Origin of the sequence: Haloechinothrix salitolerans, from assembly GCF_042662605.1 — a bacterium.
GTDB lineage: Bacteria > Actinomycetota > Actinomycetes > Mycobacteriales > Pseudonocardiaceae > Haloechinothrix_A > Haloechinothrix_A salitolerans.
Genome location: NZ_JBHSXX010000001.1, coordinates 3,362,228 through 3,476,614, shown reverse-complemented (window position 1 = coordinate 3,476,614; position 114,387 = coordinate 3,362,228). Strand labels below are relative to the sequence as shown.

The 114,387-nt window shown below is 68.4% G+C and carries 111 protein-coding genes and 1 pseudogene (2 of these 112 only partly in view); 60 read left to right on the top strand and 52 right to left on the bottom strand.

What is annotated here, in order from left to right; translation table 11 throughout:
* Window positions 1–670 carry the 5' portion of an integrase core domain-containing protein gene (locus tag ACFQGD_RS16530; RefSeq protein WP_345398882.1) on the bottom strand. The gene continues 425 nt to the left of window position 1, outside the view, so 670 of the gene's 1,095 nt are visible here — the first part of the coding sequence; its start codon is at window positions 668–670; the stop codon falls past the left edge of the window.
* Window positions 670–987, bottom strand: coding sequence for a hypothetical protein (locus ACFQGD_RS16525; protein WP_345398879.1), 318 nt, complete (start codon window positions 985–987; stop codon window positions 670–672). Before ACFQGD_RS16525 ends, ACFQGD_RS16530 begins: the two co-directional genes overlap by 1 nt.
* Window positions 988–1,192: 205 nt before the next feature.
* Here ACFQGD_RS16525 and ACFQGD_RS16520 point away from each other — a divergent pair, with 205 nt between their 5' ends.
* The 5 genes from ACFQGD_RS16520 (at window position 1,193) to ACFQGD_RS16500 (ending at window position 6,675) form a co-directional block, all read left to right on the top strand.
* Entirely contained in the window at window positions 1,193–1,957 is a 765-nt protein-coding gene (locus tag ACFQGD_RS16520; protein ID WP_345398989.1) for a glycosyltransferase family 2 protein, read from the top strand.
* Window positions 1,954–2,637 (top strand): mycofactocin biosynthesis peptidyl-dipeptidase MftE, encoded by a 684-nt coding sequence (gene mftE, locus ACFQGD_RS16515; RefSeq protein WP_345398986.1) that lies wholly within the window; start codon window positions 1,954–1,956, stop codon window positions 2,635–2,637. Before ACFQGD_RS16520 ends, mftE begins: the two co-directional genes overlap by 4 nt.
* Before the next feature lie 128 nt (window positions 2,638–2,765).
* The gene (mdo, locus tag ACFQGD_RS16510; RefSeq protein WP_345398983.1) at window positions 2,766–4,058 is read left to right on the top strand and encodes an NDMA-dependent methanol dehydrogenase; all 1,293 of its coding nucleotides are present in this window, start codon (window positions 2,766–2,768) and stop codon (window positions 4,056–4,058) included.
* Window positions 4,042–5,223 (top strand): AAA family ATPase, encoded by a 1,182-nt coding sequence (locus ACFQGD_RS16505; protein WP_345398980.1) that lies wholly within the window; start codon window positions 4,042–4,044, stop codon window positions 5,221–5,223. Before mdo ends, ACFQGD_RS16505 begins: the two co-directional genes overlap by 17 nt.
* Window positions 5,224–5,241: 18 nt before the next feature.
* Window positions 5,242–6,675, top strand: a complete 1,434-nt coding sequence (locus ACFQGD_RS16500) for a VWA domain-containing protein (RefSeq protein WP_345398977.1) — start codon at window positions 5,242–5,244, stop codon at window positions 6,673–6,675.
* On the opposite strand, the pseudogene ACFQGD_RS16495 reads toward ACFQGD_RS16500, so the two are convergent.
* A pseudogene (locus ACFQGD_RS16495) lies at window positions 6,659–7,517 on the bottom strand (IS5 family transposase). The gene ACFQGD_RS16500 and the pseudogene ACFQGD_RS16495 sit on opposite strands and share 17 nt — an antisense overlap.
* Here ACFQGD_RS16495 and ACFQGD_RS16490 point away from each other — a divergent pair.
* The 3 genes from ACFQGD_RS16490 (at window position 7,495) to ACFQGD_RS16480 (ending at window position 9,357) form a co-directional block, all read left to right on the top strand.
* Window positions 7,495–7,683 carry a hypothetical protein gene (locus ACFQGD_RS16490; protein WP_390221063.1) on the top strand — a complete coding sequence of 63 codons (189 nt, stop codon included), beginning with the start codon at window positions 7,495–7,497 and terminating at the stop codon, window positions 7,681–7,683. The pseudogene ACFQGD_RS16495 and the gene ACFQGD_RS16490 overlap by 23 nt on opposite strands.
* Window positions 7,680–8,594: a mycofactocin oligosaccharide methyltransferase MftM gene (mftM, locus tag ACFQGD_RS16485; protein ID WP_345390809.1), complete on the top strand. Its 915-nt coding sequence runs from the start codon at window positions 7,680–7,682 to the stop codon at window positions 8,592–8,594. The genes ACFQGD_RS16490 and mftM overlap by 4 nt, the downstream gene beginning before the upstream one ends.
* Before the next feature lie 115 nt (window positions 8,595–8,709).
* Entirely contained in the window at window positions 8,710–9,357 is a 648-nt protein-coding gene (locus ACFQGD_RS16480) for a GPR1/FUN34/YaaH family transporter (protein ID WP_345390806.1), read from the top strand.
* A 112-nt stretch (window positions 9,358–9,469) separates the two neighbouring features.
* On the opposite strand, the gene ACFQGD_RS16475 is transcribed toward ACFQGD_RS16480, so the two are convergent.
* The 5 genes from ACFQGD_RS16475 to ACFQGD_RS16455 form a co-directional block, all read right to left on the bottom strand.
* Window positions 9,470–10,159: a MadR family response regulator transcription factor gene (locus ACFQGD_RS16475; protein WP_345390803.1), complete on the bottom strand. Its 690-nt coding sequence runs from the start codon at window positions 10,157–10,159 to the stop codon at window positions 9,470–9,472.
* Window positions 10,156–11,520: a MadS family sensor histidine kinase gene (locus ACFQGD_RS16470; RefSeq protein ID WP_390183601.1), complete on the bottom strand. Its 1,365-nt coding sequence runs from the start codon at window positions 11,518–11,520 to the stop codon at window positions 10,156–10,158. The genes ACFQGD_RS16475 and ACFQGD_RS16470 overlap by 4 nt, the downstream gene beginning before the upstream one ends.
* A 23-nt stretch (window positions 11,521–11,543) precedes the next feature.
* A complete protein-coding gene (locus tag ACFQGD_RS16465) occupies window positions 11,544–12,857 on the bottom strand; it encodes an iron-containing alcohol dehydrogenase (protein ID WP_345390797.1) in 1,314 nt (437 codons plus the stop codon).
* Between the two features lie 159 nt (window positions 12,858–13,016).
* Complete coding sequence (locus ACFQGD_RS16460; protein ID WP_390183602.1) at window positions 13,017–14,573, bottom strand: GMC oxidoreductase; 1,557 nt, start codon at window positions 14,571–14,573, stop codon at window positions 13,017–13,019.
* Between the two features lie 233 nt (window positions 14,574–14,806).
* Window positions 14,807–15,115, bottom strand: coding sequence for a hypothetical protein (locus ACFQGD_RS16455; protein WP_345390794.1), 309 nt, complete (start codon window positions 15,113–15,115; stop codon window positions 14,807–14,809).
* 545 nt (window positions 15,116–15,660) lie between these two features.
* On the opposite strand from ACFQGD_RS16455, the gene ACFQGD_RS16450 reads away from it, so the two are divergent.
* From ACFQGD_RS16450 to ACFQGD_RS16440, 3 genes are all read left to right on the top strand, one after another.
* Window positions 15,661–16,509, top strand: a complete 849-nt coding sequence (locus ACFQGD_RS16450) for a coiled-coil domain-containing protein (protein ID WP_345390791.1) — start codon at window positions 15,661–15,663, stop codon at window positions 16,507–16,509.
* A gap of 93 nt (window positions 16,510–16,602) precedes the next feature.
* Entirely contained in the window at window positions 16,603–16,836 is a 234-nt protein-coding gene (locus ACFQGD_RS16445; protein WP_345390788.1) for a hypothetical protein, read from the top strand.
* A 9-nt stretch (window positions 16,837–16,845) separates the two neighbouring features.
* Complete coding sequence (locus ACFQGD_RS16440) at window positions 16,846–17,637, top strand: Fpg/Nei family DNA glycosylase (RefSeq protein ID WP_345390785.1); 792 nt, start codon at window positions 16,846–16,848, stop codon at window positions 17,635–17,637.
* Window positions 17,638–17,640: 3 nt separating this feature from the next.
* Here ACFQGD_RS16440 and ACFQGD_RS16435 read toward each other — a convergent pair whose 3' ends face one another.
* Entirely contained in the window at window positions 17,641–18,957 is a 1,317-nt protein-coding gene (locus tag ACFQGD_RS16435; RefSeq protein ID WP_345390782.1) for a DUF2252 domain-containing protein, read from the bottom strand.
* A gap of 117 nt (window positions 18,958–19,074) precedes the next feature.
* On the opposite strand from ACFQGD_RS16435, the gene ACFQGD_RS16430 reads away from it, so the two are divergent.
* Entirely contained in the window at window positions 19,075–19,590 is a 516-nt protein-coding gene (locus ACFQGD_RS16430) for a hypothetical protein (protein WP_345390779.1), read from the top strand.
* A gap of 22 nt (window positions 19,591–19,612) precedes the next feature.
* On the opposite strand, the gene ACFQGD_RS16425 is transcribed toward ACFQGD_RS16430, so the two are convergent.
* A complete protein-coding gene (locus ACFQGD_RS16425; RefSeq protein WP_345390776.1) occupies window positions 19,613–21,457 on the bottom strand; it encodes a carboxyl transferase domain-containing protein in 1,845 nt (614 codons plus the stop codon).
* A 193-nt stretch (window positions 21,458–21,650) separates the two neighbouring features.
* On the opposite strand from ACFQGD_RS16425, the gene ACFQGD_RS16420 reads away from it, so the two are divergent.
* From ACFQGD_RS16420 to ligD (ACFQGD_RS16395), 6 genes are all read left to right on the top strand, one after another.
* Window positions 21,651–22,244: an Rv1733c family protein gene (locus ACFQGD_RS16420; RefSeq protein WP_345390773.1), complete on the top strand. Its 594-nt coding sequence runs from the start codon at window positions 21,651–21,653 to the stop codon at window positions 22,242–22,244.
* Between the two features lie 56 nt (window positions 22,245–22,300).
* A complete protein-coding gene (locus ACFQGD_RS16415; protein ID WP_345390770.1) occupies window positions 22,301–23,425 on the top strand; it encodes a class I tRNA ligase family protein in 1,125 nt (374 codons plus the stop codon).
* Window positions 23,426–23,449: 24 nt separating this feature from the next.
* Window positions 23,450–24,406, top strand: a complete 957-nt coding sequence (locus ACFQGD_RS16410) for a glutathione S-transferase family protein (RefSeq protein ID WP_345390767.1) — start codon at window positions 23,450–23,452, stop codon at window positions 24,404–24,406.
* 37 nt (window positions 24,407–24,443) lie between these two features.
* Window positions 24,444–24,737, top strand: coding sequence for a hypothetical protein (locus tag ACFQGD_RS16405; protein ID WP_345390764.1), 294 nt, complete (start codon window positions 24,444–24,446; stop codon window positions 24,735–24,737).
* A 75-nt stretch (window positions 24,738–24,812) separates the two neighbouring features.
* Window positions 24,813–25,967: an Rv2629 family ribosome hibernation factor gene (locus ACFQGD_RS16400; protein WP_345390761.1), complete on the top strand. Its 1,155-nt coding sequence runs from the start codon at window positions 24,813–24,815 to the stop codon at window positions 25,965–25,967.
* On the top strand, window positions 25,948–26,853 hold the full coding sequence (gene ligD / locus ACFQGD_RS16395; RefSeq protein WP_345390758.1) for a non-homologous end-joining DNA ligase: 906 nt from the start codon (window positions 25,948–25,950) through the stop codon (window positions 26,851–26,853). Before ACFQGD_RS16400 ends, ligD (ACFQGD_RS16395) begins: the two co-directional genes overlap by 20 nt.
* A gap of 61 nt (window positions 26,854–26,914) precedes the next feature.
* Here the strand turns inward: ligD (ACFQGD_RS16395) and ACFQGD_RS16390 are convergent, their stop codons facing one another.
* Complete coding sequence (locus tag ACFQGD_RS16390) at window positions 26,915–27,406, bottom strand: hypothetical protein (RefSeq protein ID WP_345390755.1); 492 nt, start codon at window positions 27,404–27,406, stop codon at window positions 26,915–26,917.
* A 178-nt stretch (window positions 27,407–27,584) separates the two neighbouring features.
* Between ACFQGD_RS16390 and ACFQGD_RS16385 the strand changes: the two genes are divergently transcribed.
* Entirely contained in the window at window positions 27,585–27,722 is a 138-nt protein-coding gene (locus tag ACFQGD_RS16385; protein ID WP_345390752.1) for a hypothetical protein, read from the top strand.
* 64 nt (window positions 27,723–27,786) lie between these two features.
* On the opposite strand, the gene ACFQGD_RS16380 is transcribed toward ACFQGD_RS16385, so the two are convergent.
* Window positions 27,787–28,713, bottom strand: a complete 927-nt coding sequence (locus ACFQGD_RS16380) for a LysR substrate-binding domain-containing protein (protein ID WP_345390749.1) — start codon at window positions 28,711–28,713, stop codon at window positions 27,787–27,789.
* Window positions 28,714–28,845: 132 nt separating this feature from the next.
* Between ACFQGD_RS16380 and ACFQGD_RS16375 the strand changes: the two genes are divergently transcribed.
* The 10 genes from ACFQGD_RS16375 (at window position 28,846) to ACFQGD_RS16330 (ending at window position 41,294) form a co-directional block, all read left to right on the top strand.
* The gene (locus tag ACFQGD_RS16375) at window positions 28,846–30,381 is read left to right on the top strand and encodes a 4Fe-4S dicluster domain-containing protein (protein ID WP_345390746.1); all 1,536 of its coding nucleotides are present in this window, start codon (window positions 28,846–28,848) and stop codon (window positions 30,379–30,381) included.
* Between the two features lie 10 nt (window positions 30,382–30,391).
* Entirely contained in the window at window positions 30,392–33,229 is a 2,838-nt protein-coding gene (locus ACFQGD_RS16370) for a molybdopterin-dependent oxidoreductase (protein WP_345390743.1), read from the top strand.
* On the top strand, window positions 33,226–34,341 hold the full coding sequence (locus ACFQGD_RS16365; protein ID WP_345390740.1) for an Mrp/NBP35 family ATP-binding protein: 1,116 nt from the start codon (window positions 33,226–33,228) through the stop codon (window positions 34,339–34,341). The genes ACFQGD_RS16370 and ACFQGD_RS16365 overlap by 4 nt, the downstream gene beginning before the upstream one ends.
* A 22-nt stretch (window positions 34,342–34,363) precedes the next feature.
* Window positions 34,364–35,944: a SulP family inorganic anion transporter gene (locus ACFQGD_RS16360; RefSeq protein ID WP_345390737.1), complete on the top strand. Its 1,581-nt coding sequence runs from the start codon at window positions 34,364–34,366 to the stop codon at window positions 35,942–35,944.
* Window positions 35,945–36,016: 72 nt separating this feature from the next.
* Window positions 36,017–36,946, top strand: a complete 930-nt coding sequence (locus ACFQGD_RS16355; protein ID WP_345390734.1) for a PfkB family carbohydrate kinase — start codon at window positions 36,017–36,019, stop codon at window positions 36,944–36,946.
* Window positions 36,947–37,023: 77 nt separating this feature from the next.
* Entirely contained in the window at window positions 37,024–37,602 is a 579-nt protein-coding gene (locus ACFQGD_RS16350; protein WP_345390731.1) for a copper chaperone PCu(A)C, read from the top strand.
* A gap of 46 nt (window positions 37,603–37,648) precedes the next feature.
* A complete protein-coding gene (locus ACFQGD_RS16345; RefSeq protein WP_345390728.1) occupies window positions 37,649–38,689 on the top strand; it encodes a S1C family serine protease in 1,041 nt (346 codons plus the stop codon).
* A gap of 174 nt (window positions 38,690–38,863) precedes the next feature.
* A complete protein-coding gene (locus ACFQGD_RS16340) occupies window positions 38,864–39,316 on the top strand; it encodes a DUF4383 domain-containing protein (RefSeq protein ID WP_345390725.1) in 453 nt (150 codons plus the stop codon).
* Window positions 39,317–39,525: 209 nt separating this feature from the next.
* Window positions 39,526–39,972: a hypothetical protein gene (locus ACFQGD_RS16335; protein WP_345390722.1), complete on the top strand. Its 447-nt coding sequence runs from the start codon at window positions 39,526–39,528 to the stop codon at window positions 39,970–39,972.
* Window positions 39,870–41,294 (top strand): MFS transporter, encoded by a 1,425-nt coding sequence (locus tag ACFQGD_RS16330; RefSeq protein ID WP_345390854.1) that lies wholly within the window; start codon window positions 39,870–39,872, stop codon window positions 41,292–41,294. The genes ACFQGD_RS16335 and ACFQGD_RS16330 overlap by 103 nt, the downstream gene beginning before the upstream one ends.
* A 52-nt stretch (window positions 41,295–41,346) precedes the next feature.
* Here ACFQGD_RS16330 and ACFQGD_RS16325 read toward each other — a convergent pair whose 3' ends face one another.
* A complete protein-coding gene (locus ACFQGD_RS16325; protein ID WP_345390719.1) occupies window positions 41,347–42,525 on the bottom strand; it encodes a site-2 protease family protein in 1,179 nt (392 codons plus the stop codon).
* A gap of 375 nt (window positions 42,526–42,900) precedes the next feature.
* On the opposite strand from ACFQGD_RS16325, the gene ACFQGD_RS16320 reads away from it, so the two are divergent.
* The 3 genes from ACFQGD_RS16320 (at window position 42,901) to ACFQGD_RS16310 (ending at window position 45,543) form a co-directional block, all read left to right on the top strand.
* Window positions 42,901–43,956 carry a DUF2157 domain-containing protein gene (locus tag ACFQGD_RS16320; RefSeq protein ID WP_345390716.1) on the top strand — a complete coding sequence of 352 codons (1,056 nt, stop codon included), beginning with the start codon at window positions 42,901–42,903 and terminating at the stop codon, window positions 43,954–43,956.
* 211 nt (window positions 43,957–44,167) lie between these two features.
* On the top strand, window positions 44,168–44,899 hold the full coding sequence (locus ACFQGD_RS16315) for a DsbA family protein (protein WP_345390713.1): 732 nt from the start codon (window positions 44,168–44,170) through the stop codon (window positions 44,897–44,899).
* Complete coding sequence (locus ACFQGD_RS16310) at window positions 44,896–45,543, top strand: vitamin K epoxide reductase family protein (RefSeq protein ID WP_345390710.1); 648 nt, start codon at window positions 44,896–44,898, stop codon at window positions 45,541–45,543. Before ACFQGD_RS16315 ends, ACFQGD_RS16310 begins: the two co-directional genes overlap by 4 nt.
* Before the next feature lie 58 nt (window positions 45,544–45,601).
* On the opposite strand, the gene ligD (ACFQGD_RS16305) is transcribed toward ACFQGD_RS16310, so the two are convergent.
* Window positions 45,602–46,507 carry a non-homologous end-joining DNA ligase gene (gene ligD / locus ACFQGD_RS16305; protein WP_345390707.1) on the bottom strand — a complete coding sequence of 302 codons (906 nt, stop codon included), beginning with the start codon at window positions 46,505–46,507 and terminating at the stop codon, window positions 45,602–45,604.
* A 158-nt stretch (window positions 46,508–46,665) separates the two neighbouring features.
* Here ligD (ACFQGD_RS16305) and ACFQGD_RS16300 point away from each other — a divergent pair, with 158 nt between their 5' ends.
* Together ACFQGD_RS16300 and ACFQGD_RS16295 are read left to right on the top strand one after the other, a co-directional pair.
* Window positions 46,666–47,979 carry a glycoside hydrolase domain-containing protein gene (locus tag ACFQGD_RS16300; protein ID WP_345390704.1) on the top strand — a complete coding sequence of 438 codons (1,314 nt, stop codon included), beginning with the start codon at window positions 46,666–46,668 and terminating at the stop codon, window positions 47,977–47,979.
* A gap of 108 nt (window positions 47,980–48,087) precedes the next feature.
* Entirely contained in the window at window positions 48,088–48,288 is a 201-nt protein-coding gene (locus tag ACFQGD_RS16295) for a hypothetical protein (RefSeq protein WP_345390851.1), read from the top strand.
* Between the two features lie 21 nt (window positions 48,289–48,309).
* Here the strand turns inward: ACFQGD_RS16295 and ku are convergent, their stop codons facing one another.
* Window positions 48,310–49,317 carry a non-homologous end joining protein Ku gene (gene ku / locus ACFQGD_RS16290; RefSeq protein ID WP_345390701.1) on the bottom strand — a complete coding sequence of 336 codons (1,008 nt, stop codon included), beginning with the start codon at window positions 49,315–49,317 and terminating at the stop codon, window positions 48,310–48,312.
* Between the two features lie 112 nt (window positions 49,318–49,429).
* Here ku and ligD (ACFQGD_RS16285) point away from each other — a divergent pair, with 112 nt between their 5' ends.
* Entirely contained in the window at window positions 49,430–50,845 is a 1,416-nt protein-coding gene (ligD, locus tag ACFQGD_RS16285; RefSeq protein WP_345390698.1) for a non-homologous end-joining DNA ligase, read from the top strand.
* Between the two features lie 10 nt (window positions 50,846–50,855).
* On the opposite strand, the gene ACFQGD_RS16280 is transcribed toward ligD (ACFQGD_RS16285), so the two are convergent.
* Both ACFQGD_RS16280 and ACFQGD_RS16275 read right to left on the bottom strand, forming a co-directional pair.
* Window positions 50,856–51,065 (bottom strand): hypothetical protein, encoded by a 210-nt coding sequence (locus ACFQGD_RS16280; RefSeq protein WP_345390695.1) that lies wholly within the window; start codon window positions 51,063–51,065, stop codon window positions 50,856–50,858.
* Between the two features lie 85 nt (window positions 51,066–51,150).
* Window positions 51,151–52,107, bottom strand: a complete 957-nt coding sequence (locus ACFQGD_RS16275; RefSeq protein ID WP_345390692.1) for a beta-ketoacyl-ACP synthase 3 — start codon at window positions 52,105–52,107, stop codon at window positions 51,151–51,153.
* 203 nt (window positions 52,108–52,310) lie between these two features.
* Between ACFQGD_RS16275 and ACFQGD_RS16270 the strand changes: the two genes are divergently transcribed.
* The 3 genes from ACFQGD_RS16270 to ACFQGD_RS16260 all read left to right on the top strand — a co-directional run bounded on the left by ACFQGD_RS16270 (window position 52,311) and on the right by ACFQGD_RS16260 (window position 54,880).
* Window positions 52,311–53,315 (top strand): AraC family transcriptional regulator, encoded by a 1,005-nt coding sequence (locus ACFQGD_RS16270; protein ID WP_345390689.1) that lies wholly within the window; start codon window positions 52,311–52,313, stop codon window positions 53,313–53,315.
* Between the two features lie 57 nt (window positions 53,316–53,372).
* Entirely contained in the window at window positions 53,373–54,446 is a 1,074-nt protein-coding gene (locus ACFQGD_RS16265) for a GDSL-type esterase/lipase family protein (RefSeq protein ID WP_345390686.1), read from the top strand.
* A gap of 71 nt (window positions 54,447–54,517) precedes the next feature.
* Window positions 54,518–54,880, top strand: a complete 363-nt coding sequence (locus ACFQGD_RS16260; RefSeq protein WP_345390683.1) for a hypothetical protein — start codon at window positions 54,518–54,520, stop codon at window positions 54,878–54,880.
* Between the two features lie 7 nt (window positions 54,881–54,887).
* Here ACFQGD_RS16260 and ACFQGD_RS16255 read toward each other — a convergent pair whose 3' ends face one another.
* Both ACFQGD_RS16255 and ACFQGD_RS16250 read right to left on the bottom strand, forming a co-directional pair.
* Complete coding sequence (locus ACFQGD_RS16255; RefSeq protein WP_034271825.1) at window positions 54,888–55,340, bottom strand: Lrp/AsnC family transcriptional regulator; 453 nt, start codon at window positions 55,338–55,340, stop codon at window positions 54,888–54,890.
* The gene (locus ACFQGD_RS16250) at window positions 55,340–56,488 is read right to left on the bottom strand and encodes a Xaa-Pro peptidase family protein (RefSeq protein ID WP_345390679.1); all 1,149 of its coding nucleotides are present in this window, start codon (window positions 56,486–56,488) and stop codon (window positions 55,340–55,342) included. The genes ACFQGD_RS16255 and ACFQGD_RS16250 overlap by 1 nt, the downstream gene beginning before the upstream one ends.
* A 76-nt stretch (window positions 56,489–56,564) precedes the next feature.
* Between ACFQGD_RS16250 and ACFQGD_RS16245 the strand changes: the two genes are divergently transcribed.
* On the top strand, window positions 56,565–57,518 hold the full coding sequence (locus ACFQGD_RS16245; RefSeq protein ID WP_345390676.1) for a 5'-3' exonuclease: 954 nt from the start codon (window positions 56,565–56,567) through the stop codon (window positions 57,516–57,518).
* Window positions 57,519–57,523: 5 nt separating this feature from the next.
* Here ACFQGD_RS16245 and ACFQGD_RS16240 read toward each other — a convergent pair whose 3' ends face one another.
* Complete coding sequence (locus tag ACFQGD_RS16240; RefSeq protein ID WP_345390673.1) at window positions 57,524–57,994, bottom strand: DUF4333 domain-containing protein; 471 nt, start codon at window positions 57,992–57,994, stop codon at window positions 57,524–57,526.
* Between the two features lie 59 nt (window positions 57,995–58,053).
* Entirely contained in the window at window positions 58,054–59,274 is a 1,221-nt protein-coding gene (locus ACFQGD_RS16235) for a GNAT family N-acetyltransferase (RefSeq protein WP_345390670.1), read from the bottom strand.
* A 211-nt stretch (window positions 59,275–59,485) separates the two neighbouring features.
* Between ACFQGD_RS16235 and ACFQGD_RS16230 the strand changes: the two genes are divergently transcribed.
* Window positions 59,486–60,790, top strand: coding sequence for an HNH endonuclease (locus tag ACFQGD_RS16230; RefSeq protein WP_345390667.1), 1,305 nt, complete (start codon window positions 59,486–59,488; stop codon window positions 60,788–60,790).
* A 90-nt stretch (window positions 60,791–60,880) separates the two neighbouring features.
* On the opposite strand, the gene ACFQGD_RS16225 is transcribed toward ACFQGD_RS16230, so the two are convergent.
* The 13 genes from ACFQGD_RS16225 to arc form a co-directional block, all read right to left on the bottom strand.
* The gene (locus ACFQGD_RS16225; RefSeq protein ID WP_345390664.1) at window positions 60,881–61,789 is read right to left on the bottom strand and encodes a DUF4333 domain-containing protein; all 909 of its coding nucleotides are present in this window, start codon (window positions 61,787–61,789) and stop codon (window positions 60,881–60,883) included.
* Window positions 61,790–61,892: 103 nt separating this feature from the next.
* A complete protein-coding gene (locus tag ACFQGD_RS16220) occupies window positions 61,893–64,664 on the bottom strand; it encodes a DEAD/DEAH box helicase (RefSeq protein ID WP_345390661.1) in 2,772 nt (923 codons plus the stop codon).
* Between the two features lie 67 nt (window positions 64,665–64,731).
* The gene (gene tatC, locus ACFQGD_RS16215; RefSeq protein WP_390183603.1) at window positions 64,732–65,706 is read right to left on the bottom strand and encodes a twin-arginine translocase subunit TatC; all 975 of its coding nucleotides are present in this window, start codon (window positions 65,704–65,706) and stop codon (window positions 64,732–64,734) included.
* Between the two features lie 41 nt (window positions 65,707–65,747).
* Window positions 65,748–66,074: a Sec-independent protein translocase subunit TatA gene (gene tatA, locus ACFQGD_RS16210; protein ID WP_345390658.1), complete on the bottom strand. Its 327-nt coding sequence runs from the start codon at window positions 66,072–66,074 to the stop codon at window positions 65,748–65,750.
* A gap of 54 nt (window positions 66,075–66,128) precedes the next feature.
* The gene (locus tag ACFQGD_RS16205) at window positions 66,129–66,368 is read right to left on the bottom strand and encodes a hypothetical protein (protein ID WP_345390655.1); all 240 of its coding nucleotides are present in this window, start codon (window positions 66,366–66,368) and stop codon (window positions 66,129–66,131) included.
* Window positions 66,369–66,378: 10 nt separating this feature from the next.
* Complete coding sequence (locus tag ACFQGD_RS16200; protein WP_345390652.1) at window positions 66,379–67,359, bottom strand: helix-turn-helix transcriptional regulator; 981 nt, start codon at window positions 67,357–67,359, stop codon at window positions 66,379–66,381.
* Between the two features lie 2 nt (window positions 67,360–67,361).
* Window positions 67,362–68,381 (bottom strand): helix-turn-helix transcriptional regulator, encoded by a 1,020-nt coding sequence (locus ACFQGD_RS16195; RefSeq protein ID WP_345390649.1) that lies wholly within the window; start codon window positions 68,379–68,381, stop codon window positions 67,362–67,364.
* A gap of 159 nt (window positions 68,382–68,540) precedes the next feature.
* Window positions 68,541–69,899 (bottom strand): Pup--protein ligase, encoded by a 1,359-nt coding sequence (pafA, locus tag ACFQGD_RS16190; protein WP_345390646.1) that lies wholly within the window; start codon window positions 69,897–69,899, stop codon window positions 68,541–68,543.
* Between the two features lie 104 nt (window positions 69,900–70,003).
* Window positions 70,004–70,789, bottom strand: coding sequence for a proteasome subunit alpha (gene prcA / locus ACFQGD_RS16185; protein WP_345390643.1), 786 nt, complete (start codon window positions 70,787–70,789; stop codon window positions 70,004–70,006).
* A 79-nt stretch (window positions 70,790–70,868) separates the two neighbouring features.
* Window positions 70,869–71,711, bottom strand: coding sequence for a proteasome subunit beta (prcB, locus tag ACFQGD_RS16180; protein ID WP_345390640.1), 843 nt, complete (start codon window positions 71,709–71,711; stop codon window positions 70,869–70,871).
* An 81-nt stretch (window positions 71,712–71,792) separates the two neighbouring features.
* Window positions 71,793–71,987, bottom strand: coding sequence for a ubiquitin-like protein Pup (locus ACFQGD_RS16175; protein WP_034271855.1), 195 nt, complete (start codon window positions 71,985–71,987; stop codon window positions 71,793–71,795).
* 81 nt (window positions 71,988–72,068) lie between these two features.
* Window positions 72,069–73,571 carry a depupylase/deamidase Dop gene (gene dop / locus ACFQGD_RS16170; RefSeq protein ID WP_345390634.1) on the bottom strand — a complete coding sequence of 501 codons (1,503 nt, stop codon included), beginning with the start codon at window positions 73,569–73,571 and terminating at the stop codon, window positions 72,069–72,071.
* A gap of 170 nt (window positions 73,572–73,741) precedes the next feature.
* A complete protein-coding gene (gene arc / locus ACFQGD_RS16165) occupies window positions 73,742–75,571 on the bottom strand; it encodes a proteasome ATPase (RefSeq protein ID WP_345390631.1) in 1,830 nt (609 codons plus the stop codon).
* A 399-nt stretch (window positions 75,572–75,970) separates the two neighbouring features.
* Between arc and ACFQGD_RS16160 the strand changes: the two genes are divergently transcribed.
* The 3 genes from ACFQGD_RS16160 (at window position 75,971) to ACFQGD_RS16150 (ending at window position 78,055) form a co-directional block, all read left to right on the top strand.
* A complete protein-coding gene (locus ACFQGD_RS16160) occupies window positions 75,971–76,828 on the top strand; it encodes a hypothetical protein (RefSeq protein ID WP_345390628.1) in 858 nt (285 codons plus the stop codon).
* Window positions 76,829–76,833: 5 nt separating this feature from the next.
* Window positions 76,834–77,340, top strand: a complete 507-nt coding sequence (locus ACFQGD_RS16155) for a hypothetical protein (protein ID WP_345390625.1) — start codon at window positions 76,834–76,836, stop codon at window positions 77,338–77,340.
* Window positions 77,341–77,443: 103 nt separating this feature from the next.
* Window positions 77,444–78,055 carry a hypothetical protein gene (locus ACFQGD_RS16150; RefSeq protein ID WP_345390622.1) on the top strand — a complete coding sequence of 204 codons (612 nt, stop codon included), beginning with the start codon at window positions 77,444–77,446 and terminating at the stop codon, window positions 78,053–78,055.
* Between the two features lie 6 nt (window positions 78,056–78,061).
* On the opposite strand, the gene ACFQGD_RS16145 is transcribed toward ACFQGD_RS16150, so the two are convergent.
* The gene (locus tag ACFQGD_RS16145; RefSeq protein ID WP_345390619.1) at window positions 78,062–78,886 is read right to left on the bottom strand and encodes a tRNA (adenine-N1)-methyltransferase; all 825 of its coding nucleotides are present in this window, start codon (window positions 78,884–78,886) and stop codon (window positions 78,062–78,064) included.
* A 131-nt stretch (window positions 78,887–79,017) separates the two neighbouring features.
* A complete protein-coding gene (locus ACFQGD_RS16140; RefSeq protein WP_345390845.1) occupies window positions 79,018–80,130 on the bottom strand; it encodes a site-2 protease family protein in 1,113 nt (370 codons plus the stop codon).
* A gap of 200 nt (window positions 80,131–80,330) precedes the next feature.
* Between ACFQGD_RS16140 and ACFQGD_RS16135 the strand changes: the two genes are divergently transcribed.
* The 3 genes from ACFQGD_RS16135 (at window position 80,331) to ACFQGD_RS16125 (ending at window position 83,134) form a co-directional block, all read left to right on the top strand.
* Window positions 80,331–81,227 (top strand): RecB family exonuclease, encoded by an 897-nt coding sequence (locus ACFQGD_RS16135; protein ID WP_345390616.1) that lies wholly within the window; start codon window positions 80,331–80,333, stop codon window positions 81,225–81,227.
* 161 nt (window positions 81,228–81,388) lie between these two features.
* Entirely contained in the window at window positions 81,389–82,318 is a 930-nt protein-coding gene (locus tag ACFQGD_RS16130) for a ParA family protein (RefSeq protein ID WP_345390842.1), read from the top strand.
* 111 nt (window positions 82,319–82,429) lie between these two features.
* Window positions 82,430–83,134, top strand: coding sequence for an O-methyltransferase (locus tag ACFQGD_RS16125; RefSeq protein ID WP_345390613.1), 705 nt, complete (start codon window positions 82,430–82,432; stop codon window positions 83,132–83,134).
* 41 nt (window positions 83,135–83,175) lie between these two features.
* Here ACFQGD_RS16125 and hisG read toward each other — a convergent pair whose 3' ends face one another.
* From hisG to metH, 4 genes are all read right to left on the bottom strand, one after another.
* Entirely contained in the window at window positions 83,176–84,030 is an 855-nt protein-coding gene (hisG, locus tag ACFQGD_RS16120) for an ATP phosphoribosyltransferase (protein WP_345390610.1), read from the bottom strand.
* A 14-nt stretch (window positions 84,031–84,044) separates the two neighbouring features.
* Entirely contained in the window at window positions 84,045–84,308 is a 264-nt protein-coding gene (locus ACFQGD_RS16115) for a phosphoribosyl-ATP diphosphatase (protein WP_345390607.1), read from the bottom strand.
* A 63-nt stretch (window positions 84,309–84,371) separates the two neighbouring features.
* On the bottom strand, window positions 84,372–85,046 hold the full coding sequence (locus ACFQGD_RS16110) for an HAD family hydrolase (RefSeq protein WP_345390839.1): 675 nt from the start codon (window positions 85,044–85,046) through the stop codon (window positions 84,372–84,374).
* A gap of 8 nt (window positions 85,047–85,054) precedes the next feature.
* A complete protein-coding gene (metH, locus tag ACFQGD_RS16105; RefSeq protein WP_345390604.1) occupies window positions 85,055–88,645 on the bottom strand; it encodes a methionine synthase in 3,591 nt (1,196 codons plus the stop codon).
* 115 nt (window positions 88,646–88,760) lie between these two features.
* On the opposite strand from metH, the gene ACFQGD_RS16100 reads away from it, so the two are divergent.
* A complete protein-coding gene (locus ACFQGD_RS16100; RefSeq protein WP_345390836.1) occupies window positions 88,761–89,585 on the top strand; it encodes a PAC2 family protein in 825 nt (274 codons plus the stop codon).
* Between the two features lie 19 nt (window positions 89,586–89,604).
* On the opposite strand, the gene mshC is transcribed toward ACFQGD_RS16100, so the two are convergent.
* Window positions 89,605–90,843 (bottom strand): cysteine--1-D-myo-inosityl 2-amino-2-deoxy-alpha-D-glucopyranoside ligase, encoded by a 1,239-nt coding sequence (mshC, locus tag ACFQGD_RS16095; protein WP_345390601.1) that lies wholly within the window; start codon window positions 90,841–90,843, stop codon window positions 89,605–89,607.
* Between the two features lie 27 nt (window positions 90,844–90,870).
* Entirely contained in the window at window positions 90,871–91,524 is a 654-nt protein-coding gene (locus tag ACFQGD_RS16090) for a TetR/AcrR family transcriptional regulator (RefSeq protein ID WP_345390598.1), read from the bottom strand.
* A 93-nt stretch (window positions 91,525–91,617) separates the two neighbouring features.
* On the opposite strand from ACFQGD_RS16090, the gene ACFQGD_RS16085 reads away from it, so the two are divergent.
* From ACFQGD_RS16085 to ACFQGD_RS16075, 3 genes are all read left to right on the top strand, one after another.
* On the top strand, window positions 91,618–92,952 hold the full coding sequence (locus ACFQGD_RS16085) for a cytochrome P450 (RefSeq protein ID WP_345390595.1): 1,335 nt from the start codon (window positions 91,618–91,620) through the stop codon (window positions 92,950–92,952).
* Window positions 92,953–93,077: 125 nt separating this feature from the next.
* Window positions 93,078–94,265, top strand: a complete 1,188-nt coding sequence (locus ACFQGD_RS16080) for a S8 family serine peptidase (RefSeq protein ID WP_345390592.1) — start codon at window positions 93,078–93,080, stop codon at window positions 94,263–94,265.
* 40 nt (window positions 94,266–94,305) lie between these two features.
* A complete protein-coding gene (locus tag ACFQGD_RS16075; protein ID WP_345390589.1) occupies window positions 94,306–94,548 on the top strand; it encodes a hypothetical protein in 243 nt (80 codons plus the stop codon).
* A gap of 60 nt (window positions 94,549–94,608) precedes the next feature.
* On the opposite strand, the gene ACFQGD_RS16070 is transcribed toward ACFQGD_RS16075, so the two are convergent.
* Window positions 94,609–95,340 (bottom strand): trypsin-like serine protease, encoded by a 732-nt coding sequence (locus tag ACFQGD_RS16070; protein WP_345390586.1) that lies wholly within the window; start codon window positions 95,338–95,340, stop codon window positions 94,609–94,611.
* Between the two features lie 314 nt (window positions 95,341–95,654).
* Between ACFQGD_RS16070 and ACFQGD_RS16065 the strand changes: the two genes are divergently transcribed.
* Both ACFQGD_RS16065 and ACFQGD_RS16060 read left to right on the top strand, forming a co-directional pair.
* The gene (locus tag ACFQGD_RS16065; RefSeq protein WP_345390583.1) at window positions 95,655–96,446 is read left to right on the top strand and encodes a hypothetical protein; all 792 of its coding nucleotides are present in this window, start codon (window positions 95,655–95,657) and stop codon (window positions 96,444–96,446) included.
* Window positions 96,447–96,655: 209 nt separating this feature from the next.
* The gene (locus ACFQGD_RS16060; RefSeq protein WP_345390580.1) at window positions 96,656–97,183 is read left to right on the top strand and encodes a class I SAM-dependent methyltransferase; all 528 of its coding nucleotides are present in this window, start codon (window positions 96,656–96,658) and stop codon (window positions 97,181–97,183) included.
* A gap of 63 nt (window positions 97,184–97,246) precedes the next feature.
* On the opposite strand, the gene ACFQGD_RS16055 is transcribed toward ACFQGD_RS16060, so the two are convergent.
* From ACFQGD_RS16055 to fabG, 3 genes are all read right to left on the bottom strand, one after another.
* On the bottom strand, window positions 97,247–98,287 hold the full coding sequence (locus tag ACFQGD_RS16055; RefSeq protein WP_345390577.1) for a ferrochelatase: 1,041 nt from the start codon (window positions 98,285–98,287) through the stop codon (window positions 97,247–97,249).
* Window positions 98,288–98,308: 21 nt separating this feature from the next.
* Window positions 98,309–99,079, bottom strand: coding sequence for an enoyl-ACP reductase FabI (gene fabI, locus ACFQGD_RS16050; RefSeq protein WP_345390574.1), 771 nt, complete (start codon window positions 99,077–99,079; stop codon window positions 98,309–98,311).
* A 65-nt stretch (window positions 99,080–99,144) separates the two neighbouring features.
* On the bottom strand, window positions 99,145–99,849 hold the full coding sequence (fabG, locus tag ACFQGD_RS16045) for a 3-oxoacyl-ACP reductase FabG (protein ID WP_345390571.1): 705 nt from the start codon (window positions 99,847–99,849) through the stop codon (window positions 99,145–99,147).
* Between the two features lie 120 nt (window positions 99,850–99,969).
* Here fabG and ACFQGD_RS16040 point away from each other — a divergent pair, with 120 nt between their 5' ends.
* The gene (locus tag ACFQGD_RS16040; RefSeq protein ID WP_345390568.1) at window positions 99,970–100,449 is read left to right on the top strand and encodes a tRNA (cytidine(34)-2'-O)-methyltransferase; all 480 of its coding nucleotides are present in this window, start codon (window positions 99,970–99,972) and stop codon (window positions 100,447–100,449) included.
* Between the two features lies 1 nt (window position 100,450).
* Here the strand turns inward: ACFQGD_RS16040 and ACFQGD_RS16035 are convergent, their stop codons facing one another.
* From ACFQGD_RS16035 to ACFQGD_RS16015, 5 genes are all read right to left on the bottom strand, one after another.
* A complete protein-coding gene (locus tag ACFQGD_RS16035; RefSeq protein WP_345390565.1) occupies window positions 100,451–101,434 on the bottom strand; it encodes a VWA domain-containing protein in 984 nt (327 codons plus the stop codon).
* Window positions 101,431–102,375 (bottom strand): DUF58 domain-containing protein, encoded by a 945-nt coding sequence (locus tag ACFQGD_RS16030; protein WP_345390562.1) that lies wholly within the window; start codon window positions 102,373–102,375, stop codon window positions 101,431–101,433. The genes ACFQGD_RS16035 and ACFQGD_RS16030 overlap by 4 nt, the downstream gene beginning before the upstream one ends.
* A 9-nt stretch (window positions 102,376–102,384) precedes the next feature.
* A complete protein-coding gene (locus ACFQGD_RS16025) occupies window positions 102,385–103,449 on the bottom strand; it encodes an AAA family ATPase (protein WP_345390559.1) in 1,065 nt (354 codons plus the stop codon).
* A 147-nt stretch (window positions 103,450–103,596) separates the two neighbouring features.
* Window positions 103,597–104,181 carry a molybdenum cofactor guanylyltransferase gene (mobA, locus tag ACFQGD_RS16020; protein WP_345390556.1) on the bottom strand — a complete coding sequence of 195 codons (585 nt, stop codon included), beginning with the start codon at window positions 104,179–104,181 and terminating at the stop codon, window positions 103,597–103,599.
* A 42-nt stretch (window positions 104,182–104,223) separates the two neighbouring features.
* Complete coding sequence (locus tag ACFQGD_RS16015) at window positions 104,224–105,564, bottom strand: NlpC/P60 family protein (RefSeq protein WP_390183604.1); 1,341 nt, start codon at window positions 105,562–105,564, stop codon at window positions 104,224–104,226.
* Window positions 105,565–106,227: 663 nt separating this feature from the next.
* On the opposite strand from ACFQGD_RS16015, the gene acnA reads away from it, so the two are divergent.
* The 7 genes from acnA to ACFQGD_RS15980 all read left to right on the top strand — a co-directional run bounded on the left by acnA (window position 106,228) and on the right by ACFQGD_RS15980 (window position 113,777).
* The gene (gene acnA / locus ACFQGD_RS16010) at window positions 106,228–109,047 is read left to right on the top strand and encodes an aconitate hydratase AcnA (RefSeq protein ID WP_345390553.1); all 2,820 of its coding nucleotides are present in this window, start codon (window positions 106,228–106,230) and stop codon (window positions 109,045–109,047) included.
* Window positions 109,044–109,178: a hypothetical protein gene (locus ACFQGD_RS16005; RefSeq protein ID WP_345390550.1), complete on the top strand. Its 135-nt coding sequence runs from the start codon at window positions 109,044–109,046 to the stop codon at window positions 109,176–109,178. The genes acnA and ACFQGD_RS16005 overlap by 4 nt, the downstream gene beginning before the upstream one ends.
* A 151-nt stretch (window positions 109,179–109,329) precedes the next feature.
* Window positions 109,330–109,893, top strand: coding sequence for a sulfite exporter TauE/SafE family protein (locus ACFQGD_RS16000; protein ID WP_345390547.1), 564 nt, complete (start codon window positions 109,330–109,332; stop codon window positions 109,891–109,893).
* 142 nt (window positions 109,894–110,035) lie between these two features.
* A complete protein-coding gene (locus ACFQGD_RS15995; protein WP_345390544.1) occupies window positions 110,036–110,866 on the top strand; it encodes a L,D-transpeptidase in 831 nt (276 codons plus the stop codon).
* Window positions 110,867–110,884: 18 nt separating this feature from the next.
* Entirely contained in the window at window positions 110,885–111,733 is an 849-nt protein-coding gene (locus tag ACFQGD_RS15990; RefSeq protein WP_345390541.1) for a hypothetical protein, read from the top strand.
* Window positions 111,734–112,103: 370 nt separating this feature from the next.
* Entirely contained in the window at window positions 112,104–112,976 is an 873-nt protein-coding gene (locus tag ACFQGD_RS15985; RefSeq protein WP_345390538.1) for a L,D-transpeptidase, read from the top strand.
* A gap of 15 nt (window positions 112,977–112,991) precedes the next feature.
* A complete protein-coding gene (locus ACFQGD_RS15980) occupies window positions 112,992–113,777 on the top strand; it encodes a hypothetical protein (RefSeq protein WP_345390535.1) in 786 nt (261 codons plus the stop codon).
* A 131-nt stretch (window positions 113,778–113,908) separates the two neighbouring features.
* On the opposite strand, the gene egtD is transcribed toward ACFQGD_RS15980, so the two are convergent.
* Window positions 113,909–114,387, bottom strand: partial view of an L-histidine N(alpha)-methyltransferase gene (gene egtD / locus ACFQGD_RS15975; RefSeq protein WP_345390532.1) — the 3' portion only. It continues 490 nt past the right edge of the window; the window shows 479 of its 969 coding nt (coding positions 491–969); the start codon falls outside the window, past its right edge — the gene reads right to left on this strand; its stop codon occupies window positions 113,909–113,911.

Below are 114,387 nucleotides of genomic sequence, written 5' to 3'. Positions count from 1 at the left end.
CGTCGCGGTCGCCGGAGGCCAGCGCGGCCACCAGCGCGTCGGTCGCGCGGGCGTCGGCGGCCGCCCACAGGTTCTCGGCCTCCAGCGCGTCGGTGAAGGCGACCTCGACCTGGGTGGAAGACTCCTCGGCCGACACCAGGGTGGTGATCCACTTGCGGGAGACGATGTCGAGGATCGCGATCGCGGCGACCCGGGCGCGGGTGAAGTGCGTGAAGTCGTAACCCCACACCCGGTTGGGCTTCCACTCCAGCCAGGGCGGCCACTCCGCCCGACCGATCGGCTCGCGGGGCGGCTGACCAGGAAGAACGAGCCGTTCGGCGGCCAGGATCCGCCGCACCGTGGACTCGGAGACATGCACCAGTCCGATCCGCGAGCCGCGGTGGGCGAGCTTGCGATGACTACGGTCGGTCTCGCCCCAGGTCTCGAACAGCTCCACGACCGCGGCCCGCTCGCCCGGCAGGATCCCGTGCAGGGGATGCCCGCCCGGCGGTAGGTCGTCCAGCCGCCCGGCGGCCTGGCGGGCCAGCCACGCCTGGTAGCGACCGTGTTCCAGGCCCAGCCGGTCACATGCCCGCCGCGCCGACCAGCCACGCTCGACGGCGTGCTCGATCAACTCGAGTAGGCCGGCCTTCACGTCAGCGTGCACCCGCGCCGGGACCGGGCCGGCCATCAGCCCCAGGCGGGTTTTCCCTCGTGCAGATGCAGCGCCACCGCCTGCTCGGTCACCGTGGCGCGCAGCCGCTCGGCCTCCGCCCGCGCCTCCTCCAACTCCAGCTGCTCGACTGTCTTGCCCGGCCGGCCCGGCCGAGCCGACAGCGCGGTCAGCGCGCCCTGCTTGGCGGTACGGCAGATCGTGGTCACCGTGGTGCGGTCGACCTTCCACTTCTGCGCGGCCTCCCGCTGCGTGCACTGCCCAGTCAGCACCGACACATACATCTCGTACTTCTGGCTCGGCGAGAGCAGCCGTCGCTGCTTGCGTGCCTTCATGGGCGTATTGGACGTCATCATCAGCCTCCGGAACGGTCAGACACACCGCTTCGTGGCTGGGTATTTCAAAGATCAAATGGTCATCTAACTCAGACGCAAGACGGCACCCCGCATACGCAGCCTCCCCGACACCAGCCCGATCGCCCGCTACGACGCCGACCAATCACCACTCGACCTCGGCCCCCACCCCGCGGTCGTGCGGCCGATGAGCCGCGTCAGCTACGTGCCCACCGCCGCACTCATCATCCGCCGCAACGCACTAGCCAACCTCGGGGGTTTCGACGAACACCTCCGCTACGGCGAAGACGTCGACCTCACCTGGCGACTCATCGCCGCAGGCCACACCGTGCGCTACCAACCGGAGGCGACCGTCTGGCACCAACCCCGCCCCACCCTCCGGGCCTGGCTACAACAACGCCACCACTACGGCACCTCCGCCGCCCCCTTGTCCACCCGACACCCCGAACTACTCACCTGCGCCCGCGCGAACGGCTGGACACTCACCGCCGCCGCACTCACCACCGCAGGCAGGCCCGGACTCGGCGCCACCCTCGCCGCCGCCAGCACCGCCGCACTACCCCGGACGCTGCGACGCAAAGGCATCCCCGCCCGCGCGGCACTCACGCTGACCGCACAGGGACAACTCGGCGCGGCCACGATGCTCGCCGCCGCCATCCGACGCGGCTGGTGGCCCCTGCTACTACCCACCAAACGCGGACGACGCATCCTGGCCGCCAGCCTGCTCCCCTGCCTCGCAGAAGGCATCGCGCACGCGACACGAACGCTCTCTCCGCATCCGTCGCGGGGCACCGAGCCACCCAGCACTGCACGCCGCCTCGACCCCATCCGCTGGACGGCGCTGCGCATCGCCGACGACCTCGCCTACTCCACCGGCGTCATCACCGGCTGCCTCCGCCACCGCACCCTCGGCCCGCTGCTGCCGCAGACCACCGAACGCCACCAGCCATGAACCTCGGCACGCTCCGTTCCCCCGAGCTGTCAGGGCGCGCCCCGGTGCTCGCCGTCCCACTCGGCGCCACCGAACAACACGGCCCCCACCTCCCACTCGACACCGACACCACCATCGCCACCGAACTCAGCCGCCAACTCGCGAAACGGGTGCCCGGCATCGTCGTCGCACCACCCATCCCCTACGGCTCCAGCGGCGAACACGCCGACTTCGACGGCACCCTGTCCATCGGCCAACACGCACTGCGCACCGTCCTCATCGAACTCGTCCGCTCCGCCGACCGGTTCACCGGCACCGTCCTCGTCAACGGCCACGGCGGCAACCACCACCCCCTCACCGACGCCGTCCGCCAACTCCGCACCGAAGGCCGCCAGGTGCTCGCCTGGTCACCCACCGGCCCCGCCGACGACAGCCACGCCGGACACACCGAAACCTCCGTCATGCTGCACCTCCGGCCCCACCACGTCGCCCTCGATCGAGCCGTACCAGGCGCGACCGCGCCACTCCCCGAACTCATCAACCGACTCCGCACCGACGGAGTCAAAGCCATCAGCCCCAACGGCATCCTCGGCGACCCCACCCGCGCCACCGCCGCCGTCGGCGAACTCGCTATCGAGCGCTGGACCGCCGACCTCACCCACGCGGTCAGCACCTGGCTCGCGCACCCTCCAGCCGGATAGGTACCCACCCGGCTCGACCGGCCGGTTCTGTCGTGCCACCTCGACGGTTTCCGCTTCGAACGGTTCCACCGCTGTGAGCGCGGCCATAGCGTCACTGGCACACGCGCTCTACGAAAGGGTTCAGACAAATGCAGGTAGACGAGCTACTCAAGCCATTCCCGATCAAGGAATTCCACCCATTTCCACGCGCCCTGATGGGCCCTGGCGCGCACGAAATGATCGGCCCAGAGGCGAAGAACCTCGGCTTCACGAAAACGCTCGTGATGACGACCGGGCTGCGCGGGTCGGACACCGTGCACAAGATCGTGGAGTCGATGAAGTACCACGGGCTGGACGTCGTCGTGTACGACGAAGTGGAGTCCAACCCCAAGGACTACAACGTGATGGACGCCGTGTCGCTGTATCAGCAGAACAAGTGCGACAGCTTCGTCTCCATCGGCGGCGGCTCCTCGCACGACGCCTGCAAGGGCGCGCGGATCTCGGTCGCACACGACGGCCGCAACGTCAACGACTTCGAGGGGTTCAACAAGTCGGAGAATCCCAGCAACCCGCCACACATCGCGGTGTCCACCACCGCGGGGACCGGCTCGGAGACGTCCTGGGCGTACGTCATCACCGATACCACCACCGACCCGGATAACCCGCACAAGTATGTAGCGTTCGACGACGCGTCGGTGACGTCGTTGGCGATCGACGACCCGACGCTGTACTACGACTGCCCCATCGACTACACCGCACAGTGCGGGTTCGACGTCCTGGCGCACGCCTCCGAGCCGTACGTGTCGCGGCTGAATTTCGAGCCCTCGCTGGGTAACGCGCTACGCGCGATCAAGCTGACCGCCGAGAACCTCCGGCAGGCCACGTGGAATCCCGCCGAACTGTCCGGCCGGGAGGGAATGATGTACGCGCAGTACATCGCGGCGCAGGCGTTCAACTCCGGTGGGCTCGGCATCATCCACTCCATCTCGCACGCGGTGAGCGCGTTCTACGACACCCACCATGGCCTGAACAACGCGATCGCGCTGCCGCGCGTGTGGGCGTTCAACATGCCGGTGGCGTACAAGCGGTTCGCGGAGATGGCCAGCGCGATGGGCGTGGACACGCACGGCATGACCGACGTCCAGGCCGCGGATGCCGCGCTGGCCGCGGCGATCCGGCTGCTGCGCGACGTCGGCATCCCGGAGCGGTTCGTCGACGTCAAGCAGGACACCTACTCGAAGAACCGGCTCGGGCAGGGGCCGACGAAGTTCTACGAACAGGCATCGGCGATCAAGGGCGACGACACGGACGTCGACCGCATCACCAACCACGTCCTCGGTGACGCCTGCACGCCAGGCAACCCCAAGGAGTGCACCTTCGAGACCGTCCGACCGGTCGTTGACCACAGCATGAACGGCGAGCTGGATGACCTGCTCAGCTGAGGGCCCGTTCGACTCGGTCGACGCCGTCGGCGCCGCGCTCGCCGAGCAGGGTTACATCACCGACTCCCGGCTGGCCACCACGGTCTTCCTGCAGACCCGGCTGGACAAGCCGGTGCTGATCGAGGGGCCGGCCGGGGTTGGCAAGACCGAGCTCGCCAAGGTACTCGCGGCGGCGACCGGCCGCGGGCTGATCCGGTTGCAGTGCTACGAGGGCCAGGACGAGACCAAAGCGCTCTACGAGTGGGACTACGGCAAGCAACTGCTCTACACCCAGATGCTGCGGGACAAGATCGGCGAGGTGGTCGCCGATGCCGCCACGTTGCATGACGCGGTGACGCGCATCGGCGCGCAGGAAAGCGTGTTCTTCTCGGAGCGGTTCCTCGCGCCCCGGCCGTTGCTGGACGCGGTGCGTTCGGAGCAGCCCGCCGTGCTGCTGGTCGACGAGGTGGACCGAGCCGACGAGGCACTCGAAGCGGTGCTACTGGAGATGCTGGGCGAGTACCAGATCTCCATCCCGGAGGTCGGCACGTTCGCCGCGCACCAGCCGCCGTACGTCGTCCTGACGTCGAACAACACGCGCGACCTCGCGGCGGCGCTGAAGCGGCGGTGCCTGCACCTGTTCCTCGACTACCCCTCGGCGGAACGGGAGCTGGAGATCGTGCGTAGCAAGCGGACCGGGCTGCCCGATGCGCTGGCGGAGCAGTTGGTGCACATCGTCCGGGGGTTGCGGGAGTTAGAGCTGCGCAAGGCACCCAGCATCTCGGAGACGATCGACTGGGCACGCACCCTGGCAGTGCTCGGTGCCGACGAGCTGTCGGCGCAGGTGCTGGCGGACACGGTGTCGGTGGTGGTCAAGTACGACAAGGACGTCGACAAGGCGTTGGGCGCCCTACCGCGCCTGGTCGATCCGAACGCCGAGGTGCCGGTTTCGCTTGGCCACTCTCACGACCACTCGCACGGGCACGGACACCACCACGGCCATTCCCACAACGAGCATCACCATCACGATGGGTCCGATGTGGACGGTGCGGCGGTGCGGGCGGCCAAAGACGCGCCCGACCGGTTCGACGACGGGTACTACGGCAACTCGTCAGGAAAGCTACAGCGGTTACCGGTGAACGCCGGGCAGGGCTCCCGGTCGTTCGCCCGTCGCAGGGCGCTCTAGGGGTACGCGGTGGAAGCCATGATCCACCGGTTCGTCCGGCTGCTCCGGCTCTACGGCGTGCGCGTCTCGGTACCCGAGGTGCTGGACGCGCTGCGCTGTGCCGGGCAGCCGGGCGTGCTCACCGACAAGAAACGTCTCAAGGCGGCGTTGCGGGTCGCGCTAATCAAGGACCGCCGCGACGAGCCCGCGTTCGACGAGGTCTTCGACGCCTTCTTCGCGCTGATCAAGGTCGGCGGCGAGGACACCAGCCACGGGCACGGCCACGAGCACGACGACCTCACCGACACCGGCGCGCTGGAGTCGTTCACGCTGTCCGACGAGCCGAGCCAGACGCCGCAACAGGGCCACGAGCACGGCAAGCCGTCCAGCATCCGGGACTACTTCGACCAAGAAGACCTGGCGCAGCGATACAACCTGCACCAGGAAGCCAACAAGATAGACATCGCCTCACTGACGGACGAGATCGTGCTCTCCAAGGACAACGAAATCGTCGCGGGCAGCGAGGGCTACCGGGTACAGCTCGACACCGAACGGCTGCACGGCGCCGGTGCACCGGGCAAACTCGCGGGCGACTCCGGCACCACGGTGGATGCCGAGCTGACCATCGCCGAGACCGAGGCGCTGCTCGGCTGGCTCAACGACCAAACCGAGGACCAGACCGGCGACGAGTCCGACGCCGCCGCGTTGCGCAAACGCATGGCTGGTGTGCTGGCGGACCTTCCGCGAGCGCTCAAGCGGCACCTGGAGGCGCTGCTGGAGCTGGAAACCCGCGCCGTGGAGTCACGAGAGCAGCGAGTGGCCACAGTGGACAGCGTGGCCGAGCGGGAACGCGCCGATCTGGAGGAGTCGCTGCGCAGGCTGGCGCGGACGCTGCGCGGCGCGCTCACCCATCGCAGGCGGGTGTCGCCGGTCGGCAGGGTCGATCCCGGCAAGACGATGCGCCGCAACATGCGCTACGACGGCGTGCCGTTCGCGCCGGTCACCGTGCGGCGCACCGAGGACAAGCCCCGGCTCGTGGTACTGGCCGACGTCAGCTTGTCGGTGCGGGCCACCGCACGGTTCACACTGCACCTGGTGCACGGCCTGCAGGACCTGTTCGCGCAGGTGCGGTCGTTCGCGTTCGTCGCGGACATCGCCGAGACGACGGAACTGTTCGCGGATCATCCCGCCGACCGCGCCCTCGGGCTGATCTTCGGCGGTGACGTGCTCGACGTCGACGCGAACTCCGACTACGGCGCCGTGATCAGCGAGTTCGTCAGCGAGTACGCCTCATCGGTCACCCGGCGCACCACGCTGCTGGTGCTCGGCGACGGCAGAGGTAACGGCAACGACCCGAATCTGGCGGGCTTCGCGGAGCTGACGCGGCGGGCGCGGGAGACGATCTGGCTCACTCCGGAGCCGCGCTATTCCTGGGGACTAGAGCGTGTCTCCCGATTCATCGGGCGAGCATGACGGTGGCGGCGAGGAGTACGCCGCCGAAGTAGGTCCGCGCGTACTTGTCGTAGCGGGTCGCGATTCCGCGCCACTGCTTGAACCGGCCGAAACCGCGCTCGACGGTGTTGCGCTGCTTGTAGAGCTCGGGGTCGAAACCCGGTGGCCGACCACCGGCGGACCCCTTGTCCTTACGGCGTTTGGCCTGGTCGGAGCGCTCGGGGATGGTGTGCCGGAGGCGTCGCCGCCGCAGTTCGCGGCGAGTCGACGGGTGTGAGTAGGCCTTGTCCGCCAGCAGGCGATCCGGCCGGTGCCCGGTCGCGGCCAGGGCCTCGAGCAACGGCGCCAGGCGCGGATTGTCCCCGGCTTGCCCGGCGGACAGCAGCATGGCCACCGGGCGGACACCGGAGGTGACCAGGGCGTGGACCTTGGTGGTCAATCCGCCGCGCGAACGACCGATCGCGTGGTCGTCCGGCTCGGAAATCTTGTCATTCGACCTGGCCCCCTGTGTGGTCCGCGGAGGGCGCGCCGGCGGCATGCTGGTGCGCCCGCACGACGGTGGAGTCCACCGACAGCAACCAGTCCAGCTTGCCCGTATCGGCGTGGTCGGACAGCACATGCTCGAAGATCCGCTCGTACGTGCCGTCGCTTGACCAGCGGCGATGCCGCTTCCACAAGGTCTGCCAGGGGCCGAACTCAGCGGGCACATCACGCCACGGCGATCCGGTGCGAAAGCGCCACGCGATCGCTTCCAGCACCTGACGGTGATCACGCCAGCGCGCACCACGCCGCCCAACATCAGACGGCAACACCGGCTCGATCGACTCCCACAACTCGTCCGTGATCACACCAGTTCTGATCATTCACCGATCATCAGCGAACCACCGGCCGATATTCGGGAGACACGCCCTAGGCGGCTGCGATCTACCGGACTACGCCGAGTACTGCGACCGGGTGCGGGTGGTGCGCGATCTGTCCGGATTGGAGGGTACCGCACGTGACCTCACCACCGACGTCGTCGGCCGATGAACGCCGTGCCCCGCGCCGCGCTCGACCCGCTGTCGCCGGTGACGGACCGGCACTACCAAGACGAACTGGTGGAGGTGCTCAAGCTCGGCAGGGGTCAACGGCCACAGGGCCCTGGCGAGACGATCGCCACCACCGCTCATTTCCAGTTGCGCAAGCGGGGCAGACGGTTAGAGGTAAGCCACTGGCTCCGGCCTGATCAGTTGGACAACGACCTGGTGGGGCTATTGCACGCCGAGCTGTTCAGCCCCGGCTGGCTCAGCGGTAACGACGTCTTCGAGCATGTCGTCACCGGCATCGTCCGCTCCACCGTCAGCGACCCACTGCTCGCGTGGCACACCTTCTACGCCAACACACTCGCCAAGATCCGACGGACCACAGTGGACGACGGCGAGCCCAGCTCGGTCATCGCGGGCATGGTCCCGGTCTACGAACGCGCGCTCGAGATCGTCCCGCCTGGCAGCGTGCTCGATCTCGGATCCTGCTTCGGGTTCTTCCCACTACTGCTGGCCGAACGCGGCGATACCTCGGTCATCGCATCTGACCTCGTGCCCGCGAGCATGCGGCTGTTGGCGACGATCGCCCGTGCGCGGCACGTGCCGCTGGCGACGCTGGCCTGCGACGCGGCGAGCGTGCCGCTGCCGAACCGGGCGGTGGACACCGTCACGCTGCTGCACCTGCTGGAGCATCTGGAACCGGCCGACGGGGACAGGGTCGTCGCCGAGGCGGTGCGACTGGCGTCAATCCGCGTGGTCGTCGCGGTGCCGTTCGAGGAGGAACCGGCGCCGATCTACGGCCACGTTCGCACGTTCGACCGGTCGATCCTCGCCGACATCGGCATCGCCACCGGACTCCCGTTCACCGTCACCGAACACCACGGTGGCTGGCTGGTCATCGAGACGGGCCGAGGGTAGCTATCCGCCTGGCCGAAAGACGGGGCCAGCAGCGCCTTCTTGCCCGGCGACCACGACGTGTGAGGTGCGCCACCCTGCTCAGGTAGCCATCGCGTCAGCACCGGAAGGAGCGCTCATGTCATCTCACGCACAGACAGCGACGGAACCGACCGATACCGACTTCGAGCCAGAGCCGAGCCCTTCGGGACCACTGGCGGGTGATCCCGCACTGATCGGCGTGCCAACCTTTCTTGTCGGTGCCATCGCACTCGGCCTGACACTTGTCGGCTACGTCCCCGCCGAGGCAGCGGGCGCCCCCATCGCCATCATCCTTGTCGCCACCGGAGTTGGACAGCTGATCGCGGCGATATGGGCCGCCGCGCTCGGACAGAACGCTGTCGCCGCCATCTTCGGGGTGTTCGCTGGATTCTGGCTCAGCTACGCGGCACTGGTCCTCGGGCTGACACACGGCTGGTTCGGCATTCCCGCCGAGTCCGCCGTCGCGACCCAAGAACTCTTCCTCATCGCGTGGCTGGCGACGATCAGTCTTCTCACCCTGGCCACGTTACGACTCCCGCTCGCTTTCACCGTGTTGTTCGGCCTGATCACGCTGTCACTCGCGCTGGTACTCACCGCGACCCTGACCGGATCAGCGAGCATTCAGACGGCGGCCGGTATCGTGGTGTTCTCGTTCGTCGCCGTCGGCACCTATCTGTTCTTCCACGTCGCATCACTCGCCACCGGCGGTGCCGGGCTGCGCCTCGGCGCGCCCGTGGTGCGCTGATACGGGCTGATACCGGGTGGGCCCCGCTCGTGGACGCCGCTGGGCCCACCCGACCAGCTCAGTGCCAGTCGGCTCATTCTCCAGCACGCAAACGAGATCGTGATCGATACACCTAGATCAATCCCATTTTGCTCGCCTCGTAGACCGCCTCGGCCCTGCTGGACGCGGACAACTTCCGCATGATGTTACGGACGTGGAACTTCACCGTGGTCTCCGAGATGAACAGCCTACGGCCGATCTCGCGGTTACTCATCCCGTGCGCGAGCAGTTCCAGCACACCCTGTTCCCGTTCGGTCAGCGTCGGTTCATCCGGCGTGGTGCGGATCGAGCGCACCATCACCGAGGCCGACCTAGAGTCGAACGCGCTCTCGTCGCGCGCCACCGCACGTATCGACGACACCAGGCCGCTCGTATCGACGTCCTTGATCACGTAGCCCTTCGCACCCCGGTGGACGGCCTCCAGCACAAGTGCATCGTCGAGGAACGTGGTCAGCACCAGCACACCGATGTCCGGGTACCGCTCGGTGAGCTCGGAGCACACCGCGAGCCCCTCGGTGTCGGACCCGGTGGACAGTTTGAGGTCGAGCAGCACGATGTCCGGCCGCAGCCGGTCGATCACCGTCCTCGCCTCGGTGGCGGTGGTCGCCTCCCCGACCACGCACATGTCTTCCTCTCGCTCGAGGATCGAGCGCAGCCCCTGCCGGACGATCGCGTGGTCGTCGACGAGCACGATGGTCAGTGCTCGGCTTCCCGCTCCTTGTGTCGGTGGCCGCACCACGCTCGCCTGTTCTCGCACGGTCATCCCGCCGCCCTCCTGTCGGTCTGCTCCGGTGCCGGAATCTCGAAACGCAACATGATGCCGCCGAGGCGTGACTTGCGGATCGACATCGTTCCGCCAAGATCCGCTGTGCGCGCAGCCATATTCGCCAAGCCCCGGTGTCCGCCACCGAGATCGGCTGCCGAAGCCAGCCGCAGCATCTTGCGCAGTTGCGCCGGATCGCCATCGCCGTCATCGGAGATCGTGAGCACGATCGTGTGCGCCTGGTATCGCAGCCGCACCTGCGCCTGGGTCGCGCTGGTGTGCATCACCGTGTTGAACAGCGCCTCCCCGGTGAGCCGCAACAGCGAGTGCTCTGCCTCGCCAGACAGCGCGACCGGCTCGCCGGTGACTCTGACCTGCACCTTCAGATCACTCGGCAGGTGCACCGTTGACAGGCGCTCCAGCAGGACCGGCAACGAGCCGGACGGCTCCTCTGCCGTGTGGTGCAGCGCGTAGATCGCCGCCCGCAGTCGCTCCACCGCATGCCGGGTGAGGTCTTTGGCGGCACCGAGTTGTTCAATCGTCGGACCCACGTCGTCCGGGTTGTCGGTCAGCTCGGACCGGCACAGCTCGATCGTCATGCCAGCCGAGAGAACGTCCTGGGTGACGCTGTCGTGCAGTTCTCGCGCGATCCGGTGCCGCTCGTCATCCAGCGCCTGCCGCTGCATCGCCGCGATGAGCCGCTGCTGCGTCTCGGCGAGTTCAGCGTTGCGCGCGGCGAGGTCACGAGCCCGTCGCTCCGCTGTCTCGGACAACTGCTCGGTCCTGCCCCGCAGCCGCGTCGTCGCGTGTAGCAGGAACGAGTTGTGCAGCGCGACAGCCGCGTGATTGGCCAGTACCCGCAGCAGCGCCAAGTCGGTGTCCGCGATCGAGACGGCGGGACCTGGCCGTGCGGCGATCCCACCGACCGGCTCGCCGTCAAGCGTCATCCCGACACGGACGATGCCGGTGTGCTGATAGTCCTCGCTGACGTCCTCGTGTTCGGCTTCCCACGGCCGGCAACGCAACACCCGTAGCTGCTCCAGCGCGCTGTGCGGCAACCGGTGTTCGTCGTCGATCAGCTCGTCACCCGCGGAGAACAGAAATCGTGGCCGCGCCGCCTGCAACGCGCCATCGGCGACCGCGACGAGCAGCCAATCCGCCTGCAAATGCTCGGTCGCCGTCGCGACCACGGCTTCGACGAGCGCCCGAGGGCCCTCCCCTGTGACGACCAGCGCGCGGGAGATTCGGTCCAGCGCCCGCACCGCGTTCTCCAGCCGTTCCGCTGACCGAACGTACTCCGGGTAGAACGAACGTTTCCCGGAACGGACGCCGGTGAGCGCTCCCAGATACGCGTCGCTCACGTCGCGATCGGTCGTGCCACCCATTACAGCGCCTGCCGGAACAGCCACTCGATGTCGGCGGCGCTCGCGTCCCTCGGGTTGGTGGCAAGACACGCGTCGTTGAGTGTGGTGCGCGCCAGCGTCGCGATCACGGACTCGGTGACCCCAAGGTCCGCGAGGCCCTTCGGCACGCCGACGTCGTCCGCGAGCCCGCGCACGTGAGCGGCGAGCAGCTCGGCGACCTCCATGGCGGGCTTGCCGTCGACGTCGATGCCGATCGCGGCGGCGAGTGGCACGTATCGCTGCGGAGCGGATGCGGCGTTGAACCGGATCGCGTGCGGCAACAGGACGCCGTTCAGCACGCCATGCGGCGCATCGAGCAAACCACCAACCTGGTGACTCATCGCGTGGGTAACGCCAAGGATCGCGTTGGTGAACGCCATGCCCGCCTCGAGCGCGCCCTGGGCCATGGCGATGCGCGACTCCGCCTTCCTCGGCCGCGACAGTGTGCGCTGCAGGTGCGTCGTGATCAGGTGGGCGGCGTGCAGCGCGTGATGATCGGTGAGCCGATTGTGCGCACGAGAAACGTACGCCTCGATCGCATGGGTGAGGGCATCAAGCCCGGTGGCGGCGTTCAGCTCGTCCGGCATCGTGATGAGCAGCCTGGGGTCGATGATCGAGATATCCGGGACGAGCGTCCGGCTGATGATGGTGATCTTGGTGCGCCGCGCGGTATCGGTGATGATGGCGAACTGCGAGACGTCCGCGCCGGTACCGGACGTCGAGGGCGCCATGACCAGCGGCGGGATCGGCTGCGTCACCTTGTCCACTCCCGCGTAGCCGAGGATCGCACCGCCATTGCTCGACAGGATCGCCACACCCTTGGCCGCGTCGATGCACGACCCGCCACCCACCGCGATGATCACGTCGGCACCGGTCGCCACGTACTGCTCATAAGCGGCCTGCACCTCGTGGTCCTTCGGGTTCGGGGTGACCTCCGACCACACGACCGGACGAAGACCCGCCAGTTGAAGGTGTCCTACCGCTTCGGACACCCAACCCGCTTCCTGGATGCCGCCGTCGGTGACGACGAACGGCTTTCTTGCCCCGACCCGCAGCGCGGCGTGGCCGAGCTCGGCGAGCGAGCCCGGCCCGAGCACGATCTCCGGAGCGTGGAACTTAGCGAGCTGGAACGCCGACTCGATCGAGTCCGGCGTCGCGGCGCGGGGACCACTCAGCTCATCCGGCAGGGTGCCGCTATCCGGGTCGCTGAGCAGGGCGGCACCGTTTCGCTCCGGTTGAGACCAGGTGAGCGTGCCTGGCGGCATCGCATCGATGGCCGGGGTCACGTGGGACACGAGAACACTCCTCGGTGGTTCGATGTCGCGGCCAGAACCACTCCAGGCTAATACCTGTGTGACGGGCAGCACACCGTTCACTCCGATGGCCGCACCTGTCCGATCGGATAGGTACCGAGGCGGGCACGGAGCGCGGCGAACGTCCCCGCACCGTCGTTGTCACCCGCCGATGTCGGTGGCGATGACGTGCTCGACGTTGCGTTCCGCGAGCGCGGTGATGGTCACGAACGGGTTCACGCCGGTGCTGCCGGGGACCAGCGAGCCGTCGACGACGTAGAGGCCCGGATAGCCGGGCAGCCTGCCGTAGTTGTCGGTGGCCTCGTTGAGCACGCAGCCGCCAAGAGGGTGGTACGTGAAGTCGTCGCCCCAGATCTTGTAGACACCGAACAGATCGCTGCGGTAGATCGTGCCCGCTTTCGCGTTGATCGCGTCGAATACACGCTTGGCGGCGTCGATGGACGGCTGCGTCCAGGACGCCTGCCAGTCCAGATCGACTTGGCCGGTCGTGGTGTTGAACCGGAACGTGCCCCGATGCGGGTTCTTGGTGATGGCTAGGTAGAGATTGATCCACGTCTCAGTGCCCGCTGGGAACGGCGCGATCTCGGCGAACACCGGGCCGTTCGAGTCGGACCAGTTGTCGATACCCATCGAGGGCATGCACGACTGGAGCGCCCCGGTGAGGTCCCAGCCCGCGCGGCCGACCATGACGTTGCCGTTGTTGCCCCACCCCGCCCCGACATCGTCCGGCAGGTCGGACAGCCTGCCCTTGGCCTTCATCGCCACCAACAGCTTGCTCGTGCCGACGCTGCCCGCCGCGAAGAACACCCGATCGGCGGTGACGGTCTTGGTCGCGAGCGTCGTCCCGTCTACGTCGATCCGCACCATCGTGACCGCGTAGCGCCCGCCCCTCGTGGGCGCCACGTCGGTAACCGTGTGCAGCGGCGAGATCGACAGCTTCCCGGTCGCCGCCGCGGCCGCGAGGTAGGTCTTGTCGAGCGTGCGTTTGCCGTGGTTGTTGCCGTAGATCACCTCGGTGGCGAGTGCGGAGCGCGGCACCTGGTTGGCCGCTTCCCGCTTCATGTAGTCGAAGTCATAGACATTGGGGACGAACACCGTGTCGAATCCCGCGTCGTGCGCGGTGCGTCTGCTCACGCGGGTGTAGCGGTAGCAGTCGGCGGACTCGAACCAGACCCGGTCGATGCGGTTGACGCCGAGTGCGGCGTTGGCGCGCGGGAAGAACGTCCGATACATCTGATCGGCGTCGACCGAAGGCAGGATCTCCTCGAAGTAGTCACGCTTCGGGGTGACGGCCATGCCGCCGTTGACGAGCGACCCGCCACCGACGCCCCGGCCCTGGTAGACGCGGGTGGCGGCGAAACGCTCGGAGTCCAGCACCCCGGCGGCCGATGGAATCTCCTTGTTGGTGGAGCCGCCACTGAAGTAGCCGAGCGGCTGGTCGGTCTCGGTGCGGAACCAGAACGAGCGACCGTCCGGATTGTGCATGTCGCAGAAGACGTCGCCGTCGGGGCCGGGCGTGGTCCAGTTCCGCCCCATCTCGACTACGGCGGTGGGGACACCCGCCTGGGTCAGGCGCAGTGCCGTTACCGCGCCGCCATACCCGCTCCCGATCACGAGCGCGGGCACCAGGTCGCCGTCGCGCAATGCCTGCGACGGCGCTGCCGCCGCCGGGAGTGATGGCAGCGCGAATGCGCCCAAAGTAGAAGCTGTTCCACCAAGGAACACCCTCCGGCTTATACGCTTACCGTATCGACTCTTACCTGTGTTGATGCTGCTTCGCGGACCCACGGCTACCCCTTTATCCGGCAGTGAAAGTGATACACGTTATAGCCGTTCGGCCTGGTACGTGTCAGCAGCCATTCAGCGGCACTGTTGCGGAAAATGGTCGAGCGGGCGCCTGCGGTGAGCCGCAGTGGCGAGAGCACGAGACGTTACGGCCGCGGGAACTCGGCAGCGACGTCAGCGATCCCGTCCATGTACGCCGGTGTCGGCGCACCAGCGAGTGGCTCCACCTCCGCGATCACGACCGTGCGCCGGTCGCGGCGCGAATCGTAGTTGTGGCCGGTCCATCGGATGGGGCCGGCACCCACGACAGCGCCAGGCAGCGGCGACACGTTGCCCGTGCCGTGAGTGTCCACTAGCTCGCGCAGTCGTAACGCCGCGAGCGTGCTACGCATCTCGACCCAGGCGACGGACACGACAACAACCGTGCTGTTGCTGCCGTTCAGGCGAACCAGCATGCGGTCCAGCGCACGGCATGGGGTACGTACGAAAAAGCGGGCAACCTCGCCGTACGAGTTGGCGGCGCACGTCAGCCCACGTTCAAGCCTCCGATGGGTCCGCTTCAAATCAAGGCGTTTCCAGGTGGCACCGCGATGTCCCCTGCTTGCTTCTCGCTTACTCTTCACGATCTTGTTTCGCATCACCTGGCCAAGCGCCGACTCCACCGAAGCCGCTCCCCCACCAGCAGCGCCACTCGTGACACCGATCGAACCGTGCGCAAGCGTCACCGCGAGCGCCGCCCCAGCAACACCAGCCGCAGATCCCTTCTTCCAACGTCCGCGCTTATCACGCGGCTGATCTTGATACCCCACATCCGCCCCCAACAGGATCGGTTGTCGTCTCGATGGTGAGGTCGACATCACTGGTGGCACGGCACTTCCGACCGACACCGCCCGGATGGAGTAGTCGGCACTGTGACAGCAATCGCCAGACTTCGGCCGGGCGCGAACAGCCGACGCTCGTCTAAGCTCGATAGCGAGCAGTGCGTGGTGGAGGTGTGGGGATGGAATCGCTGGACATCCGGGACGATTTGGTGCCGTTGCGCACGGATTTCGACGTCTCGTGGCGGGGTTACGACCGTGGCCAGGTGCGACGGTACGTCCACGGCGTCGAGGCCGAGCTGCGGCTGGTTACCGCCGATCGCGACGCAGCGGTCGCCGAGGCGGAGAACCTCGCCACGCAGCTGGAGGCGAGCCGGTCGGAGGTCCGAGAGCTACGCGCGCGGCTCGACCAAGTGTGTCGCACTCCGATCGACCCGGAAGCGGTGCCCGGACGGCTGCGACGGATGGTCGAGCTCGCGCGGGACGAGGCAGCCGAGATCACCGGAAGAGCACAGATGGCCGCCGAACACACCTGGAACGCGGCCCAGGACGCGGCGCAGCGACTACGGAAGCGGTCCGAATGGCTCCTCGCCGACCTCGACGCGCAACGGACGGCCATGGCGGCCGAGTACCGTGAGCTGACCGAACGCGCCCGCACCGAGGCCGAGACGATGTCGCGCGAGGCGGAGCGGCGGCGTATCGAGCTGGACGAGGCCGCCGAGCAGCACCGAAAGCACGTCACGAGGGACTTCGAGATCGCCATGCTGGCCCGGCGGGTTGAGGCTCGGCGAGAAATCGCGGAGCAACGCCGCGCCGCGCAGACCGAAGCCGAGGGCATCGTCGCCGAGGCACGTGCTGAAGCCGCGCGGATCGTGCGAGCGGCACGACGGGAGGCGGACGCGCTACGGCAGGTCAGGGATGATCTCGCCGATCGGGTGCGCGCACTGGGCCGGTTGTTCGCCGACGCGGCGCCACTGCTGCGCCCGGACGACGAACCGGTGCCGGAACAGCGCGTCGCGACTCCGGCATGACCGGCTGACACCACACACCTGGCCGTCGCGCACTACGTGTGGCCGCCCGCACCGTGGGGTACTCATCACCGTCTAGACGAATGAGGTGAGCATATGCCCCGGTGGATTCGTTGGTTCTGGGAGCGGTACCGGCTGCCTGTCGACACCCCCAGGGAATCCGACGTCGCGACGGACCCCGCCGTCGCGCTGTCCCGGCCGCCCCACGGCGGCCGGAACACGAGCCGTGCGCGCGGCTCCGAGACGTTCGTCGGCAGGCTTTCCGGGGAGGATTTCGCCGGCGAGGAGCAGTCCGGCGCCGAACTGCGCAGACAGGGCAAGCCCGACTGACCCATAACCATGCCGGAACTCGCCGACGTTGAAGGTTTCCGCCGCGTGTTCAACGACCACGTCCGGGGCGCGGTCCGCGCGGTACGGGTGCGTGACGCACAAGTAGTGCGGCACACCAGCCGCCGCACGCTGGCCAAGGCGCTCGAAGGACAACGGTTCGACGCAGCACGGCGGCACGGCAAGTGGCTGATCGCACCCGTTCACGGGTCGGACGACGCCGTGCTGCTGCACTTCGGCATGACCGGAAGCCTGGAATGGGCAGACGCGCATGAGCAAGAGCACCGCCACGACCGCGTGGTGCTCGCGTTCGACGACGGCGAGCTGCGCTACCGCGACATGCGCAAACTGGAGGGCTTACACCTCACGCGCGGGGACACCGCCCGCGACCGCGTGCTCGGCGACCTCGGTGTCGACGCGACCGAGGTGACCCGCGAGCACCTCTACGACCTGTTGGCGCACCGCGACCGGCAGGTCAAGGCCGTGCTGATGGACCAGTACGAGATCGCAGGGCTCGGCACCCTGCTGGTGGACGAGATCCTGTGGCGCGCCCGGATTCACCCGCGCACGCGCGCGTCGGCGCTCAGCGCACAGGACTGCGGACGACTGCACGCGCGGATGCGCACCGTGCTGCGGCACGCCATCGACGCGGGCCGCGTGCCGCCCCGGGACAGCTGGTTGACCGGACACCGAGACGACGACCCCGGTACGTGTCCGCGCTGCGGATCGACCCTGTCACACGGGCGCGTCGGCAGCAGGAGTACCGCGTGGTGCTCACGGTGTCAGCCGGAACCGAACAAATAGCACCTACCCCGCCACCGCGCTCACGCCCCCGAACGCCCCATGCCGGAAGGCGTCGACAAACCGGGCGTGGTCGGCGCGGGTAAGTTCGGCGTACTCCCGTGCGAACTCCTGCACCCAGCTGACCAGCTCGCCGACGTGACCGTCGACGCGTTCCAGCACGAGGTCCTCCACCTGCTCCTCGACGGCGAGCCCCTCAGCGTCCGCGTCGGCGACGCAATGCATTTTGGCGGTCGCCTTGCCCAGGTCGGTGACCAGCTCGGTGATCTCGTCCGGCTCGGTCAGATCCTCCCATTCCAGGTCGGTCTCGTACGGCGACAGCTCACTGACAACGAAGCCGGTGCCGTCGATCTCGGTCCAGCCCAGGTACGGGTCGGCGTGCACTTGGAGAGCACGCTGCGACAACGCGGTGCGATGGCCATGGTGCTCGAACGCCCCCGCGAGCCGGTCGTCCTGTACCACCGCGCTGGCGGCGGCGATGTTGCCCTCCTTGACCGAGAGGATGATGTCGTTCTCCAGCGCCTGGCTGTGCCCTTCCAACAGCACGTTGTACGCCCGCAGCCCCGCGCTGCCAATGCCGAAGCCGGAGCGCCCGACGACGTCCTTCACGGCGAACGCGATGTCGTTCGATGCCCACTTGGACCCCGCGATGGTTTCCAAGTACCGCCGATACGCGCGCATCACGCGGTCATGTTCGGCGTCATCCAACCTGCGCACGCCCGGGCCCTCGATGAACTCCCGTTCGTCCCCCACGATGGCGGTATTCGCGGTGAGCAGATCGATCCGGCTCGCCGACCGCGCGGCCAGGAGCGTGTCCCGCACAGGGCCACGCGCGTTGTCCAGCCGCAGCGCCCACTCCTGGTCCCGGTCGGAGCTGGTGTAGTACGCGACCTGGTCCACATAGGACCGGATGTAGCGGGCGATCAGCTCGTCGATGACATCGTCGGGAAACGCCTTGCGCCAGCCGATCAGCGCGAGGCTGACCGCGCACCGTTGCAGGTCCCAGGTGAAGTGCCCGAGGTAGGCCTCGTCGAAGTCGTTGACGTCGAAGATCAGCCTGCCCTGGTCGTTGAGGTAGGTGCCGAAGTTCTCCGCGTGCAGGTCGCCGTGAATCCACACCCGCGACAGCGCGCCGGTGGCCCATGGGTCTTCGCGCTCGGCCATGTCCGCGTAGAACAACGCCGCCGACCCCCGGTAGAACGCGAACGGATCGGCCGCCATTTTGCGGAACCGTTTCCGGAACGCCGCGGGACCGCGCCGGACGCGCTCGGCGAAGGCGTTCTCCAGGATGCTGACGATCTGCTCGGTGCGCTGGTCACTCATCCCTCGCGACAGTACCGCGCATGGCAAACCTGCCGGGTGAATAGTGCCCCGCGGCCGGGTTTGCTCCCCCACAATTGGGGCATCCAACCAGGCGAGCGACGTATCGGAGGTATTGTCATGCAGACGACCCGCGCGGGAACCTCCGCACCGGCGCTGCCCGTCCGGCTCGCCATGGGTGTGCTGGGCGGCATCGTCGCCGGGGCGGGTTTCATCGCCCTGACCATGTGGTTCGCGCACACGGACGGCAAAGATGTGGTCGCCCCGTTCAAGATGATCTCCACCATCATCGAAGGGCCGCCACCCGACCAAGGCACGGTCTGGCTTGGCGTGGTGATCCACGTCGTGCTGAGCGTGGCCTTCGGCGTGCTCTTCGCCCTGCTCACCCACCCGTGGGGCACGGGCACACTGGCCGCGCTCGCTGGGCTGATTTATGGCGGCGCGATCTACGTCGTCAATTTCCAGGTCCTGAGCCGGTTCGTCGACCACTGGAGCGCGTTCCTCGACGGAACGAACCAGCCGTTCGAGGTAGCTACGCACCTGGTGTTCGGCGCCCTGCTCGCGGTGTTCTTCCCCGCGGTGACGCGCAGAACAAGCCGGGCGGAAGCGCCTCGGCACGCCGAGAGCGCGGCATAAGCGTGGACTGAAGGCGGCGCCATCACCACGTGTCCACGAACGCGCGACCGCCAGGCTCGCGCGGCGGGTCCGCCAGGGTTGTCGTGATCCACCGACGGGTGTCGGCGGGGTCGATGACGTCGTCGATCTCGAACACCGACGCGGCGTTGAGCGCCTTGCCGTGCTCGTAGGCCATCGCGACCATCTGGTCGAACAGTCGCTGCCGCTCGTCGGGATCGGAAACCGCGTCCAGCTCCTTGCGGAACCCGAGCTTGACCGCGCCTTCGAGTCCCATACCGCCGAGTTCGCCGGTCGGCCAGGACACCGTCGCCACCGGCACGGTGAGGCTACCGCCCGCCATCGCCATCGCGCCGAGCCCGTACGCTTTGCGCAGCACGATCACGCACATCGGCACCCGCAGGTTCGCACCGGTCACGAACATGCGGCTGACGTGCCGCACAGTGGCGGTGCGTTCGGCGTCGGGACCGACCATGAACCCAGGCGTGTCGCACAGCGAGACGATCGGCAGCCCGTGCGTGTCGCAGAGCTGCGAGAACCGGGATGCCTTGTCGGCGGCGTCGCTGTCGATCGCGCCGCCAAGGTGCGACGGGTTGTTCGCGATCAGCCCGTACGGCTTCCCCTCGATCCGCACCAGCGCGGTGATGATGCCGTGGCCGAAGTCCCGCCGCAGTTCCAGCACGCTGTCGGTGTCGGCGAGCGTGTCGATCACCGCGCGGACGTCGTAGACCCGCACCCGGTTCTCCGGCACCACCTGCCGCAACCGCCGCTGGTCCTCGCTGGACCACTCGGCGAGGCTGCCCTGGAAGTACGCCAGGTACCGCTTGGCGACCTCGGTCGCCTCGGTCTCGTCCGCCACCACGACGTCTACCACGCCGTTGGGCGCCTGGACGTCGATGGGACCGACCTCGTCCGGTTCGAAAGTGCCGAGTCCACCACCTTCGATCATCGCGGGTCCGCCCATACCGATGCTGGCATCCCGCGTGGCGATGACCACGTCGCAGCAGCCGAGCAGCGCCGCGTTGCCCGCGAAACACCGGCCGGAAGCGATGCCGACGAGCGGCACCTGCCCGCTGAGCTTCGCGAACAGGTGAAACGCCATCACCTGCAAGCCCGACACTGTGGGAATGTCGACGTCGCCGGGACGTCCGCCGCCGCCCTCGGCGTACAACACGACCGGCAGCCCGCGCCGCGCGGCGACGTCGAACAGCCGGTCCTTCTTCAGGTGGTTGTACGCGCCCTGGGTGCCCGCCAGCACCGTCGCGTCGTAGGCCAGCACGGCGCACTGCGCCGCCGCTTTCCCGACCAGCGCGCCGTTGACCCGCGCCAGCCCGCCGACGAGGCCGTCCGCCGGGGTGCGTTCGATCAGGTCTTCCAGCGAGCGGCGTTGTCGTTGCGCGGCCACCACCAGCGGCCCGTACTCCAGGAAGCTGCCCTCGTCGCAGAGTGCGGCGATGTTCTCCCGCGCGGTGCGCCGCCCGGCGTCGTGGCGTTTGGCGACGGCGTCCGGCCGCCGCCCGTCCTGCCCAATGGCGTGCCTGCGCCGCACCTCGTCCAGGTCGGCTCGCGCCTCGTCCAGGTCGTACTCGGCGTACTCGGCGTCCGCCTGCTGATCGGTGTCCCCTTCACCGGGCGCCCCGTGCGCAACGACGTCCAGCAGCCGCTGGTCCCGGCGCACCCGATCGCCCTCGGCCACCGCCACGCGCGCGACGACGCCCGCGTGTGGCGCGGTAACTGGGTGCTCCATCTTCATCGACTCCAGCACCACCAGCTGCTGGCCGGAACGCACCCGCGCGCCGTCGCTTACCGCGACGCGCACCACCGTGCCCAGCATCGGAGCGAGCACCGCACCATTCGTGTCGTGATCCACATCCGGAAGCTTCTCACGACGTGGCAAGGCGATAGCTGTTCGCCAGCGACGTCGTCCCCGTCGCCGTTCTCGTGGTTGGCATCCCGCGAACAGGGGTACACAGTCTCTAGCGAAGCCACCAGAAGTCCCTTCGATTCGACGGGCGGCTCCGAACACGATGTAGATATAGGTCCGTGTCATGAGGAGTCAGGTCATGTTCGGCACGACATCGAGTTCCGCGCTCTGGTCGGCGTTGCAACCCGGCGGGAACCCGCTCATCAGACCCTCGGACCGCCGTCAGGCCAGGCTCGCGGCGGTTCTCATCGCGCTCGCCCTGCTCTCGGGGCCGCTCATGGCCGCGTACGGCTTCAGCTACCACGCCAGCCTCACCGACCGCGCGGCGGCGCAACAACACGACCGCTACCGGGTGGACGCCATTGTGACCGAGGACGCACCCGTTACCGAGCGGAACGGCGCGATGGCGTTTCAGATGCCGCGCCAGGCAACGGCGCTGGCCGAATGGTCCACGCCAGACGGCAAGCGGCATGAAGGCACGGTCCCGGTTGCCGGTGGCGCGAGCGCGGGCGACACGATCACCATCTGGGTCGATGGAGACGGCGACCGAACGACCGCTCCCCTTTCTCCCGGTCAGACCGTCACCGCGGCGGTACTGGCCACGATCGGCACCTGGCTGCTCTTCGTCGCCGCGCTCGCGGGCATCTACGTGCTGATGCGCGTCCGGCTTGACCGCGAACGCTACGCGGCCTGGGAGCGCGAGTGGCGGGAGTTCGACGAGCATCGCACGTGACACGCATCCGCCCCGGCGTCCTGCCACCTGCCCGCACGCGGCGGCATACTCGAACCATGAACGCCAAGTGGGACGCCGACGCCACGCTGGTGCTCGGCGAGCGGACGGTGCCGTTGCTCGACCGCGCGCGGGTGTACGCCTGCGGCATCACGCCCTACGACGTCACCCACCTCGGGCACGCGGCGACGTTCGTCTGGGTGGACGTCCTCGCACGGGCGTTATGGCAGCTCGGCGTGGACGCCGAGATCTGCCGCAACGTCACCGACGTGGACGACGTCCTGGACGAGGCCGCCGCGCGGGCGGGCACCGACGCCGACTGGTACGCCGCCGTAGGGCAGTTCCAGTTCGACACCGACATGGCCAACCTCAAGGTCCGCACGCCGCGCCACGAGCCCCGCGCCCACAGCTACATTCCCCACGTCGTCCGGCTCGCGCGACATCTGGTGCGTTCCGGTCACGCCTACGTCGCCGAGGGCAGCGTCTACTTCCGGGGCGGCGACATCCCCGCCGTGGCGGGGATTGACCGGACGACGGCGTTGGAGCTGAACGCCGAGTTCGGTGGGCAGCCGGACGACCCTGCCAAGCACGACCCGCTGGACGTCGCGATCTGGCAGGCGTGTGGTCCCGACCGGGTCGGGTGGGACTCGCCCTGGGGCCGGGGGCGTCCCGGCTGGCACGCCGAGTGCGTGGCCATGGCGTCGTCGGTGTTCGGAGTGGGCGTCGACGTCCACGCGGGTGGCGCGGACCTGACCTACCCGCACCACGCCTGCCATGCCGCGATCGCGGAGGCGCTGACCGGCGTGCGGCCGTACGCCCGGTCGTGGCTGCACGTCGGGGTGGTCACCGTGGACGGCGAGAAGATGGCGAAGTCGTCCGGCAACCTGGTGCTCATCTCCGACCTACTCGCCGACCACGCGGCGGCGGTGGTGCGGATGATGATCCTTGACCGGCCGTGGCACCGGTCGTGGGACTACACCCCGGCGCTGCTGGACACGGCCGCCGAGCGCCTGGAGGCGCTCTACAGCGCGGCGGGTCGCCGCACCGCGGACACCGCCGCCGCCGAGGACGAGCTACGCACGGCGCTGCGCACCGACCTGAACGTGTCGCGCGCGCTGGACATCGCCATCGACAGCGGTGGCGACGCCGCCCGCACGATGGTGTCCGTGTTCGGGCTCGGCTGACATCCGACACAAGGGAGTGATTCCGTGAGCACGCAGACCGAGTTCGTCCGTGCCCCCAACGCCTTCACCGAGCGGGTCACCGCCGATGGGTCGTCCGGATGGCCCGTCGAACCGGGTCGCTACCGGCTGGTGGTCAGCAAGGCGTGCCCATGGGCCAGCCGTGGCCTCATCTCGCGGCGGTTGCTGGGGCTCGAGGACGCCCTCTCCGTCGCCGTCGCGGACCCGATTCAGGATGAGCGGAGCTGGCGGTTCACCCTCGACCCGGACGATCGTGACCCGGTACTGGGCATCCGGTTCTTGTCCCAGGCGTACTACAAGACCGACCCGAACTACACCGGTGGCATCAGCGTGCCCGCGCTGGTCGACGTCCCAAGCGGGAAGCTGGTCAGCAACGACTACCCGCAGCTGACCATCGACTTCGCCACCGAGTGGCGGGCCTATCACCGCGAGGGCGCGCCTGACCTCTACCCGGAGCAGCTGCGGGACGAGATCGACGACATCAACCAGGCGGTGTTCACCGATGTCAACAACGCTGTTTACCAGGCGGGCTTCGCCAAGCGCCCGGAGGCCTACGCCGACGCCTACCACCGGCTGTTCGCCCGGCTGGACGCGCTGTCGGAGCGGTTGGAGCGGCAGCGGTTCCTCGTCGGCGACACCATCACCGAGGCCGACATCCGGCTGTTCACCACGCTGGTGCGCTTCGACGCGGTGTATCACAACCACTTCAAGTGCAACCGGAACAAGCTCACCGAGATGCCGGTCCTGTGGGCCTACGCGCGCGACCTGTACCAGACGCCTGGGTTCTACGACACGGTCGACTTCGACCACATCAAGCGCCATTACTACCTGGTGCACACCAACATCAACCCGACAGGCATCGTGCCGCTCGGCCCTGACCTGTCCGGCTGGGACACGCCACACGGCCGCGAGCAACTCGGCGGGCGGCCGTTCGGCGACGGCACACCGCCCGCGCCGGTGTAGGCGGATTAGCCGCGCCCGTAGTGGCTACCCCAGCTACATGAACACACGTAAACCCCGCCGCAAGCTCACCCGCGAGGAATACGAACGCGGGCTGCCGGACTATCACGACCCGACCGGTGGCTGGGCGGGCGCCGCGCCGATGTATAGCGCGCTCACGTTGCGGCTGTGGTTGGCCGCGCTTGGCGTGGTGCTCTGCGTCGCCGTCGGAGTGCTGTGGGTGACCATCGGCGACATGGTGTGGCTCGGCGTCGTCCTGTTCGTCGTCGCGGCCGGGCTCGTCATTGACTTTGGCTGGGTGCTGCATCGCAAACGCCGAGGCGAACCGGGCTGACGGACGCGGATTGATCGGCGCGACGTTGGGTACCCCTCCACTAGCGAAGACACCCGGCGCAAAGGGAGGTTCGCGGTGGACATCGCGGTGGATTCCGACCTGCGGGAACTAGTCGCCAGGGCGCGGCGCACTAGGGGTACGCCGTTCGCCTCGGTGTACTACGAAACCACGCACACCACCGAGGACGCCACCAAGGTGCTGGAGCTGACCTGGCGCGAGCTGGCCGACGACCTGCGAGCGCAGGGAGCGGACGCGGATACCGTCGCGGCGCTGGAAGACGCCGTGTGGTCCGCGCCATACCCCGCTGGCAGGAGTGGGCGTGCGCTGATCGCCTCCGGAGGCACGGTGCTCGTCAATCGCTCGCTCGGTGAGCCCCCGGCACGACCGGTGGCACGCTGGTCCACCCTGCCGTACCTGGTGCCGCTCGTCGCGCACGCGCTACCGACGGTGCCGCACGTCGTCGCGACCGTCGACAAGGTCGGCGCCGAGGTCACCGGTGTCGACAACACCGGTGCCGTGGCCTACCACCATCCGGTGCTCGGCGCGGAGCATCCGGTGCATGAGGCGGGCACCAACGCCGGGTTGCCGCGCAGGCACGACCGAGAACACGTCCAAGAGACCGTCCGGCAGAACATTCACCTTGTCGCCGACGACGTCACCAAGGTCGCGGACGCGGTCGGCGCCGAGCTAATCGTCCTTTCCGGCGAGGTCAAGGGCAGGCGATGGCTACGAGACGCGCTGCCCGACCGGCTGCGAGACGGCGTCGTCGACGTCGGCGATGGCGGCCGCACCCAGGCCCCGTACGGCGACGCGCTGAGCGAAGAGGTCAGCGGCCTTGTGGCCGAGCGGGAACGACAGCGAATCGCAGCGCGCGCCGACCAGTTCCGTGCCGAACTGGCGCACGGCGCGGACGGGCTGGCGGTGCAGGGCCTGAGTTCGGTGTGCGCCACGCTACGCGAGGCGAACGCCGAGGCCTTGCTCATCGGTGGGGACGACGACCAGCACGTCCACACCGGCGCGGACCCCATCGAACTCGCCACTGACCCCGAGGTGCTCGACGAGCTCGGCATCTCGGTGGTCGACAGAGACCGTGCGGACGAAGCGCTACCGCTCGCCGCGATCGCCGTCGGCGCCGACCTCGTCGTCGTCGGGGACGAGCTGGCACTCGAGGACGGGTTCGGCGTGCTGCGCCGCTACCGAGGAGGTACCCATGCCGATCGCGGGCCGTGAGATCCCGATCTCGAACCAGGACAAGGTCCTGTTCCCCCAGGCCGGGCTGACCAAGGGCGACCTGGCTGACCACATGCACAACGTGGCCGAGGTGATGCTGCCGCACCTGCGGGACCGGCCGCTCACACTGCGGCGGTACCCGGACGGCATCGACGCCGACGGTTTCGTGCAAAAGCAGGCCTCGGAGCACTTTCCAGAGTGGCTGGACACGGTAAGGGTGCCGCTGCGTGAGGGCGGTACCCAGCGGGCGGTGCTCGCCGCGAGCGAGGCGGCGCTCACCTACCTGGCGAACCAGGCCGTGATCGAGCTCCATATCTGGCCGTCCACGACCGCTGACCTGGACCGCCCAGACCTGCTGGTGATCGACATCGACCCGCCGGATGGCTCTGCCGCCATCGGCGAGATCCGTAGCGTGGCGCGGCGGCTGCGTGATCTGTTCGGAGAGTTAGGGTTGCTCGCCTACCTGCAAGCGACCGGTGGGCGCGGCTTCCACGTCGTCGCGCCACTGGACCGGTCCGAGGGTTTCGACGCCGTACGCGAACTCGCCGCGGCGATCGCCGACACCCTGGCCGCCGACGACCCGAACCGCCTCACCACGGAGTTCCGTAAGGAGCGCAGGGGCGACCGGATCTTCCTCGATGTCAATCGGAACGGCTATGGCCAGACGTTCATCGCTCCGTACTCGGTTCGGGCGCGGCCCGGCGCGTCATGCGCCGTCCCCCTCGACTGGGGCGAGCTCGCGGGGGCGTGGCCAACCGGTTGGGACATGCGACGGGTGCACCGCCGCCTTGCGCAAAAGACCGACCCGTGGCAGCGGTTACACGACAAGCGTCTGGCGTGCTCACCGACCGAGGCGGCACGCCGGTTGGCTGAGATGAGGGGTTGAAGCCTGTCGTCACCACCCCGAGTCAGCCGCGACAGCGGACGCCACCGGCCCGCGCGGCGGGTCACTCCTCCGCGCGGTCGGGTGACGTCGGCGGCTGGTTGGACTCGCGCAACGCGTTCGCGACCGAACCACCGGCCTTGTCCGCGCTCTGACCGCGCCGCTCGGCGTCCGAAGGCGGTTCCTCGTCGTCGATCTGCTCACGCACCAGCGGTTCCTCCTGGTCCACCGCTGGATCGTCCATCGAAGCGTCGAGCTCGCTGGTCGGGGTCGCTGAGACCGGCGGGTCCGGCGGTTCTGCCACCTCGGTATCCGGCCTCTCCTGCCGCACCCGATCCTCGATGGTCTCGCCCTGCTCCTGCTCGAACGGCGTCCTGTCGTAGCGTTCGGCCGCCGACCACTGTTCGGGCGGCTCAACGCCGGTCTCCAGCGGGTCGACCTTGAGCCGGTCCTCGTCGAGATCCTCACTGCTGTTCAGCGCCGCCGGATCGGTCTCGACGTCGTCGGGCATGCCAGTGTCCTGCGGTGGCGTGCCGGGGTCCTTACCCTCCGCCATGACGACCTCCCATCGGGCGGCATCGCTGTCACAGTGAGGGTTGACGGGTCGCGCGGCGGCGAAACATCGGCGGACGCCGAGCGCGGCTTCCCGGGTACGGACGTTGTTGATCTGACGACGTTTGTGTCGTTATCACGACCGACGTGTCTTCAGATCCACTCGCGGCGATACCCGAAACGTGTGTCATGCCACCCGGCAGGGCACCAGCATCTTTTACTCGCTCCGCTACCCGCGGCTCGTCGAGGTGATCGACGTCCTGCGCGGGGTCATGGCCGAAGAGGCCGGGCGTCGTCAGGGACTCGTCGCGAAGCAGTAGGCGGTTAGCCCCCTGGATCTTGAGCGTGTCCGGTCGTGATCGCGACACACACGCTCAAGATCCCTCATACCAACTGCCGTAGCTGGCGGGTCGCGGCGACGACGTCGCGGAGCACCGGCGCGAGCTGCTCCCCCGAGCGCAGCACCAGCCGCAACGTCCGGCGCAGGTCGAGGTCGGTGGTCGGCACCACGACCACCTTGCCCGCCGCGACGTCCTCGGCGAGGACCAGCGAGCTGAGCACAGCGGGACCGATACCCGCCTCGACCGCCGCCTTGATCGCCGTCGTCGAGGACAGCTCCATGATCGGCTCCGGGCGGTCATCGTCGGTGAAGCCGAGCCGTGCCAGCTCGTGATCGAGCACGTAGCGCGTGCCGGACCCGGGCTCGCGACTGATCAACGGCGTGCGGGCGAGCTCGTCGGCGGTTACCGGCTCCCGCCGCGATGCCCACACGTGGTTGTGCGGCACCACAAGCAACAGTTCGTCGGTGGCGACCACATGCGACTCAAGCCCCTCGCTGACCTCGGCGCCTTCCACGAACCCGAGGTCGACCTCTCCGACGAGTACCTTCTCCGCGACCCGCACCGAGTTGACCACCTGGAGGCCGATCGACGCCGATGGCAGCCGTCGCCGTAGCTCGGACAGCCAGCGCGGCAACAGGTACTCCGCGATCGTCATGCTGCACGCGAGCCGCACCCTGCTGGCCTGTTCGTTACGCAACGCGTCGATGCCCGCGTCCAGTTCACCGGCGGCGTCGACCACCCGGCGCGCCCAGTCGGCGATCATCGCGCCCTTCTCGGTGAGCCGCGAGCCCGTGTTGGAGCGGATGATCAGCGGCACGCCGATCAGTCGCTCCATCGTGCGAATTCGGGACGCGGCAGCCGGCTGGGAGATGCCGCGCTCGCGGGCGGCCTTTCCCAGGCTTCCCAACCGCGCGACGCTGAGCAGCAGGTCGAGGGCACCGAGTTCGGGCACTCGCGCTGGCAACGGCATGACACTCCCAAGTCTGATTTTGGGCCTCCCAAAGCCAAGGTTAGTACCGCGCCGATGTGGGCGCCATTACGGTCACGGTGAGTCAGTGACGACTCGATGTCTCGCGCGGTGTCTCGCTCTCGGAGGACGCTCATGCGGTATGGCTTCGCCATCGACCAGAACACCTGTATCGGCTGTCATGCCTGCACCGTGGCCTGCAAGACCGAGCACGAGGTGCCGGTCGGCCAGTACCGCACCTGGGTGAAGTACGTCGAGCAGGGCGAGTTCCCCGCTACCACACGTGACTTCGGCGTCATGCGATGCAACCACTGCACCGACGCGCCGTGCGTGACGATCTGCCCCACGCAGGCGCTGTTCAAGCGCGACGACGGCATCGTCGACTTCGACAACGAGCGCTGCATCGGCTGCAAGGCGTGCATGCAGGGCTGCCCGTACGACGCGATCTACATCGACGCCGACACCAACACCGCCGCGAAGTGCAACTTCTGCGCCCACCGCGTCGACGAAGGCCTCGAACCGGCGTGCGTCGTCGTGTGCCCCACGCACTCCATTTGGGTCGGCGACCTGGACGACCCGGAAAGCGGCATCGCGAAGCTCGTCAATCAGAACCCGACGCAGGTGCGCGCACCCGAGCAGAACACCGGCCCGAACGTCTTCTACCTCGGCGCCGACCGAGCCGTGCTGGACCCTACAGCCGCCCCGACCGGCGACTCCTACCTCTGGGCACGCCCCGACGAGCACCGCCGTGACGTCTCCCGCGACCTGCCGACGGACCCGGTCACCAAGGCCCGCACCACGCTGAACACCGCCCACCCGCGCCCGTGGGGCTGGCGCGTGACGACGTACCTCTGGACCAAGGCGGTCGGCGCGGGCGCGATGTTCCTGGCCGCGCTGGCGCACCTGCTCGGCATCGACCTCGACGTCGTCGGCGACATCGTGGCGCCCGCGCTGGGCGTCGCGGGCATCGGCATCACCGGGGCGCTGCTGGTGTGGGACCTGAAACGTCCAGAACGCTTCCTCTACATCCTGCTGAAACCGAATCCGCGCTCGTGGATGTTCTGGGGCGCGATCGTGCTCGCGGCGGGCGCGGCGCTGTTCACCGCATGGCTGGCGCTCGGCGTGCTCGAGACGACGGGCGTGCTCACTGCCGACCCGGCATACGACTGGCTGGCCGTGCCCGCGCTGGTCGCCGCCGCGATGACGGCGGGCTACACCGGATTCCTGTTCGGCCAGGCCGAGGGCCGTGACCTATGGCAGTCGCCGCTGCTGTTCTGGCACCTGATCGTGCAGGCCGTGATGGTCGGCGCGGGCGCGCTGGCACTGGCCGCGATCGGCACGGGGCTCGGCGCAGGCGCGACGACGCTCCTGCTCGCCGCGCTCACCCTCGGCACACTCGGCCACCTGCTGATGGTGTTGTTCGAGTTTCTGGGTAGGCACACCAGCAAGCAGGCCGCGATGGCGGCGCACATGGTCACCCACGGCCGCTACGCCCGGCTGTTCTGGACCGGTGGCATCGGACTCGCCGCGCTCGCCGCCGCCATCGCCGGGCTCGGGTGGGCCACGGCGTCCCTGCTCATCGCGGCGGTGGCGGGTCTGCTGGTCCAGGCCGCCCTGCTGATCTACGAGAGCGTGTTCGTCCGCGCAGGCCAAGACGTCCCACTGTCCTGAAAGGATCGTCATGAGCGTAGAACCGGACCTGCCCGGCTCCCGACGTCACGAGCACCTGCGCAACTTCCCTCCGGTGTCCGCATGGGATCACCACGTCGAGTACGACGCCAAGGCGCACCCGCGCAAGGTCCCGCGCTCCTACATGCTGATCCCCACCACGTGCTTCAACTGCGAAAGCGCCTGCGGACTGCTCGCCTACGTCGACAAGGACGATCTGTCGGTCAAGAAGCTGGAGGGCAACCCGGCCCACCCCGGCTCGCGCGGCCGGAACTGCGCCAAGGGCCCGGCGACCGTCAACCAGCTCGACGACCCGGAACGCATCCTGTACCCGCTGCGGCGCACCGGCGAGCGCGGCGCAGGCCAGTGGGAACGCGTGAGCTGGGACGACGCGCTGAACGACATCGCGGGCCGGATCGCCACCGCCATCAGCGAGGGCCGCCACGAGGACGTCATGTACCACGTCGGACGTCCTGGTGAGGACGGCTTCACCGAGCGCGTCCTCAACACCTGGGGCGTGGACGGCCACAACACCCACACCAACATCTGCTCGGCGGGCGCGCGGCTCGGCATGTCGATGTGGACCGGGTTCGACCGGCCATCGGCGGACCACGCCAACGCCAAGGTGATCCTGCTGCTCTCCAGCCACCTTGAGACCGGCCACTACTTCAACCCGCACGCGCAGCGGATCATGGAAGGCAAGCAGTCCGGCGCGAAGCTCGTCGTGCTGGACCCGAGGATGTCCAACACCGCCGCACACGCCGACGCCTGGTTGGCGCCGTGGCCCGGCAGCGAGGCCGCGATCCTCCTGGCGGTGGCGTCGTACCTGCTGCGCACCCGGCGGATCGACGAGCCGTTCCTGCGCCGCTGGCTCAACTGGCAGACCTACCTGGCCGAGCTACATCCCGACGCGCCACAGGACTTCGACACCTTCCTCGACCGCATCACCGCCGACTACGCCGAGTTCACCTTCGAGTTCGCGGCTGACGAGGCGCAGGTGCCGGTCGAGCGGATCGCGGAGATCGCCGAGATCGTGGCGGACTGCGACGGCAGGCTGTCCGCACACATCTGGCGCGCCGCGGCGGCGGGCAACCTCGGCGGCTGGCAGGTCGCGCGGGCACTGTGGTTCGTGCTCGCGCTGACCGGAAGCATCGGCGGGCGCGGCGGTACCAGCCCGAACGGGTGGCACAAGTTCATCCCGCAGGGGCCCAACATGCCCAGCCACCACGAGCACTGGAACGAGCTGATCTGGCCACGCGAATACCCCCTCGCCACCAACGAGCTGTCATTCCTGCTCCCCCACTTCCTCAAGGAGGGACGCGGGAAGCTCGACGTCTACTTCTCGCGCGTCTACAACCCCATCTGGACCAACCCGGACGGCTTCACCTGGATCGAGACGCTGACCGACCCCGACAAGATCGGGCTGCACGTCGCGCTGACGCCGACATGGTCGGAGACCGCCGAGTTCGCCGACTACGTCCTGCCGATGGGCCATTCCAGCGAACGCCACGACACCCACTCGTACGAGACGCACGCCGGGAAGTGGCTCGGCTTCCGGCAGCCGGTGCAGCGCGTCGCGATGGACAAGCTCGGCGAGGACTACACCGACACCCGCGACGCCAACCCCGGCGAGGTGTGGGAAGAGAACGAGTTCTGGTTCGAGCTGTCGTGGCGGATCGACCCGGACGGCGCGCTCGGCATCACCAAGCACTTCGAGTCGCCGTACCGTTCCGGCGAGAAGATGACCACGGACGACTACTACCGGTGGATGTTCGAGCACAGCGTTCCCGGCCTGCCGGAGAAGGCCGCCGAGCAGGGCATGACGCCGCTGGAGTACATGCGCCGCTACGGCGTGGTCGAGGTTGACACCGACATCTACCGCGTGGACGAGCGCGCGCTCACCGACGACGAACTGGCCGACACCACCGTCGACCCCAACGGCGTGGTGCGCAAGCCGGTCACGCTGGACTCGGTGGCGCCGGTGTTCGGCGAGGCGGGCGCGGTCGGTGTGCGCCACGACGACGGCGACGTGACGTTCGGCTGGCCCACGCCGTCACGGAAGCTGGAGGTGTTCTCCACCGCGATGCGCGACTGGGGCCAGGGCGAGCACGCCACGCCGGGCTACATCCGCTCGCACGTCGCGCGCAGCGAGATCGACCTGGACGCGGGCGAGCTGGTGCTTGTCCCGACGTTCCGGCTGCCGACGTTGATCCACACCCGCTCCGGCAACGCCAAGTACCTCAACGAAATCTCCAACACCCACCCGGTGTGGCTGAACTCCACCGACGCCGCCCGCCACGGAGTGCGCACCGACGACCTGGTGCGGATCAGCACCGAGATCGGCTACTTCGTGGCGCGAGTGTGGGTAACCGAGGGCATCCGGCCGGGCGTGTGCGCGCTGTCGCACCACATGGGACGGTGGCGACTGCATCCCGGCGAGGGCAGCCGCTGGGTGTCCGGCATGGTGGAACTGTCCCATCCGGACGGTGAGCACACCTGGCTGCTGCGACACAAGGGCGGCGTCGCGCCGTTCGATTCCAGCGACCCGGACTCGTCGCGCATCGACTGGACGGACCCCGGCGTGCACCAGAACCTCGCGTTCGCGGTGCACCCCGACCCGCACTCCGGGATGCACTGCTGGCTCCAGAAGATCAGGATGGAACCGGCGCGGCCCGAGGACCGCTACGGCGACGTCTACGTCGACACCCGTCGTTCGGCCGAGGTGTACCGGGAGTGGCTGGCGAAGACCACCCCGGCGCTCGGGCCGGGCGGCCAGCGGCGACCGGAGTTCATGATGCGCCCCCTCGCGCCAACCCGGCGCGGCTACCGGACAACGGAGACCCCCGAATGACGATGCTGACCCGGCTGCGAACCACCGGCGTGGACGAGACGGCGCTGTGGGAGGCCGTCGCGGCCGTCGAGGACCCGGAGATCCACCGCAGCCTCGGCGACCTGGGCATGCTGCGCGAGGCGAAGGCCGGGCGTGGCGGACGGGTGCACGTCGAGGTCGCGCTGACGACGTCCGGCTGCCCGCTGCGCGAACGCCTGCGCGAGGACGTCACGGCGGCGGCACTGTCGGTGGCCGGGGTCGGCGCGGTCGACGTCAGCTTCGGCACGCTGTCCGAGCGGGAACGGCTCGCGCTGTCGCAGCGGTTACGGGAGCAGCGCGCCACCGGCATCGGCGAACACACCCGCGTCTACGCTGTGGCCAGCGGCAAGGGCGGCATCGGCAAGTCCACCGTGACGACCAACCTCGCGGTGGCGCTCGCCGCGCAAGGCAAGCGCGTGGGCGTGCTGGACGCCGACGTCTGGGGCTACTCGGTGCCGCAGTTGTTCGGGGTCCGGCGCAACCCCGTGGCGCTCAAGGGCCTGATGCTGCCGGTGGAGGCGCACGGCGTGCGGCTGATGTCCGTCGGGTTCTTTGTGGACGAGAACGAGCCGGTCGTGTGGCGCGGGCCGATGCTGCACAAGGCGTTGGAGCAGTTTCTCACCGACGTACACTGGGACAACCCGGACGTTCTGCTAATCGATCTGCCGCCCGGCACCGGGGACATCACGCTGTCGCTGCTGGAGCTGCTCCCCCAGGCCGCGTTGCTCGCGGTCACCACGCCGCAGGTCGCGGCGCAGACCGTGGCGTCCCGGGTGGGGCGGATGGCGCGCGACATGCGGATGCCGGTCGCCGGGGTGGTGGAGAACATGAGCGCGCTCGCCTGCGAGTGCGGCAGACACACGGCGTTGTTCGGCTCCGGCGGCGGCAGGCGACTCGCGGACGAGCTGGACACCGACCTGCTCGGGCAGATCCCGATCGACGCGGCGCTGACCGCCTCCGGCGACGCGGGTACCCCGGTGGTGGCCAGTACGCCGGACGCGCCCTCCGCCGTGGCGTTGGCCGAGGTGGCGGCACGACTGCCGGTGGTGAGACGGCCCCTCGCGGGGGTGCCGCTGCCGTTGAGCGTGGTCTAAGCGATGGTGTGTGAGGTGATGAGTGAACCCGCGGGACCTGACGGTGCGCACCCGACGCGCTGAGGCGAGCGGACGTCCGCCGCTGCGCTCGTGGCTGGGACATGACCTGCTCGCAGGGGTCAGCGTGGCGATGATCGGCATTCCGCAGTCGCTCGCCTACGCCGACCTCGCCGGGATGCCGCCCATCGTCGGCCTCTACGCCGGGGCGCTGCCACCGATCATCGCGGCGCTGTTCGCGTCGTCGCCGTATCTGCAGACCGGCCCGGTCGCGATCACGTCACTGCTGACGTTCGGCGCGCTCAGCACCATGGCCACGCCGGGCAGTCCGGAGTATGTCGGCCTCGGGCTCGCGCTCGCCCTCGTCGTCGGCCTGACCAGGGTGGCGCTGGGGCTGTTGCGCGGAGGCTGGGTGGCGTACCTGATGTCGCAGCCGATGCTACTCGGATTCGTGCCAGCGGCGGCGATCCTGATCGCCAGTTCGCAGCTCCCGAAAGCCCTCGGCACGGTCCCGCCCGACTACGACAACGCGATCCTGCAGGCGGTGTGGTCACTGGCGCATCCCGACCGCTGGACGCTCGCGGCGCTGCTGATGACAGCGGTGACGGCGGTGCTGATCCTCGGCGGCCGCAGGCTGCACGCACTGTTCCCTGGCGTGCTGGTGGCCGCGCTCGTCGGCATCACCGTGTCCGACGCGGGCTTCTACTCTGGCGACGTCGTCGGCCCGGTCCCATCCGGGTTCCTGCCGTTCACTGTGGACGACATTCCCTGGACGTCGCTGTCGAAGTTGCCGACGCTGCTGCTGTCCGGCGTGATCATCGCGCTGATCGGGTTCTCCGAGGCCGCGTCCATCTCGCGCCGGTTCGCCTCGGAAGACCGCACCCGCTGGAGCGCGAACCGCGAGTTCATCAGCCAGGGCGTGGCCAACATCGCGGCGGCGGCGACGGGCGGGATGCCGTGCGGTGGGTCGTTCTCCCGCAGCTCGGTGAACCGGCTCTCCGGCGCCCGCACCCGTCTCGCGGGCGCGGTGACGGGCCTGACCGTGCTGGCGTTCCTGCCGTTCGCGTTCGTGCTGGCGCCGTTGCCGCTTGCCGTGCTCGGCGCGATCGTGATCGTGTCGGTGATCAGCCTGATGCGCATCCGCCCGCTGTGGCGGCTGTGGCGGCTCTCCCTGCCGCAGGCGTTGATCGCCTGGACGACGTTCGCCGCGACGCTGCTGCTCGCGCCCCGGCTCGACCTGGCGGTGGTGACCGGGGTAGCGCTGTCGGTCGGGGTGTTCCTCTGGCGGTCGCTGCAACTGGAAATCGACGTCACAGAGCACGACGGCGTGCTCACCTTCACCCCACGCGGCGTGCTGTGGTTCAGCACCGCGCAGAAGCTGGACGCCGCCCTGCTCGACGCGCTCGCCGACCACCCGGACGCCACCCGCCTGGTGATCGAGCTGAACCGTCTCGGCCGCATCGACACCACCGGCGCGCTCGTCCTGCGATCGGTGCTGGACCAGGCGCGGGTCGCCGGGCTGGAGGCCGAGGTGCACGACATCCCCCCACAGTCCGAACGCCTGACGCACCGGGTGCTCGGGCCGGACACGGACCCGTTGGAGTGACAGGTGGCGGAGCCAGCCCGAACCATTCCCCTGGCGGTGTAAACCGGCCCCGGGTGCGGGTAGGCCTGAACCGTGGCGGATGAGGTAGTCGTGCTCGGGCAGGTGGCGCGCGACCTCGTGCTGCGGATCGCCGATGTCCCCGGACCCCACGGCAGTGCGACGGTGCGCGCACGCCGCGAAATGCTGGGCGGGAAAGGCGCCAATCAGGCGGTCACGCTCGCCCAGCTCGGTGTACCGACGTCGTTGGTCGGCGTCGTCGGCAACGACTCCGTCGGCGCGCGGCTGCTTGAGCAGGCCCGCACCGACCGCATCGACGTCAGCCACGTCGTCTCCCGCGAGGGCGCGCAGACCGCGCTGATCACCGACATCGTGGACGACTCGCATCGCTGGCGGTACCTCGAGCACATCCCCACAGACGTCCTGCTGACCGAGGGCGACGTGTTCGCCGCGTCGACATTGATCAAGCGCGCCGGGTGGGTGCTCTGTCAGTTGCAGCAGCCGCTCGAGGCGATCCTGCTCGCCACACGGCTGGCGCGCGACGCGGGCGCACGAGTCATCCTGGACGGTGCCCCGAGCGGCTCCGAGGCCGACATCGCCGACGTGCTGTCTCGCGCCCACGTCATCCGCGCGAACGAGGACGAGGCCACCCTGCTCACCGGGCAGCCAGTCAGCGACGTCACCACCGCAGCCTACGCGGCGTCCCGGCTGCTGGAGTACGGCCCGACCCTGGTGGTGCTCGCGGTCAGCGGCGCGGGAAACCTATTCGTCAGCCGCACCGGAAGGCAGCTGTTCCCACTGCTCGATGTCGACGTTGTCGACACCACCGGTGCGGGCGACGCGCTGATCGGCACCTTCACCGCGGCGCTCGCCCACGGCGAGGGCACCCGGCGAGCAGCAGCGTTCGCCGTCGCGGCGGCGGCCAACAGCGCGAGCAGGCTTGGTGGACGTCCGGTGCTGCGTTGGCGCGACCTCGCCGCCGATGCCGACACCCTCGCGCCTTGACGCTGTGCCCGATCGGTTTGTCCGATCGCCGCCAAGGCAATCCTCTCGACGAACGCCACGACCGGGAGTGATGTCGAATGACGCGCGCACCAGCCCTGTTGGCCGGATCACTGGCGGCGCTGCTCACGGCCGTAGCCGCCTGCGCTGAGGGCCCGATCACCGGCGAGCAACCCCAACCGGTTGGCAGCAATACCGACAAGGGCCCCATCCAACTCCGCAACGTCTACCTCGCCCAACCGTCCGGGGGCGAGTACGAGCCCGGCCAGGACACGCTCGGCTTCCTCACCGTGACCACCACGGCCGAACGGCGCGACCGACTGGTTTCGGTCAGCTCCCCCAGCGCGGAGCGGATCGAGCTGCGGTGGGATCGCGACTGCGACGGCAGCCCAGAGCGGGTCGACGCCCTGCCGCTGCTGCCGGAGAGCACGGTGCCGGAGGCCAAGCGCGGTGGCGCGACCGGGCACGCCCCGTACTTTCTGCACGTCATCGGCGTGACCGAGTCCGTCCCCGCTGGCACCACCGTCCCGGTGACCTTCGAGTTCGCCCGCGCCGGGGAGGTCACCATGCCGGTGAAGGTGCACGGCAGGCACCCCCGCGACGTCCGTAGCGAGTTCGCCTGCGACGTCGACCCGGCGACCGTTCTGCCCGATGGCTGACCGAGCGCGAAGCATGCCGGAGACGAGAAGTGGGTATGCCGCCGGCATGGTTCGCAGCACACGAGTGATCCCGACCGCGCTGATCACGTTCCTGCTAGCACTCGCGACAGCGTGCACACCCGCACAGGAGGGCACGAGGCCGCCGCAGGACACGAACCGCGCTGGCCCCACCGCCGCGCCAGGCGAGCTGGTCACCGACCAGGGCTACGCCGCGCTGGTCGATCAGGTCGCGCCGAGCGTGGTGACGGTCAGGGCGGGCCAAGGCATCGGCAGCGGCGTGGTGTTCAAGTCCGACGTCGTCATCACCAACGCGCACGTCGTCAAGAACAGCGAGACCGTGACCCTGGTGTTCGCCGACGGCACCGAGGCGAACGGTGACGTGGTCGCCACGGACAGCATCACCGACCTCGCCGTCGTCCGTAGTGAACGTGGCCAGCTACCGGTGCCCGACTACCGGGAGCAACTACCCAGGACCGGTGATCGCGCCATAGCCATCGGCAGTCCGCTCGGTTTCGAGAACTCCGTGACGGCGGGCATCATCTCAGGTTTGAACCGGGAGATCCCCGGTTCGGCCTCACGCACCCAGGCGTTGGTGGACCTCATCCAGACCGACGCCCCGATTTCGCCAGGCAACTCCGGCGGCGCTCTGATCGACACTCGCGGCCGGATCATCGGAATCAACGAGGCCTACATCCCGCCCAAAGCAGGCGCCGTGTCCCTCGGGTTCGCCATCCCGGCGGCCACGGTGATCGACACGGCCGAAGAGCTGCTCAACGAGGGCACGGCGACACATCCGTACCTCGGCGTCTCGCTGGCGCGGCTGACACCGCAACTGGCCGAGAAGTTCAACGTCGGCACTGACAGCGGTGCCGTCGTGCTCGGCGTCGCCGACGACGGCCCCGCGGCGTCGGCGGGTATCCGGCCGGGCGACGTCATCGTCGGCTTCGCCGGCGCGGAGGTGACCAGCGTCGAAGACCTCCTCGGCGCGCTCCGCGACACCGAACCCGGGCAGGAGGTCAGCCTGCTGGTCGCACGGAATTCCGAGGAGCGGGAACTGACGGTGACCATCGGCGAGCGCAGGGGGTGACCCACCGAGCGCACCGCGGCGGCACGAGTCGGCCGCTAGGTACAAACCAGTCATGTCACCCGATCCGGGCGGACACGGCGGTCATAGTGGTGTTCAGCAGGCGTAGGCGCACTCCGAGGTGTGTAGTTCAGCCAACAGAACACATCCGTGCTTCCACATCGAAAGGAGAAAGCAATGAACTCGGAGCCAGCTATGGAGCAGGGGAACAAGTCCACGGCGGGGGCGGCTCGCTCGCTGGCCCAGCTCACCTCGGGCGTCGTCGGCGTCGTCCTCGTGGTGGCGGGCATCCTGGGCTTCTTTCTCGGCGACAGCAGCTTCACGGTCGGCGATAACCTGGAAAGCGGCGAACTGTTCGGCTTCGCGGTGAATGGGTGGCACAACGTCGTTCACATCGCGACCGGCGCCTTCCTGCTGGCCGTGATGGCGAACGCGAAATCGGCGGCGGCAGGGCTGCTGGTGTTCGGCGTCGTCTACGGCGTGGTGACGGTCTGGGGCTTCATCACTGGCGACGACATCCTCGGCCTCATCCCGGTCGACACGGCGGACAACATCCTGCACGCGGTGCTCGCGGTGGTGGCTATCGTCGTCGCCATCGCGTCGGGCGGCCTCACACGACGAGCGGCCTGAAGCCAGCACCGACACGACAACGACTTGGCGCTGGAGCCGCTGCCCTGGCGCCAAGTCGTGCTGCGCTGTGCGGCCAGGACCGGTCGCCAACTGGCGCTCGGCCAGCAAGCGCGCTACAGGTTGAGGTAGCGGACTGTCCGATGTGTAGCGGTGCAACGTCACGGCGGGTGCCCGCGACAACCACACAAGGCCACTGAGGAGGAGCGCCCATGACCACTGATCTCACCCGCGCCGCCCGGCCCGCGGCAGGACTGTGGGGGCTGGCGCGCGCGGCGCTCGGCGCCGTGGCCCTGGCCAAACCGGCGGACGTCGCACGGCCGTGGGTCGGCAGGGTACGGCCGCCCCATGCCGGAGCGGTGCTCGCCCGCGCGCTCGGCGGACGCGATCTCAGCCTCGGTGTTGGTATGGCCGCCGCCGCGGCCTCGGGCGGGGACATGCTGCCGTGGATCATCGCCGGTGGCGCGGCCGACGCGGTCGACACCGGAGCGACGCTCGCCTCCTGGCGGCGTCTACCGCGCAGGGGGAGGCTGCTCGTGCTGGTTCTCGCGGGTGGATCGACGGTGTTCGCGGCGGGGCTCGCCGTGGTCAGCGTACAGCCGGGTGTAGAAAGCACAGACGACACGGGGAGCGCGACCGGCCCCGACAGCACGCACTGAGAGGGCGCACTGATACCCCGCCGACGCAGGGCCGAGCACCCCACCGGCGGAAGGAGGCCGGGATGGCCGCCGAAGAGGCGCACCGGAACGCGAGGTCCTCGGTGTCGCACCGCGCGCTGCGGTGGAACGAGCGCACGTTCCTGTTCGCGCTCGGCTCCCCCGCCTTCGGCATGGCTCTGGCCTACACCCTGGTCACCACCTACGGGCCGGTTCTGATCCACGAGCTGTCCGGGCCTGCGGTGACCGGACTCATCATCGGCGGTGAGGGCCTGTTCTCGCTGTTCGTGCCGGTGCTCGCGGGCGGCGTGTCGGACCAGCTGAGCCGCCGCGTCGGCGGCAGGCTGACCATCCTGCTCAGCGGCGGCGTCGTGGCGATCGCGGCGCTGGTGGTGATGCCGCTGGCCGCGGGCACGCTGACGCTGCTGGCGGTGGCGCTCGCGGTGTTCTTCATCGGCTACTTCGCGTACTACACGCCGTACTACGCTCTCTATCCCGACCTGGTGCCGCGCGAGTTCCGGGGCAGGTCGCTCGGCTTCCAGGGCAGCATGCGCTCAGCGGGGCTGCTGCTGGGCATCTCCGGCGGCGGGTTCCTGCTGAGCTTCGCGCAGCCGCTGCCGTTCCTCGTCGGGGCCGCCGCGATCACGCTGTTCACCGCGGGGTTGTGGCTTGCGCTGCGGAGCAAGCCATGGGCTTCACCGTCCCCGCAGGCCCAGCACACCAGCATCGCGGGCGGTCTCGGAGTCCTGGCGCGGGACGGGCGGATCAGGGCATGGTTCTTCGCCAACGCCTGCTGGGAGGGCTCGGTCGCCGCGCTGCGGACCTTCGTGGTGCTGTACTTCACCATCGGACTCGGGTTCTCGCTGAACCAGTCGTCCACCGCGCTGGCGCTGGTCGGCGGGGCGGCCATCCTGGCGGCGCCGCTGTCCGGCACGCTCGCCGACCGCTACGGCCACCGCAGGACGATGCGGTTCGGGCTGTTCGCGTTCGCCATCGGGCTCCTGCCCGCCGTGCTGACGACGAACACCGCGTTCGTGGCGGCCATCGTCCCGGTGGCCTTCGCCGCCGTCATTCTGATGACGCTGCCGTACTCGCTCCTGATGGGGCTGCTGCCCCAGCTGTCCGAGCACGGCACCGGCGCGGGCGTTTTCGGCCTCAGCCGGGGGCTCGGTGTGCTGATTGGGCCGTTGCTCGCGGGACTGGCGGTGAAGTTCACCTCGTCACTGCCGGTGCTCGCCTTCGAGGAAACGAAGGGCTACTCCTCGATCTTCGTCGTGGCGGGCGTCCTGCTGGCGATCAGCATCCCGCTGCTCCGCCGCACCTAGCCGCGAGTCCCGCGCTGTGGGGTCGCGAGCCCCGAGATCCGCGACGGGTGGGTTAGCGCCTGCCGGTCACCAGGTCGGCGCCATAACCGCCTGGATGCAATCCTCCGCCGGGGCTATTCAGGTCGCTCACCGACACCGCGTGGCTGATGTCGCGCGACGTGACGATGCCGATCAGCCTCCCATCCTCGACGACGAGCGCGCGCCCGTCCTCGCAGCCCGCCATCCGAGGCAGCAGGTCCGTCAGCGACTCGTTCCGCGAGGTCATCGGGATCTCGTCGGGCGGGCAAGCGACCTCGGCTAGCGTGACCTCTTCTCGTCGATCAGCTGGGACGCGCTTGAGCCGGGTAAGCGTGACCAGCCCGCGAACGCCACCGCCTTCATCCACGATCGGATACGCCGAATGCTTGCGTGCCAGAACATCGGCACGCACGAAGTCGGCCACCGTGCGGTCACCGTCGATGGTCTCCGGGTCGCGGGTCATGACGTCACCGACGCGGACGTCGCGCAGCGAACTGCTCAGTTCGGCCTGCTGTTCCTCAGCACCGGCCACCGTCACGATGAACAAGCCGATCAGAATCCACCAGAGTCCGTCCGCGCCAGCACCGACGAACAACCACACCGCGCCAAGGGCGATCAGCGCGAAGCCGAATACCCGGCCGGCGCGGGCGCTCCATATCGCGGCTTCGTCCCGATCGCCACGCCACTTCCACAGCGCCGCGCGCAGGATGCGACCGCCGTCGAGCGGGGCGGCTGGGATCAAGTTGAACACCGCGAGGACGAGGTTGATCAAGCCAAGGTACCCGAACGTCACCGCGACGAGCAGACCGTCGTCGCCACCCGCGAACGGCAGCGAGATCAGGCCGAAGATCACCGCGAGCGCGAAGCTCATCGCGGGGCCAACCACCGCGATCCGCAGCGAGGCGCCTGGCGTGCTCGCGTCGCCGCGCAACTGAGCGATGCCGCCGAGCAGCCACAGCGTGATGCCGCCGACCTCGACGCCTTCCTTGCGTGCCATCACGGCGTGCGCCAACTCATGCGCCAACAGCGAGCCGACGAACAGCACCGCGACGGTTACCGCCGCGATGGCGTAGGCGATCCACGAGTGCCCCGGCACCACGACCGGCCAGCGCGCCAGTGCCAGCGATACCAGGATGGCCACGATGCCTAACACACTCCAGTGCAGTCCGACCCGCACACCCGCGATCCGGCCTAGCGACAACGTCGCCTTCATCGACGGCCTCCTTCTCGTCGTCCCATTCGCCCTCGGATACCCCAACATCCGTACCGGGGAAACCGGCGGACGACTACAGCGACGGTAGGCCGCCGCGGCGGCGCACACGCAGGGCACAAGTGCCCTTGCCGTGGTGACCATCGCCCGCACCCGATCCAGGCACCGCGCACTCCAAACGAGATTCGGGTTCGGCGCGACACCCGGACTTGTTGCCTTGGGCTGGTGACGCCGAAGCGCCGGGTGCATCGTGGTCGCCGCGGCGAGGTGCCCAACTCCGAAAACGCAACAAACGCCCGCGGCGGGAAAGTCCCAAAGTCCCTACCCCGACGACGTCTGGCACTTTCTGACCGACGTCGGTCGTGCCATGCTCGCCGTGTGAACCAGCAACGGGGGTCCGATCAATCTCGCCATCGCGGCCAGGAGGAAGGGCTCCGCGCGCTGGTCGAGCGTGGCGTGCTGACGGACGAACAAGCCGACGCCGTCCGTGACGAACTAAGGATCGGCGCCACCGGTGAACAGCGGCGAGGTCCGATCGCCGAGATCGTCGGCTACCTGGGCGGCGCGCTTGTCCTGACCGGAGCGGTCGTGCTGGTCGCCTCGTCGTGGAACCAACTCAGCGAGACCGCCCGCACCACGCTGCTCGGTCTGATCACGCTGGGTCTGCTGACCGCGGGTTTTGTCGCGGCGGGCCGCCACGGCCCGCGGTTCGAGCTGGCCACCACGGCACGGCTGCGCGTGGCGGGCGTGCTGCTCGCGCTCGCGTCGGTGACCACGGCGATCACCATCGGACTCGCGATGCCCGACCCCATCAGCGAGGGCGAGCTCGCGATCGCCGGTGCCGCCGGACTCGTCGTCGCCACCGCGAGCTACATCCTGCTGCCCAGCGTGGCTGGACTACTCGCCGCGGCTGGGTTGCTCGTGTTCACTGTCCTTAACACGATCGAAGCCGCCGCCGAGCTCGATGAGCTCACCGCCGGTATCGGCCTGTTCGGCTGCGGGGCACTGCTCACCGTGCTCGCGCTGGCACGGCTGCTGCGGACCAGGCTCACCGGCATCGGCGTCGGCCTAGCCCTCACGATAGCGGGTACGCAGGCGCCGCTCGGCGACGACGTGGCCGAGCCGGTGGCCTACACGGCGACGTTCCTGGTCGGCGTCGGGTGCCTCGTGCTGTACCGGTGGGTGCACATCTGGGTGGTGCTTGTGGCGGGCGTCGTCGCGGTGAGCCTAGCGGCGCCCGAAGCCGTCTGGCATCTCACCGATGGCGCCGTCGGCGGCGCGGCCGTGCTGCTCATCGCGGGTGCCGTGCTGCTGGTCGCCAGCGCGATCGGGTTCCGGCTACATCGGAACGCCGAACACACCGAGACGGAAGTCGGCACACGCGACACCGGAACGCGAGACTCGCGACCCGACAACGCGGGACTCGCGGACTGAGACATCGTGGTCGTCATGGCAACCACAACGTCTACCTGCCATCACCGCCGTGGCCAGCGTCACCAGTAGGCTTAGCGCCAAGTGCCGCGATATCAGCATCGTCTCAGGAAACGCGGTTAGTCTCGCGGCAGCTCACGTGCAGGGAGCGTTCCCGCGCCGGTGCGCCGCCGGACCGCGGACGAGTTGACCAGGGAAGGTTTCCAAAGAAGTCATGCCGAAGGAAAAGATCGTCGCGGGCGGGCGGGCCTGGCCGTCGACGAACGTGCTCCTCACCGTTGGGATTGTCGTATTCGCGATCATCGTGCTCGGCGGGGTGCTACTGCTCGGCGGCGACGACAAGCCGCGGGGCTCATCGACGGTGCCGAGCAGCGTGCTGGTGAACGAGGACAGCCACCGGATCACCGAGGGTGGCACCGAGGTCACCGTCGTGGAGTTCCTCGACTACCAGTGCCCGGCGTGCGCGGCCTACTACCGCAACATCACCGCCGACGTCGAACGAGACTACGGCGACCGCATCACGTTCGTGGTGCGCAACTTCCCGCTCGACAACCACTCGCTCGCACTCCCGGCGGCGCAGGCCGCGGAGGCCGCGGGCATGCAGGGCAAGTTCGCCGAGATGTACCACGCGCTGTATGACAACTACGAGCAGTGGGCGGTTACCGAGGACGGTGACCAACTCAGCGACGACGAGGACAGAGCCCGCGCGGCCTTCGACGCCTTCGCCAAGGAGATCGGCCTCGACGTGGACCAACTCCACACCGACATGGCGTCGGACGCGGTAGCCAAGCGGATCGAGGCGGACAAGGTCGACGGCGAGAAGGCCGGCGTGACCGGAACGCCGACGTTGTTCGTCAACGGCGAGCGGTTCACGCCATCCGGCGAGACGTTCGCGGAGGTGAAGCAACAGTTCCGCGACCGGCTCGACGCGGAGTTGGCGCGGTGAGCGACAGCAGGCCAACGCCGGTAACCGGCTGGGACGCGGCCGCCTCGGGTAGCCAGATGGCTGACGACGGACCACTCGGGCGTATCGTGCGCTGGCTGTATCTCGCCGGCGGCGGCATTGGCCTGCTGGCGTCGTTCGTCCTGATGGTCGAGAAGATCGCCTTGCTGGCAGACCCCAGCTACGTGCCGACGTGCAGCCTCAACCCGGTGCTCTCCTGCGGCTCGGTGATGGCCACGCCGCAAGCCGCCGCGTTCGGGGTGGCGAATCCGCTGCTGGGCATCACCGGATTCGCCATGCTGGTGACCGCCGGGATCGCGCTGATCGCCCGATTCCGCCCGCCCCAGTGGTTCTGGCTGGCGTTGCAGGCCGGAACGACGTTCGGTGTGCTGTTCGTGCACTGGCTGATCTGGCAGAGCCTGTACTCGATCGGCGCACTGTGCCCGTACTGCATGGTGGTCTGGGCGGTAACCATCCCGCTGTTCTGGTACACGACGCTGCACAACCTGGAGCGCGGCCACCTCACCGGCCGACCGACAGGCGCCGTACTGGTCCGCTTCCACAGCTTCGTGCTCGCTCTCTGGTTCATGGCGATCATCGCGCTCATCGCCGTCCGCTTCTGGGACTACTGGGTGACACTCGTATGAGTAAGTAGAGTGCGGTGAAGGGCTTCTTCGCAACACCAAACCGCTCTGAGAGCGCCCTTCACGCGGGCAGCCGCACCCCGTCCCGCAGTACCGCACTGAACAAGTCACCGTCGGAGGTGATGCGCTCAATGACATCGTTGGCCTCGAAACGTAATGCGGCCGGCGTGCGGCAGCCTTCCACCTCGTCCCATGTCACTGGCGTCGACACCGTTGGGATCTCCTTTCCCCGCAGCGAGTACGGCGCCACCGTCGTCTTCGACGGGTTGTTCTGACTCCAGTCGATGAGCACCTTCCCGGTGCGCGCGGACTTCGCCATGGTCGACACCACCAACGTCGGCTGTTCACGAGCGAGCCGCCGCGCCACCACCTTGGCGTAGCGAGACGTCTCATCGGGGCCGCTGGTGCGCACCGCGCAGTACAGCTGCAGCCCCTTCGAACCACTGGTCTTCGGTACCGGTGTCAGTCCGTCGGCCGTCAGCACCTCGCGCAGCGACTCCGCGACCCGGCAGCACTCCACGATCGTCGCTGGCGCGCCGGGATCGAGGTCGAACACCAACCGATCCGGCGTCGCTTGCTCACCATCGGCCGTGACAGTCCACTGTGGAACATGGAGTTCCAGTGCGGCGAGGTTCGCCGCCCACACCAGTGAGGCCAGGTCGTCAAGCACCGGGTAGTCGTTGGGTCCGTCGCCATCGTCGTCGCGATTAGCCAGCCGCGCTGTCCGCAGCCAGTCCGGCGCGTGCCGAGAGACGTCCTTCTCGTAGAACCACTGTCCCGCGACGCCGTCCGGGAACCGCCGCAACGTCGTCGGCCTGTCTGTGATGTGCGGCAGCATCACCGGCGCGACCTGCCGGTAGTAGTCGATGACGTCCCGCTTGGCGAACCCGGTCTCCGGATAGAGCACCTTGTCCAGGTTGGACAGCGTGAGCCGCCGTCCGTCGACATCCACCGCCACCCGCGTCATGCCCTCAGCGTCTCGCGTCGGCCGCGATCTCGCTAGCGATCGAGCCAGAAAGCCAACCCGAAGTAGAGTATTTGTACTCTATACCCGATATGCACTATTGAGCAGGCTCGGCGGTGACGTCCCTCGCCTCCCCGCGCGCGGGACACCGGAGGCTCGTCATGAACCGTGCCCGTCGCGCGGTCACGACGGTCGCCGCTCTGGCGCTCGGCGCGACCCTCGCCACCGCACCAGCGGCGTCCGCCGAACCCGCCACTACCGTCCGCTACCCCAAGCCCGCGACCACGACACCACTCGTCGGCCTCGCGTTCGACACTTGCACCGCGCCCGCCGCCGAGCAGATGCGCGCCTGGCGCTCCTCGCCGTATCGTGGCGTCGGCGTCTACATCGGCGGCCCGAACCGCACCTGTGACCAGCCGGAGCTGACCCAGCGCTGGGTCAATCAGGTCTCGCGCATGCCGTGGCGCATCATCCCCATCTACATGGGTCGCCAGGCGCCCTGCACCTTCCGCGGTCCCGGCTCGGTCAACATCGCTCCGAGGCGCGCCGCCGAACAGGGCACGGCATCCGCTGCCGACGCCATCAAGCAGGCCAGATCCATCGGCCTCAAGCCAGGCAGCGCCATCTACGGTGACATGGAACATTACGACCCGAACCGGCCGCGTTGCCGGGACGCGGTGCTGCGCTACCTGACCGGCTGGACCAAGGAACTGCACCGCAACGGGTACCTCTCGGGCGTCTACGCGCACCTCTACTCAGGCGCGAAGCACCTCTCCGAGGCGTACCACTCCACCAGCTACGCCCGACCGGACGCGCTCTGGATCGCCCGCTGGGACGGCGACTCCTCACTGCGCGACTGGCAGGACATCCCGAACAACCAGTGGGCGCGCGGTCAGCGCGGCAAGCAGTACCGGGGCGACCACGACGAGACCCACGGCGGCGTCACTCTCAACATCGACAGTGACCGCTTCAACGCACCCGTGGCCACCGTGTCCCGCGCCTTCCGGGTGACAAGCTCGACTCCGCTCAACGCGCGCAGCGGGCCAGCCCCGAACTACCCCGTCGTGCGCACCCACGCACCCGGATCGAAGATCTGGGTGCGCTGCCAGCTACCTGGCTCCCGGGTGGCCAGCACGAACGTCTGGGACAAACTCGGTGCGGGAACCTACGTGACCGACTACTACGTCAGCACCCGCTCACAAACCAGCTACAGCTGGCCTATCCCGAAGTGCCTGCTGCCGTACCAAGTCACCGCGAAGCGCTTCGTCAACAAACGCGCCGGGCCGGGAACCGGCTACCGGATCGTGGGCACACTGCCGGCAGGTGCCCTCGCCCGGGTGTCGTGCCAACGCATCGGGCAACGGATCGGTTCGACGCGGGTGTGGAACAAACTTGGCGACGGCAGCTGGGTCACGGACTACCTCATCGCCACGCCAGACACCGACGGGTTCAGCTGGCCGATCCCCCGCTGTTGAATCACACCGCCGACACGCCGCGCCAGATCACCGACCTGATGCCGTTCGGGTGATACGAAAGACCCGTCGTACCCCGAACGGCACGCAAGGAGTTGATCCCTCGTGTTGATGCACGTGGCATGCACCGGCTGCGTCGACGACCTCGACCACTGTCACGGCGCGCTCATCGAGCACCACGACGGCGGCATCGAGTGCACCGAGCCCGACTGCACCGCGCTCGACCCGGCACGCCACGACGTCGTGCAGCGCTGTGACGACGTGATCGACTGCGACTGCGCCGCCGACCGCGACCTGGTCGCCGCGGCCTGAGCCGCGCTCCCCGCCCTGCCGCTACGACGCCGAACGTTTCGACGTCGTCGTTTTGGTCCGCTTCGACCCCGAAGAATCCGAGGACCCCGACTTCGAGGACGACTTCGCCTTCGAGTTCTGCTTGGCTTTGCTCCCGCTGGCCGATCGCGACTTCGCGCTGGTCTTGCGTGTGGACTTCTCAGCGCCCGACTTCGTACCGCCGTTAGAGGACTTCCGCGCGGCCCCTGATGAGCCAGCGTCCGACGGACCGCTGCTCGCACTGTCCGCGCTCTCGACACTTGCCCGCAACGCCGACATCAGGTCGATGACCTCGGTGCTCTCGCTCTCCGGCGCGGTGAACACCTCCTGCCCCTCGGCCTTCGCCTGCACCAGCGACAGCACCGCCTCGCGGTACTCGTCGTGGTGCTTGTCCGGCTCGAAGACCTCCGAGGACAGCGACTCGATCAGCATCCCGGCCATGGACATCTCGTCCGGACGAACGTCGGGCTCCTCCTCGTCGAGGAAACCGAAGTCCGGCGTGCGCACCTCGTCCGGCCACAGCATCGTCTGCAGCACCAGCACGTCGTCGGCTACCCGCAGCAGCGCCAGCGACTCCCGCTGCCGGATCGCGATCTTGACGATGGCGACCTTGCCGGAGTCGGAGAGCGCGTCGCGCAGCAGCACGTACGGCTTCGCCGCGGCCTTGTCCGGCTCAAGGTAGTAGCCGCGATCGTAGTAGAGCGGGTCGACCGACTCCAGTGGCACGAACTCCATGACGTCGATGGTGTGCGAAGACGACAGCGGTAACTGCGCCAGATCCTCGCTGGTCAGCACGACCATGTCACCGTTGTCGAGCTCGTAGCCCTTGGCGATGTCGGAGTAAGGCACCTCGTCGCCGTCGATGGTGCACACCCGCTTGTATTGGATGCGCCCACCGTCGGTGGCGTGCACCTGCCGGAAGGACACGTTCTTCGTCTCGGTCGCGGCATACAGTTTGATCGGAATGGTCACCAGACCGAAGCTGATGGTGCCCTTCCACATGGCTCGCATCGCTTCCTCCTCCCCGGGCGACGGGCCTCACCTTCACGGTACCGAGCGCGACCCACCTGGTCACGCCGTCAACCGGGTTGCGCACGCGGCGCGGTGCCGGTAGGCCGGTGCCGTGAGCCTGCACGAGTACCGACGCAAACGACGTCCCGGCCGCACGCCGGAGCCTATGCCCGACGCCGACGAGCCAGAGGGCGAGACCACAGCGGCCGCACCGGTGTTCGTCGTGCAGGAGCACCACGCCCGCCGAACCCACTATGACCTGCGGTTGGAGCGCGACGGCGTGCTCGCGTCCTGGGCCGTCCCCAAGGGGATACCCGATGACCCCGCCGTCAACCACCTCGCCATTCGCACCGAGGATCATCCGCTCGCCTATGCGACGTTCGCCGGAACAATCCCCCGGGGTGAGTACGGCGCTGGCACCATGCGCATCGCCGACAGTGGCACCTATGAGTGCCTCGCCTGGACCGACCGCGAGGTCAAGATCGTGCTGCACGGCTCTCGCTACACCGGCGGGTTCGCGCTGTTCCGCACCGACGACGACCACTGGATGATCCACCGCGAACGTGTCCCACCGCCGCGTGGGTTGCTGCCGATGCTCGCCGGCGGCAGCGGAATGCCCGTCGACGACGAGGGCTGGGGCTACGAACTCAAGTGGGACGGCCAGCGCGCGCTCGCCTACGTCGAGAACGCCCAGGTGCGGCTCGTCGGCCGGTCCGCGCGCGACATCACCAGCTCGTACCCCGAGTTGGCGGCGCTCGCGAAGGAGCTGCCGCGCCGGGGTGCGGTGCTGGACGGCGAGATCGTCGCGTTCGCGGGCGGCACCCCCAGTTTCGCCGCGCTCCAGCCACGCATGCATGCCACCGGTGACGCGGCCAGACGGCTCGCCGCGAACACACCGATCACGTACCTGATCTTCGACGTCCTGCATCTCGACGGCAGGCCGCTGCTCGACGTCCGTTACCAGGAACGGCAGCGAATCCTGGCCGAGTTGGACCTGGCTGGACCGTCCTGGCACACCCCACCCGCGTTTCTAGATGCCCCTGGCGAGACCGTGCTGCGCGCAGCCGAGCAGCAGGGCCTGGAAGGAATCGTGGCGAAGCGGCTCAGCTCGAGGTACCTGCCCGGCGTCCGGTCACCAGACTGGCGCAAGATCAAGCACCTGCGCCAGCAGGAGGTCGTCGTCGGTGGCTGGCGCCCGGGCAAGGGTGTGCGGGAGGGTCGGATCGGGTCACTGCTTGTCGGCGTCGGCACCCACGACGGGCTGGCGTACGCGGGACGGGTCGGCACCGGCTTCGACGAGGCCACGCTGCGGCTGCTCGGCGAACGGCTGGCGCCGCTGGCACGCGAGAGCAGCCCGTTCGACACCCCGGTGCCCGCAGACCACGTCCGGGACGCCAGGTGGGTCGAGCCGGAGGTGGTGGTACAGGTCAGTTTCGACCGCTGGACCCGCGACGACCGGCTGCGCCACCCCGTCTATCTAGGCCTGCGCGACGACATCGACCCCCGCGACGTCGTCCGCGAGCCCTAGCGGCGGGGCACTACCGGCTCGCCTCCCAGACGCGGTAGGCGTCATAGACGTCGACCAGTTCGCCCGCGTCCTCGCACCGTGTCGCGAAGAACCGGGCGAACGACAGCGCCTCGGCCCGATCGATCTCGTTCCCCAAACGGCCATGCGCGTAGCCCAGGGCGTACTGTTCCCGGGCATACCGGACAGACACCGCCGCCGTAAGAGCCGCCGCACTCGACATGTCAAGCCTCCCCTGCGGCGTGTCGAAAATTCGCCGCAGGTTCTAGTGAACGCGGTTCGCGTTCACTGGGCAACCCTTCGGGTGCTTACGGCACCCGTACCACCTGGGCGGCGTAAGCGAGCCCGGCACCGAATCCGATCAGCAACGCCAGGTCTCCCGTGCCGAGCTGGCCGCTCTCCCGCAGCCGCTGCAGTGCCAGCGGTATCGACGCCGCGGACGTATTGCCGGTTTCCTCGCCGTCGCGGGCCACAACGGCGTTGTCCGCGCCCAGTTTGGCCGCGATGGCGTCGACGATGCGTAGGTTCGCCTGATGCGGAATGATCGCCGCCAGTTCCTCCGGCGCGACACCCGCGTTCTCACACGCGGTGAGCGCCACCGGGTGGATCTCCGTCGTCGCCCAGCGGAACACCTGCCTGCCCTGCATGCGCAGATAGCGGTCCTCCGGGTCGATCGCGATGAGCTCGGACGCCGTGCCGTCACTGCCCCACACCACGGGTCCGATGCCGAGGTCGTCCGACGCGCCGACGACGGCGGCGCCCGCGCCATCACCGAAGATGATGGCCGTGCCGAGGTCGTCGTCATCGATCCAGGTGCTCATCCGTTCCGCGCCGATGACAAGCACTCGATGGGCTGACCCCGCGCGAACCAGGTCGGACGCGACGGCGGTGGCGTAGCAGAACCCAGCGCACGCCGAGTTGACGTCGAACGCGCCAGCCGACTTGATGCCGAGCAGTCCGGCGGTTTCCGCGGCCACGCTGGGTATCGGCGTCGTCGCGCTGCAGCACGCCGCGATGACGAGGTCGATATCGTCCTCGCTGATCTCGGCGTCAGCGAGCGCCGATGAACCAGCGGCGGCCGCCATGTCCCGCACCCCCTCATCCTTGGCCGCCAAGGCTCTCCCGCGCATTCCGGTACGGGCGGCCACCCAGTCGGCGGATTTCCCGAATCGGGTGGCCAACTCCTCATTCGTGAGTGTGTTCTCCGGCCGGTAACCGCCGACCCCGAGCAGGCGCGCGCCAGCGCTGCCCTGACTGCTTCGCATGCGTTAACACTCACCCGGCGCGACGCGACGTGGCCAGGACGCTACTGCTCGGTATGACTGTCCGTACCGCTCAGTACTCGCTCGGCGCAGCGCTGACCAGCGTTCCCACCGGCATCGAACCGACCGATCGCCCATGTGAGACGCGGCATAGGTGCCGACCGATCGGCCGTGTGAGGCGCGGCGAAGGTACTGTCGCGGTAGCCATGTCCGCGCGCACGATCTCCATCCACCACATCCGAGGAGCCCTCGCGGGGGCCCGTCGTAAAGGCGTCGACTTGGAGCCGTTGTTGCATCGCGCGGGTATCGCGCCAGCACTGCTCAACGACCACCGAGCGCGCGTCACCGCCGATCAGGCGGCGCAGCTGGTGCGGGTACTCATCGCGACGCTCGATGACGAGTTCCTCGGGCTAGGGCCGCATCGCAGCCCACGAGGGACGTTCGCGATGATGTGCCACGCCGCCGTTCATTCGCGGGACCTCCTCTCGGCACTGCGACGCGCGACGACGTTCTACGAGCTGTTTCCCGGCACACCGAGGTTCCGCGTCCGGTACCACGACGACGAGGCGCGAGTGGAGCTGGACATTCGCGGCGTCCGCGACCCGGATCACTTCATGTGCGAAGGCATCATGATCATCTGGCACGGCTTTTGCAGCTGGCTCATCGGACGCCGAATCCCGTTACGTGGCATGGAGTTCGGCTATCCCGCACCACCTCATCGCGACGAGTACGACCTGGTGTTCGGCTGCCACTCGACGTTCGGGCGCGGCGGCACCACGGCGGCGACGTTCGACAAGAAGTACCTGGCGATGCCAGTGGTGCGCGACCGAGCGGCGCTCGCGGAGTTCCTGCGAAACGCTCCCGCCGACCTGGCGGCGGCTCCCGACTACAGCACTGGCGTCGGGCAGTCGGTGCGCCGCATCCTGGAGCACGCCCCACCTGTCCGGCTGCCGTCACTGGACACGGTGGCCGCACAGTTGTCGTTGAGCCCGCAGACGTTGCGACGCAAACTCGCCGAAGAAGGCACCAGCTTCCGGCAGCACCGCGACGACGTTCGCCGTGATATCGCGATCGCCGCGCTCACGGGTAGCGCCGACACCGTGGAGGACATCGCCGCTCGGCTCGGCTACGCCGACCCGAGCGCTTTCCATCGTGCCTTCAAACGCTGGACCGGCACCGCACCCGGCGCCTACCGCGCGGAACGCGGATGACACCGGCTGGGCATAGCACACGCGAGAGCCACACGAACGGACGTAAGATCGCGAACGATGCGGCAGATTGGGATTCGCCCGTGGCATGGCGGGCTCGTCGTTCTTCTCGCGGCCTGCGTGGCGGCGGTGCTGTTCCTGGCCAACAGCCAGCCAAACCGCGCGGCCACGCCGCTTCCGGAGCCATCCCCCGAGCCGCGCGGGCCGATCACCATCGTCAGTTTGGGCGACAGTTCCGTATCCGGCGAAGGCACCGGCATTTACACCTCGACGACCAACGGCCAGGGCGGCAACTGGTGCCATCGCTCCCCCAAGGCCATGGTGCACGTGACATCGGTGCCCGGCATCGACAAGACCGTCAACCTCGCCTGTTCCGGCGCGGCGACCGCGCACGTCGCGCTCACGAAGCAGACCAAGTACACCGAGGGTTCGCAGGCGGCGCGGCTGCGCGAGCTGGCGAAGACCCACGAGATCGAGGTGGTCGTCGTGGCGGTCGGCGCCAACGACGATCCGAGGTTCTCCCACCACCTGAGCGCCTGCGCGAAGGCCTGGTTCGGCGGTCCGCTCTGCACCGAGGCGCTCCGCGAGAACTGGACGTCGACCGTCGACGCGATGGTGCCGAAAGTGGTTACCGCGCTGAACGACGTACGCACGGTCCTCGCGCAAGTGGGCTACGACCGCGAGGACTACCAGCTGGTGGTTCAGTCCTATCCCTCGCCGGTCAGTCCGAGGATTCCCGAATCGCTGCGCAATCTGGACGGCTGTCCGTTCCGCACGGCCGACCTGGAGTGGATCCGCGGCACCGCCGTCCCCGAACTCAGCCGGGGCATGCGCGAGGCGGCCGAGGCCGTGGGCGCGCGCTTCCTCGACCTGTCCCGCGCCGGGTACGGGCACGAGGCCTGCACCGGTGGTTCCGATGCCTCGAACGAGTGGTTCACCCGCCTCACTGTACGGTGGGACGACCTGGACGACGTCGATCGAGCTTCGCATGCCGCCCAGGAGTCATTCCACCTCAACGTCGCAGGTCACGCCCAGATCGGGCGGTGCATGACCGAGTTCCTCGCCGACACCACGAGCGAGGCGGCATGCCGCGAGGGCACTGACGGTGAACTGCACCCAACCGTCCTGCCCTGACCTGGCGTCATAACGAGAACATCACCCGGTCTCGTTACCAAGCCCTGCGTGTCCCTGCCCTGGAGGTCCCGGTGAACGCACCCGCACGCCGATCCGGCGGCACCCCACGTGCGTCGCTCTCACAGCTGCGTGACCAGCTGCACGTCGTGGTGCCCGCACTCACCGTGGGTGAGGGACATCCGCAGATGGGGCGACTGCTCGCTCAGCTGCGCACCACGGCGGCGGGAATGGCCGAGTTGCTCGCCGCAGCTGAGCCAGCCGCGCAAGCGGCGATCGGCGCGGGACTTGAGCACGCGGCGGCGGGTGAGTACAACGAGTCCCGCACGGAGTTCCTCACCGCCTATCGGCGGCTGAGCATCCTGCTGCACGACCACCCGGACCGCAGGCCGTCGGCTGTCGGGGAGAGCACGCAGCGCTGGCGCCCACTGCGGTGAATGAGGCCTACAGCGCCGCGGGACGTCCCTCGAACGGCGTGGACAGCACCACCGTCGTTCTGGTCGACACCTTCGCCGACTCCCTGATACGCCGCAGTAGATCCTCCAGCCCCGCCGGGGACGGCACCCGCACCAGCAGCACGTACGACTCGTCGCCCGCGACCGAGTAGCACGACTCGATCTCTCGGATGTGTTCCAGCCGCTGCGGGTAGTCGTCCGGTGCGGCGGGGTCGTTCGGGGTCAGTGAGATAAGCGCGGTCAATGGGAGCCCGATCTGCTCCCCGTCGAGCCGTGCCGTGTAGCCCTTGATCACACCGCGCTGCTCCAGCCTTCGCACCCGCTGATGCACCGCGGACACCGACAGCCCGACCCGCTCGGCGAGATCGGTGAAGCTGGTGCGACCGTTGGCGTTGAGCTCCCTCGCGATGGCCTGATCGGTCGGTTCGAGCGGGACGCTCATCACTCCACCACCGTGAGCCCGTGCGGCTGGGTGTTGAGCGGTTCGACGCCGTCCTCGGTGACGACGACGATGTCCTCGATACGCGCGCCCCAGCGGCCCTCGTGGTAGATGCCCGGCTCGACGCTGAACGCCATGCCAGGTTCCAGCGGCAGGTCGTTGCCCGCCATCATGTACGGCTCCTCATGCACGTCTAGGCCGATGCCGTGGCCGGTGCGGTGGATGAACCGCTCCCCGAAGCCCGCCTCGGTGATCGGCTCCCGTGCGGCGGCGTCGATAGCCGACGCGGGCACGCCCGGCCGCACTGCCCGCACCGCCGCGCGCTGCGCCCGCTCCAGCACCGCGTACGTGTCGAGCACGTCGGGCTGCGACGGCTGGCCGATCGAGTAGGTGCGGGTGCAGTCGGAGTTGTAGCCCTCCGGGATCGGTCCGCCGATATCGACGACCACGACGTCGCCCGCCTCGATCACCCGATCGGACACGTCGTGATGTGGGCTCGCGCCGTTCGGTCCTGACCCAACGATGATGAACTCGGCCTCCGTGTGGCCCTCCTCGACGATGGCGGCGGCGATGTCCGCGCCGACCGCAGCCTCGGTGCGGCCCGCGCGCAGCAGCGACGGCACCCTCGCGTGTACCCGGTCGATCGCGGCGGCGGCGGTGCGCAGCGCGGCGATCTCGTCGCCGTCCTTGCGCATCCGCAGTTCCCGCATGATCGGCCCTGCCAGTACCTGCTCGGCGTCCAGCGTGCCGCGCAGGGTCAGCACGTGCAGCGCGATGGTGGTGTCGCTGACCGCGACCCGCTTCACCGAGCCGCCACGTCCCGCGAGGTCGGCGACCATCCGGTACGGATCCTGGCCGTCCACCCAGGTGACGACGTCGACACCAAGGTCGTCGAACGGCACGTCCGAGAACCCGGCCAACTCCAACGCAGGCAGCACCAACGCGGGCGGCGCGCCCCCGGCGGGCACCACGAGCGCGGACAGGCGCTCGAATGAGCCGCCAGCCTGCCCGATCAGGTACCGCAGGTCGGAGCCGGGCGCGATGAGCAGCGCGTCGGTGTCGGCGGCCGCCGCGGCGGCGCGGGCGCGGTCGATCCTGGCACGCAGTCGGGACGGGCTCGGAGCGGGTGTGTGGAGTGAACGACGGGACATGCCACGAGCCTAGTCGCGCCATCCCGATCGCACGTGGGGCGACCCGCCGTCCGCCAAGCTATGGCAAGCTGCAGCCATGAGTGCCCCGTCCGATCGTCCGCTCGCCTTGCTCGACGCCGCCAGCCTGTACTTCAGGTCGTTCTTCGCGCTACCCGAGTCACTGCGCGCGCCGGACGGCACGCCGGTCAACGCCGTCCGTGGCTTCGCCGACACCGTGGCGCGCATCCTCACCGACCGCAAGCCAGAACGCCTCGTCGCGTGCCTTGACGCCGATTGGCGTCCGCAGTTCCGTGTCGATTTGCTGCCGAGCTACAAGGCGCACCGCGTGGCCGAGGAAGCAGGCGACGAACCGGATGCTGAAGAGGTGCCGGACACGCTCACCCCGCAGGTACCGATCATCCTCGACCTGCTGGAAGCGTGCGGGCTCGCCACCGCCGAGGCGGCCGGTTACGAGGCCGATGACGTCATTGGGACCCTGACCGCGCGAGAAACCACCAACCCGGTCGAGGTGATCACCGGTGACCGGGACCTGTTCCAGCTGGTGCGCTCCGAGCCGACCCCCACATCGGTGATCTACGTCGGCAAGGGCTGGGCCAAGGCGGAGGTCCTGGGGCCGGCCGAGATCGCGGAGCGCTACGGCGTGCCGGAGGATACCGCGGGTGCGGCCTACGCGGCGATGGCGGTGCTGCGCGGCGACCCCTCCGACGGCCTGCCAGGTGTCACCGGAATCGGTGAGAAGACGGCGGCGAAGCTGATCACGCGGTTCGGCTCGTTGGACGGGCTCCTGGCCGCCGCCCACGAGGAGCACCCGGACGTGCCGAAGCGGGCCCGCACCCAGCTCGCCGCGGCGGCCGAGTATCTCGCGGTGGCGCCCACGGTGGTCGCGGTGGTGCCGGACGCGCCGGTCACGTTCTCCCGCGACGACCGGGTGCCGGACTCCCCCGCCGATCCGGAGCGGGTGGCCGAACTCGCCAAACGCTGGAACCTGGGCGGTTCGGCGGATCGGCTGCTCACCGCGCTCGATGGCTGAGAGCGCTACTCGGGCCTGCCCACGACGTAGTCGCCCTTGTCGCTGGTCACCTTGATCCGCACGGACTTCTTCTCGCCCGCGATCTTCGCGGTGCAGCGAAAAGTCGTGCCCGGCACCACCGGGCGGTTTGGTGGGCAAATCACGAGCTGGACATCATCGATCCGATAATGCCGGGCGAGCATGCTGTAGACGGCGTCCTGCACGACGGTGTGGTCGAACTTCGGGGGCTTCCGCGCGGCCGACCGGTCGTTCCCGCGCGGTGGCACCGCCGTCCCCGACACGGTGCCGAGGCTCGACGTCGATGTCGTCACCGAAGCTGACGTCGGTGACGGACTCGTCGTCGCTGGTGATACCGGCTCTTGCGAATCGCATGCGGTACTCAGCGCCGCGACGACCATCGCCATCAACGAAGCGAGCGACGGCAGCGTGGGCATGCCGCGTCGAGGTGGCTGGAGTCGTAGCGGACTCGCGCCCACGGTAATACTCCTTCTAGCCTAGACCGGTTGGCGTAAACGCTACGCCAGATCGGTGACGTCTAGAAGAAGGTACCGCACCAGGGGGAACTGTCCGTGACCAGCAGCCGGTGTGCCGCACCGAGTACGTCATCAGCGGTGCTGGCGTCGGTGATCTCGATCCTGCCGACCGCCACGAGGTCGGCGACCCGCCACCCCCCGAGATAGAGCATGCCAAGCGTGTCCACGCCGAGGGCGAGCTGGGCGGGCTCGGACGTCGGTGAGCAGCCCGACGCGGACAGCCGGTAGCGACCGGAGTTGCTCTTCAGCACCGGATCGGACACCTCAAGCACCACCGCGTCATCGCCCCCGCCGTAGGTGCGGGCGTTGAGCGCGGCGGGGACATCGACCAGCCGCAGCCACAAGTCGTCCTCGACCCCGGTCGTCGCGACGGCGCGATGGTCGGTGAGCAGTGCTTCCAGCGGCACGTCGAGCGGTTGCCAGAGCGACTCGACGCGGGTGATCAGATCCACCCGGAGTAGCGCGCGCCACAGGTCAGCGTAAGCGGCCGGAGTTGCGGCGGCCATGTCCTCGATGTGCATCACCGCCACGTCGTCCACGACGTTGTCGGTGACCGCGCGATACGCGGCGTACCCGTCCGGCCCGTCACTGCCGTGGTGCACCGCCAACCGCATCAACCCGGACGCCTTACGGAAGTGGCCCTCCCACATCGGCCAGAAGTGTTCCGTCCGATCCAGCATGCCCGACCGCGAATGGGCCACACGCGCGTAGACGTCCGGCAGCAGCGTCAGCGCGGTATCGAGGTCGTACAGCTCCACCTCGCCGTCGGTCGGCGCGCTAGACCGAACCTCGGCGCGATGACGCGTCACTCGTCTGCTGCGGTGGTGGGTGGCGATGCCGTAGCCATAGCGGCCGTAGATGACCGCTTCGCTGGCGTGCAGGCCCGCCACCGGCACGCCCCGCTCGGCGCAGTCGGTGAGCTGGGTGGCCATGAGATCGGTCAACACGCCGCGCCGCGTGCGATCGGCACGAACGCCGACACCGGTCACGGCGGCCATCGGCACAGCGCCACCTGGCACGGTGAGCGTGGTGTCGATCGACCGCGCGGTGCCGATCAACGTGTCGTTCTCGAACGCGCCGAGAGTGCGACCGGCCTGATACGTGCGCTGAGAGCGCTGCCATACATCGTCGGCAGCCGGCGGTTCGTGGAGCGTGGCGCGGAACAAGGTATTCGCCGACCGGATCTCGGTGGCGTCGAGTGTCCTGATCGAACGATCCGTCATGCGGGGATCGTCGCGCAGCTCTCACGCGACGCGCCACCGAATTTCCTCGCCGCGCGATAGCGGCCCGGCGGACGTCGCCAATGCTCACTCGGCTCGCCCGGGGTCGCTCGGCTCGCCCGTATGCACGTGCAGAGAAAGTTCTACGGAAGTGCAGCGGAAGTTCCACACCTGACACTAGAACACACATTCGATAGAGCCTAGTGTTGGAGGCATGACCAGCGCGAACACCCCGCTTCCCACACCTGGTCCGCGCGGCTGGTGGCAAGCGTCCGACACCGACCTCACCGAGGCGTTGCGGACGGCCGAGGAGTTGCGTAATCAAGCGGAGGCCACCCAGGCAGCGGTGCTGGCCGAGATGCACTCGCGCGGCGTGTTCGCCACCTACGGCTACGGCTCCCTCGCGGTGTTACAGCGCGACCTACTGCGGATCAGTGCGACCGAAGCGAAGAAGCGCGTCCAACGAGCGCAGTCGCTGCACCCCACCTGCGAAGGCACCCACGAGAAGGCCGCTGTCGCGCCACTCACAGCTGATGCCGCCGCCGAGGGTGTGCTCAATCCCGGCCACGTCGACGCGATCAGCGAGGTTATGGCCGTCCTCCCCGCCGAGGTAGACGACACCGACCGGGCGGGCTACGAGAAAACGCTCATCGATCTCGCACGACAGGCAACACCCGTCCTGGTGCGCCGCGCTGGACGCCACATCCTCGCGTTGCTCGACCCTGACGGCCGCGAGCCGAACGACGATGAGCTGGCAGAACCCGAGCGCGAGTTGCTGTGGTCGTGGACCCGCCACAACCGGTTGAAACTACGCGGCACCCTCGACGCCGAATCCGGCCAGTTGCTGGAAGCCATGCTGTCCGCGCTCGCCAAACCGAAGCCGCACGTCGACGGCACACCTGACCAGCGCAGCACCGGCCAACGCCACGGCGACGCCTTCGCGGAACTACTCGACTACACGCAAAGGGCCAGCGAGCGGCCGACCGAAGCGGGCGAGACGCCCGTGGTCACCGTGTCTATGAACCTAGATCAACTCCTCCGCCGCGATCACCATCCCGACCACAGCCCAGCCGCGCAGGACCTGTTCGCCAGCACCCCGACGTTGAACTGGGAATGCCCCATAACCGCCGAACAAGCCCGCAGGCTTGCCTGTGACTCGCGGATCGTGCCCGCTGTGCTCGGCTCCAGCGGCGAGATTCTCGACCTTGGCCGCGAAGCGCGCACCGCCACCCGCGCGCAACGCCGCGCACTGGCCGCCCGCGACGGCGGCTGTGTGATGTGTTCGCGGACCGTGCGGTGGTGCCAGGTACACCACATGCTGCCCTGGCACGACGGCGGACCGTCCGATATAGACAATCTCTGCCTGCTGTGCTCGGCGTGTCACCGGCTGGTGCATCACGCCGGGTGGGACGCCCGTATGGCCAGCGACGGGCGACCCGAATGCCTACCGCCCGCCTGGCTCGATCCGACACGGCAGCCGAGGCGCTTCACCGCACCCCACGCCGAACCCCTCGGATAGCCAGGGGCAACCACAACCACACACCGGCTCACCGCGATCAGCACCGCTGGCCGCGGCACAGCCGCATGCCCAGGTCCCGTCAGATCCCCGTCAGGGCGTTTCCACCTGGTATTTCGGCGGGTCGGCCTCGGCGTCGACCACCGAGATCGGCACCTCTTTCTGCTCACCGTCGATAGTGACGGTGCAAGTGAACGTGTGGCCCTGCTCCACCGGCTGGTCGGCGGGACAGGACGCGCTGCCCGAGTCGAACTCCACGCCCTCGTCGGACAGGATCTGTTCGACGCCCTGCTCGACGGCTGCCGCGTCGAAGACCTTGCCCTTGAAGAGTCCGGCCCCGAAGAGAGCGAGCACCACGACGACGGCGATGAGCAGCACCAGCACGCCGATACCGATGAACAGCGGCGCCTTCGACTTCTTCTGCTGCTCCGGCTCCATCCCAGGCGGGTACTGCCCGAAGCCACCGGGCTGTCCGCTCGGCGGGTACGCCCCACCTGGCTGTGGCTGGCCATACGGCTGCTGCGCCCACTGCTCCTGACCTGGCTGCTGGTAGCCGGCCGGATACTGACCCCACTGGCCCCACTGATCCTGGCCCGATTGACCGTAGGGCTGCTGCCCCCACTGCTCCTGGCCAGGCTGGGCCCACGGCTGCTGTGGCTGCGGTCCACTGGGCGGATACGCGCCACCGGGTTGCTGCGGCTGCGGTCCGCTCGGCGGGTACGCCCCACCTGGCTGTGGCTGGCCATACGGCTGCTGCGCCCACTGCTCCTGACCTGGCTGCTGGTAGCCGGCCGGATACTGACCCCACTGGCCCCACTGATCCTGGCCCGATTGACCGTAGGGCTGCTGCCCCCACTGCTCTTGACCAGGCTGGGCCTGGTGGCCGTAACCGGAAGCAGGCACGCCGCCCGCTTGCTGGCCACCCACGGGATCGCCGTAGGGCTGCTGGCCCCACTGCTGCGGGTCGTGCTGCGGGTCACTGCCGCCGTACGGCGTGCTCATGTCTTCCTCCGCCAGTTACCAAGTTCGTTGCTGCGTGATCCAACCACACCACGCGCTGTATGCGCAGCCACCCAGGCATACGCGGCGATCTAACTCATATCACTCACACACTGCCCGCCGCGACGACTCCCCTCCGCAACGACCGTGCGGCCGAGCCCGCGGCGCCACCGACCGGATCGGCCTTGCCAAGGACGTCCCTGAGCTGCTCCAGCATGTCGATCACCTGGCGACACCAGCGCACGAAGTCTCCCGCGGAGAGTTCCTGCCCGTTCTGCTCCGCCGTGGTGAGCACCTTCTCCAGCGACTCCCCGCGCGCCCAGCGATACACCGGCCACGCGAATCCGGCGTCCGGCTCCCGAGTACGGCCGAGACGGTGCCTGCGCTCGTCGTCGACCAGCTCGGACCACAATGCCGCCGTACGCTGCCATGCCTCACTCACCGCGCCAGCGGGCAGCCGCGACTCCCCCGCGCTGTCCCTGCGCGCCTCGAACACCAGCGTGGACACCACCGCCGCCAACTCGGCGGGTTGCAGGTCGCGCCACAGCCCGTGCCGCACGCACTCCGCGGCGAGCAGGTCGGACTCGCTGTAGATGCGGGCCAGCCGCGCGCCGTCGTCGGTGATGGTCTCGCCGTCCTCGGCGAGATAGCCGCGCTCGGTGAGCAACGCCCTGATCCGGTCGAACGCCCGCACCAGCGAGTGCGTCGTCGCGGCGACCTTCTCCTCCAGCTTGCGGTTCTCCGCGACCAGGCGTTCGTACCGTTCCACCCAGCGCAGGTTCGCCTCCCTGTCGGGCAGCCCGTGTGCGGGATGCGAACGCAATACCTTGCGTAGGCTCACCAGCTCGGGATCTGAGTTGGCGTCCCTGCGCTGCTTGCGTCGCCGTCCCGGCGCGACGATGCCGCTGTCCCGCAGGTGCGACGCGATGTCACGACGAGTCTTGGGCGAACGCAACTCCACCCGCTTGGGCAGCCGGATACGGCCGAGCTTGTCCACCGGCGCGGGGAAGTCGGACGCCGACAGCGGCCCTGACCACCGGTCCTCGGTCACCACGATCGGCCTTGGTTCGGCGACCGGATCCAGGCCGGGGTCGACGACGACCGCGATGCCCGCGCGCCTGCCGGACGGCACCGCGATCACGTCGCCCTTGCGCAGTTGCTCCAGCGACCGTGCCGTCTCCTGCCGCCGCGACGCGGTGTTCTGCTTGGCGAGCAGCTTCTCCCGGTCCGAGATCCGCTTGCGCAGCGCGACATAGTCGCGCAACTCGTCGAAGTCGCCGGTCACGGCCTCCGCGTAGCCTTCGAGCGCCTCTTTGTTGCGCTCGATCTTGCGCGACAGACCCACGACCGACCGATCGGCCTGGAACTGCGCGAACGACTGTTCCAGCAGCTCCCGCGCCTGCGCGGCACCCACCTGCGCCACCAGGTTGACGGCCATGTTGTAGCCGGGCCTGAACGACGACCGCAGTGGATACGTCCGGGTTGAGGCGAGTCCCGCCACCTGCTTCGGGTCGATATCGGGCTGCCACAGCACGACCGCGTGACCCTCGACGTCGATACCGCGCCGCCCCGCACGGCCGGTGAGCTGCGTGTACTCGCCGGGAGTGAGGTCGACGTGCGCCTCGCCGTTGTACTTCACCAGCCGTTCCAGCACCACGGTGCGGGCAGGCATGTTGATGCCCAGTGCCAGCGTCTCGGTCGCGAACACGACCTTCACGAGGCCCCGGACGAACAGTTCCTCGACGGTTTCCTTGAAGGCGGGCAGCAGCCCGGCGTGGTGAGCGGCGATACCGCGTTCCAGGGCGTCACGCCACTCCCAATAGCCAAGGACGCCGAGGTCACCCTCCGGCAAGTCGCGCGTGCGCTCGTCGATGATCTCGCGAGCGAGCTCGACCTCATCAGGCCCGTTGAGTCGCAGCCCCGCCCGGCAGCACTGGTCGACGGCGGCGTCGCAGCCCGCGCGGGAGAAGATGAACACGATCGCGGGCAGCAGCCCGTTGCGGTCCAGCCGGTCGATCACGTCGACCCGCGACGGCGGCCGGTAGCGCGGCCCGCGCGGGTAGCCGCCGCGTTTGCGGTTTTTGCCTCGCAGCGCGGCTGGCCCGTACGCCCGGCTGATCTCCTGCGCCTTGCGCAGCAGCGACGGGTTGATGCGGTAGTGCCGCGCGTCGTCGCCGCGTAAGTCATCGGCCCGGTCGGCGAACAGGTCGAACAGCCGGTTGCCGATCATCATGTGCTGCCACAGGGGCACCGGCCGGTGCTCGTCGACGACAACAGTGGTGTCGCCACGCACCGTGACCAGCCAGTCGCCGAACTCCTCGGCGTTGCTGACCGTCGCGGACAACCCGACGACGCGGACGTACTCCGGCAGGTGCAGGATTACTTCCTCCCACACCGCGCCCCGGAACCGGTCCGCGAGGTAGTGGATCTCGTCCATCACGACGTAGCCGAGGTCGGTGACCGTCGATGAGCCCGCGTAGAGCATGTTGCGCAGCACCTCGGTGGTCATCACCACGATCTGCGCGTTGCCGTTGATGGAAACGTCACCCGTGAGCAGCCCGACGGAGTCGGCGTCGTAACGAGCGACCAACTCGGTGTACTTCTGATTCGACAGCGCCTTGATGGGCGTGGTGTAGAAGCACTTGCGCCCCTCGGCCAGCGCGAGGTGCACCGCGAACTCGCCCACGACGGTCTTGCCCGCGCCGGTCGGTGCGCAGACCAGTACGCCGTGGCCGTCCTCCAGCGCCTCGCAACCCTGGCGCTGGAACGGATCGAACTCGAAAGCCGCGGCCGCTTGGAAAGCCGTGAGCTGGGGATACGCCGAACGGCGGCGTGCTTCCTTGTACGCGGCGGCAGGAGACGTCAGTCGGTCAGCCACGCTGCCAGGGTTTCACATTCGCCGCGGGACGCGCATGCGGTATGCGGCCTCACCCGCGCGGGAACCATCAGGTGACGTCGTCCGTGCTGTCGGTGCCGCCACGACGCCGTTCGCCAGAAGCCTCGCCGTCAGCACCACTCGGCTGATACTGGAACGGGGCCGCCTCCTCGTCGGACAGCGAGTCCCAGCCCAGGTCCTCGCGCTGGCGCTCGAGCTTCCTGTCATGTACTCGGGTGATCTGGATCGCCAGCTCGAACAGCAGGACCAGCGCCAGTGCGAGAGCAAGCATGGAGAACGGGTCGGCGGGTGTGACGATCGCCGCGAACACAAACATCGCCATAATGATCCCGCGCCGCCACTTTTTCAGCTGTTCATACCGCACGACGCCGACCCGGTTCAGCATCACGATCAGCAGCGGCAGCTCGAAGCTCACACCGAAGATAATCAGAAGGGTGAGGATAAAGGAGATGTACTTCGAGCCGGTGAGAGCGGTCGCGAAGTTCTCCGCACCGATGCCGACCAGCATGTGCAGCGCGAAGGGCGTGATCGCGTACGCGAGCACCGCGCCGCCCGCGAACAGCAGCGAAGCCAGCGTAACGAACACCCGCGCGTACTTGCGCTCACTCGGGTAAAGACCCGGCGCGATGAACGCCCAGAACTGGTACAGCCAGAACGGTGCGAACAGCACCGCGCCCGCGGCGATACCGACCTTGAGGCGGATCATGAACGCCTCGAACGGCTCGGTCTGCAGGAGCTGGCACTGCCTGCCGTCACCGAAGTCGACCAGCATGCCAGGGGGCAGGCTGCAGTACGGCCCTCGAATCAGATCACCCAACGAGGCGAGCGCGCCCACGCCGCTGTCGAACCAGATGAAGCCGACGATGCCGCCCGCGATGATCGCGAGCAACGCGAAAGACAGCCGCCGCCGGAACTCGTAGACGTGCTCGATCAGCGTCATCGTGCCGTCGGGATTGTGCCGACGGCTGCGCTTTCGCCGCTTGTCGCGGCGTCCGAAACGCTCGGAGGTCGCAGGCTCCGCCACCTAATCTGATTCCGTTCTTCTCGCGCGGGTGCTCTAGGAGCTTAGCTGGCGTTCTTGTGCGTCTGATCCTGCTGGCGCTTCAGCTCATCGAGCTGTTGCTGCAGTTCAGCCACCTTCTGGTCGTCCGTGGTGCTGGCGGCGGTCGAGCCGTTAGGAAGCTGCCTGCTGTCCGGGTTGGTCGCGTTGGTCGTGTCCGATGCGCGCGACGACGACTCGTCCTCCTCTTCCCGCAGGCCCTTCGTCTCGGCCTTGAGGATCTTCAGCGACCTGCCGAGGCCACGTGCCGCGTCCGGCAGCTTCTTCGCACCGAACAGCAGGATCAACACGGCCAGCAGAATGGCCAGGTGCCACGGTGACAACGAACCCATGGTGGCCCTCCTCTCATGTAGTCACGAACCAGTCTACGACCCCGCGGCACCGTGTCACGTGTGCGGCGCCACTCCGTCCGATTTTGGCCACCGTTGGTGGACCGCGATCTTCAGCGCGGCGGTGCGCGCCTTGAGCAGCAGCAGCTCGCCACGCCACACCTTCCGCACCGCGGTGCCCACCGATACGAACCGTCGCACGGACCGCACTACATGCAACACCACGCCAGCGAACACGATGCCACCGGCGAGCAACAACACGGCGCTGAGGAGGTAACCGTCGGCTGGGTCGAACATGATGATCACCCTAGCCAGCCTGGTACGACGTGAGTGTTCTGGCCCGCGCCACACCGGCCGCCGCCCGCTCACGTACCTGATCTGCCAGCTCAGCGGGCTCCTCCACGATGATCTCGCCACCCATGCCAAGCACGAGCCGGACAAGCCAGCTCTCGTCGCCGTAGCGCATCCGTACCCGCAGCCTGCCGCCGTCTAGTTCGGCCAGTTCCTCGCAGGAGTAGTACTCGGCGACCCAGCGAGCGTCCGGGGCGAGCACGAGCACGGCCTCCGGCTGGCCCGGCCGAGGTGCGAACAGGCCTTCGCTGACGTCATGCCGCTCGGCGTCGCTGGGCGGCGCGGCCCGCTCGGTCAGCACCTCGATGGCGTCGATCCGATCCAGCCGGAACAGACGCACCGCGTCCGCGCGGCGGCACCAAGCCTCCAGGTAGCTGTTGCCCTCCACGATCAGCAGTCGCATTGGATCGACGACGCGGTCGCTGATCCGGTCGGCTGACGCGGTGTAGTAGGTCATCCGCAGTGCCCGCTCTTGCGTGAGCGCGCGCTGCACTTCCTCGCGCGTCGCCGCCGTGCGCTCGGCCTCCCGTACTCCGAGACCGACGACGACTCCAGCGGGTTGGGCCTCTCCCGCGGCGGCCTCGATCTTGGCGATGGCCCGTCGCACCGCGTCGCCGTCGACGACCCCTGGAGTCTCAGCCAGCGCGCGCAGCGCGACCAGCATCGCGGTGGCCTCGGCCCCCGTCAGCCGCAACGGGCGACGCATACCCGCGTCATAGGTAACGGTCACGGTGTCGCCTTCGAACGACAGGTCAATCAGATCGCCCGGCCCGTACCCTGGCAGCCCGCACATCCACAGCAGCTCGAGATCCTTGCGCAGCTGCTTACCGGTCACGCCGAAGTCAGCGGCGGCTTCCTCGATATCGATGCCAGGCCGTGCCAGCAGATATGGCACCAGCGCGAGCAGCCGAGGCATCCGCGCCGCGACGGTCTTCATGCCTAGTTCCCTTCCCCCTCGCGCGGTGTCCCAGCAGTCTCCTCGGCGAGCACCGTCCCCTCAGCGAGCACGACAAGACGTTCGTGCACCGCCTTGGCTAGCACATCCGGTTCGATCACCAGGACGTCCGGACCATAGCCCGCGATCCAGCGGGCGAGGCCGTCCGGGTAATAGACGTCGAGTTCCAACTCATCGCCGGGGATGCCGTCGACCTCCCGCTTGCCGATGACCCGCGCACCACGTCGGATGCCGGCCGCGGCACCCTCCGCGGCCCACAGTCGGGCCGTCGCGACGGGAGCGTGGTCACCAGTCTCACTGCCCGCCACGATCTCCAACAGGTTCACATCGTCGGGCCTGGTCACCTCCCCCGGCTCACCGATCGGCGTGACAGTGCCGGTCACCCGGGACAGCCGGAAGCACCGGGTGGCATCGCGGTCGCGGTCATGCCCGACTACGTACCACCGGCCGCGCCAGGAGACGACGCCCCAGGGCTCCAGCGTGCGCTGCCGTCGTTCGGCCGCCCCTGCTCGGCGGTACTCGAACCGCACCGGCCTGCCCTCGCGCACGGCGGCCAGCATCGGCGCGAACGCCGCCTCGGTGCGCACCCTTGGCTGGATCGGCGCCCTGGCGGACTCGTCGATCTCCACACCCGCTGCCCGTAGCTTGACCAGCGCGCCATGCGCCTGCCCTGTCAACTCGGGCGAGTCCCACAAGCGCACGGCGAGCCCGACGGCTGCCGCCTCGTCCGGGGCGAGGTCCACTTCGCCCAGTTCGTAGTCCCTACGGGCGATGCGGTACCCGTCAACGCCATCGAATACCGAGTTGCGGCCGGTTTCGATCGGAATCCCGAGCTCGCGTAGCTCGCCTTTGTCGCGTTCGAACATCCGGAAGAACGCCTCGTCGCTCGGCGCGTCGGCGTAGCCCCCGACGATGCCTCGGATGCGCTCGGCGGTCAGGTACTGGCGAGTCGACAGCAGCGCCAGTACCAGATTCACCAGGCGTTCAGCACGGGCGGTTGACACGAATCCGACTGTAGCTCGCGTCAAGGCGTTGATGGCACCGACTCCCCGTCGAACACGCGCACGAATGAGCGACAACTTCCCTGCGTAACCGCCCCACTACGCGGCAATATCACATCGCGCGGATGCCCATGGGTGCCCACTCGGAGCAGCAGGAAGCGGTCACAGGCTCGCGATCAACCGCTCCACTCGTTCGTCGACGTTGCGGAACGGGTCCTTACAGAGCACGGTTCGCTGCGCCTGGTCGTTCAGCTTGAGATGCACCCAGTCCACTGTGAAGTCGCGCTGCGCCGCCTGCGCCGCCGCGATGAAGTCGCCACGCAGCTTCGCGCGGGTGGACTGCGGTGGGGTGTCCTTGGCGAGTTCGATCTCACCGTCGTCGGTGACCCGCTTGACCAGACCCTTCCGCTGGAGCATGTCGAACAGCCCTCTGCCGCGCCTGATGTCGTGGTAGGCCAGATCCAGCTGCGCGATACGCGGGCTGGACAGGTCGAAACCGTGCTTGTTGCGGTACCGCTCGATGAGCCGGTGCTTGATCGCCCAATCCACCTCGGTGTCGATGCCGCTGTAGTCCTGCGTCTCGACCGCGTCAAGGGCCCTGCCCCACAGGTCCACCACCCGCTCCGTGGTGGGTGTCGCGCCGTTGGCCTCGACGTGTCGCACCGCGCGCGCGTAGTACTCCCGCTGGATGTCGAGCGCGGATGCTTCCCTGCCGCCCGCGAGCCGCACCCGCCTGCGCCCGGTCAGGTCATGGCTGATCTCCCGGATCGCCCGAATCGGGTTGTCCAGCGTGAAGTCCTTGAACTGCACGCCCTCCTCGATCATCTGCAGCACGATGTTCGCGGTACCGACCTTGAGTAGCGTGGTCGGCTCGGCCATGTTCGAGTCGCCCACGATGACGTGCAGCCTGCGATACCGTTCCGCGTCGGCGTGCGGCTCGTCGCGGGTGTTGATGATCGGCCGCGACCGGGTGGTGGCGCTGGAGACGCCCTCCCAGATGTGTTCGGCGCGCTGCGACAGGCAGTACACCGCGCCGCGCGGGGTCTGCAGCACCTTGCCCGCCCCGCAGATCAGCTGGCGGCTGACCAGGAACGGCAACAGCACATCCGCGATGCGGGAGAACTCACCGGAGCGACCAACGAGGTAGTTCTCGTGGCACCCGTAGGAGTTACCCGCCGAGTCCGTGTTGTTCTTGAACAGGTAGATGTCGCCACCGATGCCCTCGTCCGCCAGCCTGCGCTCGGCGTCCACCAGCAGATCCTCCAGGATCCGTTCGCCCGCCTTGTCGTGCGTGACGAGCTGGGTCAGATCGTCACACTCGGCAGTCGCGTATTCCGGGTGCGAGCCCACGTCGAGATACAGCCGGGAGCCGTTCGACAGGAAAACATTGGACGAGCGCCCCCACGACACCACCCTGCGGAACAGGTATCGCGCGACCTCGTCGGGCGAGAGTCTGCGCTGGCCGTGAAAGGTGCACGTGACCCCGAACTCGGTTTCGAGGCCGTATATCCGACGCTGCATACCCCAATGCTATGTGCTTGCGGGCGAAAAGCGGTGAGCCAATTAGGCGGAGCCACTGTTTCGTGACCCGTCGCCCAGCGTGATCACCGCCCGATACGGCGGGTTCACTCGGTAGCGTCGTCCGCGCCCGCTTCGCCGCCCTCAGACTTCGCCTTGGTCTTGGCACCGCCCTTGCCCGAGCCCTTGCCGCCGCCCTTACCGCCGGAGCCGCCGGACAGCAGGTCGTCGAGCACCGCACCAGTCAGGCGCCGGAACGCCCGCTTGGGCCGATGGCGCTCCAGCACGGCCACTTCCAGCTTGCCCAGCTCCGCGCCGTTGCTCAGGCCCGCCTTGAGCGCCGCGACAGCCAGGCCCATCGCATCGCGCAGGCTCGGAACGTCGGTGTAGCTCTCCTTGAGCTTGGCGACCACCGGATCGGTTTGCCCGCCCATCACCAGGAACTGCGGCTCATCGACGATGGAGCCGTCGTAGGTCAGCCGGAACAGCTGATCGTCGGCGGCCTCCGCGCCGACCTCGGCGACGGCCAGCTCCACCTCGAACGGCTTGACCTGCTCGGTGAAGATCGACCCCAACGTCTGTGCGTAGACGTTGGCGAGCTGGCGGGCGGAGACGTCCCTGGGGTCGTAGGCGTAGCCCTGCAGGTCGACGTGGCGGATACCGGCGCGCCGCAGGCTCTCGTACTCGCTGTAGCGGCCCGCCGCCGCGAAGCCGATCCGGTCGTAGATCTCGGAAATCTTGTGCAACGTCGTCGACGGGTTCTCCGCCGCGAACAGCAGGCCGTCGGCGTACTTCATCGCCACGACGCTGCGCCCGCGAGAGATGCCCTTGCGGGCATACTCCGAGCGGTCGCGCATCAGCTGCTCGGGCGAGGCATACAGCGGCATCGTCACGGTTCTGGCTCCACTCTGTGCGGATCGAGAAAGGTCGGGAAGTCTCGGGACGGAGTTTCAGTGGACGACGGGGACGGCCTCAGCCACCCGCCTCGCTGCGCTCGGCGACGACGGACTCGGCGACCGACGCCAGGTCCGACTCCGGCACCTGCACCGCCCCCTCCGCGGCGGTGATGGTCACGACCTGCGGATAGATGCGCCGGACCATGTCGAACCCACTTGTCGCGGTGTCGTCGTCGCCCGCGTCGTAGAGGGAAGCCACCGCGCTGCGAACCGCCGCGTCCTTGTCCGCCGACGAGTCGTAGAGCTTCTTCAACGCCGACTTGGCGTAGGGCGCGCCCGAGCCGATCGCGTGGAACCCGGCGCGCTCCTCGTAACGCCCCCCAGTGACGTCGAACGAGATGATGCGGCCCGCCGACGACAGATCCGAGGCGTCGGGGTCGAAGCCGACGAACATCGGCACGGCAGCCAGGCCCGCCATGGCGACCTCAAGATTGGAGCGGACCATGGTGGCGAGCTTGTTCGCCTTGCCGTCCAGCGACAGCGAGACGCCCTCGATCTTCTCGTAGTGGGCGAGTTCGACGGCGTAGAGCCGCACGATCTCGAGCGCGATGCCCGCCGTTCCCGCGATCCCTACAGCGGAGTACTCGTCGGTGATGAAGATCTTCTCCAGATCCCTCGCGGCGATGACGTTGCCCGCGGTGGCCCTACGGTCGCCGGCGATGAGCACGCCACCATCAAAGGTGAGCGCGACGATCGTGGTGCCGTGCGGGACGTCCGGTAGCGCGCCCTCGCCTACGGACCGCGACGGCAGCAGGTTAGGCGCCTGCGCGCTGAGGAAATCGGTGAACGACGACGTGCCGGTTGTCAGGTAAGCAGCGGACAGCGGGCCGCGTGCCGCGGCGGCCGAGGTGTGATCCATACGTGCTCGTGATTCCCATCTTCGACTAGCTGCTGGCGACGAACTCAGGTTAGCCCGGACTATGTCCGACCGCGCACGAGGCTACTGCCCGCCCTTTTGCACATACGCGCGGACGAAGTCCTCGGCGTTTTCCTCGAGCACGTCGTCAATCTCGTCGAGGATGGTGTCGACGTCCTCACCGAGCTGTTCCCTGCGCTCCTGACCCGCTGGAGCAGCGCCTTCTGTCTCGTCGTCGGAGTCCCCGCCGCCGTGCTTCTCAATCTTTTCCTGCGCCATGAACGCCTCCTGATCGAGTTCTCTACGGACCAGATTACCCGCGACAGCCGACAACACGGCAGATCCGCGATGCCGACACCATCACGATGTGAGCGCCTCGACAAGTTGTTCGGCCGTTTCCGCCTCGTCCAGCAACGCTCCGACGTGCGCTTTCGTACCCCGCAATGGTTCGAGTGTCGGGATACGGACGAGAGATTCCTTTCCGATATCGAAAATGACAGAGTCCCACGAGGCCGCCGCGATCGAGGCGGCGTACTTCTCCAGCGCACGACCCCTGAAGTACGCCCTCGTGTCCTGCGGCGGGTTCATGATGGCCGCCTGCACGTCGTCCTCGTCGACGAGGCGCTTCATCGTGCCCCTCGTGACGAGGCGGTTGTAGAGACCCTTGTCCAGGCGAACGTCGGAATATTGCAGGTCGATCAGGTGCAGCCGGGGGGCGGCCCAGCCCAGCTTGTCCCGTGACCGGTAGCCCTCGATCAGCCGCAGCTTGGCGACCCAGTCCAGCCGGTCGGCGCACTCGTCCGGGTCACGGGCCAGCGCGTCAAGCACCTCACCCCAGACGCCGAGCACGTGCCGGTCGGTGTCGGACAGCTCGCTGGCTTCGCGCTCCGCGAACTCCACCGCGCGGTCGTAGTACGCCCGCTGCAGGTCGAGGCCGGTGAACTTCCGACCGTCCGCTAGTTCGACGGTGGCCTTGAGCGTCGGATCGTGGCTGATCTGACGCACCGCGCGCACCGGTTCGCGCAGCTTGAGGTCATCGAAACTGACGCCGCCCTCGATCATGTCCAGCACCAGCGCGGTGGTGCCAAGCTTGAGGTAGGTCGAGTACTCCGACAAGTTGGCGTCACCGATGATGACGTGCAGCCTGCGGTACTTGTCGGCGTCGGCGTGTGGCTCGTCGCGAGTATTGATGATACCGCGCTTGAGGGTGGTCTCCAGCCCGACCTCGACCTCGATGTAGTCGGAGCGCTGGGACAGCTGGTAGCCGTCCTCCTCCCCCTGCTGGCCGATGCCGACCCTGCCCGAGCCAGTGACGACCTGACGGGACACGAAGAACGGCGTGAGACCGCCGATCACCGACGTGAACGGCGTCGAGCGCGCCATGAGATAGTTCTCGTGCGTGCCGTAGCTGGCGCCCTTACCGTCGACGTTGTTCTTATAGAGCTGCAGTCGGGGCTGACCAGGCACCGTGGCGGCCTTCATCGCGGCCTGCTCCATGACCCGCTCGCCCGCTTTGTCCCAGATGACGGCATCCCAAGCATTGGTGACCTCGGGGGCGGAGTACTCCGGGTGCGCGTGGTCGACGTAGAGCCGGGCGCCGTTGGTGAGGATCACGTTGGCGGCACCAAGGTCCTCGACGTCGGGGTCCTGCGGCTGGGTGTTGGGACCGGTCAGGTCGAAGCCGCGCGCGTCCCGCAGTGGCGACTCCACCTCGTAGTCCCAGCGCGCCCTGCGCGAGCGCGGGATGTCGACGGCGGCGGCGTAGGCGAGCACGATCTGCGTCGACGTCAGCACGGGGTTCGCCGTGGCGTCTCCCGGCACGGCGATGCCGTACTCGACCTCGGTTCCCATGATCCGCCGCATGCAGTCTCCAATCTCAGGCCACACCTGGGGTACCCGCCCTCCACCCTACGGCCACCGTGTCGCGCCGTGCCGCCCGACAGGCGTGTTGACCCCTCGCCGGGCAAGCCTGGCGCGCATAACGCAGGGCGGGAATGCCGCGTGGCATTCCCGCCCTGCTTCGTGCCGATGACCTACAGGTACTGGCCGGTGTTCGTGGCGGTGTCGATCGCCCTGCCCGAATCCTGGTTCTTGCCGGTGACCAGGGTCCGGATGTAGACGATGCGCTCGCCCTTCTTGCCCGAGATCCTGGCCCAGTCATCCGGGTTGGTGGTGTTGGGCAGGTCCTCGTTCTCGGCGAACTCGTCGACGATCGCGTCAAGCAGATGCTGCACCCGCAGGCCGGGCTGCTTGGTCTCAAGCACCGACTTGATGGCCGCCTTCTTCGCCCTGTCCACGATGTTCTCGATCATCGCGCCAGAGTTGAAGTCTCGGAAGTACAGCACCTCCTTGTCGCCGTTGGCGTAGGTGACCTCGAGGAAGCGGTTGTCGTCGCTCTCCTCGTACATCCGCTCGACGGTGTGCTGGATCATCGCGTCGACGGTCGCCTTGGTGTCGCCACCGAACTCGGCGAGGTCGTCCGCGTGGATCGGCAGGCCCTCGAGCAGGTACTTGGAGAAGATGTCCTTCGCCGCCTCCGCGTCCGGCCGCTCGATCTTGATCTTCACGTCGAGCCTGCCTGGCCTCAGGATCGCCGGGTCGATCATGTCCTCGCGGTTGGACGCGCCGATGACGATGACGTTCTCAAGACCCTCGACGCCGTCGATCTCGCTCAGCAACTGCGGCACGATCGTCGTCTCGACGTCGGACGACACACCGCTGCCTCGGGTGCGGAAGATCGAGTCCATCTCGTCGAAGAACACGATCACCGGCGTGCCCTCGGACGCCTTCTCGCGCGCCCGCTGGAAGATCAACCGGATGTGCCGCTCGGTCTCACCGACGAACTTGTTCAGCAGCTCAGGGCCCTTGATGTTGAGGAAGTAGGACTTGGCGTCCTTCATCCCCTCACCCTTGCCTTCGGCGACCTGCTTGGCCAGCGAGTTCGCGACCGCCTTGGCGATCAGCGTCTTCCCGCAGCCGGGCGGACCGTAGAGCAGCACGCCCTTCGGCGGGCGGAGCTGGTACTGGCGGTACAGGTCGGCGTGCAGGAACGGCAGTTCCACCGCGTCGCGGATCTGCTCGATCTGCCGGTAAAGGCCACCGATGTCCTCGTAGCGCACATCGGGCACCTCTTCCAGCACGAGGTCCTCGACCTCGGCCTTCGGCACTCGTTCGTAGGCATAACCCGCCTTGCTATCGACGAGCACCGAGTCGCCCGACTTGAGCACGTCCTCGGTGAGCGGGTCGGACAGCCACACGACGCGCTCCTCATCGGCATGACCGACGACGAGCGCCCGCGACGGGCCATCCTCGATCAACGGGGGCAGCACCTCGCGCAGCGCGTACACCTCACCGGTGCGCTCGTAGTCACCGGACTCGACGACGGTCAGCGCCTCGTTGAGCCGCAACGCCTGGCCGCGCCGCAACGACTCGACGTCGACAGTCGGCGAGACCGACACGCGCATCTTGCGCCCTGAGGTGAACACGTCGACCGTGCCGTCCTCATAGCGCTCAAGGAACACGCCGTACCCGCTTGGCGGTTGCGCCAGCCGGTCGACCTCCTCGCGCAAGGCCATCAGCTGACTCCGCGCGTCGCGCAGTGTCTCCACGAGCTTGGCGTTGCGTTCGGTGAGCTGGCCTATTCGCTCCGAAGCCTCCGCGAGGCGCTGCTCAAGGACGCGGTCGCTTTCGGGCGAACCAGCGGCCCTGCGCCGCAGCAGAGCGACTTCCTCCTCGAGGAACCGGATCTGCCGCTCCTGTTCCTGGGTGACTTCGGCATCACTCGCGGCAGGCGCTTCCGCCGTGCCGCCACTCTCTCTTGGGTCGGCTTCCTCATGCCTGCCACCGGGGCGGTCCTGTTGCATGCCGCACCTCCTCGCGCGCTATTTCCCTCAACGGTACCGGCGATCACGGACATGCAAAGCCCTTCGACATCACAGTACGGGCGCGTCGTGTAAAGATCACGAGGTAGAGATGAACGCAATGCTCCGAGCAGGTACACCAGAAATCGACGCGGTCGTCACTGACAGTTCACGGCGTCGTACGTGGCGTACCGAACCAATAAGCCTCACGGATGACAGCGAACGAATCTGGCGCCCTTCCCCGTCGGCGGGTGGCGACTCCCGGTATGCCACCCTGCTGAAGCGCTCCCGCATACTCACAGCGCAGCTACCGTTCGATAACGGTTCACGGCCCGGGCGCGTCGCGGCGCGAGGGAAGGACGCGGAGGCGCACGGCGTCCGCCAAGAAACGAGGGGAACGCGATGACCTATCCACCGCAGCCCGGTCCGTACGGTCCGTCGGGCGGATACGGTCAGCCCTACCCTGGCCAGCCTTATCCCGGTCAGCCTTATCCCGGTCAGCAGTACCCTGGACACCCCGGTCAGCCGGGCCAGCCCCAGCAGCCCTACCCCGGCCAGCCCGAGTACCGGGGGCAGTTCCCGAACCAGCCGTACCAGGGCCAATCCGGCGGTTATGGGCGGCCATACCAGGATCAGCACAGCGGCTACTCCGGTGGGATCTACCCCCACCCGCGGCCCGGCTACGGCACGCCACCGGGCGACGTCCCCCCACCGCCTCCGGAACCCCCGAACCGCGGCGGCAAGACGGGGATGGTCGTCGGCATCACGCTCGCCCTGCTACTGCTCGCTGGCACGGCCGTTGGCATAACCGGCTTTTGGCAGCCCGGCTACTTCCGTGACGACACCGCCGACAAGGACAGTTCGCTCGCGGCGGACGCCTCCCCCAGCGATACGACGTCGCCATCGAGCACGCGGCCCCAGGACGCCGCGCCCGCCGAGGCTTCCGAGACACCGGGGGCGCGGCCACCCGGATCCGAGGAGCAGGAGATCCGCCGCATCACCGACGCGGTCATAGCGGGTATCAACAACCGGGACGCGGCCACGGTGAAACCAGTCTCCTGCGACCCGAGCAATGAACGGCAGGCCGACTACGACGGCTTTCCCGACGACCTCACCGTGTCGGTCGCCGGCGAACCCCGCATCGACGGCAGCGACGCGAAAGTCGCGCTCACCCTCCGCCGTTCCGATACCAGCAAAACGGTCACGCTGACACTGCGCCGTGCCAACGGCGCTTGGTGCGCCTCGGGCATCAGCTCCTGATGACCATGCGGCGAACACCATCGGACGACAGGGTCGCCGCGGTAGTCGCGTGGGGCGCGATCATCTCCGCCGCGACACTGGTCGTCGTCATGCTCTTCATGGCGCGGGACAACGACCCGGCGCGCGACGCGGCCACGGGCCAGCGGTCCGCGAGCGCGCTCGCGGACTCGACATCCTTCCAGGACGGCGCGACGCGACCGCCCACACCGGGGCCTGGTGGCGCACCGCAGGTGCGCGCGGCGGCCGATCGGATTCTCACCGCCTACAACGAGCGGGACAGCGCACCACTGCGAGCGTGGGCGTGTGACCGCACCGCGATCACCGATGACCTGTTCACCGGTTTCTCCGAAACCGTGCGTTTCGCGCGCGACGGCGCACCCCGAATCGTCGGATTCACCGCGGAAGTCCCGTTCGTCGTCAGCGACAGCGACAAGCGCCGCACCGGTGCCATGCGGTTGCGTTGGGACGGTCAGCGGTGGTGCTTCGTGACCGCCGTCTCGAAACCGGACTAACCGCGCCGCGGTCCCAGGGCACGGCCGGACGCGACGAGTCGAGTCGCCCCGCTCGCGATATCGTCCACTCTCGACTGGCCGTCACACCACGAGGACGTCAACCATGACCTACCCGCCACAGCCGCCAGGGCCGCACGGTCCCCACGGCCAGCAGGGCCACCCCTGGCAGCACGGGTACCCGCCCCCTCGACCACCCGGCCCGCCGAGGTCGAACAAGACCGGCGTGATCGCGGGCATCACCCTGACTCTGGTGCTGCTCGCGGTGGCCGCGGTCGCCATTACCGGGTTCTTGGCGCCTGGATACTTCCTCGACGACACGACCTCCGGCGGACAGGTGGCGAGCGCCGCCGACCAGGAGTCCGAGGCGCCCTCGGTGCGGGAGCAGCCACCCAAGCCGTCGCCACGACCCCAACGAGGTGTGCCGGCGCCAGCCGACGGTGGCAGCGCCGAGGACGTCGCGATCGTGCGCGAGCTTGCCGAGGACGTCGCCACCGCGATCAACACCAGAGACGAGGACCTCGCGCGAGAGGTCAGCTGCGGGGACGCCAGGGTCGACTTCAGCGACATGCCTCGGGACGCCCACGTAGAGGTGCTCGGCGATCCCGTGATCGACGGCGACACGGCAACGGCGCCCCTTGAGATAACCATCGACGGCGATACGCGCACGGAGACGATGGTCGCCAGCCGGAAGGACGGGGGCTGGTGCGCCGGCTGAGCTCACTCAGCCTCTGCTTGGCCTGCGTTGCACCTTCGGCGTCTCGACCCCTGGCGCGAGCCTGCGCGCGGTGAGCAGAAACGCCGTGTGGGCCTGCATCTTGTGCTCCGGCCGGACCGCGAGCCCGACGACGTGCCACGGCCGGTGCAGCGTTTCCCACGCCTGCGGCTCGGTCCAGCAGCGCTGGTCTCGCAGCGCCTCCGCTACCCGGGACAGCTGCGTCACCGTGGCCACGTAGACCACCAACACCCCACCTGGCACAAGGTGCTCCGCCACGGTGGGCAGTACCTCCCACGGCGGCAGCATGTCGAGGATGACGCGGTCCACCGCCCCGGAGTGCTCGTTGATGTCGCCCACATGCAGTGTCCAGTTCTCGGGGCGCTCGCCGAAAAATCGCTCGACATTGCGTTCGGCGTGCTCGGCGTGGTCCGCCCGCACCTCGTAGGAGGTCACGCTGCCCTCGCCGCCGACGGCGCGCAGCAGTGAACAGGTCAGCGCGCCGGACCCCGCGCCCGCTTCCAGCACTCGCGCGCCGGGATGAATATCGCCCCACATCAGGATCTGCGCGGCGTCCTTCGGGTAGATGACCTGCGCGCCCCTCGGCATGGACAGCACGTAGTCGCTCAGCAGCGGCCGTAGCGCGAGGAACGACGTCCCACCCGCGGACCGCACCACGGTGCCCTCGTCCTGGCCGATGAGATCGTCGTGGGCGAGCTGACCGGTATGAGTGTGGTACTTCTCGCCCTCAGCGAGCACGATCGTGTAGCGCCGCCCCTTGGGGTCGGTCAACTGCACCCGATCCCCTGCCCGAAACGGGCCTCCACCCGACACACGCCCTCCTGCGGTTCTTCGTACCTATCGCGGCTCACCGGACGCCTGATCGTCGCAGACCTCGTCCCCCGAGGTACCCGCCAGGTCCCGCCTAGCGTGACGCGGTCGGCATCACCGGCCAGCGGGCCAGCTCAGTGCGAGCGCCGCCGCGCGATGGCGTGGCGCAGGTCCTCACGCCGCAACACGCCCGCGGGTCTGCCGTCGTCGTCGACGACGAGGAACTGCCACGCGGCCGTCTCACGCACCCGCTCGGCGATCTCCTCCCCCGGTTCGGAGAGCAGCAATACGGAGTCCGCGCGCACCTGTTCGGCTGCCTGCTCGGCGGGAGCCCTCGGCGTCCGAGCCGCCAGTCGCTGTGCCTCCACAGTATCGAGCAGCCCTGCCGCGACGCCGTCGGCACGCACCAGCACCACACCCCTGCCCGCCGACGCCGCCAAGGCATCCGAGACCGGGCTCTCCGCGGGCAGTTGCAGCACCGGCAGCATGAGCTCGGCGATGTTCAGATCGGGCGGCCAGCCGCGCCGTTGCTCCGCGGACAGCTCGGCGTTCGCCCCGGTGAGCACGAACCAGCCGGTGACGACGCAGACACCGAGCCGGAGCCAGCGGTCCTCGCTACCGTTGGCCAAGCCTTCCAGCGCCCACACGCCAAGCGCGGCGGCGACCAGCCAGCCACCGACAACCGCCGCCCGGGTACCGCTCGCCCTCGCGCCGGTCATCGCCCACACGCCCGCGCGCAACATTCGCCCGCCGTCCAGCGGCAGGCCGGGCAGGAGGTTGAACACCGCGACCGCGAGGTTGGCCACCGCGCATTGCGCCACCAATAGCCACGTCGCCCCGGACGGCACCGTCAGCAGTAACAACGCGCAGCCACCCGCCAGCACCAGCGACACCACGGGCCCCGCCACCGCGACCAACCCTTCGTGCGCTGGTCGCTTCGGGCTGCGGGCGACCTCGGACAACCCGCCGAGCAGGAACAAGCGCAACCGCCGCACCGGGATGCCCATCCTTAACGCCACCAGAGTGTGACCCAGCTCGTGGGCGAACACCGACACACCGAGCAGCAGCGCGAACGCCACCGCCAACGTCCAGGACAGCCCGGGGCCAGCACCAGGCAGCAGCCTGCCCACCAGCGGCGCGTACAGCACGACCACGACGAGCGAGCCGAGCCACCAGGACGGCGCGAGCAGCACGGGTACGCCACTGACGCGGAACAGCAGTAGCCCACCGTCCGCGTCAACAAGCATCGACCTGCGCCGCGCGCCTGGTCCGTTCCTGGCTATCACGAACCAAAGCCTAAAGCGTCCAGTGTGGGACGCACGTGATACCAACCACGGACACCGTCCGGTTACCAACCGTGCCCCGTGTCGTGCCGAGAGTTGTCGGTCCTCTGTTCTAGGGTTGCCAAACACGACCGAGCACGTCGCGACACGAAGATGGGAAGGGCATGACCCAGTCCGCCACAGAGCTGCCAGCGGCCGCCGAGACGGCGGAACGGCGCAAGCCAGCGCTCTCACCGTCACGGGCGAGCGATTTCAAGCAGTGCCCGCTGCTCTACCGCTTCCGTGCCGTCGACAAGATCCCGGAGACGCCCAGCAAGGCGCAGGTGCGCGGCACGCTGGTGCACGCGGTGCTGGAACGGCTGTTCGCACTGCCTGCCGAGGAGCGGGTGCCCGCGCGTGCCAAGGAACTCGTCGATCCGCTGTGGGCGGAGCTGTCTGCGGAGAATCCGGAGTGGGCCGCGCTGTTCTCGGGCGACGCTGACGACGCCGCGACCGCCGAGTCGGACTGGCTCGCTTCGGCGGGCGAACTCCTCGACACCTACTTCGGTCTTGAGGACCCGAGCGCGCTGGAGCCGCAGGCCTGCGAGGAGCGGGTGGAGGTCGAGCTGGGCTCCGGTGTGCGGCTGCGCGGCTACGTCGACCGCATCGACGTCGCCGAAACGGGTGAAGTCCGCATCGTGGACTACAAGACGGGGGCGGCGCCTCGGGAGATCGGCGAGATCAAGGCGATGTTCCAGATGAAGTTCTACGCCTTGGTGCTGTGGCGGTTACGGGGCGCGGTGCCGGACCAGCTCAAACTCATGTATCTCACCGACGGGCAGTCACTGACCTACACGCCGGACGAGGCCGAGCTGCGCCGGTTCGAGCGCACGCTGGAGGCTATCTGGCAGGCCATCCTGCGAGCGGGGAAGTCGGGTGACTTCCGGCCGAGCAAGAGCAAGCTATGCCGCTGGTGTGATCACCAGGCCCGGTGCCCTGAATTCGGCGGCACACCGCCGGAGTACCCCGGCTGGCCGGAGCCGGACGGCGGCGACGAGACCGTCCTCGATCGGGCCGACTGAGCGTGGCATGCGGGGCCGAGAGGACCACCGTGGGTGTGTCGCGGACGCGTTCCGGAGCGTGAACATGCTCTGATCGACTACGGTGCTACAGGCACGGACAGCAACTGTCACACCGAAACGTACTTATCGTTCGACCACGATCGGGGACAAGTACCGTGGTTATGCAGATCACCTCGGTGGTCAACCAGAAGGGTGGCGTCGGCAAGACGTCACTCAGTGTGGGGACCGCAGCGGCACTCGCCGAACAGGGTAAGCGCGTCCTGCTGGTCGATCTCGATCCGCAGGGACACGCCACGACAGAGTTCCTCGGGCTGCCGGAGACACCGGCAGGCAAACCGAGCCTGCCGATGGCACTGGCCAAGATGTGGAAGGGCCCCGTCGAGGAACTGGTTGTCCCCCACCCGCGCGCCAATGTGGGAGAAGGCGGCTGCTTCGACGTCATCCCCACCGCACCCGGAATGTTCGACCTGGTTCGCAGGCTGGACCAGTTCCGCATGCCCGGCTGGGAGCTGGCTCGAGTGCTGCAGTTCGCCCACTACGACCACGTGATCATCGACTGTCCGCCCGCACTGGACCTGTTGACCAATAACGCGCTCGCCGCCACTCACGGGGTGCTGGTGCCGGTACAGCCGGACCGCACCAGCATCAGGGCGTTGCGACTGCTGCGGGAGCAGGTGCACCACCTTGAACAGCTGATCAACCGGGATCCGGTGCAGTACTACGGCCTGGTGCCAGGCCTCTACCGCAGGCCGATGTCCGGCTACGCCGAGGCGGCGATGCGGGAGCTGCACGCCATGGGCATCCAGGTACTGCCGCACATCGCGATGGGCGTCGTCGTCAACGAGGCAGCCTCTCGCGGCATCCCGATCACCACGTTCGCGCCGCACTGCGCCCAGACCGGGGCGCTGCACGAGATCGCGGCGACCCTGGAGAGCTACCGCAAGCACTCCCCTTCGGCCTCGGTGCCACAGCCGTCGGAGGAGTTCGTCTTCGAGGACTTCATCAACGAGGTTGCCGGTGCCCGCAACCGCAATGACACCGGCGCCCGCAAGGGCCTCTACGACCTGATGCCAAAGCGGTCCCGCCGCTGAGCATCACACTGCTGGACGTCACACTGCTGGACGTCACGCCGCTGGCGCTCGGCAGCTGCTGGCTCCAGGCAGTGCTGCTGACCTAGGCGTCACGACAGTAGAGTCGCGGCCATGAGGACTGCTCGCGGGTCCGAATCATCGGACATGACCGACGTTTCCGCGGCGGGCCGCTCGATCGCCGTCGACGCACGACTGCAGGAGTACGCGCTCGCCCACAGCACGCAACCCGACGCCGTCCAGCGCGCGCTCATCGACGCCACCGAGCGCGCCGCCGCCGAACACGCCGGGATGCGCATCTCCCACGATGAGGGCACGTTCCTGACCCTGCTGACCCAGCTTTCCCGCGCGCGGTTCGCCGTCGAGGTCGGCACGTTCACCGGGTACTCCGCGCTGTGCATCGCGCGCGGGCTCCCCGACGACGGCAAGCTGCTGTGCTGCGACGTCAGCGAGGAGTGGACGTCGATCGGCCGCGAGCACTGGGAACGGGCGGGCGTCGCCGACCGCATCGACCTGCGAATCGCGCCCGCGATCGAGACGTTGCGGGCGCTGCCGGACGAGCCCGCGATCGATCTGGCGTTCATCGACGCTGATAAGGAGTCCTACATCGCGTACTGGGAGGAGCTCGCCCCCCGAATGCGACCTGGCGGAGTGCTGCTGGTGGACAACACGCTGTGGCACGGTCGCGTAGCCGACGCCGAGCCGGACGAGACCACGCGCGTGATCAGAGAGTTCAACGACCACGCCGCCGCCGATGACCGGGTTGAGTTGGTGGTGCTGACGCTGTCCGACGGTGTGACGATGGCCCGCCGCCGCTGAGCGACGTCCATGGCGGCCGAGCGACGCGACACCGCGCGATCCTACATCCGGCAGGAGCGGATGTCGGAGGCCAGCACCGCCTTCGCGCCGAACTCGGCCAGCTCGTCCATGATGTTGTTGACGTGCTTGCGCGCCACCATCGCGCGCACCGCGACCCAGCCGTCCTCGGCGAGCGGCGCTACCGTGGGCGACTCGACGCCCGGTGTGATCGCGATGGCGCCTTCCAGGAGCTCCTTTGGGCAGTCGTAGTCAAGCATCATGTACTGCTGCGCGAACACCACGCCCTGCAACCGGGCGGTGAGCTGCGCCTTCTCGCGTTCGTTTGGCGAGCCGTTACTGCCAGCGCGCTGCACAAGCACCGCCTCGGACGTGCAGATCGGGTCCCCGAACGCGATGAGGCCGTGCTGCCGCAGCGTCCTGCCGGACCCGACGACGTCGGCGATCGCCTCGGCGACGCCGAGCTGGATCGAGATCTCCACCGCGCCATCCAGCCGGATCACCTCGGCCTCGACGCCGTGCGCCGCCAGGTCGTCGCGCACCAGGTTCGGGTACGACGTCGCCAGCCGCTTCCCGGCGAGATCGTCGAGCTTCCACTCCCTGCCAGCGGGGGCGGCGTAGCGGAATGTCGAGCCGCCGAAGCCGAGCTGGAGCCGCTCCTCGATTGGCGCCGTCGAGTCCAGCGCGAGGTCGCGGCCGGTGATGCCCAGGTCGAGCTCGCCGGAGCCGACGTAGATGGGGATGTCCTTCGGGCGCAGGAAGAAGAACTCGACGTCGTTGTTGGGGTCGAGCACGGTCAGGTCGCGGGACTCGTGCCGCTGCCGGTAGCCAGCCTCGGACAGCATCTCCGACGCGGGACCGGCCAGCGCGCCCTTGTTCGGTACCGCTACGCGCAGCATGGGATTCGGCCTCCTCACAGGTACCGGTAGACGTCGTCGAGCGTGAGTCCTCGGCCAAGCATCAGCACCTGCACCCGGTACAGCAGTTGCGAGATCTCCTCGGCGAGGCGGTCGTCAGACTCGTGTTCGGCCGCGAGCCACACCTCGCCCGCCTCCTCGAGCACCTTCTTACCCTGCGCATGCACGCCAGCGTCCAACGCCGTCACGGTGCCGGAGCCCTCGGGACGGCTCGCGGCGCGGTCGGTCAGCTCGGCGAACAGGTCATCGAAGGTCTTCACGCGCTGATCCTCGCATCCGCGCCCCCGCGCCGCTGAGTCGGCCCGGTGTGGGCGCGGCTCGGGTCACACCAGACGGACCGCCGCCAGGGACTCCACGAACACCCGCCGGTCACCGGGGTCGACGGTCAGCTCTCCTGGAACGACCACGACCGTGCAGCCAGCGGCGGACGCGGCGGCCACCCCGGTCGGCGAGTCCTCGATCGCCAGGCACCGCGCCGGATCGACGTCGAGCTTCCGCGCGGCCCGCAAGTACGGCTCCGGGTGCGGCTTGTTGTGGCCATCGACCTCGTCGCCGCATACGGTGACGTCGAAGTTCCGCCGTCCGATACTGACCAGCGCGAGGTCCGTGAGCGTCCGCACGGTGGAGGTCACGAGCGCGGTAGGCACCCCGGAGCGCCGGACGTCGGCAAGCGCCTCCCGCGCGCCGGGCAGCCACGGCAGCTCGCCGCTGAGCAGTTCGCCCATCCGCGTCTCCAGCCACCGCGCGACGTCGGCGCGAAGCCCCGGCGTGGGTTCGACACCAACGTCGTCGAACAGCATCCGCAGCGTCGCCTCGGTGTGGCTGCCGAGCATCCGCTCTCGCGTGTCGCGCGAAAGTACGCCACCCAGCCGCTCGGCCGCCTCACCGAGCGCGATGTCCCACAGCTTCTCCGAGTCAACGAGTGTGCCGTCCATGTCGAACAGCACGGCGTCCCAGCCGCCGTTGCCAAGAATGGCGGGCGCGTCGTATCCAGACATCGAGCCGGTCACGTGTTGAAGTACGTGGCTTCGGGGTGGTGCGCCACGATCGCGTCGGTTGACTGTTCCGGGTGCAGCTGGAACTCCTCGGACAACTTCACCCCGATGCGCTCGGGGTCGAGCAGTCGCATGATCAACGAACGGTCCTCCAGGTTCGGACAGGCGCCATAGCCGAGCGAGAACCGCGCGCCTCGATAGCCGAGCGCGAAGAACTCCTCGATGTCGGCGGGGTCTTCGGCGGCAACGGCGACGCCGGACGCGAATCGTAGCTCGCGCCGTACCCGAGTGTGCCAGTACTCCGCCAGCGCTTCGGTGAGCTGCACCCCGAGCCCGTGCACCTCCAAGTAGTCGCGGTAGGCGTTGGCGGCGAACAGGTCGTTGGCGTAGTCCGCGATCGGCTGCCCCATAGTCACCAGCGTCAGCGGCAGGACGTCTACCTCGCCGCGCTCCCGAGCCAGCTCCCTATGCCGGTAGAAGTCCGCGAGACACAGCCGCCTTCCCCTGCCCTGGCGGGGGAAGGCGAACCGGGCGCGTTCGGCGGCATCGGCGTCCGGCTCGGCGAGCACCACGACGTCGTCGCCCTCAGCCACGCACGGGAAGTAGCCATAGACGACGGCCGCGTGCGCCAGCACTCCGTCGGTGGTGAGCCGGTCCAGCCAGTACCGCAGCCTGGGCCGCCCCTCGGTCTCGACCAGCTCCTCGTACGTGGGGCCGTCGCCGATACGCGAGCCCTTCAGCCCCCACTGCCCCATGAACGTCGCCCGCTCGTCGAGGAACGCGGCGTAGTCCGCGACCGGGATTCCCTTGACGACGCGCGTTCCCCAGAATGGCGGGGCCGGTAACGGGACGTCGGTGGCGACATCGGAGCGTGCCGGGGCCTCGGTCGGAGCCTCCCGCCCATGGGCCTTGCGTTGCGCCGCGATCCGCAACGACCGCTCCCGGCGCGCCTTGCGCTCTGCCCGCTTGGCTTCCTCGGCCTCGTCCAGCGGGCGTGCCTCGCCGCGTTTGGCCGCCATGACGCCGTCCATCAGCCGCAGCCCCTCGAAGGCGTCGCGCGCGTAGCGGACCTCGCCCTGGTAAAGCTCGTCGAGGTCGTTCTCCACGTAGGACCGCGTCAGCGCCGCCCCGCCGAGCAGCACCGGCCAGCGCGTCGCGACCCCGCGCGAGTTCATCTCGGTGAGGTTGTCCTTCATGATCACCGTGGACTTCACCAGCAGCCCGGACATCCCGATGGCGTCCGCGTCGGACTCGTCCGCTGCCTCCAGGATCGCGGTCACCGGCTGCTTGATGCCGAGGTTGACGACGTCGTAGCCGTTGTTGGACAGGATGATGTCGACCAGGTTCTTGCCGATGTCGTGGACGTCGCCCTTGACCGTGGCCAGCACGATCGTGCCCTTCCCGCCGGCGTCGGCCTTGTCCATATGCGGCTCCAAGTGCGCCACCGCGGCTTTCATCACCTCGGCGGATTGCAGCACGAACGGCAGTTGCATCTGGCCGGAGCCGAACAGCTCACCGACGGTCTTCATGCCAGCCAGCAGCGTGTCGTTGATGATCTCCAGCGCGGACTTCTCCGCCAGCGCCGCGTCCAAGTCGATTTCGAGTTCCCCGCGGTGCCCTTCAACGATCCGTCGTTCCAGCCGTTCGAACAGCGGCAACCTGGCCAACTCGGCCGCCCGCGACTCCCGGCTCGATGCCGCCGTCTTGCCCTCGAACAGCGCCATCAGCCGTTGCAGCGGGTCGTAACCGGCTCCGCCGTCTTCGGACGTCGAGCTGCGTCTGTCATAGACGAGATCGAGCGCGACCTCACGCGCCTCGTCGGGAACCCGCGCCATCGGCACGATCTTGGACGCGTGCACGATCGCGGTGTCCAAACCGGCCTCGACGCACTCGTGTAAGAACACCGAGTTCAGCACCTGCCGCGCCGCCGCGTTGAGCCCGAAGGACACGTTGGACAGGCCAAGCGTGGTCCGCACATCGGGGTGACGGCGTTTCAGTTCGCGGATCGCCTCGATGGTGGCGATGGCGTCGCCGCGCACCTCCTCCTGCCCTGTGGAGATCGGAAACGTCAGACAGTCGACGATGATGTCGCTCTCGCGCATCCCCCAGTTGGTCGTCAGATCCTCGATCAGCCGGGTGGCGACCCGCACCTTCCACTCGGCCGTGCGCGCCTGGCCATCTTCGTCGATGCACAGCGCGACGACACTGGCGCCGTGCTCGGCGGCGACGCGCATAGTGCGCTGGAACCGCGAGTCGGGGCCGTCGCCGTCCTCATAGTTGACCGAGTTGACCGCGCACCGCCCGCCGAGGTGCTCCAGCCCGGCGGCCAGCACCTCCGGTTCGGTGGAGTCGAGCATGATCGGCAACGTCGATGCCGTGGCCAGCCGGGACGCCAGCGCGCGCATGTCCGCGACGCCGTCCCGTCCGACGTAGTCGACGCACAGATCGAGCACGTGCGCGCCGTCGCGGGTCTGCGCGCGGGCGATCTCGACGCAGTCGCCGTAGCGCTCCTCGATCATCGCCTCGCGGAACGCTTTCGAGCCGTTGGCGTTGGTCCGCTCCCCGATCATCAGCACCGAGGCGTCCTGGGCGAACGGCACGGCCTGATACAGCGACGACAGCCCCGCATCAAGCCGTGGCTCCCGCGCGGCGGGCTCGACGTCGACAGCATCGGCGATGGCTGCCACAAGCTGACGGATGTGCTCCGGTGTGGTGCCGCAACAACCACCCACCAGCGTGACACCGAACTCGCGGACGAACCCGGCGAGCGCGGTGGCGAACTCCTCCGGACCGAGCGGGTACACCGCGCCGTCCGGACCCAGTTCGGGAAGTCCGGCATTGGGCAGGACCGACAGCGGCATCGGCGCCTGCTGGGACAACTGTCGCAGGTGCTCGCTCATCTCGGCGGGACCGGTCGCGCAGTTCAGCCCAATGACATCGATGCCGAGCGGTTCCAGCGCCGTCAGCGCCGCGCCGACCTCGGTGCCGAGCAGCATGGTGCCGGTGGTCTCGACGGTGATCGACGCCAGGATCGGCACGCGGGCGCCGTGCGCCGCCATGGCGCGCTTCGCGCCGATGATCGCGGCCTTGGTCTGCAGGATGTCCTGCGTGGTCTCCACCAGCACCGCGTCGATACCGCCGTCGAGCATTCCGGCGACCTGCTCGCGGTAGGCGTCGCGCAACGTGGTGAACGGCGCGTGCCCCAGCGTCGGTAGCTTGGTGCCGGGACCTACAGAGCCCAGCACGAATCGGGGGTGTTCGCGTGTGGCGTAATCGTCCGCGACCTCGCGGCCAAGGGCCGCACCTCGCTCCGCGAGCTCGCGGATCCTTTCGGTGATGTCGTACTCGGCGAGGTTTCCGTAATTCGCCCCGAACGTGTTGGTCTCGATCGCGTCCGCGCCGGCGTCGAGATAGCCACGGTGGATGCCGCGCACGACGTCCGGCCTGGTCACGTTGAGGATCTCGTTGCAGCCTTCAAGGCCGGCGAAGTCGTCCAGCGTGAGGTCATGCGCCTGCAGCGCCGTACCCATGGCGCCGTCGGCGACGACGACGCGCCGTGTCACCGCGGCGAGGAACGGGGAGTGCGCTGCGGCATCGTCCATACAGACGAGACTACGGTCCCGCGCGAGCCCCGGGTGGTCGTAGGCTGGGCGGGTGACCGATCCCGAAGCGCACGAACCGACATCGGCCAACGACACGTCCGGCTCGGCCACCGTGATGGTCGTGGCGTTCGAAGGCTGGAACGACGCAGGTGAGGCCGCTAGTGCCGCGATCGAGCACCTCCAGCTGTCGTGGGAGGCCACCGCCGTCGACGAGCTGAGCCAGGACGACTACTACGACTTCCAGGTGAGCCGGCCGACCGTCCACATGGTGGACGGGGTCACCCGGCGGATCGACTGGCCGACGACGCTGCTGTCGCGATGCTCGCCCGCGGGCTTTGACCAGGACCTGGTGCTGGTACAAGGCCCGGAGCCCAACCTGCGCTGGCGCGCGTTCTGCGATGAGCTGATCGACAAGGCGCAGCGGCTCGGCGTGTCGACCGTCGTGACACTGGGGTCACTGCTCGCCGACACCGCGCACACCCGTCCGGTGCGGATCACGGGCGCCGGGTACGACGCGGAGTCGGCCGAGCGGCATGGTTTCGCGTCCACCAACTATGAGGGACCGACCGGTATCACCGGCGTGTTGCACTACGCATGCGTCCAGGCGGGTATCCCGGCGATCTCGATCTGGGCCGCCGTGCCGCACTACGTCTCGCAGTCACCATCGCCGAAGGTCACCTTGGCGATGCTGCGAAAGCTGGAGGACGTGCTCGACCTGGAGATACCGTTCGGGTCGCTGCCGGAGCAGGCAGAGGAGTGGCAGCGCACGGTGTCCGAACTGGCCGAGGAGGACGACGAGGTCAGCGAGTACGTCCGTTCGCTTGAGGAGCGCGGTGACGCCGAGGTCGACCTGACGGAGACCAGCGGCGAGCAGATCGCCGCCGACTTCGAGCGCTACCTCCGCAGGCGCAGAGGCGGCGGCCCCTCCAGCGCGACGTAACCCGCGAGTCGCGCCGCCACTACAGCACCACGCCGAGGAGGGCGTCGACCGCGGTGCGGATCGCGACGGGCGCGCCCGTGTCCGTGCCGCGCCGGGTGAGGGCGTCGTCCGCCCAGGCGTCGATCGCCGCGAGCGCCTTCGGCGTGTCCAGGTCATCCGCCAGGTGCTCGCGGAGCCGGTCGATGGTGCCGGTGGCGTTCGGACCGGCGTCCAGGGATACCGCCTCCCGCCAGCGCGCGAGCCGTGCCTCCGCCGTGTCCCGCAGCTGGCGCGTCCACTGGCGATCGGAACGATAGTGCCCGGCGAACAGCGCCAGCCGCATCGTGGCGGGCTCCACCCCCTCCGAGCGCAGTTTCGAGACGAAGACCAGGTTGCCTTTGGACTTCGACATCTTCTCGCCGTCGAGTCCGATCATGCCCGCGTGCACGTAGAACCGCGCGAACGGGTGATCACCAGCCAGGGCCTCGGCGTGCGCGGCGCTGAACTCGTGGTGCGGGAATGCCAGGTCGGACCCGCCGCCCTGGATGTCGAAACCGAACCCGAGCCGGTTCACCGCGATCACGCTGCACTCGACGTGCCATCCCGGCCTGCCCTGCCCAAGCGCGCTGTCCCAGTACGGCTCGCCGTCACGCCGCATCCGCCACAGCAGCGCGTCGAGTGGGTGCCGCTTGCCTCGCCGGTCGGGGTCACCGCCGCGCTCGGGGAACAACTCGGCCATGAGGTGCTCGTCGTAGTTGGACTCGTAGCCAAACCGGCCGGTGGCGGTGTGGTCGAAGTAGACGTCGGGGTACTCGGGGTCGTCCGCGCGGTAGGCCGCCCCGGTGGCCAGCAGCTTGTCGATGATCTCGACGATGTCCGGAATGGACTCGACGGCGCCGATGAAGTCCCTCGGCGGCAGCACTCGCAGCGCCTCCATGTCCTCACGGAACAGCGCGGTCTCCCGCATCGCGAGCACGACCCAGTCGTCCTGGTCCCGCTCGGCCCGCTCCAGTAGCGGGTCGTCGATGTCGGTGACGTTCTGCACATAGTGGACGTCGTGACCAGCGTCGAGCCACTGCCGGTACACCAGGTCGAATGTCAGATACGTGGCGGCGTGGCCCAGGTGGGTGGCGTCGTACGGTGTGATGCCGCAGACGTACATGCGGGCGGTACGGCCAGGAGCGACAGGGCGCACGGACGCCGTCGCCGTGTCGTACAGCCGGAGTTCGCGAGGGGTTCCCGGCACGTTCGGTACCGGAACGGACGACCAGGTCTGCATGCCTTCGAGCGTACGGGTTCTCTCCCGTCAGTCCGCGCCGTGGGACGGCGGCCTACTCGGGGCGCTGGTCGAGGAGTCCGTGCGGTGACCGCTCCCCGACGTCCCCGTCGAGGCCTGCCAGAGCAGTTCGAGCCCGGACAGCAGTTCGTCGCCGGTTGGCGCGTTCACGGGGTCGAGCAGCCACTGCATCGCCAGCCCGTCGCAGACGGCGATGACGAAGCTCGCGACGGCTTTGGTCCGCGGTTCGTCCGCGTCGATCTGCCCGTCCAGCGACTCGGCGACCAGCCCCGCTACTCGTCCTCTGATCTGCTGATACTGCCGCGCGAACTGGGCGCGCAGCTCGTCGCTGCGGTCGGCCTGCGCGAACGCCTCCATGAACGACAGCAGCAGCGCGCGTTTGTTGTCGAGCCCGTCGAGCAGCGCCGACCACGTGATGTGGGCACGCTCCACCGGCGTCGCCACGGCGGCGCGCATCGCGATCTCAGCGAGCTGGTCGGTCCATTCGTCGAAGATCTCGCCGATCGCGGCGTTCAACAGCCCGGCCTTGGAGCCGAAGTGGTAGCCGATCGACGCGAGGTTGGTGTCCGAGGCCGCTACAAGGTCGCGTGCGGTGATGTGCGCGTACCCCTTGTCTTCCAGCAACCGGCGTGCCGCGGCGAGCAGTTGTTCGCGATGTCCCACGCCCCAAGCGTACGGCCTTGGCCTGGACACGCCGTTTATACGCGCGTATAAATCGGGGCCAGTGCGACATCGACGTCGACCAACGGAGGTCCGATGACAGCCAGCACACTCCGTCCGCGGCACGATCAGGCAGATCAGCGGCCGACGCCGCCCGGTCCCCGGTTGCCGATCGCGCCGCAGTCGATCCTGTTCGCCACCCAGCGCCACCGGCTACTGCGGCTGCTGCACCGGCGCTACGGCTCGGTGTTCGCCTTCAAGGTCTTCCCCGAGCGCGACGTCGTCAGCATCTCCGACCCCGATGACATCAAAGAGCTGTTCTCCGGCCCCGTCACGACGTTTCACGCGGGGGAAGGCAACCAGATCCTCAAGCCAGTCATGGGCGAGCATTCGGTGCTGACCACAGATGAGGATGAGCACCGCCGCATCCGCACGCTACTCACCCCGCCGTTCACCGGTGCCGCACTCCGCGGGTACCGGGCCATGGTCGCCGACATCGCCGAGCGGGAGGTCGCGCGCTGGCCTGCGGGGCGACCGTTCCGCTCCCACACCAGCATGCAGCGGTTGACGTTCGAGGTGATCCTGCGCGTGGTGCTCGGCGTCAGCGCCAGCCCCCGGCTGGATGAACTGCGCCACACGCTCGGCGGCGTCATCGATATCAGCGCGCTGGACATCTTCGGCTGGCACAACGAGCGGATGCAGCGCGTCGGCCGCTGGCGCCGCAACCGGGAGCTGCTACTGCGCTCCGACAAGCTGCTTTACGCCGAGATCGCCGAGCGCCGCGTCGCGCCCGATCTCGCAGACCGCACCGACGTGCTGTCCCGACTGTTGCGGACCGATACCGAGGGCGAGGCACCGCTGACCGACGCCGAGTTGCGGGACCAGCTCGTCACGCTGCTGCTCGCGGGCCACGAGACGACGGCGACGGCGTTGGCGTGGTGCTGGCACGAACTGGCGCGCTCCCCCGAGACGCAGGCTCGCGCGGCCCACGCCGCGGACACCGGCGACGATCGTTACCTGGAGGCCGTCGCGAAGGAGGCCATGCGGCTACGGCCGGTGATCTACGAGGTCGCGCGGCGTACCACGGAGCCGGTGACCGTTGGCGGCTTCCACGTGCCCGAGGGAACGACGATCATGCCCGCGATCGGTGTGGTGCAAACCGACCCCGCGCAGCACGATGACCCTGAGTCCTTCCGTCCGGAACGATTCCTGGACGGCTCGACGTCGCCACGGAACTGGCTGCCGTTCGGGGGCGGTGTCCGCCGGTGCCTGGGTGCGGGTTTTGCCCTGATGGAAGCAACTGAAGTACTACGCGCTGTGCTCGGTCGCTATCACCTCGAACCGGACCGCACCCGGCGTGAACAGGTTAAACCGCGAAACATCACGTTCACTCCAGCACGCGGTGCCCGCGTCATTATAACGAATAGGTGAGCTAGTCATCACTATCCGTTAGCCTTTCCGGCGGATTCCCGCACCGGCCCCTGTGACTTTGTAACCACGCTGAGCGATCATGGACTTACAGAACACAGCAGGTCGTACACAGTGGGTGGCGGTTCATGACACAGCAGGATGACGGCAGTGGCGTGGCGCGGTACCTCGTACTGTTCGAGGAGGACGCGGCCGACGAAGGCACGCGCGCCATGACCAACGTCGCCGGCATCAGGGCGGTCCACAGCGGCGAGATCGCCACACAGACCGGCGACGGCTTGACGTACCTGCCTGGCGGGGTGTTGTGGGCCGACCTCGGTGTCGCGGTGGTGACGGCGGCCACCGACCAGATCAACGCGCTGCGCGGCACCCTCGCCAACCGAGGACCGATCGCCATGATCGAACCGGACCGGATGGTGTACGCGATCTCGACCCCGGCGTCCCATCCGGCGAGCATCGACTCCGAGGAAGCCACCTTCACCTGGGGCCTGCGCGCCATCAACGCCCCCGCAAGCGCGGCCTCCGGCGCGGGCGTGCGGATAGCGGTGCTCGACACCGGGATCGACATCGACCACCCCGATTTCGTCGACCGCGAGCTCGTCGCCAGGTCATTCGTCGACGGTGAGGACGCCAACGACGGCCACGGACACGGCACTCACGTCATCGGCACAGCGTGCGGGCCACGCAGACCTGATCTCGGCCCGGGCTACGGCGTCGCCTCCTCGGCCGAGATCTACGCAGGCAAGGTGCTCAACAACGCGGGCGCCGGGACCGACGGCGACATTCTGGCCGGCATCGCGTGGGCAGTGCAGAACGGCTGCACCGTGGTATCGATGTCGCTTGGCGCGCCGGTCCAACCGGGCCAGCCGCCGTCGGTGACCTTCGAACGCGCCGCCCGCCGCGCGATGAACAAGGGCACGCTGATCGTGGCCGCCGCTGGCAACGAGAGCGCCCGCTCCGATGGCCTGATCGCGCCGGTCAGCCACCCAGCGAACTGCCCGACCATCATGGCGATCGGCGCGATCGACCAGGAGTTCAAGGTTGGCGACTTCTCGGCGGGCACGCTGCCGGACTCCGGTGCGGTGGACATCGTCGGTCCTGGCGTCGATGTGCACTCGAGCTGGCCGATGCCACAGCGGCATCACACCCTCAGTGGCACAAGCATGGCGACGCCGCACGCCGCGGGCGTCGCCGCCTTGACGGCCGAGGTGCATCAAGGGACAGCATGGGAGTTGTGGGCCCGGTTGAGCCAATCCGCTGCCCGGCTGCCATTGCCTTCTACGGATGTTGGTGCAGGATTGGTTCAGGCACCATGAAACCGTTTGATGGCGCGCCCCGAAGCACAGGAGGTCGGCGGTGGCATCGTTGCGCAAGGTCATCGTCTCCGTTGACACCGAAGAACCCGAGACGATGGCGGACATCGCGGCCCAGCTCAGCGAGCATGGGCTGGATGTCGACTCCGTGCTCGACACGCTCTCCACCATCACAGGGACGTGCGACGAGTCCAACCTCGGATCGCTGACCACGGTGCCAGGCGTACTCGACGTGGAAACGCAGTACACCTACCAGCTCCCACCGCCGACCGGCCGCGTGCAGTGAGCCGAAATGCCAGCGGCGCCGGGGGTTCGTCCCACCCGGCGCCGCCGTCGCTCACCGCCGTCACACGGTGCGCAACCGAACGGTGAAGCCAGCCTCCGCGGCGTCGGCGAACATGCCTTCCAGCGAGACGCCGCCCTCACCCGCGTAGGGCAGGCCATTAATACCGACACCGACGGTGTTAACGATGCCGAACGCCTTGTTACCGTCCGTGACATCCGCGACCGGGCCGCCGGAGTCGCCTGGGCTGACCGCGCCGATCACGTAGTGTTGCGTGCCGTCGTTCGAGTGCAGGATGCCGGTGCGCTCCTCCCGCGTCAGTGAGAGCAGGTGGAAGCCGACACCATTGCCGGAGAACTGCATGGTGTCGCCGACGTTGGCGGTCTCGGTGGTCGACACGCCGGTCGGGATGGCCGGGTGCCCCTTCATCGCGGGGTCAACCGCGTCGTGCAGCGCGGCGTCGATCTCGATGAAGGCGTAGTCGAGGTTGTCGTCGATGTAGGCCACCGTGCCGAACTCCTGGATGGGGTCGCCGAGGCTGCCGGTGGCCAGCGAGATCCGCTCCCCGACCGACGTCACGCAGTGCGCCGCTGTGCCGCCGTACACGGAACCGGCCAGCGCGTCCTCGCCGTCGTAGATCCAGTTCAGCGTGCAATACCCGCCGTCGGACTCGATGGACACGCCGGGCTGGATCGTCACCGCCTCCTGCGCGTTCACCGCCCCCGGCGCGGCACCGAGCGCCGCGAACGCCGACGCCGCGACGAGTGCGACCGCCCGTCTTGCCCACTGCTTCATGCTGAACGTCCTTTCTGTCCGCTCCGCGAGGAGCCAGCCCTTTGGTGCGGTTGACACATGTCCGTGCGCCTCTCCACACGGACATCCGCTCGCACACCACTGCGTCGGATGAGCAGTCACGGAAAGCGTCTACTCACATATCCACTAACGAGTGAATATGCGGTAGGTCACGAAGATCTTTCATGGTTCGGCTTCGAGAGAGAAATTCCGGCAGGACCACCCGATGGGGTGTACGCCTGCACCGGACACCCACTGCTAGTAGTTCTCGCTGTCGGCTCCCGCGCTCGCGCCGATCATCGGTAACGTGGGGTGTCATGGCGATGGCCAGTGCGACACTGACGATCTGGGCGACCGCGTGGCTCAACGGGAAGGCCGCCGCGGACGACGTTCTCGACGCCCTCACCACGCTCGCGGACCGGCACGACGTGGTCGCCGCCGACGAGACGACGGCGGCGGAGACCGAGTTGCCGGTCGCTGGCAAATATCCCGCGCCCCTCGCGCGATTGCTCGCGGCGTTGCGCACACGGGGCGCGGACGCCGGTTCGCTCGCACTACCCGCACCCGGTGACCCGCGCGGCCTCGGCGGTAGCGGTGCACTGGTGGGTGCGGCGCTCAACGCGGGTGAGGCGAGCGTGTTCGCGGCCGCGGGACTAGCGCTAGTCCCGGACAGCCCCGCCGATGACGTCGTGCGCTGGACGGTGTATCCGCACTCGGGCGACGCGGGCGAGCACGTCGGCATCAGCGAGGCGGAGCAGGCGCTGACCGAGGCTATCCGGGCGAGCGCGGCCACGCTCGCCGATCTGGACGTCGCGCGGGAACGTCCTGACGCGCACGACGCGCTGCGCGTCAGGCTGCGGCGAGCTCCCTCGCCGCGCTGGCCGGACGGCATGCCGGGTCGCGCGCTACGGGTGCTGCAACGCGCGGACGAGATCGCCGCGATCTTGGAGCTGGCCGCGGCCGACGAACCAGGCGGGGCGGTCTCAGCGAGCGCGGCCCGGCATCGCGCGAACGCGCTCCGCCCGCTGGACACCGCGGTCCGCCAAGCCCGCCGCGCCGCCGTCGGTGAGGCAGTCCGTCTACTGGCGCAGCCGGTCACCCGCCCCTAGCGCTGTGTCCGACACTCAGGACGTTGTGTCCTGCGCTCCTGACGCTGAATTCGGCACTCTGGACGGCGAGTTAGACGTTCTGGACGCTGTATGGCACTTTCGCAGCGTGCGCAGGACGTCGCGTACGCACCTCGCTGTCGGTGAGTGCCGGTAGCGTTTCCGTCGTGGGAGCGACGGCCGGGTAGCGGCTCGAAAGGGCGGTTGGCACGTTGGACGTTCCGCCACGTGATCTTCTGCTGGAGATCGGCTGCGGCCACGGCGTCGCGGTGTCGCTGGTGTGCGAACGGCTCGGCGATGGCGGTTTCGTCCTCGTACTCGACCGTTCCGAGAAGATCGTCACCATGGCACGTGCCCGCAACGCGCGCTATGTCCAGTCCGGTTTGGCCGGGTTTCAGGTGGCCTCGCTGCACGCAGCCGACCTTGGTAACACTATGTTCGACACGATCTTCGCGATCCACGTGCCTGTGTTGCTACGCGGCAAGCCGGATGCCGAACTCGCGATCGTGCGCCGTCATCAGAAGCAAGGCGGGGCGTTCGCGCTGCCCTACCAACCTCTCACGCCTGACCAGGTCATGCCGACGGGTCGGCGGCTGACGACGATGCTGGCCCGTGCCGGGTTCCGCGAGATCGACATCGTGACGGAGGAACTGGCTTCGGGCGCCGCGGGTTGCGTTCGCGACGACCTGAGCGGACAACACGCCGTCGGGAATGTCGGACACGCCGTCCCGAGTGCCTAACACAGTGTCCAGAGTGCAGGACACAACGTTCTGAGTGCAGGACACGGCGCAACGGGCGGGCGCTTACGCTCGCCTGCGGGGTGGTTCGCAGCAGCCGGGGGCGCAGGGGGCGCCGTTGACGGTGCAGCCGCCACTTGACGCATCGGACAACCGGCGCACCGGGGCGTCGGACAGGTGTTCCCGTGCGAGTTCGACGACCAGCCGCGCGTAGCGGGGATCGTCGTTCGGGGTGGCCGCGCGGGCGAAGCCCATGCCAAGCTCAGCCGCGCGCTCGGCGGCTTCGTTGTCCAAATCCCAGATGACCTCGATGTGGTCAGAGACGAACCCGATCGGGCACACCACGACGGCGGTCACGCCATCGGCGTGGAGCGCCTCGATATGGTCGACGATGTCCGGCTCCAGCCACGGCACCGACGGTGGGCCGGAGCGCGACTGCCACACGACGTCGTGCTCGCTCGCGCCGACACGCTCGGCGACCAGCCGTGCCGCCTCGCGCACCTGTCGCGAGTAGCGTCCACCGCCCTCCTCGGGCGGGCCTGCCGCGGCATCCGCGGACACCGGGATCGAGTGCGCGGTGAACACCAACCGAGCCTGCTCACCGGCAACGCCCAGCCGCGCGCGAGCCGCGACAACCGCGTCCGCGAAGGACTCGACGAACAGCGGATGGTCGAAGAAGTGCCGCAGCTTCACCAGCTCCGGCGCGCCGGGCACCGCCTCGCGCGCACGGGTGATGTCCTCGTCGTACTGGCGACACGACGAGTACCCGCCATAGGCGCTGGTCGGGAAGACCATCGCCCGGCGCACCCCGTCGGCGGCCATCGCGGCGACGGCGTCCTCGGCGTAGGGCTGCCAGTTGCGGTTGCCGAAGTACACCGGCAGCTGGATGCGCTGGGCGTCCAGCTCAGCCTCGACAGCCTTGATCCCGCGGCGGTTCAGCTCGTTGATCGGCGAGACGCCCCCGAAGTGCTGGTAGTGCTCCGCGACGGACTCCAGTCGTTCGCGCGGCACACCCCTTCCCCTGGTCACGTTCTCCAGGAAGGGCATCACGTCATCGGGGCCTTCTGGCCCGCCGAAAGACAGCCACAGCAGCGCGTCAAAGCTCACCGCTTCAGTGTCGCGCACCCGCTACTGGCCAGTGGCGTGCACCCCGCCGTCGACCATGATCATCGACCCGGTCGTGGCGGGCAGCCAGTCCGAGAACACCGCGCAGATCGTCTTGGCCACCGGCGTCGGGTCCTGGGTGTCCCAGCCGAGCGGCGCGCGATCACCCCAGCCGTTCTCCAGCTCCTCGAAGCCGGGAATCGACTTCGCGGCCATGGTCTTGATCGGACCCGCAGACACCAGGTTCGCCCTGATCCGCTTCGGTCCTAACTCACGCGCCAGGTAGCGGTTCACCGACTCCAGCGCCGCCTTGGACACGCCCATCCAGTTGTAGGCGGGCCAGGCCACACGGGCGTCGAAGTCCATGCCGATTACCGACGCCCCCTCGCCAAGCAGCGGCCCGACCGCCTTGACGAGCGCGGCGTAGGAGTACGCCGAGATCTCCAACGCGGGGCCGACATCGGACCACGGCGCGTCAAGGAACGGCTTGCCAAGGCAGGTCTCCGGGTTGGCGTACCCGATCGAGTGCAGCACGCCGTCCAGGCCGTCGATGTGCTCGCTGATCCGATCGGACAGCGTGTCCAGGTGCTCGTTGTTCTGCACGTCCAGCTCGATCACCGGTGCTGGCCGCGGCAGCCGCTGCGCGATGCGCTCGACCAGCCGCATCCGGCCGAAGCCGGTGAGTACCACCTGCGCTCCCTGTTCCTGCGCCACTCTCGCCGCGTGGAACGCGATCGACGCGTCGGTGATCACACCGGTGATCAGCAGCCGCTTACCTTCGAGAAGTCCAGACACCGTGTCTCCAGTTCGAGGGTTGGGGTTGGGTCGTGTGGGAAATGGGGATGGGGGCAGTGCGAAACCTAGTGACCCATGCCGAGGCCACCGTCGACCGGCAGCACCGCGCCGTTGATGTAGGCGGCCTCGTCTGAGGCGAGAAAGCCCACCGCGTTCGCGATCTCGTCCGCCTGCCCGTAGCGGCCCGCCGGGATTTGCGCGAGAGCGCTTGAGCGCTGCTCCTCGGTCAACGCGTCCGTCATGTCGGTGACGACGAAGCCAGGCGCGACGACGTTGGCGGTGATGTTGCGCGACCCCAGCTCGCGGGTGATGGAACGCGCGACGCCGACCAACCCGGCCTTGCTGGCCGCGTAGTTGACCTGGCCCGCACCGCCGGACAGCGCGACGACCGATGAGATGAACACCATCCGGCCCCACTTGGCGCGCAGCATGCCCCGGCTGGCGCGCTTGGCGACGCGGTAGGCCCCCGCGAGGTTGGCATCCAGCACCCGGGTGAACTGGTCTTCGCTCATCCGCATGAGCAGGGTGTCGTCAGTGATGCCCGCGTTGGACACCAGCACCTCGACCGGCCCCTGGTGCTCCTCGATCTGCTTGAACGCGGCGTCGATCTGTTCGGTGTCGGTGACATCGGCCCGCACCCCGAACAATCCCTCTGGTGCGCCAGAACCGCGATGGGTCACCGCGACGTTGTCGCCCTTGGCGGCCAGATGCCGTGCGATGGCCAGCCCAATGCCCCGGTTCCCGCCGGTGACCAGTACCGATCGTGCCACGTGTCGTCTCTCCTCATAGCGCTGCTTCTCGATGCGTGATGCGAGGCTATCGAGTTACCCGTCAGTCAGGCGGGTGGAGTGGTGTGAACCATGTCGCGGCGACCCTGCCATGATTCGAGAGTGTTCCGCATCGCCTTCTACCACCCCGAGATCCCGCCGAACACCGGCAACGCCATCCGGCTCGCCGCCAACACCGGGTGCGAGCTGCACCTGATCGAACCACTCGGGTTCTCACTCGAGCAGAAACAGCTCAAGCGTGCCGGGCTCGACTACCACGAGCTCGCCACCACCCACGTGCACGCCGACTTCGACGCCGCGCTCAAGGCGTTCGGCGATGCGACGATCTACGCCTTCGCCACGCGCGCCAGCCGCTGCTACGCCGACGTCACCTACCAGCAGGGCGACGTGCTGCTGTTCGGGCCGGAGTCGGTGGGCCTTCCGGACGAGATCGCCCACGCGGAGGCGGTCACCGATCGGGTGACACTGCCGATGGCGCCAGGCTCGCGATCGCTCAACCTCGCCAATTCGGCGTCGATCGTGGTTTACGAGGCGTGGCGACAGCACGGCTTCGCGGGCGCGGCGAGTTCAAAGCAGCGCTAGCTCACGGCAAGCGCTGCCCAATGAACAACGCCGAGCCGGCCCCGGCGATCAGCGCGAGCGTGCCGAGCGCCAACCACGGCTTGCTCGCGTCCGCCTTCTTGATCTCGTAGCCGATCTGCTCGCCGAGATCCTCGTAGACCTCGTTCAGCTGCCCGCCGGACTCCGCCTTGTAGTACTGGCCGCCGGAGATATCCGCGATCTGTTCCATGGCGACGTCGTCCACCTCGACGGGGTACGTCCTGCCCTCGATCTCCACCGTGCCGTGTGACGTACCGAACGCGATCGTAGAGATCGGCACCCCGGCGTCCTTGGCGGCCCGCGCCGCCGTGAACGCGCCCCGGGGATCGTTCATGTTCTCGGTCGGCGCTACCTGCTTGCCGTCCGCCATCAGCACGATCCGCGCGGGCGGCGGTCCGCTCGGTCCGCCGACGACCGCGGAGAAGCTCTCGATCGACTGCAGGGCCGCGAAGATACCCTCACCCGTCGCGGTCGACTCGGCAAGTTCCAGGTTCTGGATCGCCTCGATCGGTGCCTTGCGGTCGGTCGTCGGCGGCACGAGAACGCTCGCGGTGCCCGCGAACGACACCACGCCGATGTTCACGCCCGGCGTCATGCCTTTCACGAACGACGTGGCCGACCGCTGCGCCGCGACGAGCCGGTTCGGCTCGATGTCGGCGGCCTCCATTGACAGCGACACGTCCATCACCAGCATCACCGTCGCCCGGTTGCGGGGCACGCGCTGCTCAGCCGTCGGTCCGGCGAGCGCGGTGGTGAGCAGGATCAGCGACACGATCAGCAACGCGGCGGGCACGTGTCGGACGAGTCCTTGTTTGCTCGCCCCGACCCGCTCGAGCAGATCGAGGTTGGCGAACCGCAACGTCCGCCTGCGCCGCGACCGCTGCGCGAGTACGTAACCCACCACGAGTAGAGCGGCTACGAGCAGCAGCAGGAACCACTCGGGGGACGTGAACCCCGTCAGGCTCATCCGACCGCCCCCGACCAGCGGCGTTTGCGTTCCACCACGAAACGAACGATGTCAGCGATCCAATCGGAGTCAGTGCGCAACACAAGGTGTCCGGCACCCGCCCGCCGCAGCCCGCGCGCCACTTCCTCGCGATGCGCTGCGGCCGCTGCGGCGAACTCCCTGCGCAGCAGCGGTGAGGCATGCACCTCCCGCTGCTTACCGGACTCCGGGTCGGCGAGCACGACGGTGCCGACATCGGGCAGGTCGACGTCGCGCGGGTCGACCACCTCGACGCCGATCAGGTCGTGCCGAGCCGACAGCGCCCGCAGCGGCCGTTGCCATTCGCTACCGCCAAGGAAGTCCGAGATGACGACGACCAGCCCTCTGCGCCGGGGTGGGCGCCGCAGCTCGTCGATCGCGGTCGCGAGGTCGCCGTGCGTGCCTGCCGGCGCCCGCTCGGTCGTGGCCACGGTCTTCACCAGGCCGCGCGCATGCGCTGAACCGCCGCGCGCGGGAACCCGCTTGGTGAGCGCACCGGTCGAGACGAGCGCGCCGATCCGGTTGCCGCCACCCCCGGCGAGATGCGCGATCGCGGCGACACCGCATACGACGAGGTCGCGCTTCTCGCACAGCGCCGATCCGAAGTCAAGGCTCGCGGACAGGTCCGCGACGATCCACGTCTCCAGCTCACGGTCGGCGACGCTGTCCCTGATGTGCGGCTCGGTGGTGCGCGCCGTGACCGCCCAGTCCATCCGCCGGACGTCGTCGCCGGGCTGATACGGCCGCGCCTCCCCCGGTTCCGAGCCGGGACCGGGCACCAGCCCGAGGTGGTTGCCCTGCAACAAGCCGTCGAGCCGTCGCCGCACCTCCAGCTCAAGGGTGCGCAACCCCGCTTCCAGCCGGTCGCCGCGCAGCACCGGTGGCGCCCATGGTGGGCGCGCTCCGTCCTCGATGGGTGTCACGTCGCCGCCCTAGTACGCGGAGGTGCCCGCGGACAGTGGCTGCCCAGGTGGCGCCTGTTGCGGCCTTGCCGAGACCTGCGGCAACGGCACGGTCTGCAGCACCCGCGTGATGATGTGCTCCAGTGGCACGCCGTCGGCCAGCGCGTCGTAAGAGAGAACGAGCCGATGTCGCAGCACGTCGGGCGCGACGTCAACGACGTCCTGTGGCAGCACGTAGTCCCGTCCGCGCACCAGCGCGAGCGCCCGTGCCGCCGCGATGATGCCCAGGCTGGCACGCGGTGACGCGCCGTAGGACACCCATCCGGCGACGTCGGTGAGACCGTGCTCATGCGGGGTGCGGGTGGCCATGACCAGCCGCACCACGTAGTCGACCAGCGCGTGGTGGACGAACACCCGCGAGGCGACCTCTTGCAGCCGCACCAGCTCGGTGGGCGTGAGCACCTCGCTCGGTTCCGGCGGGTGCACCCCCATCCGGTAGACGATCTCGCGCTCTTCCTCCGCCGTGGGGTACTCGACGATGATCTTGAAAAGGAAGCGGTCGCGCTGTGCCTCCGGCAGCGGGTAGACCCCTTCGTTCTCGATCGGGTTCTGCGTGGCCAGCACCAGGAACGGGTCGGGCATGCCGAACGTCTTGCCGCCAATGGAGACGTGCCGCTCGGCCATCACCTCAAGCATCGCCGACTGCACCTTGGCGGGCGCCCGGTTGATCTCGTCGGCGAGCACGAAGTTCGCCACGACCGGCCCGAGCTCGACGTCGAACTGCTCTTGGCCCTGACGGTAGATGCGGGTGCCGAGGATGTCGGCGGGTACGAGGTCCGGGGTGAACTGCACACGGGAGAACGAGCCACCGACCACGTTGGCGAAGGTCTCCACCGCGAGCGTCTTCGCCACGCCGGGCACGCCCTCCAGCAGCAGATGGCCCTTGGCGAGCAGGCCGACCAGCATCCGCTCCACCAGCCGGTCCTGACCGACGATGATCCGTTTGACCTCGACGACGGTCCGCTCGAGCAGCTCGGCATCCTGCGCGGGTGTCGACTGCCGCTCCGGCTTCGCCGAGTGGCCGGATTCGGTCACGTGTGCCTCCCTCGGATTCTCCGTCTCGGGCGCGGCCGTCTCGCCCGATGGGTGCGGCGAGCCGCCCGGAACCACGTCCGGCCCCCAGGGTGACGGCTATACGCCATCATTCACCGTGACGCACCAGCGGTAATGCCGCTGTGAAGGTCATCCGCCATGCACCTCGCGGGCACGCCGCAGATCCGCCTCGGTGTCGACATCGGCCGCTTGCGGCGCCGACGCCCGCACATCGGTGATGGCCAGCGCGCCCAGCACCGCACGCAACGCGGCGTTCGCCGGTTCGGCGGGCAACGCGTCGCGCAACGCTCGCGCACGCCACACCCCGGCCAGCCACTGCCGTCGCCCGTCCGGGTCGATCAGGACCGCGCCGTCATTGTCATCGATCGATGTCCGCAGCACTGCCACGGTGTCTCGCGTGAGCCCAGCGAGGTCCCCGGCGAGCACCGCGACGTCACAGCCAGCCTGACAGCCGAGATCACCGCATCGGGCGAGGCCGGCGGCGAGCGCGGCCACCGGACCGGCACCGCGCGGCTCCTCATGGGTCCACCGCACCCCGGTGATGCCCTCCCGGGGAGGACCCACCACGACGATCTGGCGTGCGTCGCCGAGCGCGTCAATAACCCTGCGCAGCAACGGGATCCCACCGACGGTCAGCATCGGCTTGTCCACACCGGACAGTCGGCTGGCCGAGCCGCCCGCGAGCACGATCCCGTACAGAGCTGACTGGGTCATACGACGAGTATCCCGCCGCCCCGCGGCGCGTATCCCGGCGGCTCAGCCGATCAGGCGCACCGCGTACGGGAGGATGTCGCCGTAGCGCACCGGAGTGACCCGCACGTGCATGCCGGACTGCGGCGCCTCGATCATCATGCCGTCGCCGAGGTACAGCGCGACGTGGTGGATGCCCGCGGTTCCCCAGAACAGCATGTCACCGCGGCGCATCTGCGACAGCGGCACCTTGCGGCCCGACTCGTACTGATAGCCACTGTAGTGCGGCAACGTCTTCACGCCGGCGAAGGCGTAGATCATCAGCCCCGAGCAGTCGAAGCCAATCTTGTTGTAGTCGCCGAAACTGTCGGCGACGCCGTAGTCGCGGATACCGTACGTCGGTCCCTGTGTGTTGCCGCCGCCCCACGCGTAGGGCACGCCGAGTTGCGACATCGCGCGCGAGATCACGGTCTCGACCGAGGGTGAGGCAGGCGCGGAGGATCCACCGCTCGGCGCTGGCGCGGTAGCGGCGGCCGCCTGCTGCGCCTGCTGGGCCTCCTCCTCGCGCTTGGCCGCCAGCCACTCTTGGTAGCGCTCGCGCTGGTTCTCGAGCCCCTTGACTTCGCGCTGCGCCCGGTAGAGCGCTTGCTGAACCGCTTCGCGTTCCTCACCGAGTTCCTCGGCGCGCGACGCCTGGCTGGCACGCGCGTCTACGGCGGCCTGGTACGCCTCGCGCGCGGCTTGCTTGGCCTGCTCCGCCTCGCGCCGCTTCTCCTCGGCGACCTCGACGGCCTTGCGGGCGGCGGCATCAGCGTTGGATTTCTTGACCCGGGCGGTCTGTAGATCGTCGAGGGCGTCGAGCTGCTTGGAGCTCACCGCTTCGAGTAGTTGCGCGCGCAGCAGTACTTCTTCGGGGCTGGACGAGGTGACGTAGGCGGACAGCGAGCCCATCTTGCTGCCCTGCTGGTAGCTGCCCGCGACGAACTCGTCGGTCTCCTCACGCGCGACGTCGACCACCCGCCCCGCCGTGGTAGCGGCCTCCCGCGCCCGCTTGGCGTCGCGCCGGGCCCGCGCGGCGGCGTCGGCGGCCTCCGCCGCGTCGACCCGCGCCTTGTTCGCGAGCTCAAGCTTGCGAGCGACCTCGTTCTGCAGGCGGGTGAGCTTGCTTTCCGCCTCAGCGAGCTGGTTGGTGAGCTGGCCAACCTCGCTGGCTCGCTCGCGCGCGGCTTCCTTGCTCTCTTTCAGCTCGGAGTCACTGGGGTTCGGGGGCGGCGGTGGGACGGCGACCGCGGGGGATGCTCCGAGCACGAACGCGAGACTGGCCGCGACCGCGGCGACCCATCCAGCCGCCGTAGCGGGTCTCCCCCCACCGCGCTGACGTTCGCCTCCCCGCAGCTGCGCTGACACGACGCTCCACCTCCCGGTCCGACGGCCCGTGCACGCTCACTTCCGCTGGTCGCACACCCTGCACTGCACCGGACTTGTCACTTCAGCAGGCTGAGACTGTCACATGCGGCGCATGTTCACCACTTGTCACGCGCGTTGGACAATGCCTCACGAGCCACATCTGTCACAGGCGCACAACTCACGCGGCGAACAACGACGGGCACCCCAGTGATCCGGGCGGCATGGCCATGGACCTGCGGGGACGCCGCGCCACGCGCGATCGACGTCGTCCGCCGGAACCGCTGGGCCGAACGGGTGTCGACGCCGCACAGCACGCGACGACCAGGGCACAACGGAGATCAAGATTTCACCCATCCGAGTGAGACCACGTCAGCCTGGACGAGGGTGCTAAATGACCCTTGCTCTCCGCGCCCAACGCGGCGAAGCGTCGTTCACCTCACACCCGCGCGCCCCATCTTGAAACCTAAACCGGACAGGCGTACTGTTTAGTGTGGGTGATCACGGTACGCGGCTCCCGCGTTCGCCGACGTCTCGCGGGTGCGCGAGACTCACGGCTACGAACCCGAAACTGGCTTCCACCGCACCCGTGAGGGCCGCCCAGCCACACGAGCGAGGGTCGCCCCACCTCAGAACTGGACACCGCCGAGCTCGATGGAGACAGACGTGACAGCACCGGCAAGCAAGGACACCTTCGGCGCCCGCGACACCCTCGCCGTGGGCGACAACTCCTATGAGATCTTCCGTCTCGACAGGGTCAAGGGCTCGCAGCGTCTTCCGTACAGCCTGAAGATCCTCCTCGAATGCCTGCTGCGCACCGAGGACGGCGCCAACATCACCGCCGACCACATCAACGCGCTCGGCGACTGGGACCCGAAGGCCGATCCGTCGACCGAGATCCAGTTCACGCCCGCCCGCGTGATCATGCAGGACTTCACCGGCGTGCCCTGCGTGGTCGACCTCGCCACCATGCGCGAAGCGGTCGCCTCGCTCGGCGGCGACCCGGACAAGGTCAACCCGCTCGCGCCCGCCGAGATGGTCATCGACCACTCGGTGATCATCGACGTCTTCGGCCGCGCTGATGCTTTCGAGCGCAACGTCGAGATCGAGTACGAGCGCAACCGCGAGCGGTACCAGTTCCTGCGCTGGGGCCAGGGCGCGTTCAACGAGTTCAAGGTCGTCCCGCCCGGCACCGGCATCGTCCACCAGGTCAACATCGAGCATCTGGCGCGCACCGTGATGGCCCGTAACGGCCAGGCCTACCCGGACTCCTGCGTCGGCACCGACTCGCACACCACGATGGTCAACGGCCTCGGCGTGCTCGGCTGGGGTGTCGGCGGCATCGAGGCGGAGGCCGCGATGCTCGGCCAGCCGGTGTCGATGCTCATCCCGCGTGTGGTCGGCTTCAAGCTGTCCGGTGAGATCCCGCCCGGCGTGACCGCGACCGACGTCGTCCTCACGATCACCGAGATGCTGCGCCAGCACGGCGTCGTCGGTAAGTTCGTCGAGTTCTACGGCGAGAGCGTCGGCCAGGTTCCGCTGGCCAACCGCGCCACGATCGGCAACATGAGTCCCGAGTTCGGCTCCACCGCCGCGATCTTCCCGATCGACGACGAGACCATCCGCTACCTCAAGCTCACCGGCCGCTCCGACGAGCAGGTCGACCTGGTCGAGGCCTATGCCAAGGAGCAGGGCCTGTGGCACGACGCCAGCCGCGAGCCGGAGTACTCCGAGTACATCGAGCTGGATCTGTCCACGGTCGTCCCGTCGATCGCGGGCCCGAAGCGCCCGCAGGACCGCATCGAGCTGACGGCGTCGAAGAACGCCTTCCGCACCGCGCTGCGTGACTACGTCACCGACGGCCAGGAGACGCCGCACACCAGCATGGACGAGGCCGACGAGGAGTCCTTCCCCGCGAGCGACGCCCCCGCGCTGTCCACCGCCAACGACAACGGCGCACCGGTCGCCTCCGCCGCGAACGGTGCCGCGGGCAGGCTGTCCAAGCCGGTCAAGGTCAGCACGTCCGACCGGGGCGAGTTCGAGCTGGACCACGGCGCTGTCGTGATCGCCTCGATCACCTCATGCACCAACACGTCGAACCCGTCGGTGATGCTGGGTGCGGCGCTGCTCGCCCGCAACGCCGTGGACAAGGGCCTGACGTCGAAGCCGTGGGTGAAGACGTCCATGGCCCCCGGCTCGCAGGTCGTCACCGACTACTACGAGAAGGCCGGTCTCTGGCCGTACCTGGAGAAGCTGGGCTTCCACCTGGTCGGCTACGGCTGCACCACCTGCATCGGTAACTCCGGCCCGCTCTCCGAGGAGATCTCGGGCGCGGTGCAGGAGAACGACCTCACCGTCGTCTCGGTGCTGTCCGGTAACCGGAACTTCGAGGGCCGCATCAACCCCGACGTGAAGATGAACTACCTCGCGTCGCCGCCGCTGGTCGTCGCCTACGCGCTGGCCGGGACGATGGACTTCGACTTCGAGAACCAGCCGCTCGGCACCGACTCGGACGGCAACGACGTCTACCTGCGTGACATCTGGCCCACCCCGGCCGAGATCCAGCAGACCATCGACTCCTCCATCACCAAGGAGATGTTCACCAAGGACTACGCGGACGTCTTCGACGGCGGTGAGCGCTGGAAGTCGCTGCCCACTCCGACCGGCACGACGTTCGAGTGGGACCCGAACTCCACCTACGTGCGCAAGCCCCCGTACTTCGATGGCATGGGAATGGAGCCGGAACCCGTCACCGACATCTCGGGCGCGCGGGTGCTCGCGAAGCTGGGCGACTCGGTCACCACCGATCACATCTCCCCCGCAGGCGCGATCAAGGCCGACTCCCCCGCGGGGCAGTACCTGCAGGCCAACGGCATCGAGCGCAAGGACTTCAACTCCTACGGCTCGCGGCGCGGCAACCACGAGGTGATGATCCGGGGCACGTTCGCCAACATCCGGCTGCGCAACCTGCTGGTCGACCCGGAGGGTGGCGTGCAGGGTGGCTACACCCGCGATTTCACCCAGGAGGGTGCGCCGCAGACGTTCATCTACGACGCCGCGCAGAACTACGCCGCCCAGGGCACCCCGCTGGTGGTGCTCGGCGGCAAGGAGTACGGCTCCGGGTCCTCGCGTGACTGGGCCGCCAAGGGCACGTCGCTGCTGGGCGTCCGCGCGGTGATCACCGAGTCGTTCGAGCGCATCCACCGGTCGAACCTGATCGGCATGGGCGTCATCCCGCTCCAGTTCCCGGAGGGCGAGTCCGCCGACTCGCTTGGCCTCGACGGCACGGAGACCTTCGACATCACCGGCATCACCCAGCTGAACCAGGGTGAGACACCCAGGACCGTGAAGGTCACCGCCACCAAGCAGGACGGCGGCACGGTGGAGTTCGACGCGGTGGTCCGCATCGACACGCCGGGTGAGGCCGACTACTACCGCAACGGCGGCATCCTGCAGTACGTCCTGCGGAACATGCTCCGCGCGTGACGGTTCCGCCACTCGCTGACGCGGACGTGAAGCGGGCCCACCGGCGGTCGCTGGTGCGGCCCGCTTCCGCGTACGCGGGGCGATCCGCCAGGGCCACGCGGCTGGCCCTGGCACTCGGCGGTGTCGCCTAGTGACCACGACACTGCTGGTCGCGGGGCTAGTGCTGCTGCTCGGAGCGCTCGTGCAGGGCGTCGTGGGCTACGGCATGAACCTCGTCGTCGCTCCCCTGCTGACGCTCATCGACCCGAGCCTGGTGCCGGTCCGCTGCTGCTCATCGCGTCGGTGCACGCGCTGCTCGCCGCGATGCGCGAACGCGGCCACGCCGACTGGCACGGCGTCGGCTGGGCGATGGCTGGACGTCTTCCCGGCATCGCGCTCGGCGTCGCCGTCGTCGCGTTGCTGCCGCCTGGCCCGTTCGCGGTGGCCGTCGCGCTGGCGGTGCTCATCTGCGTCGGCCTGTCCCTACTCACCTGGCGACCAACCCCGACACCGCGCTCGCTCCTTGTGGCGGGTGTCGCCAGCGGCACCTTCGGTACCGCCGCGGCGATCGGAGGTCCGCCGCTCGCCGTGCTCTACCAGCACGCCGCTGGCCCGACCATCCGCGCGACGCTCGCGGTGTACTTCGCGGTCGGCAGCCTCGTCTCCGTCGGCGGCCTCGCGCTCTCCGGTCAGGTGCACGGCGAACCGGCGCTGCACGCCGCGCTGCTGCTGCCGTTCCTGTTCGGCGGGTTCTGGCTGTCCACACCGTTGCGGCGGTTCATCGACGGCCGCTGGATGCGCCCCGCCGTCCTCATTGTCGCCGTCGCCAGTGCGATCGTTCTGTTCGGCCGCGCGCTGGTCGGGTAACGCCCGACACCCTCATCGCACCATCGAGTGAAGTGGTGAGTACCACTCTCACGATGTAACGTTTCGCACGTCGCGATGGATACACCAGATAACATCGGCCAATTCGGTATGGCCGCTGCCCTGACGAGGAAAGCCCACTTTTGTGACAAGCCAGGACAACTCTCGCACGCCACGGGGAGACAGTGCGTCGACGAGACTTGCCTACGTACTGACCGGCGTAGTGCTTGTCGCCCTTGGCCTGGTGGCGGTCCTTGTCCTCTCAGCAGGGGCTGATCCGGTCACCGGCAAGCCCGCCGCCAATACCAAGCCCGCCAAGCTCAGTTCACTGGTCGAATCGACTACGCACACCAGGCTGGACCGCGCCCCGCGCGACCCGCGCCCGCAGCAAGCGACCGAGGGCTGGATCGTGCGACCCACGAAGGTCATCGCGATCCACGACGCCCCTGGTGGGCGCACGTTCGGCAAGGTCGGCCCGAAACAGATCGGTGAAACCTGGCTACCGGTGATCGCGCAGCGCGATCAATGGACCCAGGTGCTGCTGCCGTCCAAGCCCAATGGCTCGACCGGCTGGCTTCGGAGCGCGCACCTGAAGCGCGAGTACACCCCCTACCTCATCCGCGTACACCTGTCCTCGATGCGGCTGGAGCTGTTCTTCGAGGGACGCGAGATGAACAGCTGGACGATCGGAATCGGAAAACCCGACACTCCGACACCCATCGGCCGTACCTTCATTCTCGGGTCTATCGTTGACCCCAACCAAAGGTACTCACCCATCATCCTTCCGCTCGGCGCTCACAGTGACACACTGGACAGCTTCGGCGGAGGCCCCGGAACGGTGGCGATCCATACCTGGCCAACCACCGACGTCCTGGGGACCGCGAGCAGTAACGGCTGCATCCGGGTCCCACGGGAGGCGCTCAACCAACTCACCAAAGTGCCACTCGGGACACTTGTCCTGGTGGATCAGGGATAACGCAAGAAGGGCAACCCTATGAGACCTCGTGCGCTGGCGGGCGCCGGAGCCACCGCGCTGGGTGCGGTGACGGCCATTGCCGCCCTCGTCATCGGGACCACGGCCGGACATGCCGAGACCGTTCCCTCCTCGGCTTACGGCATCGCGGCGGAAGGACCCGTGCCGATCGAGCCGATGCCTTATGTCGAGTCCACCGACGGCAGCAGGCAGGAGAACTCGGCGTTCACGCTGCCCGAGAACCCGCTGGTGTCACTGGAAGTGGCCAAGGTCGTCGCCGAAGAAGAAGCGGCGTCGGCCGAGCTGCTCAATCTCGGTCTCGTTCCCGGCGCAGAACTGCCCGAGCAGCTGTCCTCACTCGACGAGCCCCTGCAACAGCTCATGAGCGGCCTGGAACCGGCATGCCAGGCGGACAACCCCGCCGCGGCGGTCAACGAGGCGATTGGCGACGTGCTACCAGGCCAGATCGTCGACCAACTCGACCCGGAGCAGCTGTGCGCGAGCATCACCGCGGGCGAGACGCCGGCGCTGGTCAGCATCGAACTGGTGAAGGTCGCCTGTGACGCCACCAGCGGCTCCGTCGAGATCGCGAACGTCGCCATGCTGGGCCAACAAGTGCAGATCCCGCCGCTGGAGGAGGAAACTCCCATCCTCCCCGAGAACCCCCTAGTCACGATCACGGCCAACAAGCAGACCACCAACGACGACGGCTCGTTCACCGTCGTCGGCCTCGAGATCGACCTCGGTGACGGAACCGAGGTGATCACGCTCGGTTCCGCGACGTGTGGGTTCAGTGAGCCCGACGAGCCGGAGAAGCCGACCGCGCCGCCGCCCACCCCTGTCACAACGGGCCTCCCGGTGACCGGCTAACCCGGCGACGACTACCCAAACAGAAAGGTGCTTCCACCACACGGTGGGGGCACTTTTCTGCTGTTCTGACAAATCCCCGGATTCTTACTCAGCGTTAGCACAGTACTGATGTGCAGTGTTCACATAACAGTGGTTAACTTCGTTAAGCATTTTGTCACTCGATAGCGTGATATCGCGGCTCTACCATGCACGGAAGACGTACGGAAGTACGCCATCGGAGCTACCAAATACGCAGCGACACGCCCAGAGGGCCCCCTGTTTTGGTGCGTTCGGCGGCCGTGTACTGTGCTCCCATCCCACACGGTTTTAATGTCCCGACCACTTGGCACCGATCCCCACCGGGGCCACACAGACAAAGGGTTTCAGCAATTTGACCAACGACGAGTTCGAGTCCAGCAATGGCGCGAACGCTCCCGCGGCGAATGACGCCTCGGGGCGCGGCTGGAAATTCATTCTCATCTCCGCTGGTGCGGGCGTTCTCGCGGTAGCGCTCGTCCTCGGCGGCGTCATGTGGTTCAGTAGCGGCACCGCGGGTGATCCGCAAGCGGCGCCGCGGGAACAGACCGAGGCCGCCAGCGAGGTCGATCTCGCGGCGCTCACCGAATCCACGACGCACACGAAGCTCGACAACGCACCGATCGACCCCGCGCCGCAGGAAGTCACCGACGGCACCGTCGTGCACCCGAAGCAGATGACCAAGGTCTACGACGCGCCGAACGGCACCGCGTTCGCCAAGATCGGCCCCAAGCAGCTCGGCGACACCTGGCTGCCGGTCATCGCGACGCAGGACGGCTGGTCACAGGTGCTGCTGCCGTCCAAGCCCAACGGTGCGAGCGGATGGATCAGCGACGACGCCGTCGTTCGCGACACGACCCCGTACCTGATCCGCGTGCACCTAGGCTCCCGCACGATCGAGCTGCGCAAGGACGGCGAGCAGCTCGGCTCATGGCCAATTGGCATCGGCAAGGAGGAAACCCCGACTCCAACCGGACGGACGTTCCTGCTCGGCTCGTTCGTCGACCCGAATCAAGATTTCTCCCCGGTCATCCTCCCGCTGGGTTCGCACAGCGAAACGCTGGACACCTTCGGCGGGGGGCCGGGAACGGTCGCCATCCACACCTGGCCGACCTCTGACGTCTTCGGGACCAGGTCCAGCCACGGCTGCATCCAGGTTCCCAAAGACGCGCTCAATCGCCTCACCGAGGTACCACTGGGGACGCTCGTCCTCGTGGATCAGCACTGATAAGGAGTTCATTCAATGCGCAGATCTACCGCAGGAGCAGCAGCGGCGGCCATCGGTGCCGCTACCGCTGTGACGGCGCTTGTCATCGGCGCCACCACCGGTACGGCCGCAACCGGCGAGTCGTCGGCGTACGGCGTCTCCGCCAGCGGCATCGTCCCCGTCGAACCGACGCCGATGGTCACGTCCGACGGCACTGAGACGAAGTCGGACGAGCTCATCGAGGTTCCGGCCGAGCCGGCGCTGACGGCACGGGTGCTCGGTGTTGACGCCGGCGACAACACGGCTGCCGCCGAGGTCGCCGACGTTGTTCTCGGTGGCCAGCTCAACGCATCGCTCATCGAGGTGTCCTGCGAGGGCAACAGCGGTCAGACCACGATCGTTGGTCTTGAGGCCCCCGGCCAAGACTTCGAGCAGAAGTTCCAGCCGGAGCCGAACCAGAAGCTCCTGCCGGAGCCCCTCGAAGCCGTCGCGCAGATCACGCTGAACCGCCAGACCCAGAACGACGACGGCTCGTTCACGGTTGACGGTGTCGTGATCAACATTGCCGACAGCACACAGGAAATCATCGTCAGCTCGGCGACCTGCGCGGGTGATGGTGGTGCTGACGGTGGCGCTGACGACGGTGGCGTCGACGACGGCGGTGCCGACAACGGTGGCGCTGACAACGGCGGTGCTGACGGTGGCGCCGACGACGGCGGTGCTGACGGTGGCGCCGATGGCGGTGCTGACGGTGGCGCTGACGGCGGCCCGTCCGCCACGAAGCCGGCCCCGATCACCACGGGCCTGCCAGTGACCGGCTGATCCCAGCCATACCGGCTTACACGTCGAAGGCCCGCCTTCCGAGTACTCGGGAGGCGGGCCTTCGCTTTGTGTTCGGGTCGCACTAGACGCGCGGGCTGGGCGACTCGGCGCCCGCCGACACCGTCCGCGCGCTACACGGCCCGCGCCAGGACCAGGCTGAACCGGCCCGCGGCATCCGTCCAGCGAGACGTCTGCTCGAACCCCGCCTTCGCCAACTCGCCTTCGATCACTTCGGGGCGGAACTTCGTGGAGATCTCGGTGCGCATCTCCTCACCCTTGGCGAAGCGCACGTCGAGACCGAGTTCCGGCACGGTCACCGCCATGTCCTCGGTGGCGCGCAAGCGCATCTCGATCCACTCGTGCTCCGGGTCCCACACCGCCACGTGCTCGAACGCCGAGACGTCGAAGTCCGCGCCCAGTTCCCGGTTCAGCACGCGTAGCACGTTGCGGTTGAACTCGGCCGTGACGCCCTGCGCGTCGTCGTAGGCACGCAGCAGCACGTCGGGCGACTTGACCAGGTCCGCACCAAGGAGCAACCACTCCCCCGTGTCCAGTACGTCGCGCACCTCGGACAGGAACCGCGCCCGCTCGTCCGGCGGCAAGTTGCCGA

Bases quoted from the DNA above. Each gene is read 5' to 3' on its own strand.
- ACFQGD_RS16525 (WP_345398879.1), bottom strand. From the start codon at position 987: ATGAAGGCACGCAAGCAGCGACGGCTGCTCTCGCCGAGCCAGAAGTAC.
- ACFQGD_RS16520 (WP_345398989.1), top strand. From the start codon at position 1,193: ATGAGCCGCGTCAGCTACGTGCCCACCGCCGCACTCATCATCCGCCGC.
- mftE (WP_345398986.1), top strand. From the start codon at position 1,954: ATGAACCTCGGCACGCTCCGTTCCCCCGAGCTGTCAGGGCGCGCCCCG.
- mdo (WP_345398983.1), top strand. From the start codon at position 2,766: ATGCAGGTAGACGAGCTACTCAAGCCATTCCCGATCAAGGAATTCCAC.
- ACFQGD_RS16505 (WP_345398980.1), top strand. From the start codon at position 4,042: ATGACCTGCTCAGCTGAGGGCCCGTTCGACTCGGTCGACGCCGTCGGC.
- ACFQGD_RS16500 (WP_345398977.1), top strand. From the start codon at position 5,242: ATGATCCACCGGTTCGTCCGGCTGCTCCGGCTCTACGGCGTGCGCGTC.
- mftM (WP_345390809.1), top strand. From the start codon at position 7,680: ATGAACGCCGTGCCCCGCGCCGCGCTCGACCCGCTGTCGCCGGTGACG.
- ACFQGD_RS16480 (WP_345390806.1), top strand. From the start codon at position 8,710: ATGTCATCTCACGCACAGACAGCGACGGAACCGACCGATACCGACTTC.
- ACFQGD_RS16475 (WP_345390803.1), bottom strand. From the start codon at position 10,159: ATGACCGTGCGAGAACAGGCGAGCGTGGTGCGGCCACCGACACAAGGA.
- ACFQGD_RS16455 (WP_345390794.1), bottom strand. From the start codon at position 15,115: ATGCTGGTTCGCCTGAACGGCAGCAACAGCACGGTTGTTGTCGTGTCC.
- ACFQGD_RS16450 (WP_345390791.1), top strand. From the start codon at position 15,661: ATGGAATCGCTGGACATCCGGGACGATTTGGTGCCGTTGCGCACGGAT.
- ACFQGD_RS16445 (WP_345390788.1), top strand. From the start codon at position 16,603: ATGCCCCGGTGGATTCGTTGGTTCTGGGAGCGGTACCGGCTGCCTGTC.
- ACFQGD_RS16440 (WP_345390785.1), top strand. From the start codon at position 16,846: ATGCCGGAACTCGCCGACGTTGAAGGTTTCCGCCGCGTGTTCAACGAC.
- ACFQGD_RS16435 (WP_345390782.1), bottom strand. From the start codon at position 18,957: ATGAGTGACCAGCGCACCGAGCAGATCGTCAGCATCCTGGAGAACGCC.
- ACFQGD_RS16430 (WP_345390779.1), top strand. From the start codon at position 19,075: ATGCAGACGACCCGCGCGGGAACCTCCGCACCGGCGCTGCCCGTCCGG.
- ACFQGD_RS16420 (WP_345390773.1), top strand. From the start codon at position 21,651: ATGTTCGGCACGACATCGAGTTCCGCGCTCTGGTCGGCGTTGCAACCC.
- ACFQGD_RS16415 (WP_345390770.1), top strand. From the start codon at position 22,301: ATGAACGCCAAGTGGGACGCCGACGCCACGCTGGTGCTCGGCGAGCGG.
- ACFQGD_RS16405 (WP_345390764.1), top strand. From the start codon at position 24,444: ATGAACACACGTAAACCCCGCCGCAAGCTCACCCGCGAGGAATACGAA.
- ligD (WP_345390758.1), top strand. From the start codon at position 25,948: ATGCCGATCGCGGGCCGTGAGATCCCGATCTCGAACCAGGACAAGGTC.
- ACFQGD_RS16390 (WP_345390755.1), bottom strand. From the start codon at position 27,406: ATGGCGGAGGGTAAGGACCCCGGCACGCCACCGCAGGACACTGGCATG.
- ACFQGD_RS16380 (WP_345390749.1), bottom strand. From the start codon at position 28,713: ATGCCGTTGCCAGCGCGAGTGCCCGAACTCGGTGCCCTCGACCTGCTG.
- ACFQGD_RS16375 (WP_345390746.1), top strand. From the start codon at position 28,846: ATGCGGTATGGCTTCGCCATCGACCAGAACACCTGTATCGGCTGTCAT.
- ACFQGD_RS16370 (WP_345390743.1), top strand. From the start codon at position 30,392: ATGAGCGTAGAACCGGACCTGCCCGGCTCCCGACGTCACGAGCACCTG.
- ACFQGD_RS16365 (WP_345390740.1), top strand. From the start codon at position 33,226: ATGACGATGCTGACCCGGCTGCGAACCACCGGCGTGGACGAGACGGCG.
- ACFQGD_RS16350 (WP_345390731.1), top strand. From the start codon at position 37,024: ATGACGCGCGCACCAGCCCTGTTGGCCGGATCACTGGCGGCGCTGCTC.
- ACFQGD_RS16345 (WP_345390728.1), top strand. From the start codon at position 37,649: ATGGTTCGCAGCACACGAGTGATCCCGACCGCGCTGATCACGTTCCTG.
- ACFQGD_RS16340 (WP_345390725.1), top strand. From the start codon at position 38,864: ATGAACTCGGAGCCAGCTATGGAGCAGGGGAACAAGTCCACGGCGGGG.
- ACFQGD_RS16335 (WP_345390722.1), top strand. From the start codon at position 39,526: ATGACCACTGATCTCACCCGCGCCGCCCGGCCCGCGGCAGGACTGTGG.
- ACFQGD_RS16325 (WP_345390719.1), bottom strand. From the start codon at position 42,525: ATGAAGGCGACGTTGTCGCTAGGCCGGATCGCGGGTGTGCGGGTCGGA.
- ACFQGD_RS16315 (WP_345390713.1), top strand. From the start codon at position 44,168: ATGCCGAAGGAAAAGATCGTCGCGGGCGGGCGGGCCTGGCCGTCGACG.
- ligD (WP_345390707.1), bottom strand. From the start codon at position 46,507: ATGACGCGGGTGGCGGTGGATGTCGACGGACGGCGGCTCACGCTGTCC.
- ACFQGD_RS16300 (WP_345390704.1), top strand. From the start codon at position 46,666: ATGAACCGTGCCCGTCGCGCGGTCACGACGGTCGCCGCTCTGGCGCTC.
- ACFQGD_RS16295 (WP_345390851.1), top strand. From the start codon at position 48,088: ATGCACGTGGCATGCACCGGCTGCGTCGACGACCTCGACCACTGTCAC.
- ku (WP_345390701.1), bottom strand. From the start codon at position 49,317: ATGCGAGCCATGTGGAAGGGCACCATCAGCTTCGGTCTGGTGACCATT.
- ACFQGD_RS16280 (WP_345390695.1), bottom strand. From the start codon at position 51,065: ATGTCGAGTGCGGCGGCTCTTACGGCGGCGGTGTCTGTCCGGTATGCC.
- ACFQGD_RS16275 (WP_345390692.1), bottom strand. From the start codon at position 52,107: ATGCGAAGCAGTCAGGGCAGCGCTGGCGCGCGCCTGCTCGGGGTCGGC.
- ACFQGD_RS16270 (WP_345390689.1), top strand. From the start codon at position 52,311: ATGTCCGCGCGCACGATCTCCATCCACCACATCCGAGGAGCCCTCGCG.
- ACFQGD_RS16265 (WP_345390686.1), top strand. From the start codon at position 53,373: ATGCGGCAGATTGGGATTCGCCCGTGGCATGGCGGGCTCGTCGTTCTT.
- ACFQGD_RS16255 (WP_034271825.1), bottom strand. From the start codon at position 55,340: ATGAGCGTCCCGCTCGAACCGACCGATCAGGCCATCGCGAGGGAGCTC.
- ACFQGD_RS16250 (WP_345390679.1), bottom strand. From the start codon at position 56,488: ATGTCCCGTCGTTCACTCCACACACCCGCTCCGAGCCCGTCCCGACTG.
- ACFQGD_RS16245 (WP_345390676.1), top strand. From the start codon at position 56,565: ATGAGTGCCCCGTCCGATCGTCCGCTCGCCTTGCTCGACGCCGCCAGC.
- ACFQGD_RS16235 (WP_345390670.1), bottom strand. From the start codon at position 59,274: ATGACGGATCGTTCGATCAGGACACTCGACGCCACCGAGATCCGGTCG.
- ACFQGD_RS16230 (WP_345390667.1), top strand. From the start codon at position 59,486: ATGACCAGCGCGAACACCCCGCTTCCCACACCTGGTCCGCGCGGCTGG.
- ACFQGD_RS16225 (WP_345390664.1), bottom strand. From the start codon at position 61,789: ATGAGCACGCCGTACGGCGGCAGTGACCCGCAGCACGACCCGCAGCAG.
- tatA (WP_345390658.1), bottom strand. From the start codon at position 66,074: ATGGGTTCGTTGTCACCGTGGCACCTGGCCATTCTGCTGGCCGTGTTG.
- ACFQGD_RS16205 (WP_345390655.1), bottom strand. From the start codon at position 66,368: ATGTTCGACCCAGCCGACGGTTACCTCCTCAGCGCCGTGTTGTTGCTC.
- ACFQGD_RS16200 (WP_345390652.1), bottom strand. From the start codon at position 67,359: ATGAAGACCGTCGCGGCGCGGATGCCTCGGCTGCTCGCGCTGGTGCCA.
- pafA (WP_345390646.1), bottom strand. From the start codon at position 69,899: ATGCAGCGTCGGATATACGGCCTCGAAACCGAGTTCGGGGTCACGTGC.
- prcB (WP_345390640.1), bottom strand. From the start codon at position 71,711: ATGGATCACACCTCGGCCGCCGCGGCACGCGGCCCGCTGTCCGCTGCT.
- ACFQGD_RS16175 (WP_034271855.1), bottom strand. From the start codon at position 71,987: ATGGCGCAGGAAAAGATTGAGAAGCACGGCGGCGGGGACTCCGACGAC.
- dop (WP_345390634.1), bottom strand. From the start codon at position 73,571: ATGCGGCGGATCATGGGAACCGAGGTCGAGTACGGCATCGCCGTGCCG.
- arc (WP_345390631.1), bottom strand. From the start codon at position 75,571: ATGCAACAGGACCGCCCCGGTGGCAGGCATGAGGAAGCCGACCCAAGA.
- ACFQGD_RS16160 (WP_345390628.1), top strand. From the start codon at position 75,971: ATGACCTATCCACCGCAGCCCGGTCCGTACGGTCCGTCGGGCGGATAC.
- ACFQGD_RS16155 (WP_345390625.1), top strand. From the start codon at position 76,834: ATGCGGCGAACACCATCGGACGACAGGGTCGCCGCGGTAGTCGCGTGG.
- ACFQGD_RS16150 (WP_345390622.1), top strand. From the start codon at position 77,444: ATGACCTACCCGCCACAGCCGCCAGGGCCGCACGGTCCCCACGGCCAG.
- ACFQGD_RS16140 (WP_345390845.1), bottom strand. From the start codon at position 80,130: ATGCTTGTTGACGCGGACGGTGGGCTACTGCTGTTCCGCGTCAGTGGC.
- ACFQGD_RS16135 (WP_345390616.1), top strand. From the start codon at position 80,331: ATGACCCAGTCCGCCACAGAGCTGCCAGCGGCCGCCGAGACGGCGGAA.
- ACFQGD_RS16130 (WP_345390842.1), top strand. From the start codon at position 81,389: ATGCAGATCACCTCGGTGGTCAACCAGAAGGGTGGCGTCGGCAAGACG.
- ACFQGD_RS16125 (WP_345390613.1), top strand. From the start codon at position 82,430: ATGAGGACTGCTCGCGGGTCCGAATCATCGGACATGACCGACGTTTCC.
- hisG (WP_345390610.1), bottom strand. From the start codon at position 84,030: ATGCTGCGCGTAGCGGTACCGAACAAGGGCGCGCTGGCCGGTCCCGCG.
- ACFQGD_RS16110 (WP_345390839.1), bottom strand. From the start codon at position 85,046: ATGTCTGGATACGACGCGCCCGCCATTCTTGGCAACGGCGGCTGGGAC.
- metH (WP_345390604.1), bottom strand. From the start codon at position 88,645: ATGGACGATGCCGCAGCGCACTCCCCGTTCCTCGCCGCGGTGACACGG.
- ACFQGD_RS16100 (WP_345390836.1), top strand. From the start codon at position 88,761: ATGGTCGTGGCGTTCGAAGGCTGGAACGACGCAGGTGAGGCCGCTAGT.
- mshC (WP_345390601.1), bottom strand. From the start codon at position 90,843: ATGCAGACCTGGTCGTCCGTTCCGGTACCGAACGTGCCGGGAACCCCT.
- ACFQGD_RS16085 (WP_345390595.1), top strand. From the start codon at position 91,618: ATGACAGCCAGCACACTCCGTCCGCGGCACGATCAGGCAGATCAGCGG.
- ACFQGD_RS16080 (WP_345390592.1), top strand. From the start codon at position 93,078: ATGACACAGCAGGATGACGGCAGTGGCGTGGCGCGGTACCTCGTACTG.
- ACFQGD_RS16070 (WP_345390586.1), bottom strand. From the start codon at position 95,340: ATGAAGCAGTGGGCAAGACGGGCGGTCGCACTCGTCGCGGCGTCGGCG.
- ACFQGD_RS16065 (WP_345390583.1), top strand. From the start codon at position 95,655: ATGGCGATGGCCAGTGCGACACTGACGATCTGGGCGACCGCGTGGCTC.
- ACFQGD_RS16035 (WP_345390565.1), bottom strand. From the start codon at position 101,434: ATGAGCCTGACGGGGTTCACGTCCCCCGAGTGGTTCCTGCTGCTGCTC.
- mobA (WP_345390556.1), bottom strand. From the start codon at position 104,181: ATGACCCAGTCAGCTCTGTACGGGATCGTGCTCGCGGGCGGCTCGGCC.
- ACFQGD_RS15990 (WP_345390541.1), top strand. From the start codon at position 110,885: ATGAGACCTCGTGCGCTGGCGGGCGCCGGAGCCACCGCGCTGGGTGCG.
- ACFQGD_RS15980 (WP_345390535.1), top strand. From the start codon at position 112,992: ATGCGCAGATCTACCGCAGGAGCAGCAGCGGCGGCCATCGGTGCCGCT.